The 115343-nt window shown below is 44.5% G+C and carries 107 protein-coding genes and 1 riboswitch (1 of these 108 cut by a window edge); of the genes, 73 read left to right on the top strand and 34 right to left on the bottom strand.

Going from position 1 to position 115343, the window contains the following annotated elements:
- The 4 genes in view from asnB to ACSQ8O_RS21655 are tightly spaced (at most 52 nt apart) and all read left to right on the top strand, a layout consistent with a single transcriptional unit that may run on beyond the window.
- A protein-coding gene (gene asnB / locus ACSQ8O_RS21670) for an asparagine synthase (glutamine-hydrolyzing) (RefSeq protein WP_436243321.1) crosses the window boundary here: on the top strand, positions 1-1346 show its 3' portion. The gene continues 529 nt to the left of window position 1, outside the view; 1346 of the gene's 1875 nt are visible here — the last part of the coding sequence; its start codon lies beyond the left edge, outside the window; it ends in the stop codon at positions 1344-1346.
- A 47-nt stretch (positions 1347-1393) separates the two neighbouring features.
- Positions 1394-2131, top strand: coding sequence for a Cof-type HAD-IIB family hydrolase (locus tag ACSQ8O_RS21665; RefSeq protein ID WP_436243320.1), 738 nt, complete (start codon positions 1394-1396; stop codon positions 2129-2131).
- 52 nt (positions 2132-2183) lie between these two features.
- The gene (locus ACSQ8O_RS21660) at positions 2184-2663 is read left to right on the top strand and encodes a DUF456 domain-containing protein (protein WP_436243319.1); all 480 of its coding nucleotides are present in this window, start codon (positions 2184-2186) and stop codon (positions 2661-2663) included.
- A gap of 46 nt (positions 2664-2709) precedes the next feature.
- Positions 2710-4404 (top strand): putative polysaccharide biosynthesis protein, encoded by a 1695-nt coding sequence (locus ACSQ8O_RS21655; protein WP_436243318.1) that lies wholly within the window; start codon positions 2710-2712, stop codon positions 4402-4404.
- A 14-nt stretch (positions 4405-4418) separates the two neighbouring features.
- Here ACSQ8O_RS21655 and ACSQ8O_RS21650 read toward each other — a convergent pair whose 3' ends face one another.
- Positions 4419-5723: a DUF2515 family protein gene (locus tag ACSQ8O_RS21650; protein ID WP_436243317.1), complete on the bottom strand. Its 1305-nt coding sequence runs from the start codon at positions 5721-5723 to the stop codon at positions 4419-4421.
- Positions 5724-5942: 219 nt separating this feature from the next.
- Between ACSQ8O_RS21650 and ACSQ8O_RS21645 the strand changes: the two genes are divergently transcribed.
- The 5 genes from ACSQ8O_RS21645 to ACSQ8O_RS21625 all read left to right on the top strand — a co-directional run bounded on the left by ACSQ8O_RS21645 (position 5943) and on the right by ACSQ8O_RS21625 (position 9506).
- Positions 5943-6329: a GntR family transcriptional regulator gene (locus tag ACSQ8O_RS21645; RefSeq protein WP_436243316.1), complete on the top strand. Its 387-nt coding sequence runs from the start codon at positions 5943-5945 to the stop codon at positions 6327-6329.
- The gene (locus ACSQ8O_RS21640) at positions 6326-7015 is read left to right on the top strand and encodes an ATP-binding cassette domain-containing protein (RefSeq protein ID WP_436243315.1); all 690 of its coding nucleotides are present in this window, start codon (positions 6326-6328) and stop codon (positions 7013-7015) included. The genes ACSQ8O_RS21645 and ACSQ8O_RS21640 overlap by 4 nt, the downstream gene beginning before the upstream one ends.
- Positions 7012-7845: a hypothetical protein gene (locus ACSQ8O_RS21635; protein WP_436243314.1), complete on the top strand. Its 834-nt coding sequence runs from the start codon at positions 7012-7014 to the stop codon at positions 7843-7845. Before ACSQ8O_RS21640 ends, ACSQ8O_RS21635 begins: the two co-directional genes overlap by 4 nt.
- Before the next feature lie 62 nt (positions 7846-7907).
- Positions 7908-9143 (top strand): hypothetical protein, encoded by a 1236-nt coding sequence (locus tag ACSQ8O_RS21630; protein ID WP_056613466.1) that lies wholly within the window; start codon positions 7908-7910, stop codon positions 9141-9143.
- Between the two features lie 51 nt (positions 9144-9194).
- Positions 9195-9506 carry a DUF4183 domain-containing protein gene (locus ACSQ8O_RS21625; protein WP_436243313.1) on the top strand — a complete coding sequence of 104 codons (312 nt, stop codon included), beginning with the start codon at positions 9195-9197 and terminating at the stop codon, positions 9504-9506.
- A 51-nt stretch (positions 9507-9557) separates the two neighbouring features.
- Here ACSQ8O_RS21625 and ACSQ8O_RS21620 read toward each other — a convergent pair whose 3' ends face one another.
- Both ACSQ8O_RS21620 and ACSQ8O_RS21615 read right to left on the bottom strand, forming a co-directional pair.
- Positions 9558-9749: a toxin-antitoxin system HicB family antitoxin gene (locus ACSQ8O_RS21620; RefSeq protein WP_436243312.1), complete on the bottom strand. Its 192-nt coding sequence runs from the start codon at positions 9747-9749 to the stop codon at positions 9558-9560.
- Positions 9750-9761: 12 nt separating this feature from the next.
- On the bottom strand, positions 9762-10601 hold the full coding sequence (locus tag ACSQ8O_RS21615; protein WP_056613469.1) for an SPFH domain-containing protein: 840 nt from the start codon (positions 10599-10601) through the stop codon (positions 9762-9764).
- A gap of 556 nt (positions 10602-11157) precedes the next feature.
- Here ACSQ8O_RS21615 and ACSQ8O_RS21610 point away from each other — a divergent pair.
- The 10 genes from ACSQ8O_RS21610 (at position 11158) to ACSQ8O_RS21565 (ending at position 21882) form a co-directional block, all read left to right on the top strand.
- Entirely contained in the window at positions 11158-12267 is a 1110-nt protein-coding gene (locus tag ACSQ8O_RS21610; protein WP_436243311.1) for a GerAB/ArcD/ProY family transporter, read from the top strand.
- A 17-nt stretch (positions 12268-12284) separates the two neighbouring features.
- Positions 12285-13853, top strand: a complete 1569-nt coding sequence (locus tag ACSQ8O_RS21605) for a spore germination protein (protein ID WP_436243310.1) — start codon at positions 12285-12287, stop codon at positions 13851-13853.
- Between the two features lie 48 nt (positions 13854-13901).
- Positions 13902-15071 carry a Ger(x)C family spore germination protein gene (locus ACSQ8O_RS21600; RefSeq protein ID WP_436243309.1) on the top strand — a complete coding sequence of 390 codons (1170 nt, stop codon included), beginning with the start codon at positions 13902-13904 and terminating at the stop codon, positions 15069-15071.
- Positions 15072-15076: 5 nt separating this feature from the next.
- Entirely contained in the window at positions 15077-15310 is a 234-nt protein-coding gene (locus ACSQ8O_RS21595; RefSeq protein ID WP_436243308.1) for a hypothetical protein, read from the top strand.
- A 226-nt stretch (positions 15311-15536) separates the two neighbouring features.
- Positions 15537-15881: a thioredoxin family protein gene (locus ACSQ8O_RS21590; RefSeq protein WP_056613511.1), complete on the top strand. Its 345-nt coding sequence runs from the start codon at positions 15537-15539 to the stop codon at positions 15879-15881.
- Positions 15882-16591: 710 nt separating this feature from the next.
- Positions 16592-17491: a COX15/CtaA family protein gene (locus ACSQ8O_RS21585; protein WP_056613514.1), complete on the top strand. Its 900-nt coding sequence runs from the start codon at positions 16592-16594 to the stop codon at positions 17489-17491.
- A gap of 105 nt (positions 17492-17596) precedes the next feature.
- Positions 17597-19360 (top strand): UbiD family decarboxylase, encoded by a 1764-nt coding sequence (locus ACSQ8O_RS21580; protein WP_436243307.1) that lies wholly within the window; start codon positions 17597-17599, stop codon positions 19358-19360.
- Positions 19360-20325, top strand: coding sequence for a DMT family transporter (locus tag ACSQ8O_RS21575; RefSeq protein ID WP_436243306.1), 966 nt, complete (start codon positions 19360-19362; stop codon positions 20323-20325). Before ACSQ8O_RS21580 ends, ACSQ8O_RS21575 begins: the two co-directional genes overlap by 1 nt.
- 48 nt (positions 20326-20373) lie before the next feature.
- On the top strand, positions 20374-21081 hold the full coding sequence (locus ACSQ8O_RS21570; protein ID WP_056613519.1) for a Cthe_2314 family HEPN domain-containing protein: 708 nt from the start codon (positions 20374-20376) through the stop codon (positions 21079-21081).
- A gap of 6 nt (positions 21082-21087) precedes the next feature.
- Positions 21088-21882 (top strand): SDR family oxidoreductase, encoded by a 795-nt coding sequence (locus ACSQ8O_RS21565; RefSeq protein WP_436243305.1) that lies wholly within the window; start codon positions 21088-21090, stop codon positions 21880-21882.
- A 63-nt stretch (positions 21883-21945) separates the two neighbouring features.
- On the opposite strand, the gene ACSQ8O_RS21560 is transcribed toward ACSQ8O_RS21565, so the two are convergent.
- Positions 21946-22191, bottom strand: a complete 246-nt coding sequence (locus ACSQ8O_RS21560) for a NifU family protein (RefSeq protein WP_028558591.1) — start codon at positions 22189-22191, stop codon at positions 21946-21948.
- A 96-nt stretch (positions 22192-22287) separates the two neighbouring features.
- Between ACSQ8O_RS21560 and ACSQ8O_RS21555 the strand changes: the two genes are divergently transcribed.
- Entirely contained in the window at positions 22288-22542 is a 255-nt protein-coding gene (locus ACSQ8O_RS21555; RefSeq protein ID WP_056613522.1) for a YuzB family protein, read from the top strand.
- A 15-nt stretch (positions 22543-22557) separates the two neighbouring features.
- On the opposite strand, the gene ACSQ8O_RS21550 is transcribed toward ACSQ8O_RS21555, so the two are convergent.
- Both ACSQ8O_RS21550 and mqnE read right to left on the bottom strand, forming a co-directional pair.
- Positions 22558-23622, bottom strand: a complete 1065-nt coding sequence (locus ACSQ8O_RS21550) for an NAD(P)/FAD-dependent oxidoreductase (protein WP_436243304.1) — start codon at positions 23620-23622, stop codon at positions 22558-22560.
- A 53-nt stretch (positions 23623-23675) separates the two neighbouring features.
- On the bottom strand, positions 23676-24776 hold the full coding sequence (gene mqnE, locus ACSQ8O_RS21545; RefSeq protein ID WP_436243303.1) for an aminofutalosine synthase MqnE: 1101 nt from the start codon (positions 24774-24776) through the stop codon (positions 23676-23678).
- A gap of 327 nt (positions 24777-25103) precedes the next feature.
- Between mqnE and ACSQ8O_RS21540 the strand changes: the two genes are divergently transcribed.
- Both ACSQ8O_RS21540 and ACSQ8O_RS21535 read left to right on the top strand, forming a co-directional pair.
- The gene (locus ACSQ8O_RS21540) at positions 25104-25298 is read left to right on the top strand and encodes an aspartyl-phosphate phosphatase Spo0E family protein (protein ID WP_338113417.1); all 195 of its coding nucleotides are present in this window, start codon (positions 25104-25106) and stop codon (positions 25296-25298) included.
- A 112-nt stretch (positions 25299-25410) separates the two neighbouring features.
- Positions 25411-25782: a HesB/IscA family protein gene (locus ACSQ8O_RS21535; RefSeq protein ID WP_056613525.1), complete on the top strand. Its 372-nt coding sequence runs from the start codon at positions 25411-25413 to the stop codon at positions 25780-25782.
- Positions 25783-25885: 103 nt separating this feature from the next.
- Here the strand turns inward: ACSQ8O_RS21535 and ACSQ8O_RS21530 are convergent, their stop codons facing one another.
- Together ACSQ8O_RS21530 and ACSQ8O_RS21525 are read right to left on the bottom strand one after the other, a co-directional pair.
- Complete coding sequence (locus ACSQ8O_RS21530; RefSeq protein ID WP_436243302.1) at positions 25886-26572, bottom strand: class I SAM-dependent methyltransferase; 687 nt, start codon at positions 26570-26572, stop codon at positions 25886-25888.
- Between the two features lie 80 nt (positions 26573-26652).
- Positions 26653-27702 (bottom strand): MerR family transcriptional regulator, encoded by a 1050-nt coding sequence (locus tag ACSQ8O_RS21525; protein WP_436243301.1) that lies wholly within the window; start codon positions 27700-27702, stop codon positions 26653-26655.
- A gap of 158 nt (positions 27703-27860) precedes the next feature.
- Here ACSQ8O_RS21525 and ACSQ8O_RS21520 point away from each other — a divergent pair, with 158 nt between their 5' ends.
- On the top strand, positions 27861-28541 hold the full coding sequence (locus tag ACSQ8O_RS21520; protein ID WP_436243300.1) for a glycoside hydrolase family 73 protein: 681 nt from the start codon (positions 27861-27863) through the stop codon (positions 28539-28541).
- Between the two features lie 41 nt (positions 28542-28582).
- On the opposite strand, the gene ACSQ8O_RS21515 is transcribed toward ACSQ8O_RS21520, so the two are convergent.
- Entirely contained in the window at positions 28583-28744 is a 162-nt protein-coding gene (locus tag ACSQ8O_RS21515; RefSeq protein WP_236288803.1) for a mechanosensitive ion channel protein MscL, read from the bottom strand.
- Positions 28745-28948: 204 nt separating this feature from the next.
- Between ACSQ8O_RS21515 and ACSQ8O_RS21510 the strand changes: the two genes are divergently transcribed.
- Positions 28949-29242: a sporulation histidine kinase inhibitor Sda gene (locus ACSQ8O_RS21510; RefSeq protein WP_420851901.1), complete on the top strand. Its 294-nt coding sequence runs from the start codon at positions 28949-28951 to the stop codon at positions 29240-29242.
- A gap of 303 nt (positions 29243-29545) precedes the next feature.
- Here the strand turns inward: ACSQ8O_RS21510 and ACSQ8O_RS21505 are convergent, their stop codons facing one another.
- A complete protein-coding gene (locus ACSQ8O_RS21505; protein ID WP_436243299.1) occupies positions 29546-30547 on the bottom strand; it encodes an NAD(P)/FAD-dependent oxidoreductase in 1002 nt (333 codons plus the stop codon).
- Positions 30548-30939: 392 nt separating this feature from the next.
- On the opposite strand from ACSQ8O_RS21505, the gene ACSQ8O_RS21500 reads away from it, so the two are divergent.
- Both ACSQ8O_RS21500 and ACSQ8O_RS21495 read left to right on the top strand, forming a co-directional pair.
- Positions 30940-32130, top strand: coding sequence for an NAD(P)/FAD-dependent oxidoreductase (locus ACSQ8O_RS21500; RefSeq protein WP_056613596.1), 1191 nt, complete (start codon positions 30940-30942; stop codon positions 32128-32130).
- 27 nt (positions 32131-32157) lie between these two features.
- Entirely contained in the window at positions 32158-32439 is a 282-nt protein-coding gene (locus tag ACSQ8O_RS21495; RefSeq protein ID WP_236288799.1) for a hypothetical protein, read from the top strand.
- A gap of 99 nt (positions 32440-32538) precedes the next feature.
- On the opposite strand, the gene hemQ is transcribed toward ACSQ8O_RS21495, so the two are convergent.
- Entirely contained in the window at positions 32539-33285 is a 747-nt protein-coding gene (gene hemQ / locus ACSQ8O_RS21490) for a hydrogen peroxide-dependent heme synthase (RefSeq protein ID WP_436243298.1), read from the bottom strand.
- Between the two features lie 210 nt (positions 33286-33495).
- Here hemQ and ACSQ8O_RS21485 point away from each other — a divergent pair, with 210 nt between their 5' ends.
- The 4 genes from ACSQ8O_RS21485 to dnaI all read left to right on the top strand — a co-directional run bounded on the left by ACSQ8O_RS21485 (position 33496) and on the right by dnaI (position 37455).
- Complete coding sequence (locus ACSQ8O_RS21485) at positions 33496-33780, top strand: YuiB family protein (RefSeq protein ID WP_436243297.1); 285 nt, start codon at positions 33496-33498, stop codon at positions 33778-33780.
- Positions 33781-33849: 69 nt separating this feature from the next.
- Positions 33850-34755 (top strand): alpha/beta fold hydrolase, encoded by a 906-nt coding sequence (locus ACSQ8O_RS21480; protein ID WP_436243296.1) that lies wholly within the window; start codon positions 33850-33852, stop codon positions 34753-34755.
- 198 nt (positions 34756-34953) lie between these two features.
- Complete coding sequence (locus tag ACSQ8O_RS21475; RefSeq protein ID WP_236288790.1) at positions 34954-36447, top strand: helicase DnaB; 1494 nt, start codon at positions 34954-34956, stop codon at positions 36445-36447.
- Between the two features lie 54 nt (positions 36448-36501).
- Positions 36502-37455: a primosomal protein DnaI gene (dnaI, locus tag ACSQ8O_RS21470; RefSeq protein ID WP_436243927.1), complete on the top strand. Its 954-nt coding sequence runs from the start codon at positions 36502-36504 to the stop codon at positions 37453-37455.
- 616 nt (positions 37456-38071) lie between these two features.
- On the opposite strand, the gene ACSQ8O_RS21465 is transcribed toward dnaI, so the two are convergent.
- On the bottom strand, positions 38072-38212 hold the full coding sequence (locus ACSQ8O_RS21465; RefSeq protein WP_236288788.1) for a YqzM family protein: 141 nt from the start codon (positions 38210-38212) through the stop codon (positions 38072-38074).
- A gap of 211 nt (positions 38213-38423) precedes the next feature.
- Here ACSQ8O_RS21465 and ACSQ8O_RS21460 point away from each other — a divergent pair, with 211 nt between their 5' ends.
- The 3 genes from ACSQ8O_RS21460 (at position 38424) to uvrC (ending at position 41297) form a co-directional block, all read left to right on the top strand.
- A complete protein-coding gene (locus ACSQ8O_RS21460) occupies positions 38424-38807 on the top strand; it encodes a MerR family transcriptional regulator (RefSeq protein ID WP_056613610.1) in 384 nt (127 codons plus the stop codon).
- Positions 38808-38966: 159 nt separating this feature from the next.
- Positions 38967-39281, top strand: coding sequence for a thioredoxin (gene trxA, locus ACSQ8O_RS21455; protein ID WP_056613612.1), 315 nt, complete (start codon positions 38967-38969; stop codon positions 39279-39281).
- Positions 39282-39398: 117 nt separating this feature from the next.
- Entirely contained in the window at positions 39399-41297 is a 1899-nt protein-coding gene (uvrC, locus tag ACSQ8O_RS21450; protein ID WP_436243295.1) for an excinuclease ABC subunit UvrC, read from the top strand.
- Here uvrC and ACSQ8O_RS21445 read toward each other — a convergent pair.
- Positions 41257-42897 carry a CPBP family intramembrane glutamic endopeptidase gene (locus ACSQ8O_RS21445; RefSeq protein ID WP_436243294.1) on the bottom strand — a complete coding sequence of 547 codons (1641 nt, stop codon included), beginning with the start codon at positions 42895-42897 and terminating at the stop codon, positions 41257-41259. The two genes, uvrC and ACSQ8O_RS21445, sit on opposite strands and share 41 nt — an antisense overlap.
- Positions 42898-43107: 210 nt before the next feature.
- On the opposite strand from ACSQ8O_RS21445, the gene ACSQ8O_RS21440 reads away from it, so the two are divergent.
- From ACSQ8O_RS21440 to ACSQ8O_RS21430, 3 genes are read left to right on the top strand one after another with little or no spacing between them, the layout of a single operon-like run.
- Positions 43108-44460: a TrkH family potassium uptake protein gene (locus ACSQ8O_RS21440; RefSeq protein ID WP_436243293.1), complete on the top strand. Its 1353-nt coding sequence runs from the start codon at positions 43108-43110 to the stop codon at positions 44458-44460.
- A 12-nt stretch (positions 44461-44472) separates the two neighbouring features.
- Positions 44473-45135 carry a potassium channel family protein gene (locus ACSQ8O_RS21435; protein ID WP_436243292.1) on the top strand — a complete coding sequence of 221 codons (663 nt, stop codon included), beginning with the start codon at positions 44473-44475 and terminating at the stop codon, positions 45133-45135.
- Between the two features lie 57 nt (positions 45136-45192).
- Positions 45193-45948: a response regulator transcription factor gene (locus ACSQ8O_RS21430; RefSeq protein WP_436243291.1), complete on the top strand. Its 756-nt coding sequence runs from the start codon at positions 45193-45195 to the stop codon at positions 45946-45948.
- Between the two features lie 16 nt (positions 45949-45964).
- Here the strand turns inward: ACSQ8O_RS21430 and ACSQ8O_RS21425 are convergent, their stop codons facing one another.
- Entirely contained in the window at positions 45965-46861 is an 897-nt protein-coding gene (locus tag ACSQ8O_RS21425) for a LysR family transcriptional regulator (RefSeq protein WP_056613623.1), read from the bottom strand.
- A 276-nt stretch (positions 46862-47137) separates the two neighbouring features.
- Here ACSQ8O_RS21425 and ACSQ8O_RS21420 point away from each other — a divergent pair, with 276 nt between their 5' ends.
- The 6 genes from ACSQ8O_RS21420 (at position 47138) to ACSQ8O_RS21395 (ending at position 53968) form a co-directional block, all read left to right on the top strand.
- Positions 47138-47794 (top strand): succinate dehydrogenase cytochrome b558 subunit, encoded by a 657-nt coding sequence (locus tag ACSQ8O_RS21420; protein ID WP_436243926.1) that lies wholly within the window; start codon positions 47138-47140, stop codon positions 47792-47794.
- Positions 47795-47810: 16 nt separating this feature from the next.
- Positions 47811-49574 (top strand): succinate dehydrogenase flavoprotein subunit, encoded by a 1764-nt coding sequence (sdhA, locus tag ACSQ8O_RS21415; RefSeq protein WP_173118375.1) that lies wholly within the window; start codon positions 47811-47813, stop codon positions 49572-49574.
- Between the two features lie 2 nt (positions 49575-49576).
- Complete coding sequence (sdhB, locus tag ACSQ8O_RS21410) at positions 49577-50341, top strand: succinate dehydrogenase iron-sulfur subunit (protein ID WP_056613628.1); 765 nt, start codon at positions 49577-49579, stop codon at positions 50339-50341.
- Between the two features lie 759 nt (positions 50342-51100).
- A riboswitch (guanidine-I (ykkC/yxkD leader) is annotated at positions 51101-51209 on the top strand.
- A gap of 66 nt (positions 51210-51275) precedes the next feature.
- Positions 51276-52295: an ABC transporter substrate-binding protein gene (locus ACSQ8O_RS21405; protein WP_436243290.1), complete on the top strand. Its 1020-nt coding sequence runs from the start codon at positions 51276-51278 to the stop codon at positions 52293-52295.
- Between the two features lie 22 nt (positions 52296-52317).
- Positions 52318-53136, top strand: a complete 819-nt coding sequence (locus tag ACSQ8O_RS21400; protein WP_436243289.1) for an ABC transporter permease — start codon at positions 52318-52320, stop codon at positions 53134-53136.
- A gap of 1 nt (position 53137) precedes the next feature.
- Positions 53138-53968, top strand: a complete 831-nt coding sequence (locus ACSQ8O_RS21395) for an ABC transporter ATP-binding protein (RefSeq protein ID WP_436243288.1) — start codon at positions 53138-53140, stop codon at positions 53966-53968.
- Positions 53969-54297: 329 nt separating this feature from the next.
- On the opposite strand, the gene ACSQ8O_RS21390 is transcribed toward ACSQ8O_RS21395, so the two are convergent.
- Positions 54298-55086: a phytanoyl-CoA dioxygenase family protein gene (locus tag ACSQ8O_RS21390; protein WP_436243287.1), complete on the bottom strand. Its 789-nt coding sequence runs from the start codon at positions 55084-55086 to the stop codon at positions 54298-54300.
- 227 nt (positions 55087-55313) lie between these two features.
- Between ACSQ8O_RS21390 and ACSQ8O_RS21385 the strand changes: the two genes are divergently transcribed.
- The gene (locus ACSQ8O_RS21385; protein WP_436243286.1) at positions 55314-56375 is read left to right on the top strand and encodes a LacI family DNA-binding transcriptional regulator; all 1062 of its coding nucleotides are present in this window, start codon (positions 55314-55316) and stop codon (positions 56373-56375) included.
- Positions 56376-56459: 84 nt separating this feature from the next.
- On the opposite strand, the gene ACSQ8O_RS21380 is transcribed toward ACSQ8O_RS21385, so the two are convergent.
- A complete protein-coding gene (locus ACSQ8O_RS21380; RefSeq protein WP_436243285.1) occupies positions 56460-57425 on the bottom strand; it encodes a cation diffusion facilitator family transporter in 966 nt (321 codons plus the stop codon).
- 406 nt (positions 57426-57831) lie between these two features.
- Here ACSQ8O_RS21380 and ACSQ8O_RS21375 point away from each other — a divergent pair, with 406 nt between their 5' ends.
- From ACSQ8O_RS21375 to ACSQ8O_RS21335, 9 genes are all read left to right on the top strand, one after another.
- The gene (locus ACSQ8O_RS21375) at positions 57832-58194 is read left to right on the top strand and encodes a hypothetical protein (RefSeq protein ID WP_436243284.1); all 363 of its coding nucleotides are present in this window, start codon (positions 57832-57834) and stop codon (positions 58192-58194) included.
- A 69-nt stretch (positions 58195-58263) separates the two neighbouring features.
- On the top strand, positions 58264-58869 hold the full coding sequence (locus ACSQ8O_RS21370) for a hypothetical protein (RefSeq protein WP_436243283.1): 606 nt from the start codon (positions 58264-58266) through the stop codon (positions 58867-58869).
- 195 nt (positions 58870-59064) lie between these two features.
- Positions 59065-59208, top strand: a complete 144-nt coding sequence (locus ACSQ8O_RS21365) for a hypothetical protein (RefSeq protein WP_436243282.1) — start codon at positions 59065-59067, stop codon at positions 59206-59208.
- 340 nt (positions 59209-59548) lie between these two features.
- Positions 59549-64945 (top strand): glycerophosphodiester phosphodiesterase family protein, encoded by a 5397-nt coding sequence (locus ACSQ8O_RS21360; protein ID WP_436243281.1) that lies wholly within the window; start codon positions 59549-59551, stop codon positions 64943-64945.
- A 98-nt stretch (positions 64946-65043) separates the two neighbouring features.
- On the top strand, positions 65044-65592 hold the full coding sequence (locus ACSQ8O_RS21355) for a glycerol-3-phosphate responsive antiterminator (protein WP_436243280.1): 549 nt from the start codon (positions 65044-65046) through the stop codon (positions 65590-65592).
- A 220-nt stretch (positions 65593-65812) separates the two neighbouring features.
- The gene (locus ACSQ8O_RS21350) at positions 65813-66691 is read left to right on the top strand and encodes an HAD-IIA family hydrolase (RefSeq protein WP_436243279.1); all 879 of its coding nucleotides are present in this window, start codon (positions 65813-65815) and stop codon (positions 66689-66691) included.
- An 11-nt stretch (positions 66692-66702) separates the two neighbouring features.
- A complete protein-coding gene (locus tag ACSQ8O_RS21345; protein ID WP_436243278.1) occupies positions 66703-68034 on the top strand; it encodes an ABC transporter substrate-binding protein in 1332 nt (443 codons plus the stop codon).
- 120 nt (positions 68035-68154) lie between these two features.
- The gene (locus tag ACSQ8O_RS21340) at positions 68155-69048 is read left to right on the top strand and encodes a carbohydrate ABC transporter permease (protein ID WP_436243925.1); all 894 of its coding nucleotides are present in this window, start codon (positions 68155-68157) and stop codon (positions 69046-69048) included.
- A 15-nt stretch (positions 69049-69063) separates the two neighbouring features.
- Entirely contained in the window at positions 69064-69879 is an 816-nt protein-coding gene (locus tag ACSQ8O_RS21335) for a carbohydrate ABC transporter permease (RefSeq protein ID WP_436243277.1), read from the top strand.
- Positions 69880-70213: 334 nt separating this feature from the next.
- On the opposite strand, the gene ACSQ8O_RS21330 is transcribed toward ACSQ8O_RS21335, so the two are convergent.
- Positions 70214-70819, bottom strand: a complete 606-nt coding sequence (locus tag ACSQ8O_RS21330; protein ID WP_436243276.1) for a hypothetical protein — start codon at positions 70817-70819, stop codon at positions 70214-70216.
- Positions 70820-71011: 192 nt separating this feature from the next.
- Between ACSQ8O_RS21330 and ACSQ8O_RS21325 the strand changes: the two genes are divergently transcribed.
- Together ACSQ8O_RS21325 and ACSQ8O_RS21320 are read left to right on the top strand one after the other, a co-directional pair.
- Positions 71012-72061 carry a glycoside hydrolase family 88/105 protein gene (locus ACSQ8O_RS21325; protein ID WP_436243275.1) on the top strand — a complete coding sequence of 350 codons (1050 nt, stop codon included), beginning with the start codon at positions 71012-71014 and terminating at the stop codon, positions 72059-72061.
- 3 nt (positions 72062-72064) lie between these two features.
- A complete protein-coding gene (locus tag ACSQ8O_RS21320) occupies positions 72065-73753 on the top strand; it encodes a hypothetical protein (protein WP_436243274.1) in 1689 nt (562 codons plus the stop codon).
- Positions 73754-74028: 275 nt separating this feature from the next.
- Here ACSQ8O_RS21320 and ACSQ8O_RS21315 read toward each other — a convergent pair whose 3' ends face one another.
- Both ACSQ8O_RS21315 and corA read right to left on the bottom strand, forming a co-directional pair.
- Positions 74029-74934 carry a helix-turn-helix domain-containing protein gene (locus tag ACSQ8O_RS21315; RefSeq protein WP_436243273.1) on the bottom strand — a complete coding sequence of 302 codons (906 nt, stop codon included), beginning with the start codon at positions 74932-74934 and terminating at the stop codon, positions 74029-74031.
- A 2-nt stretch (positions 74935-74936) separates the two neighbouring features.
- Positions 74937-75887 carry a magnesium/cobalt transporter CorA gene (corA, locus tag ACSQ8O_RS21310; RefSeq protein WP_436243272.1) on the bottom strand — a complete coding sequence of 317 codons (951 nt, stop codon included), beginning with the start codon at positions 75885-75887 and terminating at the stop codon, positions 74937-74939.
- Positions 75888-75958: 71 nt separating this feature from the next.
- On the opposite strand from corA, the gene ACSQ8O_RS21305 reads away from it, so the two are divergent.
- From ACSQ8O_RS21305 to ACSQ8O_RS21285, 5 genes are all read left to right on the top strand, one after another.
- Positions 75959-76723, top strand: coding sequence for a hydroxypyruvate isomerase family protein (locus ACSQ8O_RS21305; RefSeq protein ID WP_436243271.1), 765 nt, complete (start codon positions 75959-75961; stop codon positions 76721-76723).
- A 270-nt stretch (positions 76724-76993) separates the two neighbouring features.
- A complete protein-coding gene (locus tag ACSQ8O_RS21300) occupies positions 76994-78592 on the top strand; it encodes a spore germination protein (RefSeq protein ID WP_436243270.1) in 1599 nt (532 codons plus the stop codon).
- A 22-nt stretch (positions 78593-78614) separates the two neighbouring features.
- Positions 78615-79712, top strand: coding sequence for a GerAB/ArcD/ProY family transporter (locus ACSQ8O_RS21295; RefSeq protein WP_436243269.1), 1098 nt, complete (start codon positions 78615-78617; stop codon positions 79710-79712).
- 5 nt (positions 79713-79717) lie between these two features.
- A complete protein-coding gene (locus ACSQ8O_RS21290; protein ID WP_436243268.1) occupies positions 79718-80914 on the top strand; it encodes a Ger(x)C family spore germination protein in 1197 nt (398 codons plus the stop codon).
- Between the two features lie 522 nt (positions 80915-81436).
- Entirely contained in the window at positions 81437-81802 is a 366-nt protein-coding gene (locus tag ACSQ8O_RS21285) for a group I truncated hemoglobin (protein ID WP_236288740.1), read from the top strand.
- A 56-nt stretch (positions 81803-81858) separates the two neighbouring features.
- Here the strand turns inward: ACSQ8O_RS21285 and ACSQ8O_RS21280 are convergent, their stop codons facing one another.
- Positions 81859-83565, bottom strand: coding sequence for a glycoside hydrolase family 2 protein (locus ACSQ8O_RS21280; protein WP_436243267.1), 1707 nt, complete (start codon positions 83563-83565; stop codon positions 81859-81861).
- 119 nt (positions 83566-83684) lie between these two features.
- On the opposite strand from ACSQ8O_RS21280, the gene ACSQ8O_RS21275 reads away from it, so the two are divergent.
- From ACSQ8O_RS21275 to ACSQ8O_RS21260, 4 genes are all read left to right on the top strand, one after another.
- Positions 83685-84497, top strand: a complete 813-nt coding sequence (locus ACSQ8O_RS21275; protein ID WP_436243266.1) for an AraC family transcriptional regulator — start codon at positions 83685-83687, stop codon at positions 84495-84497.
- Between the two features lie 18 nt (positions 84498-84515).
- Positions 84516-85007 (top strand): CYTH domain-containing protein, encoded by a 492-nt coding sequence (locus ACSQ8O_RS21270; protein ID WP_436243265.1) that lies wholly within the window; start codon positions 84516-84518, stop codon positions 85005-85007.
- Positions 85008-85142: 135 nt separating this feature from the next.
- Positions 85143-85556, top strand: a complete 414-nt coding sequence (locus ACSQ8O_RS21265) for a hypothetical protein (RefSeq protein ID WP_436243264.1) — start codon at positions 85143-85145, stop codon at positions 85554-85556.
- Between the two features lie 68 nt (positions 85557-85624).
- Positions 85625-88900, top strand: coding sequence for a response regulator (locus ACSQ8O_RS21260; RefSeq protein WP_436243263.1), 3276 nt, complete (start codon positions 85625-85627; stop codon positions 88898-88900).
- Between the two features lie 784 nt (positions 88901-89684).
- Here ACSQ8O_RS21260 and ACSQ8O_RS21255 read toward each other — a convergent pair.
- The 5 genes from ACSQ8O_RS21255 to ACSQ8O_RS21235 form a co-directional block, all read right to left on the bottom strand.
- On the bottom strand, positions 89685-90359 hold the full coding sequence (locus ACSQ8O_RS21255) for a transcriptional regulator (protein WP_436243262.1): 675 nt from the start codon (positions 90357-90359) through the stop codon (positions 89685-89687).
- Between the two features lie 159 nt (positions 90360-90518).
- The gene (locus ACSQ8O_RS21250) at positions 90519-91373 is read right to left on the bottom strand and encodes an SDR family oxidoreductase (RefSeq protein WP_436243261.1); all 855 of its coding nucleotides are present in this window, start codon (positions 91371-91373) and stop codon (positions 90519-90521) included.
- Positions 91357-92463: a mannonate dehydratase gene (gene uxuA, locus ACSQ8O_RS21245; protein ID WP_436243260.1), complete on the bottom strand. Its 1107-nt coding sequence runs from the start codon at positions 92461-92463 to the stop codon at positions 91357-91359. Before uxuA ends, ACSQ8O_RS21250 begins: the two co-directional genes overlap by 17 nt.
- A 30-nt stretch (positions 92464-92493) precedes the next feature.
- Positions 92494-93171 (bottom strand): GntR family transcriptional regulator, encoded by a 678-nt coding sequence (locus ACSQ8O_RS21240; protein WP_436243259.1) that lies wholly within the window; start codon positions 93169-93171, stop codon positions 92494-92496.
- 194 nt (positions 93172-93365) lie between these two features.
- Positions 93366-94454: a ParB/RepB/Spo0J family partition protein gene (locus ACSQ8O_RS21235; RefSeq protein WP_436243258.1), complete on the bottom strand. Its 1089-nt coding sequence runs from the start codon at positions 94452-94454 to the stop codon at positions 93366-93368.
- Between the two features lie 224 nt (positions 94455-94678).
- On the opposite strand from ACSQ8O_RS21235, the gene ACSQ8O_RS21230 reads away from it, so the two are divergent.
- Positions 94679-96994: a bifunctional diguanylate cyclase/phosphodiesterase gene (locus tag ACSQ8O_RS21230; RefSeq protein ID WP_436243257.1), complete on the top strand. Its 2316-nt coding sequence runs from the start codon at positions 94679-94681 to the stop codon at positions 96992-96994.
- Between the two features lie 68 nt (positions 96995-97062).
- Here ACSQ8O_RS21230 and ACSQ8O_RS21225 read toward each other — a convergent pair whose 3' ends face one another.
- Positions 97063-97869, bottom strand: coding sequence for a histidinol-phosphatase (locus ACSQ8O_RS21225; protein WP_436243256.1), 807 nt, complete (start codon positions 97867-97869; stop codon positions 97063-97065).
- Positions 97870-97892: 23 nt separating this feature from the next.
- Positions 97893-98795, bottom strand: a complete 903-nt coding sequence (locus ACSQ8O_RS21220) for a LysR family transcriptional regulator (protein ID WP_056613689.1) — start codon at positions 98793-98795, stop codon at positions 97893-97895.
- 267 nt (positions 98796-99062) lie between these two features.
- Between ACSQ8O_RS21220 and ACSQ8O_RS21215 the strand changes: the two genes are divergently transcribed.
- Both ACSQ8O_RS21215 and ACSQ8O_RS21210 read left to right on the top strand, forming a co-directional pair.
- Positions 99063-100589 (top strand): MDR family MFS transporter, encoded by a 1527-nt coding sequence (locus ACSQ8O_RS21215; protein WP_436243255.1) that lies wholly within the window; start codon positions 99063-99065, stop codon positions 100587-100589.
- Between the two features lie 14 nt (positions 100590-100603).
- Complete coding sequence (locus tag ACSQ8O_RS21210) at positions 100604-101182, top strand: PadR family transcriptional regulator (protein WP_436243254.1); 579 nt, start codon at positions 100604-100606, stop codon at positions 101180-101182.
- Positions 101183-101311: 129 nt separating this feature from the next.
- Here the strand turns inward: ACSQ8O_RS21210 and ACSQ8O_RS21205 are convergent, their stop codons facing one another.
- Complete coding sequence (locus tag ACSQ8O_RS21205) at positions 101312-102112, bottom strand: TIGR01457 family HAD-type hydrolase (protein ID WP_436243253.1); 801 nt, start codon at positions 102110-102112, stop codon at positions 101312-101314.
- Complete coding sequence (locus ACSQ8O_RS21200) at positions 102109-103788, bottom strand: PAS domain-containing sensor histidine kinase (protein WP_436243252.1); 1680 nt, start codon at positions 103786-103788, stop codon at positions 102109-102111. The genes ACSQ8O_RS21205 and ACSQ8O_RS21200 overlap by 4 nt, the downstream gene beginning before the upstream one ends.
- A 280-nt stretch (positions 103789-104068) precedes the next feature.
- Between ACSQ8O_RS21200 and ACSQ8O_RS21195 the strand changes: the two genes are divergently transcribed.
- Positions 104069-104527 carry a chemotaxis protein CheX gene (locus tag ACSQ8O_RS21195; protein ID WP_436243251.1) on the top strand — a complete coding sequence of 153 codons (459 nt, stop codon included), beginning with the start codon at positions 104069-104071 and terminating at the stop codon, positions 104525-104527.
- A gap of 74 nt (positions 104528-104601) precedes the next feature.
- Positions 104602-105378: an SDR family NAD(P)-dependent oxidoreductase gene (locus ACSQ8O_RS21190; RefSeq protein ID WP_436243250.1), complete on the top strand. Its 777-nt coding sequence runs from the start codon at positions 104602-104604 to the stop codon at positions 105376-105378.
- A 42-nt stretch (positions 105379-105420) separates the two neighbouring features.
- On the opposite strand, the gene ACSQ8O_RS21185 is transcribed toward ACSQ8O_RS21190, so the two are convergent.
- The gene (locus tag ACSQ8O_RS21185; RefSeq protein WP_436243249.1) at positions 105421-105684 is read right to left on the bottom strand and encodes a DUF2573 family protein; all 264 of its coding nucleotides are present in this window, start codon (positions 105682-105684) and stop codon (positions 105421-105423) included.
- Positions 105685-105925: 241 nt separating this feature from the next.
- On the opposite strand from ACSQ8O_RS21185, the gene ACSQ8O_RS21180 reads away from it, so the two are divergent.
- From ACSQ8O_RS21180 to ACSQ8O_RS21170, 3 genes are all read left to right on the top strand, one after another.
- Positions 105926-106501, top strand: a complete 576-nt coding sequence (locus ACSQ8O_RS21180) for an RNA polymerase sigma factor (RefSeq protein ID WP_236288702.1) — start codon at positions 105926-105928, stop codon at positions 106499-106501.
- An 85-nt stretch (positions 106502-106586) separates the two neighbouring features.
- Positions 106587-108020, top strand: a complete 1434-nt coding sequence (locus tag ACSQ8O_RS21175) for a DEAD/DEAH box helicase (protein WP_436243248.1) — start codon at positions 106587-106589, stop codon at positions 108018-108020.
- A gap of 46 nt (positions 108021-108066) precedes the next feature.
- Positions 108067-108612 carry a hypothetical protein gene (locus ACSQ8O_RS21170; protein ID WP_436243247.1) on the top strand — a complete coding sequence of 182 codons (546 nt, stop codon included), beginning with the start codon at positions 108067-108069 and terminating at the stop codon, positions 108610-108612.
- Between the two features lie 108 nt (positions 108613-108720).
- Here ACSQ8O_RS21170 and ACSQ8O_RS21165 read toward each other — a convergent pair whose 3' ends face one another.
- From ACSQ8O_RS21165 to ACSQ8O_RS21150, 4 genes are all read right to left on the bottom strand, one after another.
- Positions 108721-109902, bottom strand: coding sequence for an MFS transporter (locus ACSQ8O_RS21165; protein ID WP_436243246.1), 1182 nt, complete (start codon positions 109900-109902; stop codon positions 108721-108723).
- Positions 109899-110723: an HAD family hydrolase gene (locus tag ACSQ8O_RS21160; protein ID WP_436243245.1), complete on the bottom strand. Its 825-nt coding sequence runs from the start codon at positions 110721-110723 to the stop codon at positions 109899-109901. The genes ACSQ8O_RS21165 and ACSQ8O_RS21160 overlap by 4 nt, the downstream gene beginning before the upstream one ends.
- On the bottom strand, positions 110716-111492 hold the full coding sequence (locus ACSQ8O_RS21155) for a DeoR/GlpR family DNA-binding transcription regulator (protein WP_236288692.1): 777 nt from the start codon (positions 111490-111492) through the stop codon (positions 110716-110718). The genes ACSQ8O_RS21160 and ACSQ8O_RS21155 overlap by 8 nt, the downstream gene beginning before the upstream one ends.
- A 154-nt stretch (positions 111493-111646) precedes the next feature.
- Positions 111647-113302, bottom strand: coding sequence for an FAD-dependent oxidoreductase (locus ACSQ8O_RS21150; protein WP_436243244.1), 1656 nt, complete (start codon positions 113300-113302; stop codon positions 111647-111649).
- A gap of 216 nt (positions 113303-113518) precedes the next feature.
- Here ACSQ8O_RS21150 and ACSQ8O_RS21145 point away from each other — a divergent pair, with 216 nt between their 5' ends.
- Both ACSQ8O_RS21145 and ACSQ8O_RS21140 read left to right on the top strand, forming a co-directional pair.
- Positions 113519-114733 carry an S-layer homology domain-containing protein gene (locus ACSQ8O_RS21145; protein ID WP_436243243.1) on the top strand — a complete coding sequence of 405 codons (1215 nt, stop codon included), beginning with the start codon at positions 113519-113521 and terminating at the stop codon, positions 114731-114733.
- Between the two features lie 162 nt (positions 114734-114895).
- The gene (locus tag ACSQ8O_RS21140) at positions 114896-115177 is read left to right on the top strand and encodes a hypothetical protein (RefSeq protein ID WP_436243242.1); all 282 of its coding nucleotides are present in this window, start codon (positions 114896-114898) and stop codon (positions 115175-115177) included.
- The last annotated feature ends 166 nt before the right edge of the window (positions 115178-115343 follow it).

Below are 115343 nucleotides of genomic sequence, written 5' to 3'. Positions count from 1 at the left end.
ACAGCTTGCTGAATTACTTGACCTTTCAATATGTGCCAGAGCCGCATACGATGTTCCAAGGTATCTATAAGCTGCCGCCTGCTCACTCGGTTACAATTACTTTTGACGGCAAAATGACCCTACATAAATATTGGGATCCTATGTTTGAGCCAGAAGAGAAGCCATTTGACTACTATGTGGAACAAATTCGTGAAGGCTTGAAAGAATCCGTCAAGCTTCACATGGTCAGCGACGTGGAACGCGGATGCTTCCTGTCGAGTGGGATCGACTCGACGGCGATTGCTACGCACATGCGGAATATCGAACCGATCCGCACGTTCTCCGTTGGCTTCGATGGTGCCAACAACGAAACGCCGATCGCTGCTCAGACCGCAGCTACGCTCGGGACCGAGCACTTCGATAAAATCATCACGCAGGAAGATTTCTTTGCGACGATGCCGAAAGCGATCTGGCACCAGGACGAGCCTGTCGCCGATCCTTCAGCCATTGCCCTCTACCACGTCGCTCAGCTTGCGCGTGAGCAGGTAACGGTCGTGCTGTCCGGCGAAGGCGCGGACGAGCTGTTCGGCGGCTATCGCATCTATCGCGAGCCGCAGTCGCTCAAGCCGCTGGATCAGCTGCCGTCATCGGTGAAGCGCATGCTGAACCGCTTCGCACGCATACTGCCGAGTGGAGTGAAAGGCCGCAACTATGTGTTGCGGGGAACGACTCCGCTAGAAGAACGCTTCCTCGGGAATGCCAAAATTTTCTCCGAGGATATGAAAGCGGAAGTGCTCCGTCTCGATAGTGAGATGCTGCGCGCCTACAAGAATCCCGTGCAAATCGCCGGCGATTACTATAACAAAACGAAACATTTGGATCCAGTAAGCCGGATGCAGTACATCGACATGAATTTGTGGATGCCTGGCGATATTCTCATGAAAGCCGACAAAATGACGATGGCGCATTCCTTGGAGCTGCGCGTTCCCTTTCTGGACAAGGAACTGTTCGAAGTGGCTCGCCGCATTCCAGCGAAGTATCGCATTGCGAATGGGACAACGAAGTACATTTTCCGAAAAGCGATGGAAGGCATCATTCCGGATCCGATTCTGAATCGTCCGAAATTAGGCTTCCCAGTACCCCTGCGGGATTGGATGAAAGGCGCTATGGGAGATATGGTGATGGACCAAATCAAAACCAGCGGGATAGAGGATTACATCGACATTGAGGCAGTTGAGAAAATGCTGCATAAGCATCGCATCGGTCATGGGGACTACGCACGACGCTTGTGGACTCTCTATATTTTTGCACTTTGGCACAAAACGTTCATGGAAGAGCTGCCTAAGAAAGTGCTCACTGCTTACTAGAATGACAATGACAAATGTAAGGCAGCATGAGACAGGAGTTGGCGCGAATGGGAACCTATAAATTAATCGCACTTGACATGGATGGCACCTTATTGAACGAGGACAAGAAAATATCTGCGGAGAATCAAGCGGCGATTCGCGAAGCTTCTGCACAAGGTAAAGTGGTGATCATGTCCACGGGACGCGGTGCCATCAGCGCTATGCCTTTCATTAAGGAGCTGGGGCTTTCAACGCCACTTGTTGTGGTAAATGGCAGTGAAGTGTGGGCGTCGCCAGATACGTTGCTGAAACGAACGTTAGTACCGATTGAAACAATACGTAATTTGCATCAGCTAGCGGTGGAGCATGACTGCTGGTGGTGGGCGTATTCCGTAGCAGGTGTGTTCAATCGCGAGAGCGAAGGGCTGGATATGGATCAGCATGAATGGCTTAAATTTGGATATTTCACAGATAATGCAGAGAAATTGCAACGCATTCGCGATGTGGTGTCGAGTTGGGGGACCCTTGAAATCACCAATTCACACCCGTCCAACTTGGAAATGAACCCGCTCGGCATCAGCAAAGCAACGGGTGTAGAAACGGTGTGCCAACTTCTGGGCATTGCGATGTCCGAGGTGATTGCTATGGGTGACAGCGAAAATGATATTGCGATGATTCGTGAGGCAGGACTAGGTGTGGCTATGGGAAATGCCCAGGAAGAAGTGAAGCGGATCGCTGATATTACGACAGTTACGAACAATGAGCATGCTGTCGCACAAGTCATTCGCACTTACTTGCTTGCCTAGCCCAGGACCAAGAGCCACCACATTCACGCTATAATGGAGGAATGAACTGCGCATGATTACCTTGGGTTGGATTGTCGTTATTCTTTTATTTGTTATCGGAATGGTGGGTGCCGTCTATCCGATTCTGCCTGGTGTACTGGCTATTTATGCGGCCTTTTTCATCTATGGCTGGCTAATCACTTGGAAGCACTTCGGCTTCTGGTTCTGGTTGATCCAGACCTTGGTTGTCATCATTATTATCGTGGCGGATTATGCGGTTAGCGCCTTAGGGGTCAAAAAGTTCGGCGGCTCGAAACCGGCAATCGTCGGAAGCACCATTGGTTTGATCATTGGTCCTTTCGTGATTCCAGCATTCGGGATCATCCTAGGACCTTTCATTGGTGCTGTTGTCGGTGAATTGATTGCAGGAACCTCTTGGCAGAACGCTATACGCGCAGGAATTGGGTCTGTGCTTGGCTTTTTCGCCAGCTCTGTGGTGAAAATAGTTTTGCAGCTGGCAATGATTATTATTTTCTTCCTGTGGATTTTTTGAGGCTTAGAAGGACGTAAGAAAACTGTAAGAGAGAGAAGGAACGGACTTGACGAAGGTAACCAAAGATTCCCTTGTAAAAGGGACGCTCATTCTCACCGTAGCCGCGCTTGTAGCGCGGTTTCTCGGCGTTTTCCAGCGAATACCGCTGGTGCATCTGCTTGAGGAAAAAGGGATGGGCAGCTATTCTATTGCTTTTAATTTATATTCCATCTTGCTCGTTATCGCAACAGCGGGTATTCCAAGTGCATTAAGTAAAATGGTTGCCGAGAAGAGAGCCATCGGTCGACCGCATGAAGCGCAAAGGATCTATCGGGCAGCGATCTGGTTTGCTGTAGTCGCTGGGGTTGGGATGACGGTACTGTTATACGTATTCGCACCTATTTATGCCGAGAATATTTCGCACGGTGGACCGGATGCTACGCTGGCGACTAGAGCCATTGCACCAGCGATGTTGTTCTTCCCGCTTATTGCCATTATGCGCGGCTACTTCCAAGGCAGACAACATATGATGCCCAATGGTATTTCGCAAGTGGTGGAACAAATATTCCGATTGATTACGTCAATTTTACTTGCCTATTTCTTGCTCAATATTTCACTGGGTTGGGGTGTGGCAGGGGCTTCCTTCGGAGGAGTTGTCGGAGGTATTGCCGCACTAGCTGTCATGTTGTATTACGGTATGAAACTGAAGCGAAATGATGCTCAAACACGTCAGCCAGTCGTGGCTGCATCACAATCCGCGGCAGAGCAGATTGGAGCAACACGTGCAGGTGATCAACCAGCTGAAATGTTCAGGTATCGGGATATTTATCGAAGCTTGCTAAAGCTTTCAATCCCGATCGTCGTTTTCTCCGTCACTGTAACACTGGTGTATGCGATCGATACCTCGATGATTATTCCGTTGCTTGAAGATAAGATCGGTGCCGAGGAGGCCTTAGGCTTAGTCGGTATCATTGGTGGACGTGCGCAATCACTCGCGGGGATTCCCATTATTTTGGCCATTGCCTTGAGTCAATCGGTTGTACCTATTATTTCAGCCGCGTACTCACGCAAAGATTTGAAACAGGTTGGACAGCAGACGACACGTGTGCTGCAGCTCGCAATTCTTTCAGGTCTTCCTGCCGTACTTATGATCAGTATAGCGGCTAGACCGATCGACTTCTTCGTGTTTGGGTATGAGGATTCCGCCTATGGCATTGCCCATGGACCTGCGATGATTTCCTTGCTGACGGCAGGCGCGATGTTCCAGATCGTTATGCAGACCTCAGGAGCCGTTCTGATGGGGATGGGACGGATGAAGCCATTAATGGCTCATGTTGGTGTCGGCATCGCAATTAAGCTGCTTGGCAGCTTCGTGCTCGGGCATTGGTTTGGCATATACGGCATCATCATTTCAACAGGACTTTGCTTTATCGCGATGTCATGGCTGAATTTACGCACGCTCCGCAAGGAAGTATCGTTCACGATTCTGGGGCGTCGATTCGGTGGACTTATCATAACAATCATTGTTATCGGCGTTCTTGGCTTTGCAGCGGAATGGCTGACGCACAATTATGTGGTGCCATTTCCTTGGTACCGCTTGAATCAAGGTATCCAAGCGGTGCTGATCTGTGGATTCACAGTAGCTTTGTATCCCCTTATGCTCATGATGACGCGAGTGGTGACGAAGGATGATGTGAAGAGTTTTCCATTACCCGTACAGAAGCTCATTGCAAAAGCGAGTCGTTTGTTAAAACGTTCGTAACCGCATCACACTTGTTAGCGAATGATTTTCTTAATCGCTTGTGCACTTAGAACAGCGAGTTCAATTTTGCTCAATCCTAGGCACAGATCTTGCGTCAAATCGAAAGCACGTGGAACCTTCATCGAGCTGATATGCTGTAAAGGTTCATGTTCAAGCTTAAACCAATCACCTCGCTCAACTGGAGCCATCGGCCTGTCAGGCCATGCTGAGTGAAGCGGGGGACTATAGAACGGCGCAGCTCCTTTCTTAAGGCTGTGGCCATCGAGCCTCTCCTGATATTTGCGATCAGGAGGGGTTTTTCGTATGGGGGCGAATAGATGAGGCCAGTAGTCGGAACGAGAACCGGTGTGTGGAGTAGCAGAGGCGAAAGCTAAAGCGCCTTGAAGCACACCTGGAGCTCCAAACAGAATCGCGTATAGGCTTTTGCCGAATTCGATGCGTTCGGAGAGATTTGAGAAATTTTCAAGAATAAGGCCAGCAAGATGGGGTTGAGGTGGATCCATGGATGTGGAACGAAATGGGAATCCGACATGATTAAGCTGCAGCCAGCCTTGTGTTTTGAACAGAGCTGTATCTAAGACCGTTTGTTTGTAGAGTGGATTCTGAACAACACGTTCCTCGACATAATGCTGCTCATTGACAATTAAACCAATAGTGAGCAGTGCCGAATCTTGATAAATCCAGAATTCCTGCCAGATGGGGAGCATCCAAGCGGATATATGTAAATGAGGAAGAAGATGAAATAGGTTAAGCCGCCTTCTTTTGCTTTCAGCATAGAGCAGTAATTGCGGGTATGCATCTTGGAAAATAAGAGCATTCGCGCGCTCAAGAAAGGAAAATATATACTCCGTAGCATCGTTGTTCAGCAGGTGAGGCATAAGTTCACCACGTAAATCCGTCATGCACCAGCCTCCGTTGCGGGAAACCATGTGGGCTAACAAGGCCCAATGCAGCTCGGGATAATCACGATAACAAGCCCAGTAGGCTTGTGTACGTGTCACGTTATTGCGATTATTGATCTGAGTTTGGGCGATGATTTGTTCCACGATCTGTTGTTCTTGAACAGTAGTGGGGGGAGATATGACGCCTCCGTGTTGTAGAGCAATTTGTTGATGCAACGCTTTTTCTAATCTGTCTTGTGTGGCAAGAGGGATTTCGATGTTGGGAGTCGATGATCCATGTTCAGCAAGCTCTGAGGAAGACATGAACTTAGCGGCCTGCTGTTTAACAAGCTGTACAACTGCACCTGGCAGTCCTCGCATTTTCTCGTAAAACCCCTGATTATCCTTGTTTTTTGGTGGAAGATTGACTCTCATCATGGCCTCCTTTCTAGAAATAAATCCTTCTTTCTATTATTTGCATGTAACTAGTTAGGTATGTCAAAGGGATAAAAAACAGAGTAAATACTTCCTTGAAATATCCAAATGTTGACAGAATAAGTGTATGGGTAGTATAGTACACCTAAAGTGTATGAACTAGTTAGTACACACACTAAATAATTCCAGTTTTACCTAGAAAGGAACATAGGAGATGGGTAGATGAACATTACGTTTAATAATCGCGATCCCGTTTATCTGCAGGTTGTCAGGTATTTCAAAGAGGAAATGGCCACTGGCAGGCTGAAAGGCGGACAAGAAATCCCGTCGCGGCGCGAGCTAGCAGGGCTGCTTCAAATCAATCCGAATACCGCACAGAAGGCTTATAAAGAAATGGAGGAGCAGAAGTTGATCACAACTGCAGGTAATTCCCCGAGTCGGATAACGACGGATAAGCATATTTTGAAGACCATTCGTGAAGAACTCATTCAAGAAGCCGTTGGCGTGTTCGTTCAATCCATTAGCAAGATTGGGCTGCCAACGGATGAATTACTGCGTGTTGTTAAAGAAAAGTATGAGGCTGAACGTGGAAGGGAGGTTTCGGAATGATTGAAGTGGATGGAGTTGTTAAGCAATATGGGCGAAAAAATGTGTTGGATCGCATTTCCTTTACCGCGGAGAAAGGCCAAATCACCTGTTTGATTGGGATAAACGGCGTGGGCAAATCTACGATTATGAAGGCAATCATGGGGCTGACCCCCCTGCAAGGAGGAGCCATACGTGTGGATGGTAAAGTTCCAACTACAACAACCTACGAGAAGGTAGTTTTCATTCCTGACACCTTAACGATGCCCTCTCATATGAAAATAAAGGAAGCTTGTCTGTTTATGAAGGATTTCTATGCGAACTGGAATGAGGCGCGGGCGGAAGAGTTGATCGTTTTTTTCAAATTGAATCCTGAGGATCGACTTTCTAGCTTGTCCAAAGGAAACTCAGCTAAGGCGAATCTGCTGCTGGGACTTTCATTGGATGCCGACTATTTACTTATGGACGAGCCATTCTCGGGGATTGACATGTTTAGTCGCGAGCAAATTACAGCCGTTTTTACCAGCCATTTGATGGAAGACCGCGGTGTTCTGATCACGACACATGAAATTCAAGATATCGAGCATTTAATTGATAAAGTGGTTTTGCTGGATCAAGGTCAGGTTAGGAAACAGTTTTATCCAGAGGAAATGCGGTCGAACGAAGGTAAGTCCGTGGTGGATGTCATGAGAGAGGTGTATATGACTTGAAATACTTTATCAAGCTGTTGAACTGGGAAATTTTACGGTTTAGTAAACTGTATGGTGCCTTGGCACTCCTGTTAGTGGTATCTCAGTTTGTGGGGATTTGGCTTACAGCCCAATCCTATCTCAGTGATGCACATACTTGGGTTGACAGAAATGGTGGAACAGAAGCGCAATACGCGGAAAAATTTCAAAAATTGAATCTTATCTTTATTTTTCATTCTGTCTGGTACGAAGGAGCCATCAGTTTATGTGCAATCGTTCTGGTCTTATATATTTTCATGATTTGGTACAAGGAATGGTTCGGCCGGAATACGTTTGCGTATCGACTGCTTATGTTGCCAACATCACGAATGAATGTTTATTTCGCTAAATTAAGTGCGATTGTGCTGTTTGTATTTGGTTTTGTTTCCCTACAATTTGTGGTAATTCCGCTTCAATTGGCCTCCTTCTGTGCCATCATTCCAGCTGAACTAAGAGTAACGGTTTCTATAGGGGAACTGATCCGAAGAGATCCTTTGCTGAATTTGTTTATGCCTAGCTATGTTATGCAATTTATTTTGTATTATGGAGCTGGCATTCTAGGTGTTTTTGTACTCTTTACGGCCATACTGCTGGAACGAAGTTATCGTTGGAGGGGCATCGTTGCAGGTATTCTGTACGGTGCAGCGGTTCTGATCGTGATCGTTTTGCCACAAGAAATAAGTCAATTAGGAATTACAATTCCTTTATTTTCAAGCGAAATCGTGCTGTTGCAGGTGTTCATCGGACTGTGTATGATCGCCGTTTCAATAGGATTTAGTTCCTATTTGCTGCGAAAAAAGGTGACGGTGTAAATTCTCGAATTCTCGAAATTCTTATGAAAAGCTTTCAAAGACAATGCTAAGGAGGTGCACGCATGAAACGATACTGGCTGCTTGCTACACTGATACCCTTTTGTGTATTAGCTTTGGGAACGTATTATGTGTCAGGTACTGGTGATCAGAAGCCGGAGTATGTGTTAAAAACGATGAAAGGCTTAGAAAGCGATGCTGCCGGGCTGCAAATTAAGGTAAATATGGATGGCATTACGACTACCGTTTCTACGAAGGGGAGCGAGTCGGAAGTCGAGCAACTCTCCTATTTGGATAGGCTTGATGCTGAATCCTACTATGATGACGATTTGAAAAGGCTTGTCAAAGAGCATCGTTCTTTCATGCGAGGGAAGAATGATGTGAATGCATTTTATGAGGATGATCAGGTACTTGCGTATGTGGCTACTGAAGCTCACAATGATGTATCGAAGGTGCAATCTAACAGGTTAACCATCTCAATAATGGGAAAATTGGACCAAGAAACATCATCATTTCATGTTCTTACAGACAAGAAAAACGACGAATATATAAGTATCCATGATGTTCAGGTCAAAGATCAGATTATGAAGGTACTTGTTAATCGTATGCGAACCGACAAATATCCGCAGTTCTATCATGTTGGATACGATATGTATACGATTGATCTTACAAGCAAAAGCTTGCTGAAAAGCGAGCAGATCCTTGCTGCTGAAACACAATCGAATGAAATAAGTACGACCACATGGTATATAGCGGGCAATGCTCAGATTGGCCCAAGTGGATATGCGATATTTGATCGCAGTGAAAATAAAATCATAGATAAGGTCGAAAGTCAGACCGTAAAGAGAAATGAAGGGTTAGTAAACCGGGAGATTCGTGTATACGATATTTGGAACGGACAATGGCGGACACTGCAGAGTGAGCCACTGCATAGCTTTTTGATGGAGGATAACTCGATGGGGATGTCTATCCAGTATGCCAATCAGGAGCTATCATTGGCTGCTATATCGGAAAATAAAGACACTCACGTCATGGTAATTAATGTAGCGGAGAATAAAGTGATTCGTGATGTTCAATTACCTCTTCAAGCTATTCAGAAAGAGTGGGGTAGAGTCAACTATAGCGTAGTAGAGAAGGATCGATTGTACCTACTCCTACTCATGTCCGGTCATCATCCCAAAACATCCGCTGCAATCGTTGAACTGCAAACGGGGAACATCCTCTATCAGGGAGAAGTTGAGCGTAAGGATCAGCATAGTATTGACTATATCAATGCGAACGGAATCAAAGTACAGAAATAAAAGGTAGAAAACCCCCTAATCACAATGATCAGGGGGTTTTGTATGTCATAAATGGGGATACGTACTGAAGTGAATATCCAATTAATGGAAAAGTTTCTCGCATTCTTAGATGATAATGGAAATCAAGTTGTCGTAGACTCGCTACCAGGCGTACCTGCTGATGGATATTTCAACGTATACGTCAATGGTGTGTTGCAAGAAGTGGGCCTTTCGACTGTAACAATAGCTTCATTAGTGCTATCCACGATCTTAGCAGCAGCTGGCACACCTGTCGTTCTCGAAGTTGCTGATTTCTCAAACACAATTTCCGATATTAGTACACCACAGAATATTTCTGCACCTACGATTACGGTTGCAACTTAGGAAAATCAAAAAAACATCTTACAGGCGGTGCCATGTAAGATGTTTTTTTTGTTACGTGACCGTATCTTCATTCGTTTGCTGCGCGGCACTAGATTTGGAGAGCCGTCCCGAACGGAGGAGCGCTTCGCGTAGTAAATATTCAATGTGTCCGTTAACACTTCGAAATTCGTCTTCTGCCCACTGCTCAAGAGCTTGGTGCAGCTTCGGATCTAGTCGAAGTGGGAAATTCTTCTTGGGAGCCATGACATGGCTCCGTTAGTACAACGTTCCGGTATTAATGACCGGAGTCGCAGAACGATCAGACACAATCGCAACTAGGAGATTGTTGATCATGGCAGCTTTACGCTCCTCGTCAAGCTGTAAGCCCTTCGCTTCCAATTGTTCGACAGCCAGTTGAACCATGCCCACGGCGCCTTCGACAATAATAGAGCGTGCTGATAAAATCGCAGAAGCTTGTTGACGCTGCAGCATGGCGCTGGCAATTTCGGTGGAGTAGGCTAGGTGAGTGAGACGAGACTCAATCACCTCAACACCTGCAACGGAAAGACGATGTTGAAGCTCTGTGCTGAGCTCAGCCGCAACCTCATCGGCATTCCCTCTTAACGAATAGCCTTCTGTTTCGTAACGATCATAAGGATACTTGCTTGCTACATGACGTAGTGCAGTCTCGCTTTGAATTTCAACGAATTTCTCATAACTATCTACATCGAACAAAGCTTTGTACGTATCTACGACTTTAAACACGATCACAGCAGCAATTTCAATCGGATTCCCATCGATATCATTCACTTTTAATTTGACACTGTTAAAATTGCGAACCCGTAGCGATATTTTCTTATGTGAAGAGAAGGGAATTACGAGCCACATGCCACTTTTGCGAATCGTCCCTAGATAGCTCCCGAAAAAAGTAATGACCGAAGCTTGATTCGGCTGAACGACATTAACTGTCGTCAGGGAGATGATGCTTACTACGATCAAAATAGCCCCAATCAAAAATCTCTCTTGTGTGAAACTGTAAATACCTAGCCCGAGCGCGGCGAAAAATAAGAGTAAGCCGATAAAGCCATTGAGTGCCCATGCTTTCGTTTCTTTCATACCTAGAAGTCCCCCCATAATGTATATTATTGTGATATTTAAATGATATCACTTTTTACTTAAAATGTAAAATATAATTATACCTCCATGTGAGGGATAGGTGCTGGCTGATCAAGGAAAATAAAGTTCGTTAGTCATTTTTACAAAAGTAAACATACCTTAATTTCGCTAGGATCAATACATAATCGCGGTTTCTGGATCTCTATGATATCCTCGGCACTCAAGCTGCAGAGTCAGTTGCCACAGAAGTGGCTACTGCTAAGCATGAAAAAGTTAAGCGACCAGCGAAGATTATGGAAAATTAATTACTGCTGTCATTTGGTTAAAAGTAACATGTTGTAAGTTTTATTTTACGAACAATTTTTCAGTTAATCCAAATTATGGATATTATTTTTTCATTGAATAAACAAGCAGTGAAGTGCACCCTTTTGAAGCCTCGAGGTGGTAGTTTTTTTTGCGAAAGAAATATTGCAATAATTGGGCAATTCATACTTTATTGATGATTTATGGAAATATGGGAATAGTATCATTAAATTGAATCACAAGTGAGGGAAGTATGGAAGACGTTAAAATATCCGTGAGCCAATTTGCAGTAATCGTTATGATATATACGATTGGGACTACAATCCTGGTTATTCCATCGGGGCTTGCTGCGGATGCCAAACAGGATGCCTGGCTCGCAGCTATAATCGGAGTTGTTCTAAATTTGTTAGTCGTATGCTTATACAACAGGGTGGGAGATCATTTTCCAAACATGAGCCTTACTACATATAATGAAATATTGTTTGGGAAATGGCTGGGGAAGCTGTTCTCCCTAGTATTTATTTTCTTTGCATTTGTAGGTGCAACTACGGTCTTGTTTTATATGGGGAATTTTGTGACCACACAAGTTATGCCTGATACACCCATTCAAGCTGTCAATCTTATTTTTGGTATCGTCGTTGTCATGGGTGTGCGTCTTGGACTTGAAGCTATTGCCCGCGCGGCAGAGATTTTTTTCCCATGGATCATTCTATTATTTATTATGCTGGTCGTATGTCTCGTACCGGAAATTCAATTTGAAAAGTTGCAGCCCATGTTCACAGTTGGATATAAACCTCTGATAAAAGCGGTCATGTCCGTTGCTGGTACTTCTTCACTTCCTTTTATTGTGCTGTTCATGGTATTCCCGGTTCATGTCAATCAAAATCAAAAAGCAAAAAAAGCTTTCCTGATTGCTACCTTATTTGGCGGGCTATTATTCGTAATGATCACATTTTTATGTATTTCCGTATTAGGGACTAAAATAACTGAAAGACATATGTTTCCAAGCTATGTTTTAGCCAAACAGATAAATATTGGAAATTTATTGGAACGCGTTGAAATCCTAATTGCAGGGATTTGGTTTCTGACGGTTTATTTTAAGACAACCTTTTATTTTTATGGTTTTGTTATGGGGCTAGCTCAAATATTGAATATAAAAGATCATCGCCCGCTGGTTTTACCTTTAGGAATGATTCTGGTTGTTTATTCACTTGTCGTTTATCCCAATGTTGCTTATATGTCAGAATTTGATACCAAAGCTTATATCCCCTATGTGATAACTATTGGACTAGTGTATCCACTACTGATTCTAGGAGTTGGGGCAATTCGAAAGCCGATGTCAAAGAATAAGAATGCTGAGTAGGAGGGGTGTTATTTATCATGGATTTCATCGAGAAAATTTTTCGGAATAATAAGAAGCGCGCAGTTGAAACAAGACCCGATCAGAATAACTCGACGTTCTCAACAGAATCACTTGAGCTGTCGCTTGAACTTAACATGGACAGAGTCAAGCAAACCTTTGGAAATAGTAACGATATCATTACGCAAACCATCAATCTGAATGGAGCGGATTCGATACAAATTGGATTTATTTACATAAATGGTCTGGTAAATCCGAATTCTATTCAAGCTCTGCTCACCGAAAATTTAAAAGTTGATTTAAGTGAGTTCCCGCTAAATGCTTTAAGAAATTCAATGAGTACACTCGGTCAAGTTCGCGAAATCCCTGATTTTGAAACCTTGAATCAAGCTATTTTATCAGGGTTAACGGTTATTTTACTGAATGGGTGGGGGCAGGGATTAGCGGCGAATACACAAGGCGGGGAGCATCGTTCCGTTGAAGAACCGACCACGCAATCTGTCGTAAGAGGACCAAGGGAAGGGTTTACAGAGCAAATAAGCACGAACGCCGCACTCGTCAGACGCAAAATAAAAGATCCCGACCTATGGATGGAATCCATGACAATCGGGCGTAAGAGCAAAACAGAAGTAGCCATCATGTATATGAATGGCATTGTGAATGACAAGTTGGTGCAGGAAGCAAGAATTCGACTTGGACGAATCGATATCGATGCGATATTTGAAAGTGGTAATGTCGAAGAGCTGATCCAAGACGAAACATATTCACCGTTCCCTACCCTGTACAATACGGAACGCCCCGATGTTGTCGCCGCAGGATTAATGGAAGGACGTATTGCGATTCTTGTCGATGGCACTCCCTTTGTGCTTATGGCACCTGCCTTATTTACTCAATTTTATCAATCTGCGGAAGATTATTACCAACGAGCGGATTTCGCAACACTTCTTCGATTTCTTCGTTATGCATGTTTTTTCATATCTTTGTTGGCTCCATCCCTATATATTGCCATAACCACCTTTCACCAAGAATTGCTGCCCTCCTCCTTACTAATCAGTTTAGCTGCTCAAAGAGAGGGGATTCCTTTCCCAGCTTTTATCGAAGCTGCTGTCATGGAAGTAACTTTCGAAATCCTTCGAGAAGCTGGTGTGAGGTTGCCGAAGACTGTCGGACAAGCCGTTTCAATTGTAGGGGCATTAGTAATCGGTCAAGCCGCAGTAGAAGCAGGTTTGGTGTCTCCTGCGATGGTTATCATAGTGGCCATCACTGCCATTTCTAATTTTGTTATTCCTTCCTTCAATATGGGGATTACGATTCGGATTTTGAGATTTCTATTAATGCTTGTAGCGGCTTCTTTTGGGTTATTTGGTGTAACTGTGGGGCTTATTGCTATCGTTATTCATTTGAGTAGTCTAAGGTCCTTCGGAATTCCGTACATGTCTCCAGTGGCACCTTTTATCTTAGCGGATCAGAAAGATACCATTTTTCGTTTTCCGCTATGGGCATTATCTACAAGGCCTAGGCTCATTAGTCAAAAAAATAACATTCGAGAAAACAATGCCTCTTCGAATAAGCCTGAAAACACGCCATAGATAAAGGAGTCATCGGTAATGCGAAGATATGTAATGGTGTTCGTTGCCTTGTTTGTCACGATTGGATTAATCACGGGATGTTGGAGCCGACGCGAGCTTAATGACCTCGCCATTTCGGTTGGTATGGGTTTTGATAAAAAAGATGATCAAGTGCAGGTGATGATTCAAATTGTTAACCCCGGTGAAGTGGCTTCAAAAAGGGGCGGATCTGGAACAACTACACCCGTAAGCACCTTTAAAGCTACATCCAAAACCATTTTTGAATCTTTAAGAAAAATTGCCACACAAAGTCCAAGAAAGGTTTACTCTTCCCATCTTCGGATGCTTGTGATTAGTGAAGAATTGGCTAGAGAAGGGATTACGCCGATTCTGGATGGGATTTCAAGAAATCATGAAATGCGATCTGATTTCTATATCGTCGTAGCCAGAGGAACAACGGCTGAGAATGTATTAAATGTACTTACGCCTATAGAGAAAATCCCCTCAAATAAATTGTTTTCAACGTTAGAGATGTCCGAAAAGGTTTGGGCACCTACGGTAAAAGTAAAATTAGACACATTAATTTCCGATCTGCAAACAGAGGGAAAAGATCCTGTATTAACTGGTATTATAATCAAAGGGGATCCGACTAAAGGTGATGAGAAGAGTAATGTGAACCGAACAGATCCTCCTACATTTTTGGTATATGCGGGTTTAGCGATTTTTAAAAAAGACAAACTTGTCGGTTGGCTTAATGAGAATGAAAGCAAAGGCTACAATTATTTAATAAACAACGTTACTAGTACGATCGGACATATAGATTGCCCAACAGGAGGTATTTTAGCAGTAGATGTTGTGCGAACTAAAACGAAAATGAAAGGCAAAGTGGATAACGGCAAACCGCAAATCAATGTTGATGTTTTTCTCGAGCAGAATGTGGGTGAAGTCCAGTGTAAGATCAATCTGCTTGATCCGGAAATTATTCAGAAACTGGAAGAAACGGCGCAAGAAGAAGTGAAAAATATTCTGGAGGCCACCATTCAAAAAGCGAAAAAATATAACGTCGATATTTTTGGCTTTGGTGAAGCGATATATCGAGCGGACCCTAAATATTGGAATAAAAACAAAGAAAGTTGGAAGGAACAATTTTCGGACTTACCTGTACTTGTGAAAGCAGAAGTGAAAATTCGTCGTCTTGGCACCGTAAGTGATTCTCTGTTACAAAATACAAAGGAATGATCTAAATGTGGACTATTACAGGGATACTTTTGGCCTCTGCAGCTATCGCAATGCTTGAGCTTCCATCGCTTATGAAAAAAAGGCTTTATAAAGAATTCGTTATCGTTTGTTGCTTAGTATTGCTAGGTACAATACTAAGCATTGCTCAGAGCATGCGTATGAAGCTGCCCAATCCTTTAGATCTCATCACCTTTGTTTATCAACCTTGCAGCGATTTCATTTTAGGGTTTTTACAGTGAAATTGAGTAAATAAGAGAGGAGGCACCATTCTCGTCACACTATTCACAGTTGGAAGCTCCATATTAATAACTCCTGTGCGAAACATTGGTGACTTTGTGGTAACTCAGGTTCTTCTAGATACACCGCCTTTATTTTCCTGAATCTGCGGCGGCGGTGGTGCGTCGCTTGACACTGAATTTCTCGCATGCTATAAGAGAGTAAATGCCAGAAGTGAAGAGGTGTCCCATGCGTAAAGTATCGACTGAGCAACAATTTCAAGAACAAATTTCGCAATCCGGCGTGACCATAGCCATTTTCAAAACGACATGGTGCAAGGATTGCCATTATATTGACCCTTTTATGCCTGCAGTAGAGCAAGCTTACGAAGGCCGTCTCACTTTCATAGAACTGGATCGCGATGAGTTCCCCGATTTGTGTGAACAATTGAACATCTTAGGTATCCCGAGTTTCATTGCTTTCCGTAACGGCCAAGAAGTTGTTCGTTTCGTAAGCAAGCTGCGTAAAACCCGTGAGGAAATCGAACAATTCCTTGACCGTGCAATCGAAGTTTCGAACGCGCTAGCTCCTTAGAAGAAATAAGGCGTAAAGAACACCAGATGGAGTAAGCAGACATGACACCGTCGTCGGATCAATCCGATGGCGGTGTTTTTTGATTTCGCTCACGCACCTATTAAAGCACATGTCGCACTGAAAATAGTGTTTCATCTAGTTTATCTAGCGTCACAATACTCCCCGACCAGAACCTATTTAATCCGATATGACCGAATTAATCCTACTGTCCGCATCTTTAAAGCTTAATTAGACCGAAATAGCCAAACTAAACCGCCCCAAACAATCTGTTTTCTAGGAAAAAAGGGGGAATAGTTCGGTGGAATCGGACTAAAGGTCTATTAACTCGGGTGAAACAGGGCCGCAGGGAGTGGAGTTAGTCGAAATAATCGACTAACTCGGGTGAAACAGTGGGGCAGCGAGTAGAATTAGTCGATATAATCGACTTAAAATGTGCGACGCATCATCAAAAGGATAGTCAGGCTTGGAATCGAGCCTTTTTTCACTTCTAAATCCCACTTCCGAATAAATGCTTCCATACTACACACACTATACTGTTATTTCCAAGTGTTGGGCGCAACTCGGCGATATGCCAACAACCGATTCCCTGTGGTTTCGGAGCTTTGTAACAATTGCGAATGGAAATGCCTTCATATTACAGCTATAATTGAAAGCGGAACTACAGTATTCGACATGATCCTCAGAAGATATGACATAAAGTAGGTGCAATCATGCAAAAATGGATCCAAAGATTAGCTAATTTATCAGCCATCGGCATGTTTCTTATTCTTGCTATGGGGGCCTTAGTAACCAAGGCTGACGCAGGTCGGGGCTGTGGAGACGAATGGCCGTTGTGCCATGGTAAATTCATCCCAGCACATACCATTTCTTCTTTTATCGAGTATAGCCATCGCTTAGTTGTAGGTATTGTGACCATGATACTTGTTGCAACGTTTTACTTAGTATTTCGCTATGTGAAGCGTAGAGATGCTAAATTCTTCATCACGGCAACAGTGGTCATGACCCTGATTCAAGCAGCAATGGGGGCGTTGGCCGTTGTTTGGCCGCAATCTTCCCTTGTCCTGGCACTTCATTTCGGATTATCCTTGCTCGCCTTTGCGTTCTCCCTGCTGCTTGCACTCGTGTTTACCCCGTGGGGACAATTTGTACGCACAACGCAGATTCATACTAGCTTTAAAGTAATCGTCTGGTTTACCGCTATTTATAGCTACATTGTTGTTTATTTGGGAGCATTCGTGCGTCATACCGTTTCTTCTGGCGGCTGCTCGGGCTGGCCATTATGTAATGGCGAAGTCATTCCAGAACTGAGCGGTGCAACAGGAATCGTATTTACACATCGAATTGCCGCTTTGCTGCTCTTCGTTTGTATATTATTTCTGTATCTGCAAGCGCGGCGTTATTATCAGCCTACGGACAAGCTGTGGTTCGGGAGCAAATGGGCTCTTATTCTCGTTTCGCTTCAAGTAATTAGCGGCGCAGTCGTAACCTGGTCCTTAGGGAATGAAGTTGCTTATTTATTCACAGGTATGATTCATGCCATTATTGTGGCTTGTATGTTTGGATTCTTATGTTATTTGTGCGTACTAACGCTATATGATCGCAAAGCCTAGCAGCATCATGCGGCACAGGCACAACAGGCCTTCTAACGGAAGGCCATTTCCTTTTTTATCTCAAAAGAATGAGTAACTATTACATAGACAAAGGTGGAAGTTCCCATGGTACCAACTAATCTTCGAGCGTTTATAGAGATGTTACGACGCGAAAATGAATTGATCGAAATCTCGGCTCCCGTGGATCCGAATCTCGAGCTTGCTGAAATCCATCGTCGAGTTATCGACGAGCAAGGGCCAGCTTTACTGTTCACGAATGTAAAAGGCAGTGCATTCCCTGTCGTGACGAACCTCTTCGGCACAACAAGAAGAGTGGATCTGGCTTTCGGTCCGAAGCCGGAGCAATTCATGAAAGCGGTTATCAACGCGACGAACTCGTTGTTGCCCCCTACACCGAAAGCGCTGTGGGGTGAAAGAGGTCTTATTCTCGACCTCATGAAAGTCGGGACGAAGAAGATCCAACCGAACCAGGCGCCGATTCTCGGCGGCTTGAAGAAGGACAACCCGCTCGCAGGACTGCCTGTCCTGACGAGCTGGCAAGAAGACGGCGGCCCGTTCGTCACGCTGCCGCTCGTGTATACCGAGCATCCCGACGGCGGTCATCATAACCTGGGCATGTATCGTATGCAGGTGTATGATGACTTCACGACCGGGATGCACTGGCAGATCCACAAAGGCGGCGGCTTCCACTATCACGAAGCCGAGAAGCTGGGCCAAGCGCTGCCCGTCACCGTGTTCCTGGGCGGCCCGCCCGCGCTCATCGCCTCGGCGATTGCGCCGGTGCCCGAGCACCTGCCCGAGCTGATGCTCGCTTCGCTGATCCTCGGGCAGAAGCTGCCCATGGTGGAGAATCCCCATGGGGGGCATCGCCTCGTAGCCGAGGCGGAGTTCGCGATATGCGGCTCCGTTCCGCCGCATCTCAGACGCCCCGAAGGGCCGTTCGGTGACCACTTCGGGTATTACTCACTCACCCATGATTTCCCCGTGTTCAACGTGAATCATGTGTGGCACCGCAAAGACGCGATCTATCCGGCGACGATCGTCGGTAAGCCCCGCCAAGAGGATTACTTCCTTGGCGAATTCTTGCAAAGATTGCTGGAGCCCGCGTTCCCGATGGCGATGCCAGGGGTGAAAGACCTGTGGACGTATGCCGAGACCGGGTTCCACCCGCTCGCAGCCGCTGTCGTCCGCGAAAGCTACAGCCGTGAGGCGCTCGGCACGGCATTCCGGATCCTCGGTGAGGGTCAGCTATCCCTCACGAAGTTCTTGATCGTGACGGATCGTCCGACGACCTTAGCGAACTTCTCACAGCTGTTAGAAACCGTATTAGAACGTTTCGACCCGGCTCGGGATCTGTTTATATTTAATAAAACATCACATGATACATTGGATTATACCGGTGGACAGCTCAATCACGGTTCGAAAGCCGTACTGCTTGGCACAGGTGACCCTGTACGCGAGCTGCCAAGGGCATACACAGAGGGCGAACTGCCTGAGATTCATGATATCGCTGTTTATTGCGGCGGCTGTCTGCTCGTCTCTGGCGCCTCGTATGCAGCTGAACCAGAGCTGCCACAACGTCTGATTGCGAATGCAGCTGATCGATTGAAGCAATGGCCTATGGTCATCCTTGTCGATGATGCCAGTGATATCGCGAAGGACCAAACGAAATTCTTATGGACCGTGTTTACTCGGTTTAACCCTGCAAGTGATATGTACGCGCAATCCAGTGTGAACCGACACCATATTGCGTATGAGGTTCCTATTGTCATTGATGCGCGTATGAAGCCTGGCTATCCAGATGAGTTGTTCCCGCGAGAAGATATTGTAGAACTCGTTGATCGCAGATGGAAGGAATACTTCGCGTGATGAGCTCGGGACGATTACGAGCGATTTATCCGCATTTGGGATTTGTATTGGTCTATTTACTTTGGGGGATCAATTTGGCTTCTCTCAAAATCGGTGGAAGAGAATGGGACAGTCTCGTCTTTAATGGACTGCGCTTTGCGAGTATGATACCGATCTTGTGGGTCTATACTTACTTCTATTATCGTTCGCGGTCACTTCGTTTCCAAATTGCGGGTCGCGATCTTCTGCTCATCTGTGGGTTAGGGATACTGAATGCCGTAGGGATGGAAGCTCTGCTGCAATATGCTTTACAGTTTTCCAACGCTGCGAATGGTGCCGTGCTGGGGCGAGGTTTTATGCCAGTGATTACAGTGCTTATTGCTGTCATGGCTAGGCAAGTAAAAATTACATGGCGAATCCTAATCGGAATCCCCTTGGCGCTCGGCAGTGTAATCCTCATTGTCTCGGGGGGAGCCGAAGGCTTTCACTTGGGTAGTGAGACATTTCGCGGTGATATTCTGCTGCTTATGCGCAGTTTCATGGGAGCCATTTATCTCATTGGGATGAACCGATTAGTCGTGAAATATCCGCTTCCGATATTAATTTCACTTGAAATGACCGCTGGAGCCCTGTCTTTATTACCGTTCGTGCTATTGCGTGCAGATGGTGCTTACTTCGCTGCGATCTCACAGACGGGTTGGATCAGCTTAATCTATACCTCATTGCTGGCAACAGCAGTAGGTTTCTCATTACACAATTGGAGTCTAGCCAAACTGGGGCCTTTCAAAGCATCGGCCTATGGGTATTTACTTCCGGTTACAGCTGCACTTGGAGGTTTCATTTTTCTAGGAGAATCGATCTCGTTAAGTCAGTATCTTGGAGGCGTAGGTGTGTTAGCCGCGATGTTTTTCGTGCAGCGTGATCGAACATCCAGCGTCAAACGGGCACCAGTACCTGCACCAACAGCCACGACGTTAACGAAGTAACAGGGCTATGCTAGATCGCTTAGTATTTATAAAAAGGGAGGTGATCTTATGCTTCGTGTGTTATTTAATGAGCCGGAACGTATCGACAGCGGACTCCTGCTGGAAGCTTTTGATGCAGTGAGAGCCTATATGAAACAGATCGAAACTGAACAGAGTCACCTCTCCACGGCGCATTCGATCTTTCATCGGCAAGCGATATGGAGTAAAGGTTTTATTGATGCCTTGGATGAGCTCGAACAGAGCAAATACTGCTGTGAGCGATATGGCGAGCGGATTGTTAAAGGTTTTTTGGAAGAAATGACCCCGCAGGAAACAGATGATTATCAACGCTTTGTCTATTTCTACAAAAATGCGTTTATCCGTTTATTTTCTGTTTTTGATAAACTAGGAACCTTTATGAATGACCTCTTCGCCTTGAAGACCGAAACCGTGAAATCACGATTTTCGTATTTTACGGTACTCCGCCATATGCATGACAAGCATCTTCATGGCTCGTTAGAACTGCAACTTTATACTCTCAAAATGACCTATAAAGTGCCGTTAGAACGACTACGCAATCTGCGTAATATGGAAATGCATTATATTAATGCTGAGATGTTAGACGATCTTATGCAGAAAGAGCCGATGCTCGGTGAACGGGTTCATATTGAGGATGTGAAGCTGAATTTATCCGATTTGCAGCAGGGATTTGACATGGTATGCCGAACCTTAACAATAGCATTTACTTATATTACGGCATATGTGACAAAGGGGTAGGGGACCATGCCATTAAGAGGTCGAACAGTGCTTGTTACAGGCAGTGCCAAGGGTTTGGGAAAAATGACGGCGTTGACTTTAGCCAAGAAGGGCTGCCAGGTCGCTGTGAATTATGTAACAAGTGAGAAGGAAGCTGCGGAACTCGTTCATCAATTGACGGATATGGGCGTTCACAGCATCGCGGTGCAGGGAGATGTAGCCAAGCGCGAGGACATCTTCCGCATGGTTGAAGAAACGGTCTCGCAGTTGGGGCCGATAGATATACTTGTCAATAACGCAGGACCATTTGTTCGTGAGCGGCGTTTTTTCGCTGATTACAGCATGGACGAAATTGACTATTTAATGCGAGGGAATCTAATAGGCGTCATGGCGTTGGATCATCTTGTGCTGCCTATGATGAGAGAGCGCAGATGGGGGCGTATCATCCATTTCGGTTTTGGGAAAGCGGCTGAAGCGAGGGGGTGGACGCACAGAGCTGCTTATGCGGCTGCCAAAGTAGGGTTAGTTTCCTTTACCAAAACATTAGCCGAAGAAGAAGCCGCACATGGGATCACGGTGAATATGATTTGTCCGGGCGATATTCGCGGGAAGAACAAAGAACGCACCATGGAAGAGGCACGCTTAGAAGTGGATGGCGAAACGCCTGTTGGCAGACCAGGAACGGGTGAAGATGTAGCGCGTGTTATCGATTTCCTCTGCTCGCCTAACTCGGATTTTATTACAGGCAATATTATGGATATCTCTGGCGCGCTGGATCCTATTCAGCCGATCCCTGTACTCAAACAACGCAAATCAGAGTAGGACGCCATATGGCAAAAAGAGCTTACCATAGAGGTAAGCTCTTTCTTTATGATATAGTCGTAATTAGAATACCTGTACGACTTCTGTTATGCCTTCTACCTCTTCAACCAATGCGCGCTCAATACCAGCTTTCAAAGTGATTGTTGAGCTCGGGCAGCTACCGCAGGCACCCATAAGTTTAAGTTTTACGATTCCGTCTTCCACATCAACTAGATCGACGTCACCGCCATCACGTTGTAGGAAAGGACGAAGTTTATCTAAAACCTCAAGAACTTCATCGTAAATCGCTTCTTTGGTTTTTTCTGTCATTTGATTCATCTCCTTTCTTTATCTATTATAGTACAATACGCTTTAAATGAAAATGGTTTAGGGATTGAAACTATCAGTATGGGGTGGAATTTTTAAATGCGACCAATTATAGAATTTTGTGCCAGCAATATGCACACAGGAACAGATAAAGTAATGAAAGACCTTGAACAAAATCCGGAATTTGATGTCATGGAATACGGCTGTCTGGGCAACTGTGGCCAGTGCTACATGGAGCCTTACGCACTGGTCAACGGAGAAATCATTGCTGCCGAAAGCGCCGAGAGCCTCCATGTTCTTATTTTAGAAAAGATCAAAGAGATTGAGGCCATGTATGATTTGCTTAGTGAATAAGCCGATCTAGTTATCTTAACCGAAGTGGCGTTTGGATTTCCAAAGCACGCCGCTTTTCAACATACGAGCAATTTTTCCTGTCATTAACGTACGTTTTCCCATGATGCCGAAGCCGCTCTTTTTGCCAAGTGAACCGAGTGTTCCACGCAGCTTGATTTTACCAAGCTTAGGTGTATCGCCTTTCCAAATCGCTTGAATCGCTTCGGCAATTTGCTTGCCTTGCGCTTGTGCGGCTTGGGCACTTGGTGAGAACGGTAGGGACGCGCAGTCACCTACGACGTAAACTTCCTCAAAGTTCGGGATTTGGTGGTATTCGTTTAATAGAATACGTCCTTGACGATCTTTTGGTACATTCAAAGCTTCGACAATTGGTGTTGGTTGTATACCTGCTGTCCAAATTGTAGCATCAGTACGGATAATTTCATCTTGGTTGTACAAATCACCGCCATCTAATCGAACAAGCGATACTTGTGTTCGCAGCTCAATATGATGTTCGATCATCCATTCACGCACATATTGCTGCAGATTCGTAGGGAAAGCGGAGAGCAGACTAGGACCACGATCAATTAATCGGATGTTTAAGTCAGGGCGGCTTTCACGAAGTTCTGAAGCCATTTCTACACCGCTAAGTCCTCCACCAATGATGGATACTTGTCCGTATGGATTAATGTTGTTTATTTTCTGATACGTTGCACGCGTTTGAGCCAGTGTCTGGATACTGGATGAAAACTCCTGAGCGCCAGTAATACCATGATAACTGTCAACACAACCAAGTCCAATGACTAGCCAGTCGTAGGAGATGGGTTCTTTGTCGTGGAAGTTGATTTGTTTCGTTTCGAGATTAACATTAGATACTTCTCCGTAAACAAGCTGAAGCCGCGAATCATCGGGATAAGCTACACGAATATGCGTTTCAGCAATGGTACCCGAAGCTAGTGCATAATATTCCGTTTTGAGGCCTTGGAATGGACTGCGATCAATCATAATAAGTTCAGTGTCGTCTGGTAAATCCTTTTCGAGCAAGTTTAAAGCTACGGTCAGACCGCCATAGCCGCCTCCGAGAATGACAAACTTTTTCATAGCCAACCAATATCCCTTCTGAACGATGATCTATTCTCTATTACCTATTATCTCTAATACACTTTGATTTCATTATAAAAGGTGTCTCGCTCTACCGCGACGCGGCCCGCACCTTGAATGAGCCATACAATCTCATCGCGTGTTAAACCTTCTGGTGAAAGAGCGCCAGCAGCATGTGAGATTTTCTCTTTCACGATCGTGCCGTGAGCATCTGAAGCACCGAATGTGAAGGAAAGTTGTGTAAGTTTCGTTCCGATATTGATGAAGTAAGCTTTAATGTGTGGAAAATTGTCCAACATTAGACGGCTAATCGCCATTGTTTTGAGTTCGTCCCAAGCGGGAACGAAACGTTTAAGACTTGCATTTTTGCTCGCGGGCTGAACAGAATTAGGAATGAATACGAGGAAACCGCCTGTTTCGTCTTGCAGCTCACGCAGCAACATCATATGGCGAATCCGCTCTTCTTTCGTTTCAATTGAACCATAGAGCATGGTCGCGTGAGTTTTCATCCCTAGAAGGTGAGCTTGACGATGAACATCCAACCATTCTTCGGTGGAAGCTTTTTCGACCTTCATTTTCGTGCGGTAACGTTCCGTAAGAATTTCGGCTCCTCCGCCAGGCAGCGTGGAAAGTCCAGCATCCATTAACGCTTTAAGTACATCTCGATAGCTGAGGCCGCTGATACGCGAGAAGAATTCGATCTCTGCAGCCGTATGAGCTTTAATCGTGACATCCGGGTAAGCTTGCTTTAAGCGACGAATGCAATCAACGTAATACTCAAAAGGCAGATGAGGGTTATGCCCCTGACTAATATGGAATTCTTTAATTTCAGGGTTAAAATTCTCGGCAATATAATCTAACATCTGATCTGGTGTTAAGGTGTAAGCACCTTCTTGACCTTCGTCGCGGCGGAAATGACAAAATGAACAATGCTCCTCACAGACATTCGTGAAATATAAGCTCATATTTTGTACAAAATATACCTTATTCCCATTCAACCGTGTATTCACTTTATTTGCTAATTGACCAATGGTTAAAAGATCGTCAGATTCATATAAAAACAGTCCGTCTTCCATGCTCAACCGTTCGCCGTTCTCAACCTTGTCAGCAATCTCAGCCATCCGTTTGATCGGGTCTACTGTCGTAATACTCATGCTCCATGCCTCCTATGAAAATATAATAAACCGCATAATGAAACGACGCAGCCAGCAGTTAGAACTAGGTGCGTTAGGTGGTGTGAGTTGCTCGCGTACCTGTCAACCAGTTCGGTTAAGGAATTCACAACCAGATTTATATCGATACAAGCTATCCATCCATCTTATTATAAACCTCCTACTTGGGAGGGGCAACATCAGAACGTTGAAGATAAATCGACAATCTTATCCATGTCTTATATTTTTTCGATGAAATTGGCGAAATGTTATTCCCAATATTAACAAATTCCTGTATACTGTTGCAATGTGATTACGTAAGGGCTAAAGGTGATAATAATCGTGCTACCATTATTCGTGACCGAACCGCAGGAACGACTTCATATCAAAATAGAACAACTTCGAGGCCAAATGGTTAGTTTGGGAACCTCGCATGGTTTCCTTCATCCTGACGTGCAGAAATGCAGTCGAGATCTAGACCAGTTACTATTGCAGTATTATGCCACAAGACGTTCTAAACAGTGAACAGCTGCCCTTGAGCATCGGATGGATTAGGAGTATACTTATAGCAAGCACTTCATATACCAATGCCAGTTTTCCTTAATTTACAGGGAAAAACCAAGGAGGGATTTCCATTATGATTAATATAAGTGAATCAGCTAGTGAGAAAATTAAAGAGCTTTTGGCATCGGAAGAATCACCTAATCTTTTCTTACGCCTTGGCGTGAAGGCTGGTGGTTGCAGCGGCTTTTCTTATGGAATGGGCTTCGATGATGATCAAAAGTCTGACGATAAAGAATTTACTATTCATGGCGTGAAGGTTGTTGTGGATGAAGAGAGCGCTAAGTATTTATACGGCGTCCAAATCGACTTCGAGGACAAAGGCATGGGTGGCGGTTTCACCATTAACAACCCGAATGCAGTTGCATCGTGTGGTTGTGGCTCATCTTTCAAGCCAGCGGATTATGAAGGAACACCTGAACCGTGTGACGATAAGGTTGAGGCTTAAAATAATTAATAATGAACCTTCTGAATTAGTGTGTTGTTCTAACACTCGTTCAGAAGGTTTTTTTGTCATGCTTAGGAATACAACCAAGCGGAATATCGGTGGTCTACACCATTAACCACCAAACCCCCGCACACTCCGGCAAGTGCTTCAACTGCTCACTGACAACCTTATTAGCTATCTCGTCTCCAAAGAAAAATCTTGTAAGCATCTCGGCTTCGTCTACGCTCTCAAATGTATAATCGGTCCGTATCCACGTATGAGAAAACCCATATTCGGATTCAAGTAACCTATAATAGTTCGTCAAGAAATCAGGCGGCTGGGGTGTTTCGGAACCTGTTCCGAAGTTCTCGATAATGATGACCGTACCGCCTGGTCGCAAAACTCTTCTGATTTCGCTTAAAACTTGGTGAATATTGGCTTCCCATTGATCGACATCCGAATTTCCAAGGTAGCAAATACTCCATCCGGATACGATTAAATCTGCACTATGATTGGCGACAGGTAAATGTCTGTGGTCAGCAACTTGTGTTCTCCAATTGTTCAAATCAGCTTTCCTAAGATGATCTGCTGTAATACGCAGCATAGATTCGGATTCATCTAAAGCTACAATGGACTTTGCTTGTGGAGCGAGAATACGGGTTAATCTCCCAGCACCAGCACCCATGTCAATGATGTCTAGACCTTCAACGGGGATGATGGTTTGAATGGTTTCATATAAGCTTGCTTGTTTGGAAACGAGTTGTTCATACATGTCTGCTTGATTGGCATAAATGTTTGCATGATTAGGCATTTGGTAATCTCCTCCTTAGGGTTATGTTAAACATTGTTATCGTAATGTGTAACGTAAGGAGAAGGTCAAGACATTGTTGATTAGGGTTGAATGGGAACTGCATAAACGATATACAGCAAATCGTTGAGTTTCATATGTTTGGTAATATAACCATTTTCGTCAAACCAGGTTAGCAGGGAAGAGCAGATGGCATAATGCTGATCTTGCAGGGTTGTGAGGAGATCTGTTCGCCCGTTCGCTGTACATTCTTTCATGTATAGATCTTTTGCAGATTCATTTTCGAACATTAAATCCGCTATGCAAATTCTACCGTGAGACTTGAGTACGCGGCGCATTTCATCTAATGCTAGCACTTGCTGTTCGTTAGTAATATGGTGAAAAGCAAACGATGTAACGACAAAATCGAATTGGTTATCCATGTAAGGAATGGCCAGGAAATTCCCTAGCTTCATGTCCATTTGCGGATGTTTACTTTGGCATTGCTTCATCATTTCTTTGGATTGGTCTACGCCAGCCATGTGAATGCCCTTATGCAGAAATCGCCTTGCCAAATTACCTGTTCCTGTCCCAAGATCAAGCCCTTTCTCCCCAACCCTTGGTCTTACCCATTGAAGTGTTAGATCAAGAACTTCCTCGTATCCTTTATACTCGTTGTCATTATGTAAAACCCGTTCATCATGAGTCAAGGCTTGTTGATCAAAGTTCCATGTATCCTTCCAATTTTTGCGGATTTCCCGAAGTCGTTTAGAACCTTCCGCGAGTGTGAAGATATCATCAATCGGAAGTGAGTTGTTCTGTTTCAAAAGGTCGATCATGGTATCCGTCGTTTCAATGATTTGCTTGAACTCCAGCCATTGAGCAAAAACAACAGATCGTTGAATTTCTAAATAGTATTGAAGCTGCTCTTTATCATCGGCATCAACTTCTTGTAATGCTTTTTGAATATCGGCAACGGACATACCTGATTCACGAAGCGAAATAATTGTTTGCAGCCGCCATATTTCTTTTTCTGTAAATGTTCTATATAAATTATTTTCTTGTTTAGACGGTGAAATAAGTCCTTTATCTTCATAGAAGCGGATGGCTCTTGGAGAAATATTCAATTTATTGGCAACATCTTTAATTTGCATGCTTTCACCCTTTCTCTCCCCTTAAATAAACATTAACGTAAGGGAAAAGTAAAGTTGCAAATAGCAATGTCTAGCTAGTTAGGAGTCGTCTCTCATTACCAAATTGTGGAATATACTATAAAGATAGTACTAGTCGTTGTTTGAAAGGAGGGAGCCATATGGCAACTAGAAAGGATTTCATCGATCTTGTTGCACCGATTGCTTTGAAGCTTCGTTTAGAAGGCTCGCCAATTTTCCCATCGGTTCGAATTGCACAAGCTTTACTGGAAACTGGAGGTAAAATAAACGCTTGGAATAACTTGGTTGGATATAAAGTTGGAAATGGCGTACTAACACCTTATTGGCAAGGCGATCGTGTGTCAGTAAGCACATGGGAATTCATAAATGAGGATCACGTATTTAATGTACCGGGGGATTTTCGGGCATATAGCACCATTGAGGACGGATTTCGAGATCAAGATTTGTTGTTTCAAGCTGCGCGTTATTCGGCAGTTCGGTCAGCAAGCATTCCACAAACTCAAACAGCTTCACTACAGAAGAGTGGATACGCGACTGACCCTGCCTATACAAGTAAATTGAATATGATCATAGCGATGGAAGGGTTAACTTTCTTCGATGAGGAGGTCATTCGGATGTTAGAGAACTTACAGGCCCAGATTTCAGAATTAACAAGTAGAGTACACTCACTCGAAGAGCAGGCCGCTTTGACGGTCGTGCCAACATGGGCGAAGTCAGCCGTTGATGCGGCAGTAAAGGCCGGCTTGATCGACACACCTGAGAAAGGGAGCTATGATTTCTATCGCTTATTAACTGTGTTACATCGCAAGGGCATTTTATAATATGTGGAAGAATATAGGGGCCGAAAGGGGCAATAATGAGGTTAGTAAATCATTCGGCCTTTAATTCTTACATTTTCACCATATTTGGCTTGCATCAACTTCGTTTGCTCTTGCATAAAAGCATAAATTTCTTTCAAGCGGTTCTTTCTAGGTTTAATTGTTTCTTTAATTTCGCCATTCAACACGATATCGTAAACGATCATTCTAGTTCAGCTCCTTTGTTTTGTCTTTCTAATATCATTGTAGACGATGAATATTAAGGGACGATTAAAATTTCTTTTCAATTTTGTGAATAAAATGAAGGTTATGTTAAATAAACGTTAAAAATGCCTAAAATAGTGATCATTTTTTTTTATCAGTATTTTACAAGTTTTGGATGTGTATAAGTTTATGCACAATATCCCCCTATGCTTTGTCAGCCTTCATGGTACATATTAACAATTTACCCACAGGATATGCACACTTATCTGTGGATAACGGAACGCTTGTTCTATCAAAAACCCCATGATACTATTAGTTTAAATTATAGAATATGGGTGATTTCAGTGAGACAAATTAGCGATGAGACATTGATCGACTCTTATTACAAGGCACTAGATTTAAGATTAGAATCGGATTTTCTTGAACTATTGCTCGCGGAAATACAAAGACGCAAATTAAAGCTATCCGTGATCGTTAAGGACGAGGCACCACTTAATTAATAATTGAACTCAGCACGTATTTGCAGGGTATAGCTAGAATGACAGTCGGGGCAATTCAAGAGGTGAAGGCAGGGCTCTTGCTCGTCGCCTTCCTGGTTTGTCAAGGAAATGTTGTTCATCTCGTAAGGCGAATAAGGACCGAGCAAGTCACTCAGCTTACCATGGTCACACATACGCTGCGAGCACACAGGACAGTTGGTTTGCAATTCTTGCATGCCGTTACAAACTGGACATATAGATGACAAAGGGGTATTCCTCCTAATCCGTAGATTAGGTTAGAATACCCCTTTTCATTGCTATTCATTATAATTTCAAGTTCGAACTGTGTCCTGGTGAAAGCTTGGCACTTGGATCAATGTAAACTTTGGCATTGTTAATTGCCGTAGGTGCTTCACCGAAGCCAACAGCGATCAATTTCAATTTACCAGGGTATGTCGTAATATCACCGGCAGCGAAGATACCTGGGATCGTCGTTTCCATACGGGAATCAACAACGATGGAGCCGTTTTCGATTTCGAGACCCCACTCAGAAATCGGTCCGAGCGAGGATACGAAGCCGAAGTTGATAATAACGGCATCGACATCGTAGATGCTTTCTTCGCCTGATTTAATATTTTTAAGTGTAATTTGCTCGATACGATCTGTTCCGTGAAGTTTAGTGATTTCGGTTGGTGTAACGATGTTAACCTTCGAATTCATTAAGTTCTCTACACTGTGCTCATGAGCACGGAATTTATCTCGACGGTGGATCAAGGTTACTTGCTCAGCAATCGGTTCAAGCATCAAAGCCCAATCAACAGCGGAATCACCGCCGCCGCTAATAAGTACTTTTTGACCGGCAAATGCATTTAAGTCACTTACAAAGTAATGTAAGTTTTTCTTCTCGAATTGAGCTGCTTCCGGTAACTCAAGACGACGCGGCTCGAATGCGCCAACTCCACCTGAAATAATAACGGCATGGCTCAGATGTACACCTTTGTCTGTTGTAATTTCAAAAAGACGTTCTTCTTTCTTAACGACATTATGTACTTTTTCTTCCAAACAAGTATGAATAGGAAAGTGTTTCATTTGGGTAGATAAGTTATCTACAAGCTCTTGAGCTGTAATTTTTGGGAAGCCTGCAACATCATAAATATATTTTTCCGGATAAAGAGCTGCAAGTTGACCACCAAGTTGTGGCATGCTTTCAATGATTTTCACAGATGCTTGACGCATCCCTGCATAAAATGATGCAAACATGCCAGCAGGGCCGCCGCCAATTACAATAATATCAACGATGTCTTGACTGGTTTCTCTCTCGTTCATGATAGAACCTCCGATCAAACCCATAGTGTAACACAGTGATAATCATACTCATTATAAACGTCACTTCTATTGAAGGAAACAGAAAAGTTTAAATTTAACATATATATTGCTTATAGATAGGATAAGTAAATGCTTACATGGATTAGATGGGCTAAAACGCCTATAATACAAGATTTTTTATGCAAAATGACACTTGATATTTACTTATGAAAATTATATCATATCATGAGAATCGGTTTACCATGTTGTGATGAATTTCCACCTGTTTAATCATAATTCACTTCGAAAGCGTGCAAACTAGTAGCAGAATACTACTTTTGAAGCTGTTTGTGTAATTTTTCACAAGATAGAGAGACCATGGGACAAAATACGGATATGGAAGTGAGAGAGACATGAGTAGAATACCAAGAATCGTTATATTAGGAGCCGGTTACGGCGGAATCCTTGCTGCAATTCGGTTGCAAAAGGAATTGAACTACAACGAAGCTGATGTTACGCTTGTTAACAAGCATGACTATCACTACATTACAACACATCTTCACATGCCTGCTGCAGGGACAGATAATCCTGAAAATGCACGCGTGAACATTTTGAAATTGATTGATGAATTTAAAGTTGATTTCGTGAAATCGACAGTTACGCAAATTCGTCCACATGAGAAAAAGGTTATTTTGGAAGACGGAACACTTTCCTACGACTACCTAGTAATCGGACTTGGTGGCGAAGCGGAAACTTTCGGAATTCCTGGTCTGAAAGAAAATGCGCTGAATATTCGCAGTATTAACAGTGTTCGCTTTATTCGTGAGCACATTGAATATCAATTCGCGAAGTTTAAGCGTGAACCAGATCGCAAAGATTACCTAACTTTCGTTATCGGTGGCGCTGGATTTACGGGTATTGAATTCATCGGTGAACTTGCTGATCGTATCCCTCTTCTATGCAAAGAGTTCGATGTGGATCCTTCCCTTGTGAAGATTTATAATATTGAAGCTGCGCCAACTGCATTGCCAGGTTTCGATCCTGAGCTTGTTGAGTATGCGATGAAAGTTCTAACGGACAAAGGTATAACTTTCAAAATTGGTACAGCCATTAAAGAATGTACGCCAGAAGGTGTTCTGATTGCTGGCGATGAGTTCATCAAAGCAGCAACTGTTGTATGGACAGGCGGTATCCGCGGTAACCATATGTTAGATGAAGCTGGCTTCGAAACGATGCGCGGTAGAATTAAAGTTAATGAGCACCTTCATGCTCCAGGCTTTGATAATATTTATGTTGTGGGTGACTGTTCCATCGTGATGAACGATGAAGGCAGACCATATCCACCAACAGCACAAATTGCGATGCAACAAGGTGAAGCTGTAGCTCACAACTTGATCGCGTCAATTCGTGGATCGCAGATGAAAACTTTCAAATACTCGAACAAAGGGACAGTAGCTTCCCTTGGTAAAGGTCAAGCGATCGGTATCGTAGGTTCCCGTAAATTGAAAGGGAATGTCGCTGCTATGATGAAAAAAGTGGTTGATATGAGATACCTTTACATTATTGGCGGAATTCCACTAGTTATACGTAAAGGCCGTTTCTAGTCAAGGAATGCTAACGGGGGGATTGCCATGCGACACTGTAGTGTCCAAGTAAGAGGACTTCTTACCCGGGATGAACTGGATCGTTACAATGCCTTGATCGAAGTCGGTCACTTCTTAGAGACTGAGAAACGTTACGATCATGTCGCTGTTGTCCAAAAGGAAATTGATATCCTCATTCTTCCTGCGATTGAACGTCTGAAGGAAAAGAGTCGTCAGCGTGACCGTGATACGGAAGCGTATCTAGCACGTAAAGCTCAGATGGAAGCTGAATTAGCAGCTGCTCTGCGTGACGACGAGGATGAAGAATAGATACCAAAGAAGCATTGCTCTTCATGGAGCAGTGCTTCTTTTTTCTATGTAATATCAACAAAAAAGAGCAGAGGATCGAAGTCCTTTGCTCTTAAGTCATTATACTTGAATGAATGACGCGAATTTCTCAGGAAGCATAACGTTCCCAACGTAGAAATCTCCGAACTCGCCAAAACGTGCGCTGACTTCATCAAAACGCATTTCGTACACGAGCTTTTTGAAATGAAGAGGATCATCCGAGAATAGTGTAACGCCCCATTCCCAATCATCCAATCCAACAGAGCCTGTAATGATTTGTTTTACTTTACCAGCATATGTACGACCGATCATACCGTGGCTGCGCATCATCGTCTTACGATCTTCCGCAGAAACCATGTACCAGTTGTCATTGCCTTCACGACGCTTATTCATCGGGTAGAAGCAAATGTGTTTGGATTTCGGCAGAATCGGCTTCAAACGAGCTTGAAGCTCAGGATCTTGTGCAGGATCAACACCTGGCTTCGCCAGATAACTGCTCAATTCTACGATGGAGACGTAGGAATAAACGGGTATAGTAAAAGCAGCAAAGCTAGACTTGTTAAAAGCAGTTTCAAGCTCATTCAGCTCTTCCAATGTTTCACGCAGTTGCATGAAAACGAAATCAGCCTTCTGGCCAACGATGCTATAAACGGCAGTACTGCCTAGTTTATCGTTCTCAATTTGTTGCCACTGGGACAAGAAGGATTGCAGCTCGTCCGCTGCATGCTTACGTTCTTGTGGGGTTGCAGCATGCCATGCATTCCAATCCATTAGACGGAAATCATGGAGCGCATACCAGCCTTCCAGCGTTTGTACGGCTTCACTCATTGTTTTTCCTCCATTCAAGGGCTAATATCCCCTACATTGTATCCAATTCATGGAGAAAGGGCAAATGCATGGAGGGGTGAAGTATAGGAAATGTCCAATTAATTGTTCAATTTGTGTACACTTTACCTGTACCATTTCGTAGATTACAATAATAAGAGCTATAGAGGCCAAAGTTAGGAAGTGCTTCTACATATATAAGGGGGAACTATCGTGCTGCAAATGGTTATCGCCACTGTCTTAATGATGGTGTTATTCTTTGGGATCGGCTTTATTCTGAATATGCTAATGAAAACAACGTGGTTTCCACTTTACGCATTCATTGCCTTAGTGATTGGGATTATCATCTATGGATACATGGGGAATTCTTCCTTTATGTCAAATGACGAGAGTTTCACCATTGTTGACGTGATCCCAGCAATCGGCGGCTTAGTCGGTGCAATTTTGAGTGGTTCGGCGATCAAAGCACTGCGTATTCGCGGTTTCAAAATGTTCTAATATTACTGGGGCAATTGGGTCAGGCTAAGAGAAGTTACTTAAACTTCACTTAGGGAGGAGACACGATCGGTGCCTTGGGCGAATGTGAATGGAACATCACTGCATTATGAGATAACGGGACCAGAATGGGGTACGCCAATCGTTTTTATTCATCCCCCATTGTTAACGTTAGAAGCGTTCAGGTATCAGAAAGAACAACTAGGCGTCCATTTCCGAGTCATTACATTTGACATTAGAGGTCATGGCGGAAGTGCGAGTTCGAAGCAGTCAGTAAGTTATCAACTTATTTCGCAAGACATAATAGGGCTTCTTGATTTCTTAGGGATCGAGGAAGCCTTTCTTTGCGGTTATTCAACTGGAGGAACGGTGGCCTTGGAGGCACTGCTTACACATCCCCAACGTTTGGTGGGGGGGATTGTCGTAAGCGGAATGTCAGAATTGACGGATACGTACAATCGAATCAGAATTTGGCTTGCGATACGAATGGCGAATCCTAGTCGAATTATGAATTTTTTGATTAGAGCGATTACGTATGGCAATGCCGATAAAAAGACAACCTATCAGGAGTTAAAAGACCATGCCTTGCAGGATAAAGCGGACAATGTGAGATCCTATTTCGAACAATCCCTGCGCTATAACTGCACAAATAGTCTCTCGAAGATTCAGCAGCCTGTCTTATTGATCTATGGTGAAAAAGACGTTGACTTCCATCCCTATGCTCAAATTCTCCATAGGGGGTTACCGCATAGTTCTCTTTTTTTCATCAAAGATGCGAAGCATCCGGTACCGATTCAAAGCGCAGCACGCATGAATGACATCATTCATCTATGGGTGGACAGCCTCAAGGAGAAGGAACAAAAGGAACGTTGGAAGCTCGATCTAGCTATCGCGCAGAAACTTAATCCTCAATTGTATGGGAATGTACACGAGTATTCGAGTGATGCTGAGTCACCCATTTATACGCAAGAACAATGACGCCAAAATTAAGATTCCATTGCTAGTGAAAATGCGATGGAATCTTTTTCTTGCCCGAAAGGTAAAATTATCTTTTCTCTTGTAGATACCAAGATTGTCGATTTTTGTGGTAGACTAATAGAGAGAGACTGAGACATGGGATAGCTAGATTATTAGCGATCTTTCAGTCGAGCTGAGGCAGGATGGTGCTGTAACGGGATGAGAATGACGAATATGCTGCATTTCACCGAGAATCACAGGTTTTGCGTGAACCGTGAGTTTTCTTTGAGCAGTTTAGACTATAAAATGCTAGCGATGATGTATCAACCGATGATAGGCGGATTGGCCATAAGTTTCTATCAGGCGCTCTATCAGCAGATGAGTGCAGAGAAAGTGGGCTTTTCGCCGATGGAGCAGCAACGTAAGTTGTTTCTTCTACTAGAGCTTGAACAGAATGAGCGTGGTCGAAAGTACATTATTGAACAATCCTCCAAGCTAGAGGCGATTGGTCTCCTTCAGACGACTCGCAAGTTTGTACCCGAGGAAGAAGATTATGTGTTCGTCTATACATTGTTCGCGCCTTTAGGGCCGAATGAGTTTTTCCGAAATCAGCATTTAACGCTGCTGCTGCGCGACAAGGTTGGGAAGTTCATGCTGCTTTCGCTGCGTGAAGATCTGCTCTCGCCTGAACCAGAGGAGTGTCGTGAGGCGGTCGAGGAGAACTTGTCGGTTCCTTTTTATGAGTTATTCCGTCTGAACACACAGGTTGTGGATTATGAACTGGAACAAGCACTCTATGAGGCCTCTGCAAGCAAGCAAGGGGACGCACGGATGGACGTGACGACCAAAGGCTTCAAGTATGCGGATATCATCATGAGGTTCCCGCGTGGAGCGAGTAACCGCGTGTTCGTTGAAGCGCTGAAGCACAAACCGGAGCATATGGTAGCCATTAATATTGTGGCCAAGAAGTACAATCTGTCCCTGCAAGAAACGTGCCGCTTGCTTGATGAGGATGGCGTGTTCACTGAAGAAGGTGAGCTTGTCATGGATCTCATGCAATATAATGCGAATTTGTTCTACAGACAGAGCAAGAAGCGGGATGAAGAGCGGGAGCGTACAACTACGAAATCTGAGGATGAAGTGGAAACTTCGGAAGAGCAGTCTGTGGAGATGGCTTATTATTTAGAAGTACCTCAGCAACTGCGCGGCGAATGCACGGATCATCAGTACAACTACATCATGCGAAATGAGCCATACACGGCTGTGTTGAAAATGTTTTTCACACAGGGTTCGATACCTGATGGCGTACTTAATATTTTCGAGAAAATCGATTTGAACTATAAATTAAAAGAAGAAGTTATTAATGTGTTGATTCACTTCTTGCATATTGATCGTCGCTCTTGGGCCAAATCCTCAATCGAGGCTGTAGCTTCCGATATGCTGGGCAAGCAAATTAATACGTATGAGCATGCCGTTGAATATGTACGAGAGAAAATCAATTACAAGCAGAAAGCTGCTTCTAAGGTGGAATCTGCGAAAGCGGGCGGAGGCTCTGCAACGCGTGGACGTCAGGGCAAGACACAGAAGCCTCATATCCCTATTGTATTGCCTGATACGGGGACTACAGCGTCTACTAGGCTGTCTGCAGAGGAGCTTGAGGCAGCCAGACGAATGGCACAGAAGCTGGATGAGCGATTTAACCGAAAAAATTAGTAAGCGGCTTATCTATGGAATGAACGATGGAACTGTTAGGAGGTGCCGAACATGATGGAGTCCTTATCGCATTTACTCAAATCATTGCCGGATACAGAATGGAAAAGAAAAGCTGAATTGAAAATTCAAGGCGTTCTTGCGGACCCGTTGATTGCTAAATTTCGTCAGAAGTATCCTTTTGTGGATGACTATGCGATTAAAATAAATATGAACAAGTTGTATCAGCATGTTTCGGAATTTAAAACTTGCTCCAATTGCCCTGGCCTAGAGAACTGTCCGAATGATATGACAGGACATTATACAATTCTTACAGCCGAATCAGTGGAGGGGCAAACGCCTTTTATTCATGAGGAGAAGGTACCTTGCAAGAAGTTTATTGCCAAAGGCCAGCAGGACGCCATCTCCAGTCGAATTCGTACTTTTCACGTGGACCCACGGATGATTTCGCGAAGTTTCTCCTTTGGAGATATCTTGGAGACGGATCTCGATCGTGCGAAAGCAGTCATGCAAATTAACGACTATGTAAGTCTAACCATTGAAGAAGGTCTTCAGACGCGAGGGTTATATTTATCTGGATCGTTCGGTACAGGGAAAACGTTCTTGATGGGTTATATGCTGCATCAGTTGGCGAAGGTCGGTATGACGGGAGCCATCGTCTATATGCCAGACTTTGCTGAGGACTTGAAGGGGATGTTCCAAGAGCCTTATAAGCTCAAGGAGACGATTGACCTACTCAAGGAAACGGATCTGCTCGTATTTGACGATATTGGGGCAGAGAATTTGAACCCTTGGCTGAGAGATCACGTCATTGGCGCTATTGTGAATCATCGGATGAATCGGAAACCAACGTTCTTCACTTCCAACTATGCGCTGTCTGGTTTGGAGAAGCATTTCAGCTTCACGAACAAAGACGGCGACGAAGAGTATAAGGGGCAACGAATCATGGATCGGATACGACCATTCGTTGATGTGGTTGAGGTTACGGGTACGAACAAGCGTGGAAGATAAAGCGTAAAGAAAACCTAGCCGGAGGTGGCTAGGTTTTTGTGTTATATTTGCGGCACCCTGCTAGAAGTAAGTATGCACCAGGGAATAGAATTAACTGGATTTCCTACATTTATTTTTCAGCATTTTAGTTAATTCTTCAAAAATCCATCAAATTAACGACATATTTTCCAGTTATTTATGTAAAACCACCTGAATCACGAAAATTAACTATATAGGAGAATGTGGATAACGAGTAGTAATGACTAAGGGGGAAAGGCGACAAATGTAGTGCCGATGGAGTAAGGTTGATGATTTTCTGGAGAAACTCTCAAGTCTTCAAACCCCTCTAACGCTGTCAGAAATGCAAAAGAGCACTTTTCGAATGATTTTCCCTTCCGTTATTAGAAATTGATGCAAATAGGCATCAATTTGAAGTGATTTTAGGAGATTCTCCCGAAATAAGTTAAAAAGGTTGCCTATTTGCACGTATTTATCAATTTCAACTATAAATCAGCGGAAAAGGATGCCTTTTTGCATGTTTGAGAGAGGGGAGCTGGAAGTGGAGGAAGAGAGGGGTAACTAGAAAAAAGCCGCTTCGCAATTGCCTGCAAAGCGGCTTTAACTTTTGATGTTTCGCTTAGCTCATCACTTGGATGACGGTAGCAATGACTGCAATGACGAACAATGCGCCAAAGAATACGCCAAAACCTATGCCTACATCCATGAAATCATTACGCGGTTCTTCGTACACGTGATGCTCAGGGTGTTGATTGCTCATGTGGTTACCCCCTAACGTCCGACATTCGTATTTGTAAGCCTAGTATACCCAAATTCGTCGAAAGTTGTAAAGCTAATCAAAGTGACAATTGTGCAAACAATCGCAATAAATAGCAGAATGGGTAAAATACTTCTTGACTCTGACATTAGTGTTATGGTTTACAATAAAGACATCCCTCCAAGATATGTGGGAATAGAAAGAAGTGACGTCCATGCGGATTAGTGAGTTATCCAAGCTTACCGGAGCAAGTATTCGGTCCTTGCGCTACTACGAAGCCAAAGGGCTGATCGCAACACAACGTGAAGAGAATGGCTATCGGGTCTACAATCAAATGGTTGTTGAGCGTGTGAAGACCATTCAGTTTTACTTGAGCCTGGGCTTTACGACTGAGCAGATTGAAAGCTTTCTGAACTGTGTGATGAAGAATCAAGAATCACAGTGTGACGATTTGCTGCCCCTGTACACCGAGAAGTTACAAGAAATCGAGAAACAAATGGAGATGCTGCAACTGCTCCAAGCGAATCTCAAAGATCGTATTTCCTATATTGAGGAACAGCGACGCCAAGGGCTGCCTGTTGGATTACCCTCGATATAGACCAAAGGATACCCTGTTTGCTAACTTATGGCTTGGTTGAAAAGGCATATGAGTGTGGTATACTTTACATGTTGACGTGATGCGAAGCAAGTTAAGTGACGAACTTAATCTTACTTTTCACCTTATAAATCAAATTCATTCTTAGAAGGAGGAACTATCATGGCAATCGTGAATGTTTCTGACAACAGTTTTAAAGCAGAAGTTGAAGGAGAAGGTACAGTACTTGTAGACTTCTGGGCACCTTGGTGCGGACCTTGCAAAATGATCGCTCCTGTATTGGAAGAGCTAGATAAAGAAGTTGAATCTTTGAAAATCGCGAAAGTAAACGTGGATGACAACCCGGAATCCGCTGCTCGCTTTGGCGTTATGAGTATCCCAACTCTAATCGTATTCAAAGATGGTCAACCCGTTGATAAAGTGGTTGGTTTCCAATCCAAAGACGCGTTGAAAAACGTTGTTTCCCGTCATCAATAATTGACAAGTGCAACAAACTAGAAACAATTGTTCGTGAGAAAAAGCTCTTTTTCTGCTATGCTGAGAAAGAGCTTTTTTTTCATTCGCGATGATTTTTTCTGGAAGGAGTTTTAGAGGATGACTGATTTTGAGCAAGAGGACGCAGACGTCCGCGAACAGAGCCTGGAAACGATCAGGCACAAGCTATCTTTACTCCCGGACAAGCCGGGCTGTTATATTATGAAGAACCATCAAGGCACGATTATTTATGTAGGCAAAGCCAAAGTATTGAAAAATCGTGTGCGCTCCTATTTCACGGGGAGTCACAGCGCCAAAACGCAAAAGTTAGTCAGCGAAATTCGCGACTTTGAATATATCATTACCTCCTCTAACATGGAGGCACTTATCCTCGAGTGTAATCTGATTAAGCAGCATCATCCTCGGTATAACGTACTTCTTAAGGATGATAAGACGTTTCCTTATATCAAAATTACACATGAGGAGCAGCCGCGTCTAGAAGTCACGCGGCGGGTGTACAAGGATAAGGGGAAATATTTCGGCCCTTATCCGAATGCTTTCGCGGCCCAGCAGACGAAGAAGCTGCTGGATCGGTTGTATCCGCTGCGCAAGTGCAAGACCATGCCCGATAAAGTATGCCTATACTATCATATGGGGCAGTGTCTTGCGCCTTGCGCACTAGAGGTATCCGCCGAAACGAACGAGCGGATGGTGCAAGAAATCAGCCGTTTCCTGAACGGGGGACACGACGTCATTAAAGAAGAGCTGACGACCAAGATGTTGGCGGCAGCGGAAGAACTGAACTTCGAGCGCGCGAAGGAGCTGCGCGATCACATTATGAGCATCGATGCGCTCATGGAGAAGCAGAAGATCACGACAGCCGACGCGCTGGACCGCGATGTCTTCGGCTACGCCGTAGATAAGGGCTGGATGGCGGTGCATATCCAGTACATGCGTCAAGGCAAGCTCATCGAACGGCACGTTTCACTCTTCCCTTACTACGGCGATGAGTACAACGATTTCATGACGTATGTCACACAGGTGTACAGCGATAATCCAGCATTGCCGAAGGAGATTTTCCTGCCTACGATGCCGGAGCCAGAAGCTCAGCAAGAGGCGCTGGGAGATGGGGTAAGGCGCACAGAGGGTGATGAGAAAGAGATTCGCGAAGCCTTGGAAGGTTGGCTCAAGGTAAAGGTGCATATGCCGCAGCGCGGACTGAAGAAGCAAATGGTGGATATGGCCAGAGACAACGCGGTGAATGCTTTGGATGAGAAGTTCCGACTTGTTGAACGCGACGAGCGTCGTACAACGAAAGCTGTCGAGAACCTCGGCGAGTGGCTTGGCATTGGTACGATTCGCCGAATAGAAGCATTCGATAACTCGAACATCCAAGGGACGAATCCCGTATCGGCAATGGTTGTATTCGTAGATGGGAAGCCGGATCGCAAGGAATACCGTAAATTTAAAGTGAAGACGGTCGTAGGACCGGATGATTATGAAACGATGCGGGAAGTCATCAGACGACGCTATGAGCGTGTTCTGAAGGACAATCTCACGATGCCTGATTTGATTGTTGTCGATGGGGGGAAAGGACAAATCTCTGCTGCTATCGACATTCTGGAGAATGAATTAGGCTTATATATTCCGATTTGTGGGCTAGTGAAGGATGCCAAGCATAAAACAGCCCAGCTGATGATCGGTGATCCAGCCGAAATTGTTCCTCTGCCGCGCGACAGTCAGGAGTTTTATTTGCTGCAGCGGATTCAAGACGAAGTCCATCGCTTTGCCATCACGTTTCATCGGGAAACGCGGGCTAAGTCGATGGTCGTCTCCCAGCTCGATGCCATTCCGGGCATCGGTGAGAAGCGCCGTAAAGCGCTGCTGAAGCATTTTGGCTCCGTGCGCAAAATAAAAGAGGCCGAAGTCACGGACTTCAAGCCTCTGGGTATTGGTGAAAAATTAGCGAGTGAAATTATCAAAGCACTTCAAGGCGAGGCGGCGGCTCCCCAGGAATAGGGGGCTTTCGCCTTTTTCCATGCAACCAAGCTAAGCCAAGTCCAACCAGTCCAGGGAGTGCAAGATAGAGGATGCCAGCGAGTACATCGCTGATGTGGCCTAAGGAGAAGAGGGACAACCCCATCAGAATGCTATCCATACACGCATGAACGAATATCGCTGTGATGAACCCATATTTCAGGAATACATATCCGAGTATGATGCCAATAATGGTAACCTCGATCAGTCGCGTGTAGACGGGATAGATCGGGTATTGCGTATGACTTGCTGCCCAGATCACACTTGGAAGTAGGATGGCGATAAAATTGTTGCGGAACAGTTTTTTGAAAAGGATAATGCCTAGGAATCGGAAGGTAGCTTCTTCCGAAATCGCCGCAACCCACGCCATAAGCGGGAATAATTGAGGCTTGAGCATATTGAGTACCGAATCGGCAGGATCATTGACCGACCACACATCGAATTTCACTTCACCTGTGTAAAATAATACTTGCTGAATACCTAAGATGAAGAGTGCTATTAAATAGCCTCGACCCATTCCGTCATACACGTCTTGGCCAAACTTGTCATCTTTCCAGGCAGTCCATTTATTAAGACCAATGGAGTTCCACAATCCAATACCGGCGATTAAAGAAAGATAGAGCGATATCCCAAGTAGAACAGTGATGACACTCATAAATACAATTGTAAACCAAACGGCCTCATTACTGTTCGTATCCCCACTCATAACTCGAAAAGCTGGATACATATTCACATTGTTCATGATATAAATCACGAAGAAGATGGTAGTTAATAATAAGCCCCTGCTGAATTTAATTAGTTTCCTATATATAATGGCAAATACAATTGCAGCAAGCGTCATTAACAGCGTAAAGCCCATGGAAATCCAGGTCATGCGTGAAGCGGAATCATCTTGTTGGGTGAGCCAATCTAAGTGAGAATCAGGTAGTCCAAAACTTACATTAAAACCTGTTAGATTCGTTTGATCGAAATTCACTCGTACGTTTAGCTTCGCTTCACCGATAGGTTGAGTGCGTTTTTCGTATTGGAGTGTCATTTGCTCTTCGGGAGAATCATTACGTGCATTATCGACTTGGCTGAAGTCCTCTGGCTCAAAGCCCATATGACGAAGCTCCAGTTTCGCTAGTGTATCTGCTTTGGTCGTGCTCATCGGTGATGATGACTTCGTATTCGTCATGGCAAGGTTTTCATGCCAGCCGATGATGCTTGAATTCGTGTAGTTGACATCGACTTCAAACTGACGTTTGGTAGTGGCATCCTTGACACTGACTTGATAATAATCAATGGGGAACTTTTCGCCATATTGCTTCGTATAAGCTTCTAATAAATGTTCCTTTTGAAAGTAGCCGCTTCGTTCTTTTTTAGATTGATAGACGACATAGGTTTGTGGATTGTGCAGCTCATAACGCTGACGAATGAAGGCTGCCGCACTTTCGGCTGCTTGCTGCTTCGTGATCGAGGGCATATCCGCTACAGCAGGTTCCTCATCACGCAGTCCATACAACATCGAAACCCCGAGGTAAAGGAACATTCCAATACAAGCCAAGAGGAGTAGGAAACGATTAAATTTCAGCCTTTGCATAGTCAATTCCCTTCTGAATTCACGATTCTCAATCATTTCTTTACGTTATCATAGTTTAAAAAGAAAGCCAATTTACTGGTAAACATTCGGAAACAATTATATAATACCTTTTGAATTGCTTACTGGCGGAATTTCTACAAATGAACGGGGAACTCTATCGGTATAGCCAAGTGGTAATTAGATTATTTTCTTACATATGCAGGAGGCGCGATGAATAAAAAACTAAATATTTGGCAGCTAACACCTCCGCAGATCCTGGTTTTAGGTTTCGCTGTTATCATTTTCATAGGAGCGGGGCTATTGATGCTGCCCATTGCTTCGGCGACAGGACTCTCGATACCTTTTATTGATGCCTTTTTCACGGCTGTCTCTGCGACTTGTGTGACAGGGCTTGTTGTTGTGGATACGGGAAGTGCTTATACGATGTTTGGGCAGATTGTAATTGTATCTTTGATTCAAGTTGGCGGGCTTGGATTTATGACGATGGCGACATTAGTTGCTTTTGCTTTTCGTAAAAAAATTACTTTAAAAGAACGGCTAGTCTTACAAGAAGCTTTCAACCAAGGCAGTATGGAAGGCATTGTCCGTTTGATCCGCAAAGTTATCATCTATTCCTTGACTATTGAAGCCATTGCTGCTGTTATCTTTACAATTCGGTTTTCATTTGATTTTGGTTTTTCTAGAGGTCTCTATTACGGTATCTGGCATGCTGTGTCCATGTTTAATAATGCGGGCTTTGATTTGTTCGGAACTGTGGATGCACCTTTTGTATCTCTAACTGGATATGTTGGCGATTTTGTTGTTAATTTTGTTGCGATGATGCTGATTATTCTTGGAGGGATTGGGTTTATTGTCATCTCCGATCTAATGGAATTTCGTAATAAGAGAAAGCTTTCTTTGCATTCAAAGGTCGTTCTAAGTATGAGTGGTTTACTCCTGCTAGTAGGTGCAGTTGGTATTTTTATATTCGAGTTTACAAATATCAGAACCTTAGGTTCATTGGATTTTGGTGCAAAAATATTAGGATCCTTTTTTCAATCTGTAACAGCTCGAACGGCAGGTGCTAACACTGTAGACATTGGTGCGCTTCGTCAAGCCACCCAATTTCTAATCATTATACTTATGTTTATCGGGGCTTCGCCAGGTTCGACTGGTGGCGGAATTAAGACAACTACGTTTACCATTCTGATCAGTGCAATCATCACGATGATTCGTGGAAAAGAAGACATCGTCATTTTTCGCTATCGTTTGGCCAAGGATCGTATTCTCAAAGCAATTACGTTATCCATGATGGCTTTATTCTTAGTCATTATCGTCACAATGATTTTATCCACGACTCAAGATTCATCATTTATTAAAATTTTGTTTGAAGTTACATCTGCATTTGGAACTGTGGGCCTTTCGATGGGATTGACGCCAGAATTAACAACGTTTGGGAAAGTGCTTATTTGTATAACGATGTTTGCCGGACGTTTAGGAACGATCACGCTGGCCTATGCTTTGCAACCTAAGCAAGAGAAAGAATTATTTAGATACCCTGAGGGTAAAATTACGATTGGATAGGTGTAAAACAAGATGAAGAAGAAGCAATACGTTGTGGTAGGGTTAGGTAGATTCGGGTCAAGTCTTTCTAGAGAACTTATGAAACTTGGTCATGAAGTTTTGGGGATTGATCTGGACGAGGAAGTCGTGAACGACATGAGTGATGAACTAACACATTCTGTTGTCGCGGACGCAACGGATGAAGATGTACTGAAATCGTTAGGTATTCGAAATTTTGATTGTGCGGTCATCGCCATTGGGGATGATATTCAATCCAGCATTTTGACAGCGATCGTCATGAAAGATTTGGGTGTAAGTCAAGTCGTTGCCAAAGCATTATCCGAGCTTCATGGAAAAGTGCTGACGAAATTAGGAGTCGATCGTGTCGTTTATCCGGAACGGGACATGGGCATTCGCGTGGCACATCAATTGGTCACCCCTAATTTATTGGATTATATTGAAATTTCCAAAGACTACACGATTGTAGAGCTTTCAGTGCCAAAGCGGATATGTGGATATACGATACAACAGTTAGACCCGCGAGCTAAATATGGCTGCAGTGTTGTGGCGATCAATAAGCAGACGGGGGTTATCATTGCGCCGCAAGCAGGTGATGTTGTGAATGAAAATGATATCATGGTTATCATCGGAACCAACAACCAAATTAATGAATTTGAAAGTCAAGTTATCGGCTGATCCGCACACATACCAAGTCCTGCAGCAAGGGAATTTTCTTATGAAGGTGGACAACGCATGTATAAGGTACTCATGATCGAAGATGATGCGATGATCGGTGATATGGTCACGATGTATTTGAAGGAAGAGGGTTTCCATGTCATCCGAGAGGAGAATGGGACAAGTGGGATTGCGGCAATACCACAATTTCAACCTGATCTGATTCTGTTGGATTGGGTGCTCCCAGACATGGATGGGCTAGCGATTTGTCGCCAAGTTCGTGAGACCTCAAGTGTGCCGATCATGATAGTTTCTATGAAAAATAAAATCGTTGAACGCGTCAATGCCCTAGGAGCGGGTGCGGATGACTTCATGTGTAAGCCATTTAGTATGCATGAATTGATTGCAAGATCCCATGCACTTATTCGCCGTGCGCAGAGATATCCATCCATGAATCAGCTTCCTGATGCGCAGTCGAGACACCAAGAGCAGGAAGAAGTAAAACCAGCTAAATCAACTGTACTTGCGGCTGTCATGGATAAGCAGGATAAGATAACATTGAATACGAATACACGTTCCATGAGTGTGTATGGTGAGATTGTTGAGACAACGTATTCGGAATTCGAAATTATGAGATGCTTTATTAACAACCCAGGTCGCGTGTACAGTCGTGAAGATCTATTACAAACCGTGCGCGGATTTGATTCTTTCGTGACTGACAGGGCTATTGATGTACATATTGCAAATCTTCGGAAGAAGATCGAAGACAACCCCAAAGAGCCGAAATGGATTCGGACCGTTTGGGGTGTTGGATATAAATTTGTGCACATGTAAGGGGATATGGTTCAGGCTAGCGACGCTTTGCAAAATAGTTGATCGCTTGGGCGACAAACTTCATAGATTCCGCATTATCTGCTGAGTGATCGGAGTAGATCAGTGAGGTTGTTCGTTTCGTTTGTTCTAATTCTTGTAGTTCTTTTAAAATTAGTTCATTATTCTGAATTAAATCTTCACGTAAATAGGATTTGGGCAATAAGGTTGCTGTCTTGCAGGTAGAGACGAGCCGTATGATCGCTTCAAAGGAATCGATCTCCATTTGAACGTTGGGGAATATCGTGAAACGATTGAACAGCTCGTCCATCAGAATGCGATACCATGTACCTTTGGAAAAGAGGATCATCGGCAATTCATTCAGATCCTTCATCGTAATCTCCGTACGATCGATTAAGGGATGTCCGGATGGAAGCACCAGGCTGAGATGGTCGTCGAATAAAGGTTCACAGTGGAGGCTAGTCGCATTAATTTGAGAGGCAACGATGCCGATATCCACTTTATTGTCTTTGACCAAGGATACAATCTCATGTGTTTTGCCGGTAAGAAGCTTGATATCTGTGAGTGGATAGTCCTGCAAATAATCCGTGATGAGATCAGGCAGCGTAGATTGGAGTGTTGTCAGAGAGGCTCCGATAGTAAGTGATGACGGGCTACCCGCGGCTTTATAACTATGAAGAGCTTGCTTGAACTTCCGCTCAAGATGACGCTTCTCTAAGGCGTGATCATAGCAAATTTGCCCTGCTTTCGTTAACTCGAGTCTTTTCCCCTTCCGGATAAAAAGCTCCACCCCAAGCTCATCTTCCAGCTTCATAATTTTTCGCGATAGGGCAGGCTGTGAAATGTTTAACAATTGTGATGCTTTGTTAAGGCTGACTTGTTCGACTACGATGGCGAAGACATCTAAAAGCTCCAAACGTTTCCCTCATCTCTATATGTGAATTAGTTATAAGTAGATATAAAAAAACGGCACTTCCATTATAAGCGCGAAAGAGGTACGATGTACATGTCACAAATTAGCTATATTTCGTGGACCTTTGTGTATAATCATTGACTGAATTGGCAAAATAGGCGTGGATGATTATGGGTTGACGCTCGTTTGCGGCGAGAGTACAATGATATGTGGCTTGTTTTGTCAAAACTTGTCGGATGTTTGTTGTGATTGAATTTTGTTGAGGGGGGAATTGGTTACATTATGAGTAATTCGTATTACTTTCGAAAGATCCACTCGTTACTAGGTGTCATTCCGGTGGGCTTCTTTCTTCTTGAGCATTTGCTCACTAATTATGAAGCAACCAAAGGACCTGAAGCCTTCCTGGATCAAATTAACTGGTTGAACGATTTGCCGTTACGATTGTTATTGGAAATCGTGGGAATCTGGCTTCCGCTTCTTTACCATGCCGTTTATGGACTTTATGTAGCGTATCAATCACGTAATAACGTATCAAGCTACGGGTATTTCCGTAATACGATGTTTATGTTGCAACGTGTGACAGGGGTACTTACATTCTTGTTCATCGTCTGGCATCTATTCGAGACTCGCGTTCAAGTTGCCTTAGGCAATGTGGCGCATGAAGCGCTCGGCAATACGATGCATGATATTGCGACGAATCCAGTTATCTTCACGTTATATCTGATTGGGATTGTTTCTGCAACATTCCATTTCACGAACGGCCTATGGTCATTCCTTGTGAGCTGGGGAATTACAATTGGACCGCGTGCGCAACGCTTTTCGACGATCATTACAATGGGCTTGTTCGTTCTAATGACGGTGATGTTTATTATGTCATTAACTGCGTTTACAGGTACAGAATTTTCAGTTCCAGTAGAAGCGCATACGGGGAAATAAGGGAGGGTGAACAGAAGTGGCTAATTCAAAAATCATCGTCGTCGGCGGAGGCCTTGCGGGACTCATGGCGACAATTAAAGCGGCAGAGGCCGGAGTTCATGTGCAATTGTTCTCCTTAGTTCCTGTGAAACGTTCCCACTCCGTATGTGCGCAAGGCGGCATTAACGGTGCGGTGAATACGAAGGGTGAAGGTGACTCCACGTGGGAGCACTTTGACGATACAGTATACGGGGGAGATTTCTTAGCGAATCAACCTCCTGTTAAAGCATTATGCGACGCAGCTCCAGGCATTATTCACTTGATGGACCGGATGGGCGTTATGTTTAACCGTACACCAGAAGGTTTGCTTGATTTCCGTCGTTTCGGTGGTACCAAATATCACCGTACAGCATTCGCTGGCGCAACAACGGGTCAACAATTGCTGTATGCGCTTGACGAGCAAGTTCGTCGTTGGGAAACAGCAGGTCTTGTAACGAAATTCGAGCACTGGGAATTCCTGGGTTCGGTTATTGATGACGATGGCGTATGCCGCGGTATTGCTGCACAAGATTTGCGCAGCATGGAAATTCAAACGTTCCCTGCTGATGCCGTTATCTTGGCAACAGGCGGTCCTGGTATCATTTTCGGAAAAACAACGAATTCCGTTATTAACACGGGTACGGCAGCAAGTGCAGTTTACCAACAAGGTGTGAAATACGCGAATGGTGAAATGATTCAAATTCACCCAACGGCGATTCCAGGAGACGACAAGCTGCGCTTGATGTCTGAATCAGCACGTGGTGAAGGCGGACGCATTTGGACTTACAAAGACGGTAAGCCATGGTATTTCCTTGAAGAGAAATATCCAGCATACGGTAACCTTGTGCCTCGTGATATTGCAACACGTGAGATCTTCTCCGTGTGTATTGATCAGAAGCTCGGTATCAATGGCGAGAACATGGTTTACTTGGATCTTTCTCATAAAGACCCGAAAGAGCTTGATATTAAGCTCGGCGGTATTATGGAAATTTACGAGAAGTTCATGGGCGATGACCCGCGTAAAATTCCAATGAAAATTTTCCCGGCGGTTCATTATTCGATGGGCGGCATGTGGGTTGACTATAACATGATGACGAACATCCCAGGTCTATTCGCAGCAGGTGAGTGTGAGTATCAGCATCACGGTGCAAACCGTTTGGGCGCGAACTCCCTCGTTTCCGCGATTTATGACGGCATGGTCTCTGGTCCTAAAGCGGTTGAGTATATTCGCGGCTTATCCAAGCATGCGGATGATACGTCCTCCATCATTTATGATCGTGAGAAGAAACGCCATCAAGATCGTTATGAGAGCTTGCTCAAAATGAACAACGGTACGGAAAATGCGTACGTGCTTCATAAAGAGCTTGGCGACATGATGAATGCTAACATGACGGTTGTTCGTTACAACGATCGTTTGACTGAAACGATTGGCAAGATCAAAGACTTGAAAGAGCGTTACAACAACATTAACATCACGGATACGGCACGTTGGAACAACCAAGGGGTTGCGTTCACACGCCAACTTTGGAACATGTTCGAGCTTGCAGAAGCGATGACAGTTGGTGCGTTGATGCGTGATGAGAGTCGTGGTGCGCATTACAAGCCTGATTTCCCAGAGCGTGATGATGATAACTTCATGAAAACGACAATCGCCGATTGGACGCCAGATGGTCCTAAGATTTCGTATGATGAAATTGATGTATCGTTGATTAAACCTCGTAAACGTGACTACTCCACGGAGAAGAAAAAGGAGGGATCCTGATCATGGCGGAGACACTAAGCGCAACGAAAACCGTGAAGTTTATCGTGACTCGTCAAGAGAGTCCGGATTCCAAACCGTACACAGAGGAGTTTGAAGTTCCTTATCGCGCGAACATGAACGTGATCAGCGGTTTGATGGAAGTTCAGCGTAATCCTAAGAATGCGAATGGCGACAAAACAACACCAGTATGTTGGGAATCCAACTGTCTGGAAGAAGTATGTGGCGCTTGTTCGATGGTCATCAATGGGAAGCCGCGTCAAGCTTGTTCCGCGCTTGTAGATAAGCTGGAGCAGCCGATTCGTGTAGCACCAATGAGCACATTCCCGGTTATGCGTGACCTAGTTATCGACCGTGGACGCATGTTCAACGCGTTGAAAAAGGTTAAAGCATGGGTTCCAATTGACGGAACCTACGATCTTGGTCCTGGACCGCGTATGGCTGAGTCGAAGCGTCAATGGGCTTATGAGTTGTCCAAATGTATGACATGCGGCGTGTGTTTGGAAGCTTGTCCGAACGTAAACGACAAAAACTCGTTTATCGGACCTTCCGCACTTTCCCAAGTTCGTCTATTCAATGCTCACCCAACGGGTGAGATGAACAAAGACGAGCGTTTGGATACGCTGATGACAGACGGCGGTATCGAAGGCTGCGGTAACTCGCAGAACTGCGTACGCTCCTGTCCGAAGGGAATTCCGCTTACGACGTCGATCGCAGCTTTGAACGCGGACACGACGAAGCACTTGTTCAAGAAATGGTTAGGCGTGTAAGTAGCGCTGACTGATAGAGAGATAAGCCTGGCACCCTTTTGGGGTGCTGGGCTTTTTTTTGAGGCGGGAAAAGCGGGCTGTGCGCGTCGGTTAAGAAAGCACAGTGAAGCCGCGAATAAGAACTCGTGGAGTTCTTATTCAGTGAGAATCGCCGCTTTGAGAGGAAATAAGAACGTTTCGCGTTCTTATTTGTAATGCAAGCGCACGGAAAGCACAGTGAAGCGGTAAATAAGAACTCGCGGAGTTCTTATTCAGTGAGAATCGCCGCTTTGAGAGGAAATAAGAACGTTTCGCGTTCTTATTTGTGGTGCAAGCACACGAATAATCCCCGTTCAGACTCACGTCGCGGAACAACAAAAAGACCTGAGTCAGACTCTCAGGTCATCTGGATCATGTGAAGAGGTTAGTGAGCTGCGGGGTAGTCGAGTGATTCTGGTGCATCATACTTATTTATAGGGGACATCATGTGAGGGTGCTGGGAAGAAGGAGTGGATGTTAGGAGATCCACATTAAGTGGTGAAGATACTTTTGGGGTCATCGCCGCGGCTGGCCGTTTGTGCTTATTATCTAACATGTGAATGTGGAAATGAATCGAATGCATTGCGACACCTCCATTTAGATGTATTATATGTTATATAATATTACGTAAATACTCGTTTTGACAACCTATTATTTATTTGTGTTATATATATTGACATCAACAACCAATCTAAGTATGATATAAACAAAAGTAAGACAACGAAGAAACAACCGCATAGCAAACTTGTTTTCTAGGGTTCCGCGATAGAATGAAGGCTATCGGTCAGGTCCAAGAGAAGACACACGATGAGCTTCATCGTGCACACGGAGGGATAAAAGCCCGGGAGGATATCAGGATATGATATCATTCCGGGCTTTTCCTTTTACCATTTTATACAGAGAGGGAGTTCGGGGAATGAGACAAAAAACAATATTTCTGATGTTGGCGGTATTATTAACTTTTACAGTAATCAGCGGGTGTGGAAGTAAAGAGGCGAGTACGACAGCTGGAGGCAGCAAGGAGCCAATCAAGTTGGCGCTTAGTCCATGGCCGGGCTGGTTCGTGTGGTACCTCGTGAAGGAGAAGGGCTTTTTCGAGAAAAATGGCGTAAACGTGGATCTGGTCTGGTTCCCCGTATACAGTGACTCCCTATCCGCACTAGCTTCAGGTAAAGTTGATGCAAACAGTCAAACGCTAAGTGATACGCTGGCTCCGGCGAGTAAAGGCATTAAGCTCAAAGCCGTGCTGGTCAATGATAACTCCAATGGCGGCGACGGTGTTGTCGTGAAGCCAAGTATCAATTCTTTGAAAGATTTGAAAGGTAAGAAAGTCGCAACTGAGCTTGGAACCGTCGATCACCTTCTGATGCTGACAGCGCTTGAGAAAGCAGGATTAGCAGAGAAGGATGTCACGTATACGAATATGACAGTCAACGATGCAGGGCCAGCGTTCATTGCGGGTAATCTGGATGCTGCGGTACTCTGGGAGCCATTCCTAAGCAAAGCCATTCAAGAGGGGAAAGGGAAGCTGCTATTCTCATCCAAGGACACACCAGGATTGATCCCTGACTTGCTCGTATTTAAAGAGGAAATTACAAAGAATCGTCCAGACGATGTGAAAAAAATTATTAACGCTTGGTTCGACGCTTTGGATTACTGGAAGGCGAACCCAGAAGAGTCTTTAAAAATTATGGCAAAAGCGGCAGAGACACCGATCGATGAATACAAAGCTGGTGTGGATAGCGTGAAGATTTTCCAACTGGAGGATAACCTCAAGGCTTTCGCCAAAGGGGATTCCTACGAATCGCTAGCATTTACTTCTGTTAAGACGGCCGAATTCTTAAAAGGCTTAGATATGCTGAGCACAATTCCCAAAGCGGAAACCTTCTTGGATGGCCATTTTGTAGAGGAAGTCATGAAGGAACGCAAGAAATAAAGGCTGAACAGGAGGGCTGCAGATGGAAATGCTGGTAAAAAAAAGACGCAAGTCCACATTGTTTGCCATACGAGGCGAAATTAGCCGTAAATCATATTTGTCAGGTGTCGTGCTTATCATTGCGGTTCTGTTGTTGTTCTGGAGCGTGATGAGCTACGGCAACTTGGTAAATCGTACATTCCTTCCAACACCGGATCAGGTACTCCGGCAGTTTGGGATTCAATTACAGAACCCCGTGTTCTGGCAAAATGTGTGGATAAGTATTTTCCGAGTTGGCGGTGGATTCTTGCTCGCTTGTCTAATCGGGATACCACTTGGGATTTTGGCGGGTACGTATCGGTTTGCTGAAGCTATTCTAGTACCACCTACTGAATTTATTCGGTATATGCCTGCGACGGCGTTCATTCCCTTGATCATGGTGTGGGCGGGGATCGGCGAGTGGGCGAAGGTTCTCGTAATCTTCCTAGGGTGTTTCTTCCAATTGATGCTGATGGTTGCAGATAATACACGGTCGGTGTCCAATGATCTACTGCAGACCTCGTATACACTCGGTGCGAAACGCTGGCAAGTGATCGAGAAGGTGCTCATTCCTGCACTCCTGCCAGATTTGATGAATACACTGCGCTTAATTATTGGATGGGCATGGACGTATCTGGTTGTAGCAGAGTTGGTTGCCGCTAGCAGTGGTCTTGGATTTTCGATCATGAAGGCGCAGAGGTTCCTAAACACGGATCAAATATTTGTGGGCATTATTGCGATTGGTTTGCTAGGCTTATTAACGGATCGCACATTTGCTTATTGTCATAAGCGGTTTTTCCCATGGTTGGAAGGAGGGCGTTAAGATGGAAGCATTGAACTTGGATTACAATAACGTGCCTTCTGAGGGGACAATTGCAGGTGCAGGTACTGGTGTACGAAAAATTGAGGCAGTCGATGTTACGAAAGTATACAGTACGAAGAAGTCACAATTCGTAGCATTGGATCGTGTGTCCTTTCACGTGGATGCGCATGAGTTTGTTAGCTTTGTCGGGCCTTCAGGTTGCGGGAAGTCTTCCTTATTGCGGATTATTGCTGGATTAGAGCCATTAACAATGGGGGATCTGAGTATCAACGGACATGAGATTGAAGGACCTGGTGCTGACAGAGGCATGGTCTTCCAGAGCTATACGTTGTTCCCTTGGCTATCCGTGAGAGAGAATATTGAATTCGGTTTGACGTTGAAGGGGGTTCCATTGTTCGAAAAGAGAGCGATAGCCGACCACTTTATGGAATTAGTGGGGTTGCATAAGTTCGCGAAATCATTGCCGAAGGAGCTTTCGGGCGGCATGAAGCAGCGGGTCGCGATCGCGCGAGCTTTGGCAAATAATCCGGATGTGCTGCTCATGGATGAACCATTCGGCGCATTGGATCCGCAAACGAAAAATGCCATGCAAGAGCTGCTATTGCGCATTTGGGAAAAGGAGAAAACGACGGTTGTGTTCATCACGCACGATATCGAGGAAGCCATCTTCTTATCGCAGCGGGTGTATGTGATGCAGGCGCATCCAGGCACGATCCGCAGTGAGATTGCCATACCGCGCGGGATGAGGCAGGTGGAGGATGTGAAGGACTCCGAAGCTTTCGTGAAGCTGAAGAAGCAGATCATTTCGTTGATTGGGCATCAGGACGAGTAAAGGCATAGGGGCACCCTAGCAGAGTGATCTGCTGTGGTGCCTTTTGTGTTAAATTGTGAAGCCGGAAAGTGGGGGGAGGAGGTTGTTGTAGCGAAATAACTGGAAAATATCCAGCTATATCGGGGGAAAGTCCCGTTTTTGTTGATATAACTGGAAAACATCCAGCTATTTTAAGACATTTTGCTCAAAAACCGCAGTAGTGGATAAATTAGCTACATGAAATCCATCTAATTCCGATTTTGAACCAAATAAAGAGAATTTAGATGGAGGTTTTCTAGTTATTCATTTTAAACGCCAAAAGAGTAACAGAACACCCTGTCCCCTACCACTTACTCAGATTGTGGAGCCGATGCCAAGACGGGGAAAAGTCGCCCCTTAAGAGGTTCACCTTCTTGAAAGCCAGAGCCTCGGGTTAGTTCATGATTGCTTTTGCTATTAAAAGTAGCATTCTCGGGCATATAGACGATGGTCAAGACTCGGCGCGGTTTGTCAGACTTGTTGGCATGCGCATAATGAAAAGTGAGTCCGTGATGAAGTGTGAAGCTGCCACGTTTGAGAGGTACGTTGACAGGTCGGCGGAGGTTTGTACCACTTTCCTTGGTGAGCTCGAGCAAATCGATGGGATGCAGGAAGTCGACATTGGTTAATTTCCCTTCCTTGTGAGAGCCGGGGATGAAGGACAAGCAGCCATTAACCTCATCTACGTCATGCATTGGCAGCCACAAGGTTAAGACATTAGATTCATGCATGGGAAAATAGGTGGCATCCTGATGCCAAGGCGTAGGTTTGGAATCTCCTGGCATTTTCCAGAAGGCTTGATCATGAAACAAGCGCACACCGGTAGAACCAGAAAATTGCCTTGCGATATCCGCAAGTTTGGGATTTAGCACGTAGAGGGCCATACCCGCAGAATCCCGCCATGTATTCATTTTGCTGTTCAGAATTTTGAAGTAGTCGGAGTCCTTCTCTACACTTTGTGTATGTTCGCCTTCAATCGCCATGACCTCGTCGAGGTAAGCGCTCAGCTCGTTGATTTCCTTTTCCGATAAGACATCCTCTAACTGGACAAAACCATTTTCTTCATAAAATGCGATTTTCTCTGCTGGCACTTGAAACATGGGGTCACCTCTCTGTTCAAAATGAGTATGGCAAGTGAATAGGGCAATTCAATTGAGTTCATCATACTCTGATGCATATTTTTCTGTAAGTAGTGATGTCTAAGATTTGGTAGAAATGCTAAAGAGGAGAAGCGTTTTTGGATTATTAGCAAAAAAAGACAGAGATTTGACGAGTAATCCCCTTCTAGCTACAATGAGTTTAAGCGTTTCAAGAATGAGGGAATGGGATGAAAAAAAATAAACAAGCTACCATCGTCGATGTTGCCTCTGAGGCTGGTGTGTCCATTGCGACGGTGTCGAATGTTATTAACCGAAGGAAGGTTCCGATGTCACCGGAAACCATCCGTAAAGTGGAAGAAGCGGTTGTACGACTAGGTTATCGCCGGAACGTCATGGCAACGAATTTAAGTCGGCGACGCTCGAATGAGTTAGGTTTAATTCTCCCGCATTTTGGCGGGTATTATGGCAGATTTGCTGAGAAGCTGGAGCGGCGGTTTCACAGTTATGGCTATCATTTATCTGTATTCTCAGCGGCAGGCATGGATCCTGAAGTGGAGACGAGGCATATTGAGCATTTGCTGCAACGACGAGTGGATGGATTAGTTTCACATGGCTTGGCGATCAGCATGCATTCCACACAGCAATTAGTGGGAGAAGGAACGCCGCTTGTCATCTTTAACGGGTGGGGGTGGCCGAATGAGATTACGAAATTGGCTGTGAATTTGGATTTTGCCAAGGCATCAAGCCAGGCTGTTCAGTATTTTCTGTCGCAGGGCTGCCAAGCTGTTTTCTATGCGGGAAGACGGAAGGGAATGGGCGCGAATGAGCAGCGCATCGAGGGTTTTCTGGCGGGGTTAGGTGACCGAGCGGAGACGATCGTGCATGCGCTTTTGGATGCAGGAGAGCTAGGTGTCGCTGGAACTTTGGAAGAGGCGCTGCGTGTGAGAGGTGAGCTGCGACCTATCGGCATATACACGTTTAATGATGCGTTAGCGTTGGAGCTGATCGCTGAATGCCATGCGCGAGGCATCCGTGTTCCTGAGGAAGTGCAGCTTATAGGAATGGATAATGAGCATTTTGCGAAGGCGAGCATCCCTTCCATTACGAGCTTCGAGATGCCAGTCGAGCTGCAAACGCGTTTAGTAGCGGCTTTCCTGATGCGGCAGATGGGGGAAGACTTGGACGAGGAAAGCGCGATGCTGCTGGATTCGTATCTGGCTCAGATGAAGGGCCATGAGCTGCTCATCGATATGGAGATGGTTGTGCGTAAATCTACGCATAATGAATAAAACCGTTAGTCACCTGAGAGAGGTGATTAACGGTTTGTTTGTTTTTTTAGGAAGATGGCTTGCATTAAGTTGGTTAGCGGGAGGTTAGGAGGTGTGGTTTTGTTGTTTCAGCTGCTTTTGCTGCCGCAGGAAATCTTTTCCGTATTCCCCGTGTGGATTAATGTCCGCGTGTTCGATTTGAATCGTGGCATGCTCGATGCCGTACTTGCTTTTTAACGTCTCATTAATAGCGAGGATGACGCAAAAGGGCTGAATGTTGGGACTAATAAACACGTGCGCAGTCAGGGAATAGTGGTCGGTCGAAACCGCCCAGAGATGCATTTCGTGGACATCTTCTACGCCTTCAACCTTCGCGATCACGGAGCGGATTTCGTCTAGATTAAACTTTTCAGGGACGGATTCCATCAGGATCATGAAGGATTCTCGAATGATTTTGCTACCACCTGTAAAAATAATGCCCCCAATCACAATCGAAATCAACGGATCGAACCAGAGAAGACCGGAGTAATAAATAACAATAGCTGAAATAATGACACCTACCGAGCTAAGCAAATCTCCGAAAAAGTGCCAGAGTGCGCTTTGCACATTCAGATTGTCTTCCTCTTTGACGCTGTTATGTAGAACCAACGTCAGGACGAGGTTAACGACGAAACCGATCGAGGCAATGCCTAGCATGAGTCCCAATTGTATCGGTTGGGGGTGGAGGACACGTTGGACGGCTTCAATACAAATCCCCAAGGCGATGATGCAAAGCGCTAATCCGTTGAGAAAAGAAGCGACAATTTCAAAGCGCAGAAATCCGAATGTGAAGCGAGCATTGGGCTGGCGCGTAGCAAGTTGGATGGCGACCATGCTCAAACCAAGCGCAATAACATCTGAAATCATATGAGCCGAATCGGATAAAAGAGCAAGGGAATTCGAAAGCACCCCACCGATAATTTCTACCAAGGTAAAAAATGCCGTTAATATGAGGGTGACCCACAGGGTTTTTCTTGACTTACTTTGTTCTTTCACATGGTGGAGATGATGATAGTCATACTCGACGCTCATAGGGTTCCTCCTTATTTAGAATAATTATAATTAGTGTACACTTAGTATATGCCACTTGGGTGAAACGTGCAACTGGAATTGGGAAAGGATTTTGAAAGTGAGGTGGGGAGAGGAGAGATGATGGCAAATTAGAATATAAAGCGTTTTCTAATTTGTAACAGAAATGAAATATTCCTGTTATGGTTCCATAATGTTCACTTGGTAATATAATAAACAAGACCCCCTTTTTAATATAAACTTTTAGAACCCGGCCCCGTTGGCTGGGTTCCTTTTTTTATGTCTGGGGAGTAGACGGTGGCCTTTATAGCTGAAAACCGAAACTCTGATGCTCATTTTAAGTTCCAAAATATGGTATGCTATCAGTTGTGAGGGATTGTAAATTTCTTTTTAAGTTGAGGATAAAACAATGACCAAGGCAGTTTATAATCATTTGATATTTGTGCTTATTCTTGCTCCAATAACGAGTATTGTCATGGTGCTTGGTTCCGCATTATTTCTGCCGACAACAATTGATACACCAAAAGAGCTCAGTAATGCTAAATTTGGTCTGCCAATATCCTTCATTAAGCAGGACTTACTTAAATCTGGGGCTAATGGTTATGAAGGTGGATTTCCACATCCGTTTTCACTACAGATCGATTTTCTTGACCATGACCTTGAATTGGAATTTATAAAATCAGATTTTTTGCTATCTATAGCGATTGTTTGGTTATTATTTGTCATCGCTTACTTTGTAGTACGTAAATTAACTAGGAAGTGTTCTTATTGAATGCCCATACTGCAATAGATGCTCTAAGGGCTATTAAATGCACGATTTTATCGAAAAGGTGAGATAGTATTGGACGAAAAAAGAAATTCTTCGAACATCATTGTTTTACTTTTATCACTTTTAAGTAGTTTTCTTTTGATTTTAACTTCTTTATTTCAATGGAGTTTAATGGATATAGTCACGCCCTTCTTAATGCCATTTGTCTGGTTATTCGTATTCTTTATTTTTCTTACTACTTTAATCGCTTCGCTCGGTTTTCTTATAAAAAGAAAGTCATGGAAACCGTTCATAATACAAGTTTTTTCCATAATTTTTTATTTCTTTTTCCCATTTACGCAATTAATGATAAATCTTGACTACGCATTTAATAGAGAAGAAAGACAAGAAGTACTTAAATTAATTGAATCAGAGAAAATATCCCCAAATGTCTCCTATAACAATTCAATCATTCACTTGCCGAAAGAGTATCAACACCTTTCAAAAGGCGGTGGAGATATTTTGATTGAGGAAAATGGGCAAGAGGTGTTTTTCTTTACTTTTCGTGGGATTCTTGATAACTTTTCGGGATTTATTTATTCGTCCTATGACCAAGAACCACAGAGAGAGGATTTCGGTGGGGATTATAAAGAAGTAAAGCGAATTGATAAGAACTGGTACTGGGTGAGTTCTTATTAATTGATAGAAGAAATTCAATTACAGGATAGGCGTGTAATATCCCCTTAAGTTAGGTAGAACTTCTTGTTACCTAATCATTCAACTAGGAGGTAATAATGAAAAAATCGATTATAGGCATAATTAGCCTACTTATTCTTATTGGGGGATTTTATATGTTTGAGTCAAAGAAGGAAATAACGGCAGATGAAGTAAAAGATGTATTATGCGGATGGAACAATTGAAAGCAATGAATTAGATGCCAAAGTAAATGGAAATTTATCATATTCTGAAATATTAAATAAAGTGAGAGTGCATTTGAAAGATGAAACAGCTTTTACCCATAAACGGAAACAAGGGTGATTACTTGTATTTTACACTAAAAGGAGATCAAATTAGCGAAAACCCTAGTTAATCATATAGGATATTTTACAATTTCTTATTCCACACATAACACTTCAATAACACTCATTCGCTAGAATGATTATAGGACAACTAAATAGGGCAAGGGTAGAGACGCGGAGAAAACCCTTCATGCAGCAAATGAACGGCTAGTGGAAGCTAGCAGAGGTCATTTGTATGCGTGAAGGGTTTTTTGTGTTTTCCAAAAAAGATAGGAGGATTTCAAGAAGATAGTGAGTAGCGTTCTTCTGTTTTTAACACGTACATGTATTCATCCATTTTACAAGAAAGGGTTGATTCTATGAAACGATATAAAAAGGTTTTGAATAGTCTACTAGTTGCTACATTAGTCACTAGTTTAGCACCATTTGGTCTGATGAATGTCCAAGAGGCACACGCCGCGGAAGATGCAAGAAAATCCCTCGATGTGAGGAAGACGGTTAATGCTCCGGTGATTGACGGGGATTTGGACGAGTCATTTTGGACAATTAACCAAAGGTTAACGAAACAAATAGGCGATGGAACGTTTAAAGATAGTAAATTCGGTATGCTCTGGGACAATAAGTACCTGTACATTGGAGTTAAGTCAGATGATGAGAGTCTGACGGCAGCAGGATCGGGGAATTGGTTTGAACAGGATAACATTAATTTCTTTCTAGATCCAACGATGCATCAATCTGCCCCTTATGCAACAGATGATATGCAACTCGGGTTTGTGTATCAATCGGATTCTACATCTCCTGAATTTCACTTTGGGGCTGCGACAAACGGACAAAGCAGCAAGGATCAGAACAAGATTTTGCGGGCTATAAAGAAAACCGCTACGGGTTGGTCTTTAGAAACTGCTGTACCATGGGATATGTTGAAGATGGATCCTGTGCTGACGAAGAGGCTGGGCTTGGAAATTGGGGTAACAGATCGTTATGGGGCGGATGCTGCACAGCAAAGAAACAGTTACTGGAGTGCGTACCAATCGAGCTCATTTTGGAATGATACCTCTGGTTTCGGTGTGATCAACCTCGTGGACAGCAATCCAGTGACAGATCCGGTGAATCCTGTGCTGCTGCAGGAAAATTTCGATGCGTATCCGACGGGCACGATTCCTTACGGATGGATTTCTGATGTGAACGCGGGAAGCCCGCCGTTTACAGTCGTGCAGGATACATATGGCAATGGACGAATGACGTTCAATGGAAACACCTCGGGTAAACAAGCGCGAGTGGTTGCTCCGGTACAGTGGGACAATTACACGGTTGAAGCGGATGTAAGATTCGAATCTGTGCTGGATGCAGGAAGATGGGCATCACTAATGTTCAGAGTGCCTTCCACAGGGAAATTTCCATACAATCAAATGGCTATCCGTCAAAATGGTACCTATGAATTCGCCTATCGTAAAGCGGACGGCAACTGGTATTCACCAACTCCGATTTCGGGTTCTTGGAGAGCATTGGCTTTGAACTCCGACTACACGATGAAGGTTCGGGTTTTTGGTAATAACGTCAAGGAGTATATGAAAGCAAAGTCAGATCCGAGCTACACGATGGTGACGGACACAACGTTGCCAGCGACAGTCGTGATGGAGAAAGGGAAAGTAGGGTTGCAAGCGGATCAAAGTAAGGTTTCGTTCGACAACCTGAAGGTAACGCGAATAACGGCAGATCGGCTTGACCTCGTTGTACCTAACATGATGGAAGCGTTGAGCGGACCGATAAGCGTTACCGGCAGTGTGTATTACTCGGATGGTATTAGTGAAGCTATTTCAAACAAACCAGTCAAGTACTACTCCTCGGATGAGTCGATCATCAAGGTTTCGAATAATGCGCTATATCCAATTAAGGCAGGCAGAGCAACGGTCAGAGTGATTTATGATACGGCTGAGTACTTGCAAGAAGTAACGGTAACACCGAATACGGTGCCAGCGAAAGTAAATTCCCTCAAGCACGATGATGGTTACTTTGTAGCTACAGTTAATCAGTCGGTACCCTTGAATTCAATCGTGTTTAAAGCAGATTTTAGTGATTTTACGTCAGGTACAGTGACAGGCAGCGAATTGACTTGGGCAACTAGCAGCCCTTCCGTTGTAGTGAGTACTACCAGTCTGAACGTTCTCCAAAAAGGTGTATACTCCCTAACTGCTCAAAAAGACGGTGTTTCTATTTCAATGTTTGTTGTAGCGAAAGAAGCAACGGATAGTGAGTATGTGCTCTATGAAGAAAATTTTGACCAGCTAACGGAAGGAACGCTTCCCGCAGGCTGGACACGCAAAGAAGGAACGACAGCGAGCAAAGCTGTTGTTAAAGCGGGAGGATTTGAATTGGATGCGGCAGCATCGCCAGATAATCCGTCGCGAGTACTTTTGCCAGACTTCCTTGGGACATTTGGTAATTATAAAATCGAAGCTGATGTGACGCATTTGCAAGCGAACGATAATGCTAGATGGCATTCCATCATGTATCGCATTCAAAACAATGATTATCCGTATTATCAAATGGCGGTCAGAAAAGATGCTAAAGCTGCCAATGGTGTGGAATTTGCTGAAAGAACGACAGCTAATGCCTGGAATGTCATGGATACGGGTGCTTTTACGGAAGCGATAGACGCTAGCAAACTGTACCATTATACGGTCAAGGCATTTGACAATCGTGTGATGGAGATCATAAACGACAAGGTTGTCGTGGATACGGACAATGCAGGTTTGTATGCAAAAGGAAGAATTGGTTTACAATCAAACGGCAGCAAAATGAGGGTAGACAATATCCGGATTACTTTACAACGGGATCCGCTGCCTTTATCCGCGACTCAGAAATATGTAAGTGTGACGGAACCTACTACAAAAATTGCGATGGCTTCCACCGTTGTGACGGAGATTGCAACTGCAACCGATTTATCCAAACTGACAGGTACTACCACACCTGCTACCGCCATTTTGCATGTCAATAAGGATCTTAAAGTGACTGATTCTAGCAGTCAAACCGTTATTGGGGATTTGGATTCGATCCTAACTACGCTCGGTACTACAATGATGGCTGCTTTCTATGTGAAGGATGAGCTGACGGTAGATGCTTTGGTGCCGTATTTGAAAGCGAATAGCATTGAGGATGTTTTTGTAATGTCAAGCAATGGCGATTTGGTCAAAAAGGCCAGACAAGCGTATCCGATCATACGCGGAATCGTTGATTTTTCAAGTAAAACGATTGAGAACAACGATCAGCTGCTGGAAATTCGTCAGATAACCAATACAAGCCTCGCGCATATTGCGGTGCTTCCACAGCAGGCTGCTACAAGAGAGAATACGAACTATCTACAAATGAGAACGATCATGGTATGGGCGAAAAACGCTTCGACTGCTAATGGGGATAATCTTGTTTTGCATACGCTGATTACAGCGGGTGTTAACGGGATTGTGACGAGCACCCCAAGTGCGGCTTTCAATGCATTAAGTGTGTACAACAATAACACGACTTTGATACGCAAACCGTACATTATTGGACATCGCGGATTGCCGACGGCTGCGCCAGAGAATACGATTGAAAGTAATATTTTGGCGCTGGATAATGGGGCAGATTTCATTGAAAATGACGTTTATATTTCCAAGGATGGCTACCTCGTCATTCACCATGACGGCGAATTATCTGGAACAACGAATGGCACGGGTAACATTGAGAATTATACATTGGCCGAAATCAAGGCGCTCAATGCCAATAAGCCACATCCGACTGACTATCCAAATGTGAAAATTCCGACATTGGAAGAACAAATTGACCTCGTCCAGCAACGGGGCAAAATGATCATGAACGAGATTAAGACGTCCACACCATCCGCGATTGATGCTTTTGTTCAGTTGGTCCAATCTAAAAATGCCGAAGCTGATATCGATAACATGTCGTTCGTTGCTAATCAGATCTCGCGCATGAACAGCTTGATGCCGACGATGCCTTCAGGCTTGTTATCAAGCTTGTCCGGCGGGAACAACGTGAAAGGCATGCTGCGCACGGTGCTTAGCTCCATTCAGCCTTTGAATGCTACGTTCAATAATGGCTACGGCGGTATCTCGCAGAACTTTATGGAGGCTGCTAAGCATCGTGGCATCTTGATTTCACCTTGGACACTCAATGATCGTACAGCGTTTAATCGATTCTTCATAAATGGCGCTTGGGGCTTAACGACCGACTATGCCAACTGGGCTGCAGATATGGCGGCAGCGATTAAACCAGAGAAATCGGAGTTTACGCTTAAGAAGAATGAAACGATTCCGATTCAGGCCAGCGTGACAACGTACAAAGGGGATACAACAAGCATTGCACCTGAGATTGTTATGTTGGATGGGCAAAATTCCTTTGAAGTCAACGGCAATGAGATTACAGCGAATGGTAAGGGTTCAGGTATAGCGCATGCGTTGTTACGATACACCTACACGATGAATGATGGCAATAAGTATGACTTGTACACACAGCCAATCACGCTGAATGGACCAAGTGAGCCAAGTGTACCAGATGACAGTGAGCAAAATGGTGGCAGCGTAGGTGGAGGTACGGAAATTAAGGATTCTGCTTTCACTGTGACAGATGCATTAATCCAAACGGCCATTCAACAATCGGGAACAGACAAAAAGCTGATTGTTACCGTGCCATTGAATGTGAAGAAGGATCAAGCTGTTGCCATCCTGGCACCAGAAGCCATTCAAGCCGTGTTGTCGGCTGCAAGCAATCATACGGTAATCATTCAATCAGAACTTGGTTCTTACGAGCTGAACCTGCCAGAATTAGATTTGCAAGCCTGGGCAGAGAAGCTGGGAACTTCGCAAGTTAAGCTGAACTTAACCATTCAAATCAAATTGAATGAAAAAGCTGCTGCAGAAGCAATTGCAAACGGAAAAGATGTTAAGAAAGCTGTTGAATTTACACTTACAGTAGGAACTGAAGAAGGCAAGAACGAAGAAATTTCGAACTTCCATCAGTATATTGCTAGATCCATTAAGCTGGATGCAGCAACAGATACCAAAGCTCTGGCTGCCGTACGTGTAGAACAAGATGCGAAAGGCAATACCGTGTATCATCCAGTTCCATTCTCGATTCAAGGCAATGATGCTCTCATTTACAGCCGCACGAACAGCACGTACCTACTTATTGCTAACCCAGTGACTTTCAGTGATTTAGAACATCATTGGTCCAAACAGATCGTGGAATCCATGGCGAATAAAATGATCGTTCAGGGTGAAGGGGCTTCGAGTTTTGTACCTGATCGCCAAGTAACACGGGCAGAGTTTGCCGCTTTACTGGTGAGATCGTTTGGCTTATCTTCATTACAAGCAACTGTTACAAGCTTTAAAGATGTTAAAGCTACGGATTGGTTTGTAACGGCAGTCAGCCTTGCGGCAGATGCTGGACTCGTAAGTGGTTATGAAGACCACACATTCCGACCAGATGCAGCAATCTCCCGCCAGGAAATGGCGGTTATGATTGACCGAGCATTACAATTCGCAGGCTTTAACGCAGAATTGAAACCAAGCAACTCGGTCACGTTCAGTGATGAAGTGAATATCGCCGAGTGGGCTAAGGATGCAATCCGAACAGCGTCTGCGTTGAAGATTATTAACGGCAGGGATGGAAATGTCTTTTCTCCGCTGAGTACCGGCACTCGTGCAGAAAGTGCAGTGATGCTTAGCCGCATGCTGCAAGCTCTAAACTTTTCTAACTAATGGCATGGTTAGCATCCCCTCTAAGAAAGGAATAGCGGAGGGGATGTTAATCCTTAGCAAACAAATATTTGTTATGGTTAAAGTGGGGGTGGGGGAGCATGTTGAAGAAGTACCCAATTATCGCATCGGTGACCAAAGACGATCAGCTCGCGAAAGTACTTGAAAGTGATGTGACCCGAGTTAATCTAATGACAGGTCATATTGGCAATTTGGAATCCATTATGGGACAGCTTCACCAAGCAGGCAAACAAGTGTATGTCCATCTTGAAATGGTAGGCGGTCTTGGCCGGGATGCACATGCGGTAGGGTATTTGGCCGAAAAGTTTAAAGTGGACGGTATTGTTACGACCAAGTCCAATGCAGTTGCAGCAGCTAGACAAGCTGGCATCAAAAGCATACAGCGTATTTTTATTATAGATACGGCTGCACTACAAACAGCAGTACGAATGATCAACAGTACACAGCCGGACGAAGTTGAGCTCATGCCAGGCTTAATGCCGAGAGTGATCAAAGAATTGAAAAGCACCATCAAACAACCGTTGATTGTCGGAGGTCTTATTCGATACGAAAAAGAAATTGTTGAAGCGCTAGATAGTGGTGCAGATTATATTTCCATTGGAGATCCAAGCATGTGGAGCGGTCACTAAGTTTACAAAATAACTAAATGACGATAATTTCCCGCTAACAATTATCCTCTATAGTAAAACTATGAATATCACACGAACTGAAACATCGGGTCGAGACCAGGAGAAAACCCTTGTCCAGGAAAATGTGAAAATAAGCAGGAGCATGCTTGTCATACTCTGAATTGGCTTGTTTTCGTGTTTTTTGGATAAGGGTTATTTTTATTGAAAGTGAGGCAGTACTGTGGCAGATACATCTAGATTTCCTGAACGTGGAATCGATGACAAGATTACTACCCAGCATTTTCAGCGAACACATTCAAGGAAAAGCAGTAAGGAGTTGCATGCATTCAAAGGCTATTTATTCGATTTGGACGGTACCATTTATTCTGGCAGTAAGCTTTTGCCGGGTGTATTGAGCACTGTGAACTGGCTGCGTGAGCAAGACAAATCGGTGATGTTCGTTACGAATACGACGATTCGGACCAAGGAAAGCGTGCATCAAAGGCTTAGTGAATTAGGCGTTCCCTGCGAGGTGGATGAAGTACTCACGGCCTTATGTGTGGCAGGGAAGTTTTTTCAAGAACGTGAGCCGAATGCCACTGTCCTGATGATCGGTGAAGCGGCCATGGAGCTAGAATTGGCGCGTAATCAAGTGAAGACGACAGAGAATCCGCTGCTCGCAACACATGTGCTTGTCGGATTAGACAGGCAGTTTACATTTGAAAAGCTAACGGCGGGCGTGAATGCCCTGCGAAATGGGGCTAAGCTGATCGCTGCTAATCCAGATCCCTTTTGTCCGATCGACGATGGTGTGATCCCGGATACATGGTCGCTCGTCAAAGCACTGGAAACAGCCAGCCTTCAGAAAACCGTCCATGTGATCGGCAAGCCGTCCGCTTACTATGCGCAAAAAGCCTTTGATCAACTGAATATCTCGCCATCACAATGCTTAATGGTTGGTGATCGGTTATCCACCGATATTCAATTCGGGAATTCGAACGATATGTACACCGCACTAGTACTGACTGGTGCTGACGCGAAGAACGACATCGTAAGGACAGGCATTGAACCTGATTATATTCTGCAAGAGCTAAGTGAAATTGCATTTAATAAACTTTAGGAGGAAAAACAATGAAAAAAGCACTCGTATCATTACTAATGGTAACCCTGGTAGCAACAGCTTGCGCGAAAGGTGAGAGCAATACGGATACCAAGACAGCTGCAGCACCGACAACACCTATGGCAAGCGCTGAAGCTACAGCGAACGCGAAGCCAGTTGAACTGCAATTTTACTTCCCTGTAGCGGTTGGTGGTCCTATAACAAAGCTGATTGACCAGCTGGCTGACGATTTTCACAAAGAAAACCCAACGATTACGGTAAAACCCGTATATGGGGGCAGCTATCAAGATACGATGACCAAGGTTGCAACAGCTGTACAGGGTGGTAATTCACCTGACGTAGCTGTGCTGCTATCAACTGATTTGTACAGCTTAATTTCCATGAAGGCCATTGAAGATTTGACACCTCGCTTCTCCAAAGAGTATTTTAACGGCTTCTATGAAGCGTTCATGGGGAACACCAAGTCCGGGGATACGGTATGGAGCGTACCATTTCAACGCAGTACAATCGTGCTGTACTACAACAAGGATTTATTTAAAAAAGCAGGTCTAGATCCGGAGAAGGCACCTAAGAATTGGACGGAACTTAAGGAATATGCTACTAAGCTCACGACCAGTGACAAATCGCAATGGGGCCTTGAAATCCCTAGCACTGGTTATCAGTATTGGATGACGCAAGCACTATCCCTTCAAACGGGAACCAATATTGTTTCAGCTGACGGGAAGCAAGTGTTCTTTAACAAACCGGAAGTGCAGGAAGCTCTGCAATTTTACACGGATTTAGGTCGCAAGGATAAAGTTATGCCAGAAGGTACACTCGAGTGGGCAACCGTGCCATCCGATTTCATTAGCGGGAAAACGGCTATGATGTATCATACAACAGGAAATCTGACCAAAGTCAAAACCGATGCAAAATTTAACTTTGGTGTAGCGTTCCTACCTGCCAACAAAAAGTATGGTTCACCGACAGGCGGCGGCAATCTGTATGTGTTCAAAAACATTCCAGATGACCGCAAAGCTGCATCCGTTAAATTCATTCAGTTCCTGACACAACCAGATCGTGTAGCCCAATGGTCAATCGATACAGGCTATGTAGGCACGACGAAAGCTGCTTATGAGACAGACAAGTTGAAGAACTACATTAAGGATTTCCCGCAAGCGGCTGTTGCCAGAGATCAACTCCAGTATGCGGACAGCGAGCTCTCAACATACCAAAACGGTCAAGTGACGAAGCTGTTTAACGATAACATCCAAGCAGCCTTACTAGGAACGATGACGCCGAAAGAAGCATTGGATAAGTCCCAACAGCAAGCAGATGACATTTTGAAAAGCTTTCAAAAATAGCAGCAAGATGACGTAAAACGGCAGGGAAGCGTTCGGCTAACGGAGGTTAACTCCAAGTTAGTGGCCTGCGCTTCCCTTCCTCAGGCTTTCACGACCTATGAGAAAGAGGGAATTTCCTTGATGCAACCGTCACTTCGAACAAAAAGGAAGATCAACTGGAGAGAAAATGGTTTCGCCTATGCATTGCTCATACCCTCACTCTTATTTTTAGGCTTATTTACGTTTTACCCCATCTTAAAATCAATCTACTGGAGCTTTTACAGCTCCGATTTTACCGACAAAACGTTTGTCGGTTTGGATCAATACGTGCATGTCTTTCAAGATGATATTTTCTTGAAGGTTTTGAGAAATAATGTGCTGCTTGCCATCGGCACGGTTCCGGTAAGTATCTTGCTAGCCATGTACGTAGCCGTATGGGTTAATAATAAGCTCAGAGGCACAGGCTTGCTACGTGCACTATTTTTCTATCCGACGGTCATTCCGATGATTGCTATCGCCAATATATGGCTGTTTATCTATACACCAAGCTATGGGCTGCTCGATAAGTTTTTAAATGTGTTTGGCATACCGACCCAGCATTGGCTAGGAGATCCGCATTGGGTTCTCTTTTCGATGATGTTGATGGTGATCTGGAAGGAGGCCGGCTTTTTTATGATTTTTTATTTGGCTGGCTTGCAAAATTTACCGAAAGAAGTGTACGAAGCTGCGGAAATGGAGGGGGCACGCCCTTTTCAAACTTTCCGTAAGCTGACGTTTCCCCTCTTAATGCCGACAACGCTATTCGTGATGGTAATCGCCACGACGAATTCGTTTAAATTGGTAGATCACCTGTACATTATGACGAAAGGCGGTCCCAATAACGCAAGTAATTTGCTGTTATATCATATTTATGAGACGGCTTTCAGCTTTTGGGATATGGGAAAAGCGTCGGTCCTTACCGTCGTGCTGCTCGTGATCTTACTCAGTATTTCCATCTTTAATTATGCATTTCTGGATAAACGCATCCATTACTAGAAAGGAGTCAGCATCATGGTCGTAAGGGTCACTAATCGTTTGGTCATTGCGCTGCTGGCGATCGTTTTTGCTGTTCCGCTTGTATGGGCTGTCTTTACTTCGTTTACGCCGTCTAGTGAAGTCATTACCCGTGTCAACCCCTTTGCGGTTCAGCATCCCACCTTCCAAAACTACAAGACAGCTTGGGAAACTATCTCCTTTCTTCGCTATTATTCCAATACGATCATCATTGTACTTGGTGTGCTGGCTGCACAATTGATTACAGCTACGCTTGCGGCGTACGCTTTTGCCAGATTAAATTTCGTAGGTCGAGGCGTTATGTTCATGCTCTTTCTTGTCCAAATCATGATACCGCCTGACATTCTCATTTTTCCGAATTATACGATTATGAAAGAATTGGGCCTGGTTGACACGAAGCTAGCGATCATGCTGCCGTACTGGGCATCCTCGTTCAGTGTTTTCTTACTTAGGCAAACGTTTAAGCAAATCCCAATCGATTTAGACGAAGCTGCGAGGATGGATGGCTGTCGTTGGTGGCAGACTCTTTGGCACGTATATCTGCCTTCAGCTAAATCGACCTATATCGCGTTTGGCTTAATTTCCGTCAGCGCGCACTGGAACGATTTCATGTGGCCACTCATCATCACGAACTCTATCGAAACGAGGCCGCTCACGGTCGGAATTGCGATTTTTGCCCAATCGTTTGAAACAGGTGCGCAATGGGGGACGGTAACGGCGGCTACCGTGTTGGTCATCCTGCCGCTATTAACGGCCTTTTTCGTCTTTCAGCGTCAGTTTGTAGAAAGCTTCATGCATTCGGGTATTAAATAGTGATGATGAGCTTACATTTGCTTGTTGGAAAACAACCAAGAAGCTGATTCGTATCCCGCCTGATTGGTTAAATCTTCCTATAAAGATTTTACAATCAGGAGGGATGAAGCTTGAGTAAAAAACGCGCAAAGCGCAGACGCACACCTCTAGCTCTTTATCTTGCAGCACTTACGATTACAGTGGCGATTACTAACATAGAAGAAATGTCCTAGCTTGTAGCCATTTTCCTTATGTACTTAGATGAAATAGAAAAAAGCCCAATGCATGGGCTTTTTTTGCTATCAGCGTTATGGACACGGGTGAGTACTGGCCGCATGGATCTTTTTCCCTCATTTTATTCAAATTGAACTTCCTGATCCAAAATGATCTCTTTAGGCGGAGACTCCATCGGGCTGGCATACGGAATTAAGGTAAAATGTAAGCCCTCTAAGTTGTCAGGTAAACGCGGTGTGACAAGGTAGGTTATTTGGGTTTGCCCGCCGCCGCCCCTTGAGCCATTTCTCATGACACGATAGAGTTCAGGACCTATTACATCAAGCTGGAGTTGTGGTCGGAAGTTGCCAAAATGCCCGTCCAGTTGAATGAGCTTGATCTCAACATACACAATACTGCTGTGTTGGTGCTGCATGGTATGTGTCAATGTGTAAGAAAAGTCACCGACGACGGTTTTCTTCATGATGGGCACGACATGTTCCAAATCACCTGGTTCATTCGGCATGACAGGGTAATGCTCATTCAGACTGTTAAGCAGCCAGTTGATTTGTGGGATTTCAATGCCGAACCGTGTTGACCATTCTTGGAGTACTTCCTTTTGCGGGTAAAATCGTCTGCCTTTTGCAATGGATTTGCGCTCCGTTAGCAGTTGCAGAAGTGATTCATCAATTTTCTTCATTTCCTCATTGTATTCATTGGGCACCATATGCATTTCGGACCAACCCATTGTCATATACCTCCATTTTCCAATTGTATCCATATAGTATAACGGTTAATGAGAGGTTGGAAAAGTTTTGTGAAAATCCCAACTATTATTCTGGACGATTCCCCATGTTTTTGGGACGGAAGCCCAAGCAAGATACGTGCGAATGATGCTACTCTTTAGGTAATCTTTTTATATAAAGGAGCTGCCTAAATAATGAATTCGACGTATGCATATCACGCTAATAAGGTATGGAAAGAAATGATAAAGGATCATTCTGGCGAATGGGGAATGGATATTCATCACTGGGACTGGGTGCCTGGTGTAGGTGTGATTGCCATGCTGGAGTATTATGAAGCAACTGGTAAACCTGAAGTATTGGCTTATTTGCAGGAGTGGGTGAAGCACAATAGTGAAAAAGCGAAAGGCACGAAGGTGATCAATTCGATCGCACCTTATGCCATTTTCCCAGCTTTATACCGGATTACGAATGATGCTTGGTTCCGAGATGAAGCGAATCGGGTAGCGGAATGGCTGATTAAGGACACACCACGAACTCGCGAAGATGCCTTTGAGCATACGGTGACGGAAAATGTGGCATTCGCTGAGCAGGTGTGGGCGGATACGATTTTTATGGCCGTACTGTTTCTGGCGCGCACAGCGTCGTTGGTAGGCAATAAGATTTATGCGGAGGAAGCATTGAAGCAAGTGCTAATCCATCTTCGATTGCTACAGGATGAGGAGACGAATGTTCTTTTCCACGGTTGGGACTGCGGATCGGGTGATCATATGTCAGCGGCGCGATGGACGAGAGCGAATGCTTGGATTGCTGCTGGGATTCCGATGATCGTGAAGGAGATTGATCAGCTTGTTGCCATCCCGGATGAGCTTAAGGATCGATACGGACGCCTAATGTCGGGGCTGCTTGCGTATCAGCAGGACGACGGACTTTGGAGCACGGTTATGGATCAACCTCATTTTTATCGGGAAGTGTCGGGCAGCGCGGGAATTGCTTATGGCCTTATGAAAGGCATGGAGCTGGGGTTAATTCCTTCTCTAGATGAAACTGCTGCCGCTGTGGAGCAAGTGGTTACTTCGATTATGCCCTATATTACGGAGGAAGGCATCGTGAGGGGGGTATCTGGCGGGACGCCAGTGATGCCAACCATTCAGGCCTACCAAGATGATATTTCAACGTATCCAACGTTATATGGACAAGGTCTAGTGTTGATGCTATTTGCTGAGGTATTGCGAGAGGGGAAGTAAGTTATGAGTAGTGAGGAGCTTTTGGAGGTTATTCGAGCGAAGGAATTAAAGTTTGATCAAGTTGTTAAGTTAATTCGAACCCCGCTCATGTCGACGTATCATACGGCACTTAAGCCGGAGACGCATCCAATGGTGTACGAACTGTATCCATCAACGTGTTATGCCTATGATCTTTTGCGCTATGGCGGTCAGGCTAATAGTCAACGAGCGGCTGATATCCTTGAAGTTGTGCTGGAGCGGCAAGATAAGGATGCATCGCGAGCCACTTATGGCATTTGGCCCTACTTTTATGAAGAATCGCTGGATGAAATGGATCGCCCAGACTGGAACATGGCAGATTTCCAAGGAAAGAAATTGGTTCTTATTTTGAAAAATTATGCAGAATCTCTTCCTGAGGCATTAATCGAACAAATTCGTGAAGCGATCTATCACGCTTGCCAAGCAATCATCCGACGAGATGTGGGGCCGCATTATACGAACATTGCCATTATGGGGGCTTTTGTCACGCTGGTTGGCGGTGAGCTGTTGGGCGATAACGAGATTCGGAGCTATGGTGAGCAACGGCTGAAGCGATTTCATGTGTTTACGTCAGGGATCGGCACTTTTACCGAGTATAACAGTCCTTGTTATTCGCCAATTGCGATTGAGGAATTGAATAGCATCTATCAAGAATCGGCTACCCGTACGGCCGTAGTTCTTGCTGAGCAATTGTTAGACATTGCGTGGGAGATGATTGCGAAGCATGTCCACCCAGCAACTGGGGAATGGAGCGGTCCATATAGTCGGACCTATTACACATTGATGACAGAGCGAGAGAAGCATTTCCTGGGAAATGCGCTCAACAAAGAATCGATGGGCATACAATGTCCAGAGAAGTATCATGCTTATTTTAGCTCCAATGCGGAGAGGTATTTCATGGAGCCAACGATGATGGCAGCGGAAGCGGGCTTTCAGAACTATGCGACGACGTATCAAAATGAGAAGCTTTCACTTGGAAGCTATACGATCGGCAGCATGTGGAATCAGCGTCGCAACTTGTTGGGCTTCGTGGATGTTGGTGGGAAGAAAGTGTTCGTGCAGCTGCAATTTCTGAAAGATGGGAAGGACTTCTGCTCTGCTATTTATACGGGCGTGCAGTCACGCAAACAGGTGCTATTCGGCTTCAATTTGGCGACAGATAATGGCGCTTGGCATCAAGAGCTAGATATAATTAACGGCAAGTTCCAAGCGAATGACTTGCGCATTCGGTTGCTGCTCGGCGGGGAATTGGAAGAGCTTGAACTACCAACTGTTGTGGAAGGGAAAAGTCTGACGACGATGCTCGGAGGAGATACGCAGCTGCGGGTTGAAGCTGTTCTGGAGGAGTCGGACTACGGAGCACTCGAGGTTGCAGTCGAACGCAGTGAAGATGAGCTTCATTTGGATTATGTCATCTATGCGGGCGAGGAGAGGGCTTTTGATTTCCATGCGATTCAGAAAGCCGTATGGATATTTGCGTTATCGCTTGATGAGGTTGATGGTACGCTATCGGCGGTTGATGTTCAGCTCGGGGCCAATTCTGTTACAGCTACAAGAGGTGCTCAGGGGGAGCAGATGTCGATCATGGTGCCGATAGCACCAGGTAAGACGTGGGACTTTTATCGGAATAATCGCGTACAGTTGCCGCAGTATTTGCTTGAAAGTGTGCAGTAAAGCGGGAGTGTATAAGAGGTGCAGGATTGCTTTCCTGCGCTTCTTTTTCGATTACTCGCAAGTTTAAATGGAAAATGTACAGCTAATTTCGCCGGAATCGCCACCAAATTTAGTTTAGATGGATTATATGTAGGTAATCAAGCCGAATCGGGCGAAAATGAACCATTTGGTCGAATTTAGCTTCAAAAAATCCAGTTATTTCCTAATTCGAGTGGAATCGTACGAAATTAGCTACATGAAATCCAGTTATTTCACTACCTCGGAGTAGCTTTCAGCTAGTTAGATTTGATATTTCGTCTAAAAGCCTCAACCCGGTACTGCTTCGGCGTGAGGCTGGTTTCCTTTTTGAACACGTGGAAGAAATGCGACATGTCCCCAAACCCAACGGCAGCTGAAACTTCCGAGATAGCTATATCGGTCTCCATTAACAATCGCTTCGCTTTATTCAGCCGATATTCAATCAAGAATTGTTTAATCGTCGTTCCAGTTGTCTCTTTAAACAACGTAAAAAGCTGTGATCTTGAGACCGGGAAACGTGTCACGAGATCTTCAATGTGTAATGGATCCTGATAATGTGCAATCAAATAGGAAAGCACATCACCAACGAGATACTGGTCGCCGGTGGTTAGCGTTGTCGTGTTCTCATTTTGTAATCCAAGAGAAAAAAGGAAAAGGTCGGCGATGTGCTTCAACACAGCCAATTCATAGCTTCGATCACGCACTGTTAAACAATTCGTCAGCTCGGCGAAGATGGTCTGCACACGATCCAATTGCTGTGTACTCAAGAAATAGTGACTAGAATTCGGATGACGCTCGGCAAGAAGCCGAGGAATGGATAAATCTGACAGTTTGCAAATGGTGTGCAGTTGATCTAAATAGGACTCATCAATAGAAAGGACATAACGAGGAAATTCTTTGCAATGTCCGTGGAATGGTCGATGAATGACATTCGGATGAATGATCGTAAGACTGCCTGCATGAAGCGGATACAAGCGATCACCAACGATATAAGTGCCCGTACCTTGTAAAACCAGATAGATCTCGTATCCGTTATGCGAATGCAGTAACTGCTGCTCTTGCCCCAGCGGAATTGTCCGAAATTCACAGTGCTGCACGGGATAAGCAGCCAGAAAATGATTCGTATAATCATCGATAGCGAAGTTAATCGGTTCATTTCCCATCCTCATTTAAACCAGCCCTTCTTCTGGAACCAGGCGAACATGCCTATACCAATGCCAAGCATGATAGCGAGTATGGCGAAATATCCCCAATGCCATTCAAGTTCAGGCATGTAAGCAAAATTCATCCCATACAGCCCAGCGATAAACGTCAGTGGCATGAAAATCGTCGTAATGACCGTCAATGTCTTCATAATCGTGTTCATCCGATTCGAGTTGAGCGAGATATAACTATCCCGAATATCCGCTGTAATCTCACGGTTCGAGTCCACCATTTCAGAGAGTTTGAGCAGATGATCGTGAATATCCGTGAAAAATACGAGGTGCTCACGCATCTGTTCAATGCGATCCGAACTAATGATTCGATACAGCAGATCACGCATCGGGACGATGGTACGACGTAATTTCAATAGCTGAGAACGAATTTCAAAAACCTGGTTCATCAACGCATCAATGGCTTCGGCATTCATTTTATTTTCCATATCATCGAGCAGGTCCTCAATTTGATAGACACTTGGGAAGTATTGATCGACGAGATTATCTAGAACTAAATACGCGGCATGGATTTGCCCCTGATTTCGCAGACTTTCTTGCTGGGACACTCGGGCCCAAGCATCTTCTATTTCTCGGGATTCATGCAAATGGAAAGTGACAATATAGTTGCTGCCGAGATACATATCCACTTCTTCCGCATCCAGCGTCTTAGGATCAATGGCGTGCATGACGAAGAAATGAACGTCTTGATAGTGATCTACTTTCGGTCGTTGCATGAAATGAAAGCAGTCCTCGATAGTGAGGGGATGGAAGTGGAAATGATCCTTCAGATTTAAGGCTTCTTTTTCATCTGGATTATAGAAATCAACCCAGTACCACCGAATCGAGGGGGCTGATAATTCCTCAAGAGGGAGATCGTGGATCACAGCAAAATCGGTTGTGACGGCAAGCGTTCGTATCATATAGGACTCCTAGCATATCAATTTATCATAGGCATTTGCTTCATTTTACCATACAATGGAGAAAGATTAGAATGGAAAGAGGGATTGGGATGAAGCTCTCCGTTTGTATGGATGCGCTCTATAAAGGGCGTGATTTTAGAGAAAGTGTGAATGAACTGAAGGAGATCGGTTACGATACAATTGAGTTCTGGTCTTGGTGGCAAAAGGATATTGACGTTGTCGCGGATGCTGTGGCTGAAGCGGGAATTTCGATTTCAACATTCTGCACGAAGTTCTCGAGTTTGGTTGATCCAACACAGCGTAGTGTCTATCTAGAAGGACTCGTCGAATCGATCGCCGTCGCGAAGCGCTTGAATTGCACCAAGCTCATTTCGCAAGTAGGACAAGCACTCGAAGGCGTGTCGCGAGAAGCTCAGACCCAATCTCTGATTGAGGGGCTGCGGGCGTGTGTACCTATTTTGGAAAAAGAGGGCGTAACGCTGCTGATTGAACCGCTGAATACGCGTGTTAATCATCAAGGGTATTTCTTGGCTTCATCGGAAGAAGCTTTCCAAATCATCAAACAAGTAGGCAGCCCTTATGTGAAGGTCTTGTTCGATATCTACCATCAACAAATCACGGAAGGAAATGTGATTGCTAACATTCGAGAGAATATTGGATTGATTGGCCATTTCCATGCGGCTGGTAACCCTGGTAGACATGAACTCGACAATGGTGAGCTCAATTACCAACAGATTTTCAAAGCCATAGATGAGACAGGTTTTGAGGGGCATATGGGGCTGGAATATTTCCCATTGGAGGCACCGCAGGTTGGGCTTCGAAAGCTGCTGAAGTGAGAAGCATAAGGGAGCGCGGCTGTCTGGTGTGAAAACGCGAAACATTTGTAACACAATTGGAACATTCCTGTTACAGTCCTCTAACATAGAAAGGGTATTATAATAAACAAGACCCCCTTTTTTAATATAAACTTTGGACCTGGCCCCGTTGGCTAGGTCCCTTTTTTTGTTTTCTAATGAGTTCAAATCGGCAAGAAATTGTAATTACATAAAAAAGGAAGTTTTGGTCACTCTACAAGTAAACGAATATGTTGAAGGGGATTTATCCCAATGAGGGAACACAACTTGATCAACAAGCTTTTTAAAAAAATGTCAACAAAGCCGACGACACAGAATCTAGTTCAGCCACAGCCACAGCAGCCTGCCAATGAAATGCAACAACAAAAACTTTATCCGGATTTACAAAAAAATGAAGAACTGCTCCGCTCCATTTATGACAATTGTTCAGACGTTATTTATCGTACGATGTTAATTGCAGGAAGAAAAAAAGCAGTTTTAATATATATAGAAGGGTTATCTGATGAAGCTGGAATAGAAGACTACGTGATTGTGCCACTGTTACGGGAAGATTTAGAGCAAAACATGGATATAAGTCAGTTTATCGAGCAAAACATTTCTGTTTCTCAGGTGAATACAGTCAATACGTTTACGAAGTGTGTCGAGTATCTTTCAAATGGAAATCCGATTCTGCTCTGTGACAATGAAGCTAGCGCTCTTGCATTGGGTTTGTGCAAATGGGAGAAGCGCAGCATTGAAGAACCTGTCGCCGAAGTGGGGATTAGAGGACCACGGGAAGGTTTTACTGAAACGTTGAGAGTCACAACATCGCAAATACGTAGAATCATCAAGAGTCCTCAACTCAAAATGGAAGCGATGAAAATCGGCGACTACACCCAAACGAACGTTGTAATTGCATATATTACAGGACTCGTGGATGCAACGTTAGTGGAAGAAGTCAGGAATCGACTGAAGCGCATTCAGATAGACGGGATACTGGAGAGTGGATATATTGAGGAACTGATTGAGGATGCTCCTTATTCCCCTTTTCCTCAGTTGCTAAGTACGGAACGCCCAGATGTGACCTGCGGCAGTCTGCTGGAAGGAAGGGTAGCGATTCTTATTGAGGGAACTCCGTTTGTATTAATCGCCCCCACTACCCTATTTTCCCTATTTCAGTCGGCGGAAGATTATTATCAGCGTTTTGTCATCTCCACTTTAATTCGCTGGCTTCGTTATTGTTTTATGTTGGTTTCTCTCATGCTTCCATCGATCTATGTCGCTCTGCTTACTTTTCATCAAGAGATGGTTCCGAGCTCTTTACTGATCAGCATGGCGAGTGCACGTGAAGCAGTGCCTTTTCCAGCATTAATCGAAGCGATGTTGATGGAAGTTACCTTTGAAGCGCTCCGTGAAGCGGGAGTGAGATTGCCCAAACAAGTAGGCGCTGCCGTCAGCATTGTCGGAGCACTCGTCATTGGCCAAGCGGCAGTACAAGCCGGTCTTGTCTCTGCCCCGATGGTCATTGTAGTTGCTATTACTGGCATTGCGTCTTTTATGGTTCCGCGCTATGTCTCCGGAATTGCGATTCGAATGCTGCGTTTTCCATTAATAATACTTGCCGGGACTTTGGGACTTCTCGGTATTATGTTGGGGCTCATCGCTATCGTTCTTCATATGTGCAGCTTGCGTTCTTTCGGCGTTCCTTACCTGTCTTCTCTAGCTACTCCAAATCCGAGTGAATGGAAAGACATTTTGATCAGGGCTCCTTGGTGGAAGATGGATACGCGTCCGCGCCTTACAGGGGATTATAACAAGTTTAGGCAGGGGACTGGGCAAAAACCAGGTCCTGAACAGGGAAATGATACGTAATGGAAGGAGTGGTGAAACTTAGATGCTGGAGAAAGGGAAAATATCTGCTTTCCAGTTGGGTATTATGATGTATCCGACTGTGTTAGCGACAGGTTTTCTTGCTTTGCCGACGATTACTTCCGAGAAAGCACATAATGATCTGTGGATGACGCCAGTAATCGCATCCTTGAGCGGCTTCATCGCTATTTATGTTGCAATGAAGTTGCACGAGCTATACCCCAAGCAAACTGTGAGCCAGTACAGTAAACACATAATTGGGAACATACCTGGTTATGTCCTGAGTTTGGTATATGTACTTGTTAATGCTTATTCGACGGGGTTGATTGCAAGACAATATGCAGAATTTGTCAAGTCATGTTTCCTGTTCAAAACACCGATCCTGATAATCATCTTCTCTATCCTATTGCTTGCGGCTTTCGCTGTTCGCGGCGGTGTGGAAATACTAGCAAGAAGTGCTGTGATTTTTACACCTATCTTTATTTTACCACTTTCCATTCTTCTGCTGCTTATCCCCGAAATGGATATGAGAAATGTGCTCCCCGTAATGGAACATGGGATTATCCCAGTAATTAAGGGGGCGATAGTACCACAGGCATGGTTTAGCGAATTATTCCTGATATCCTTTTTTCTTCCTTTATTAACTGATTTAAAAAAATCTGGGAAATGGAGTGTCATATCACTTTGTGTCATAGTTGTAACTATGATATTTGTCGACTTGATTTCATTATTTTTACTTGGTTCGGACACAGAAAATAAAATTTATCCTATTCTGATCGCAATCCGTTATATCAGCGTCGCCAACTTCTTTGAAAATTTGGAATCTCTGCTATTGGCGATGTGGGTCGTTGGAAATTTCATTAAAATCAGCGTATTTTACTATATAGCGGTTCTTTCTATCGCACAAAGTTTGAAGTTGTCAGAATACCGTCCATTTGTCTTTCCCATGGGACTGTTTATTCTCGTATTTAGTTTTTGGGATATAGCGAGTTTTTCTTATTTGGGGTTCATTCTTAAGGTTATTTCTCCACTTTTTTTATCTCTTTTCTATATGCTCATCCCGCTTCTTCTGCTTATAGTAGCCGTTCTGCGCAAAAGGAAAACGACAAGTGAAGGAACGTAGACAAGATGAAAATATGTTGGAAGGTATCCCTATTAATCCTGTCTTTATGCTTGCTTAGTGGTTGCTGGGACCGTACGGAACTCAATGATTTGGCGCTAATTTCAGCCTTAGCCTTGGACAAATCAGAGGACAACCAAATTCAAGTGACCGCTCAAATCCTCGTTCCACAAAGCCAAAGTAGTGCCGGAATGATGGGAGTAGGTGGTGGTGGTGGCGGCGGAGCAACGAAACACACCATTATACGATCTGCAAAAGGACTCAATATCGCCGATGCTTTATCCAAGCTTCAGCGGGTAGTTCCCAGGAAACTATTTTGGGGACAATGTAAAATATTTATTTTCAGCGATACATTGGCGAGGGCAGGCATTCATGAACATTTTGACTTTATGGTTAGACATCCCAATCCCAGAGAGCATGCTTACCTGCTTGTCAGCGATGGAAAAGCAGCGGATGCGCTTGAATTGTTTCCGCCAATTGAACGCACTTCGGCGGAAGTTGTACGCAAGTTAGCCGAGTTGCAGATTGGTATCAAAGTAACCATGGAGCAACTGAGCATGATGTTAAAGGGGGATTCCCAATCAGCTTCTATTCCATTGGTTAAAATTCTTCCACTAAGCAAATCTTCAGCACCATTTCAAACCATTCCATACATAATGGGAACCGCTGTTTTCAAAAAAGACAAGATGGTTGGGGAAATCTCGGAAAAGGTAACACGTGGCGTGATGTGGATCATTAATGAAATCAAGGATTACACAATTACCTACAAGATTGACGAAGAGGATGGCTTAGTGTCCTTAAATCCGGTTATTGCGAGTGTGAAATTGATACCCAAAATTGAGGGCGATAAGTGGTCAATGACTGTTAAGGTACGTACGGAAGGTACGATCGTTCAGAACAGTTCTCGGGTGAATCCAATGGATCCAGATGTTGTAAACGCGCTGGACAAGGCGTTTGAAAATATCGTGAAAGAACGAATCCAGTTAGCACTTCATGAGGTTCAGGGCCGATTGCAGGTAGACATTTTCAACTTTGCAAAGGAATTTCACAGGAAGTACCCCAACGAATGGGGAAAAGCGAAAGACAATTGGGATGAGATATTCCCCAAGGTTGAAGTGAAGACTGATGTTAAAGCTCATATTCACAGACCAGGGCTCGTCAACGCACCGGGGGGCATGCCCAAAGATGGGGTGAAGGAAAATTAGTAGGAGTTTTTTCATTTGTGTCACGTTAGCTGTGTTGCTGATTACTTGGTTGGAATGGCCGAAACTAAAACAAAAGCCAAAAAAAGAAAAGGCGGCATTCTTTTCAGTGCTCCTCATCGTATGGTTGTTGTCCATGTTGGATCTGCCTAATACTCCAGGTCCTAATAAGTTTATGATGATCGTCTTCAAGCCATTTATTGGACTTCTAGAGTAGTAAGATTCTTTGAAGTTTGTCAGTTTGGACTTGGCGCTGTTTGCTAGGTCCCTTGTTTTTGTTTTGGAGCAAAAGGACTGCTGATATACATTTAATGACTCGAAGATAATCGGTGCCATCCGAGAAGGACGTAAGTATGCGCCCTGGCTTAGGATGTTGGAAAATGAGGGCAAGAAAAAGAGAAGTCGGAGGCCATTTTAGCCGTTGACTGTGTGCTGGATATGGGCGGAGTTCAGGAACAAGCAATAAATTCCCTATATGCAGGATAATCTAACTACGTATCTAGGTAAAGTCCTGAAGGAGGAAACATGGTGAGTGAAACAACGTTATACGATAAGCTTGGCGGGGAAGGGGCGATCACGGCAGTGGTGGACTACTTCTATGAGCTGGTTTTGGCGGATGAGACCGTCAAACACTTTTTTAACAACACGGATATGGAGAAGCAACGGAAGCATCAGGCAAAATTTTTTAGTTTTGCGTTAGGGGGACCGAATCAGTATACGGGGGCATCTATGGCCAAGGCGCATGCAGGGATGAATCTGCAGGAAGAGCATTTCAAAGCGATAGCGACTCATCTTCATGATGCGCTTGCTCATTTCGGGGTGGGGGCAGACGAGATCAATCAAGTGTTGGCGAAGGTGTCGACGTTGAAGGACGATATTTTACATAAGTGAGTATGAGTTTAAAAGGGACCCAGCCACACAGGCTGAGTCCCTTTCCCTTTACTGCCTTACCGTTCCGAGCGATAAATCTCCTTCACTAAGCGATAGGCCAATTTCGGCTTGCGATACTCGCTCAGCAATCCTTTATTATTGAAGCTCCGCGCACGATCGCGGAAGTAAGGTCGGTCACTACGCACATCGACGCGAATGTCGGCGAAGTGCCAAATGAGCGTCCCGACGATGCGAGGGTCGTCGCGGAAGATTTTCAAGGCGCGTGTAACGACATCCGCTTGGTAGTCTTCACTGAATAGGCGCGGCTCCCAGCCCGCATCGCCAAAAATCCCCGCCGCGCCGAACTCGCTCATGATCACAGGCTTGCCAGCAGCGCCTTGTTTCTCCGCATTAACGAAGTAGTCCTGCAGCATAGTACTAAATCCATCCACGCTGCCTTCATACCAGCCGTAATATTTGTTAATCCCGATGACATCAAAGTAGGATAGTACGATATCTTCCACAGGTTGCATAGTTGCATAAGTGACGAGCCTGCTTGCGTCCATGCTGCGGATTTTGCTCACGAAAGCTTTCGTAAGCTCTAGCGCTTCCTGAGTACGTGTATCGATTTCGTTATGTGCTCCCCAGAAAATGATGGACGGATGATGGTAGTCGCGGCTGATCATTTCGCCGAGCATGTGAACGCCACGCTCTCTGAAGATCGGGCTTGCCAACGTTTCCACACTCATGAAACAACCCCACATTGGAATCTCACTCCAGAGCAGCATCCCGTGCTCATCAAGCAGATCAATCCAGAACTGGCTTTGCGGATAATGGGAACCACGAACGATGTTGCAGCCCAGGTCGGTCAAAATGTCCAAATCTTTCAGCATCAGCTTCGGCGGGAAAGCAAATCCCCATTCGGGATGCTCCTCATGACGATTCACGCCTTGTAGGTATAATTTTTTACCATTGAGCAGAATGTCACTGCCCTGAACCTCAACCGTACGGAAGCCAGTCCGATCGATAAGATCATCTTCACCAGCTTGGACAGTAAAGGTATAGAGCGCAGGTTGGCCGACATCCCAACGTTTAATATTTGCCAGTCTTCCATTCAGGGTGAGGCTAGTCGTTTGACCCGCAGTAACCACGACATGACCAGCCGAGAGGGAGAGTCCTTCGGTACTAGCACTTACCTCAATCTGACAGTCTTCTTGGCTTAGCGAACTGACTTGAATTTGCAGCTGAACATCAGCTGTATCGCCCTTCAGTTGATAATCAATTTTCATGGAGTCAATGTAGACATGCGGCAGCTCTTGAAGCTCGACAGAACGAATGATGCCTCCGTAGGAGTGCCAGTCGGCGATATCCGTCGGCAAAGTTTGCCAATCAACGGTATTATCAACGCGAATTACGAGTTCATGCTTGCCTGCTGTTAGGTGAGGGAGAATCATCGAGAACTGTGTAAACCCGCCAAAATGGTAGCCAATATGCTGGCCATCCACGTACACATCGGCATGGTGAAGAATGCCTTCAAAAACCAGTCGAATATTCGCATCTTGCATCGTATCAAAATAGGTGCGATACCAAGCGGCACCAATGTAATCGTAAGTACCTAATTCGTTATTCCAACAAGAAGGGACGACGGACTTTTTTGATCCGGCAGGGAAGGTTGACGCCCACCCTTCAGAAACACCTTTATTGTCAGGATCCGTGATGAAATCCCATAATCCATCCAAAATTCGAGTAGGTCGTAAGTTATGCTGCTGAAAAGTACGTATCACGAGCATTAAGCCCCTTTCATGTATGTTTCGTAAAGCGTATCATAGAAGAAGAGTCAATTTGAATGGATAAACCTCATCTCTATTTGTCAAAATCGCTATAGGGCTGGTGAACAAAACCAATGAATAACCACCGTATTTATCATCATCGGCTTTCGTATGAGAAGCCACCCGATCCTGGCTGGAAAGATATTCGAAATACGACAGACGTGCACTCACTGTATTGGATTCGGAGTGGCGAAGGGGAATTTCACCATGAGATGAATGAAGTTCCGCTGCATGTACAAGCTGGGAGTTTGTTTTATTTGAAGCCCGGGTTTAAACTGAACATGACTTCGTCTACGGACAATCCGTTATGTATTAGGATGCTCCTTTTCGATGCTTTTGATATCCCATATGAGCATCTCAATTGGCTGAAGCCAGTTCCTGTGGAGGAACTGCGGATCCCCTTTTATAAACCGCACACATTAGAGCAGTCAGATTGGCTAGAAGCACAGATTACTCGCTTATGGTCAATGAGAGGAACGGACCCGCATGAACGCCAAGCGGAATTCCAATATGTTTTATCACGATTAATCCAATTTATGAAGGATACGGATACGTCTAGTGATCCCTACATGAAAGCTTTTCAGCAAGCGAAGCTGTGGCTGGAGACCTGCTATCATCAGCCGATTCGGCTGGAAGAGCTGGCGAAAACCTACCATATATCCGTGTCGCAATTACGCAAAATGTTTATGAAGCATGTGGGCATCTCGCCCAAAGCGTATTTAAATCAGATTCGGAATGAGCAGGCGAAGACGATGCTTTTACTAACCGATGAGCCTATGAAGGCGATCGCCGATGCTTGTGGATTTGCAGATGAGTTTCATTTTGGTAAAATGTTTCGAGTATGGAACGAGATTTCACCGGTTCGTTTTCGAACAATGAACAAATAGAGAGGGGCTAACCGAATTATGGGTGCCGAAATTGAAAGAAAGTATTTGTTGACCGCATTTCCTGCGGCTGAACTAGCGAATAATGAGTTGACGCAAGTGTCTAAACAATATATTTATCAGACGTATTTAGCTTTCTCGGACGATCAAGAAATTCGCGTACGCCAGCTAGTGGACAGTTCAGGAGAATCCCACTTTACGCACACGTTCAAGTCAGGACATGGGATGGTTCGAGAAGAAGTCGAATACAACATCACGGAGCCTATCTATAAGCAGCTTCTAGAGCGCACAGGATTAATTCCATTAGAGAAGATTCGTACGACCCTCGAAGCGGATGGGGTTACATACGAGATCGATGAGTATAAACAAATTGACCTGCTTGTCGTTGAGGTGGAGTTTCCTGATTTGCAAGCTGCTCAGCAGTTTGTACCACCGACTTGGTTCGGCAGAGAGCTGGGATCGGAAGAAGAGTTTCGTAATAAGTCGATGTGGGTTGCTTTGCAGAAGCGTTAATTCCCCTCCCAGATTCATTAGCGAAGTATGAGTAAAAAACATGCTTGCCTAAAAGTCTAGATAGAAGTTTTACAACAATTACTAGGTATCATCTAAGTATTGTAAGAACTTCTAAAGGAATTGCGAGGGGCATTCATGAATTTAATCCACTATTATCGGCAACAGTTTGTCGAGTTAACAGCTCAGTTTGAGAAAGAGTGGGAGGAAGATTCGAATTATAAATTTGGTTTTCTATGGCGTTCACATGTAAGTAATTCGTATAAAGAAATGTTCCAGATGACACAAACGAGACAGGAACCGCTTTATTTGATGTATGCCATGGAGCTTCCAGAGTCTTATAAAAGAACGAACATTAGCGAGGTTATCAAAAGTGTAACTTCTGCTTACGAGTTATCGATGTATGTGTTCTCAAGTAAAATCATGCTGACCTCCTGTATCTCCATCGAAAATTTACAGCAAACGTCATTAGGCTTCATCCATAATGCTCGTGCAGAGTTGATTGATTTAGTCTTCTCTGCCATTAAACACGTAGATTATGAAACCGTATAGACCTTACATAATTCGACATCTATAATAGATGTAGATGGACGAGTTTGTAATCCGATGGGGTGAGTACGATGTTGAGAGACTTATTGAACAATTTCTCGCTTGTTGCCGTATTTGTTTTTATTTCGATTCAAATTTTTTACTCCCCCAAATTACAAAAAGCAGCCCAATGGAAATTTCAGATATGGGCAGGCATAACACACGGACTTTTCGGAGTTATGCTTGCTTATACTGGGGTCCACGTGAGCGAACGGCATATCCTAGATTTGAAAGCGATTGCAATTCTGATGTCTACCTTCATTGGTGGAGGCCTTTCTGGTTTTATTACGACGGCAGTCATTATTATTGGCCGGACGATGATCGATCCAGAGGTTTTGTTTCGCGTATCGCTGCTAGGCTTCATTATTTATGTGGGTTGTGTGCTTATTCATTATTACATCCGAGACTATTGGAAGAAATGGATGCTGCTCGCATTATGTCCTGTCAGCGTGTTATTCGTTGATATGGTGCTTATTTATAAGCTTCCTGCTATTGAGCTTGTCATTCCGAATTTACTTTTGCATTTAGGAGCGGGCATGTTCGTTGCAGGACTTATTGGCTATTTCTTACGCTCTGAAGAACTTAAAAGGCAAGTACGGCAGATTCAGCAGGAGCTTTCTGATATTCTGCGTTTCCAACCAGGTCTTACTTTTAAGCTCAAAAAAGTACAGAATTCCTTGGTATATACGATCATTGAGGGTCAATTATTACATCAGCTTGGTCTTAAACCAGATGACTATATTAATAGGAGTGTCCAGACGGTTCCGTATTCTTCCATGGAAGTTGCGCAATTCTTGCAATCCAAATATGAAGAAGCCTACCGAGGAAATCAAGTCGCCTATGAAATGGATGTGCGTGGAAAAATCATTTTCACGACATTACAGCCTGTTTTCGATGGCACAGAGGTGGTTGAAGTCATAGGCTCGGCGACGGATGTTACGGAGAAGAGTCTGGCAGAACGTCGGATTCAGGAAAGTGAAGAGCGGAATCGGATTCTCGTAGAGAACTCGCAGGAGGGCATTCTGGGTTTCACAACGGAAGGCGAAATTACGTCAGTGAATCAAGCGGCCTGTCATCTAACACAAACCAGAGCTGAGGACATGCTGGGTCTTCCAATGACTGCTTTTTTACCCGTATCCGAGCAGGAGCTTTGGGAGCAGCACTTTCAAGAAGTGCTAACGAGTGGTGATAATGTGAGATTCGAAATCGCGATTCCTTCGTCGGATGGGCCAAGAAGAGACTATCGGGTAACACTTTCAGCCTATCATCATGCCTCTGGTGAAGTGAAAGGAATTGTGGGTACGATTCACGATTTTACTGAAGCCTCTATGCGCCATGCGGCTGATCAAGCCAATCAAGCGAAGAGTCATTTTATTGCCAAAATGAGTCATGAAATTCGAACGCCTTTGAATGGGATTATCGGTCTATCTCAACTGTTAGGGAAGACACCGCTCTCCGAGCATCAGAAGGATTACTTGACCAATATTACCTCTTCTTCGCATACGTTGTTAGGTATTATTAATGATGTGTTGGATTTTTCCAAAGTTGAAGCAGGTAAATTAGAGGTGGAACGAACGAGCTTTAATCTGGACGAGCTGTTGAAGGAGCTTTCCAGTATTTGCAGCGTACTATCGAAGAGCCAACCCATAGAGCTTATTTTCAGCACGCCTGCTGAGCTGCCCAGACGACTTCTCGGAGATCCACTTCGGTTGAAGCAAGTTTTACTGAACCTTTGCAGCAATGCCATTAAATTTACACGTGCAGGTTATGTGATGCTTCACATTGAGCTGGTGCCACAGACATCCAGTGAGGAAATGCTGCTGCGATTTAGCGTCGAAGACTCGGGGATTGGTATTTCAGCTGATCGGCTTTCTTACATTTTTGAGCCTTTCTCTCAGGCTGATGGATCAACGAGCCGTGAGTACGGAGGAACTGGTTTGGGACTGCCGATCAGCCAACACTTGATCACCCTAATGGGCGGTGTGCTCCAAGCAGAAAGTATCCTTGGAAACGGAAGCCGTTTCACATTTGGGTTACCTTTTCAAATCATAGAGCAGGACGATCCTGATGAGTGGGATATTGGCGAGGGGAATGAGCCTTATCGCGTGCTGGTTGTTGAGGATCATCCTCTTATGCGAAACAGCTTACAGGAAACTTTAGAATCATTTGCACTCATCGTAACAACGGTTCCTTCTTGGGATTCATTGTTCAAAAGGCTAAGCGGGAAAGAAGAAGGGGCAGATGAATTCCATTGTCTCATCTTGGATATGGAAAGCGATGATATGTATGGCCTAGAAACATGGGATACACTCCTTGCTTTAATTCATAGAGATCGAACGCGCTTAATTTGTCTAACATCCTCTATGGGGAAGGAAGAGCTGCTTACACTCCCTGAGGAGATAAGGCCTGATGCCGTATTGGTTAAACCGATTAGTCGACTAGAGCTATATCAGACGTTGGAATATTTGTTCCATCCTAAACATGAATCGCGGGTGACTGAGCAAGGATCTATGCCCAATCCTTCTGCTACAGTGGAGGAATGGGGACACATTTTACTCGTTGAGGACAATGAAATTAATCAACAAGTGGCCATGGAGCTGCTCGAGGAGCGGGGCTACAGAGTCACGTTAGCGACAAATGGTCGAGAAGCGCTCGACAAGCTGGAAAAAGGCGAATTTGCCTTGATCCTCATGGATATTCATATGCCAGTTATGGATGGTGTAGAGGCGACCAAACTTCTGCGTTTGAACCCAAAATTCCGCGAAATACCGGTCATCGGGCTTACAGCTAACGTGGTTAAACAAGACCAAGAAGCGTACGTCCGAGTGGGCATGAACGATGTGATAAGCAAACCGCTGGATGTGAAGTTGCTGTTTCGAGTCATTCACAAATGGATGGACCCCGAGAAGAAGAAGGAACGAGAGCGAAACTTCAAGGAACCTCAACCTGTTAGCGGAGAAGAGATCCCGTATTACCAAGGTATCGCCGCGATAGACTGGGAGGGAGCTTTGGCCCGAGTGGAGGGTAAAGAGAGTATTCTTCTCGTCATGCTGCAGCTGTTCAAGAAAAATTACAGTGACTTCGCAGATCTGCTCCGGATCAATCACCGTGAAGGGGATTGGGTCGCTGCCAAACGAGCTGCGCATACGCTAATCGGTGTAGCAGGCAGCCTATCGGCAGAAGCGCTGCATGCGGGAGCAGTGAAGCTCCAAACAACAATTCTCCAGAATGAGAATTATGAGGATCAGATTGGCGAGATCGCAGCAGAAATAGAACGCATTATCGTTTGTATTCCGGATGAAGGATAAGCGGAGATGAATGATCCCTGAAATTGTACCTTAAGTAGTACCTTAAGTAGACACTCATCATAAACCTCTTGTAAGCAAGGGGGAGGGATGAGGATAGACTTAAGGTTTTTTTGTATTGGGCAATATGGGGAGAGTGAGGAATGGTTGCTGTGGTGAGGCAGAGCGAGCTACGGTTAGGAGGAGCGTAGCATCAACTGAACAGAGGAGCGAGCACATCTGATCAGCGCGAACGCACAGGAGTAGCAGCCAGTCACGCTAACGGCCACCACAGCCGTTAATTACTAAACACAGCCCCCCTTCCTACGCTAACGGCCACTACGGCCGCTATTTCGCCCAAAACCTCTGATTCTAGCCCGATTCCCACTCCATAGCGTACGCTGTGTCCGTTAGCGAATCAGAAGCATCGAATTTTAGCAAATAGCGTCTGCTGTGTCCGTTAGCCGCCAGCCCGCATCCCGCCGTCCCCACCCCCAACAATCTCAACTTCAACTGAACAGAGGAGCGAGCACATCTGATCAACGCGAGCGCACAGGAGTAGCAGCTAGTCACGCTAACGGCCACCACAGCCGTTAATTAACCAAACACAGCCCCTTTCCTACGCTAACGGCCACTACGGCCGCAATTTTACCCAAAACCCCTGATTCTAGCCCGATTCCCACTCCATAGCGTACGCTGTGTCCGTTAGCGAATCAAGAGCATCGAATTCTAGCAAATAGCGCCTCCTGTGTCCGTTAGCCGTCCGCTCGCATGCCGCCGCCCCGCTCGCCGTCCCGCCTCCCAACAATCAAAGCCTCAACTGATAAGTACGATATCGCTGCCGTCCTCCTACGACAATTAAGATTTGCTTCTCAACGAGTTGATGCAAAATCCGCCTTGTATGGCGATCGGAGAGTCGAAGGTGTTCAGCAATTTCCATCGGTGTAAACGGCCGAAGCAAACGACGAGCAAAACGCACTACTTCTGACTCTGCCCAATCCAAGCCAGCTGACACATCAGCTGAAAGGAATTTTCCGACGAATGACAGGATAAGCTGTTGGCATTGCTTCGGATCTTCTTGGATGGACAAATAAGCAATTGGCATAAAAGTCCATCCATCAAGGGTTAGTAAGCTATGCCGCATACATAAATCTTTAAATCTTCTAACATCAAGATCTCTTGCATGCGATCCAAATCCCTGGATCTCGATACCGCCTTTTGCACCTCCAGGCATATAGGCAAGATCCAGATACCGGTAGCCATTATTGAAATCACGTACCTCCCACTCAGGGTATAAATGATTGAAATTACCGATGACAGGAAACCAAATGTAACGTAAAAACGCAATGGTTCCGTGGCCTAATCCTTTCTCTAACAATTCAAGCCTTCGATGATTTACAGTATGATTTACAGTCCCAGTATTATTTCCAGCGTGCACGATCATCGCCTGTATCCATTCGTTATATTTTTGCTCAAATGACATTCTCTCAGCCTCCAGTTAATCGTCCATAAACAAACAAAAACCGTTCCACCGCATAGCTCATATTGAGCGTTATGCAATGAAACGGCGTGTGCTTCACTCCGTCTACCTTATTAAAATGAGTATAAAAGAAAAAGGCTCGGATTACTACAATAACTAAATCTAAACGCCTGAATAAGCCATGAACCCGCCATCCACAGGGATCGTTGTGCCCGTAACGAAGCGGGACATATCGGAATCAGCCAGCCACAGCAACGTGCCTAGTAAATCCTCCGGCTTGCCGAAGCGGCGCATCGGGGTATGAGCAATGATTTTATGAGAGCGGTCCGTCAGACTGCCATCCTCTTTCATTAACAATTTGGCATTCTGCTCTGTCAAAAAGAACCCAGGTGCAATGGCATTCACACGAATGCCGCTTTCTGCCAAATGAACAGCTAGCCATTTCGTAAAGTTATCGATAGCCGCTTTGGCTGCGCTGTATGCAGGAACTTTCGTCATGGGCGAAGGTGCGCTCATGGATGAGATATTGATCACGGTTGCACCTGCTTTGCCATGCATATGCTTAGTGAACACTTGCGTTGGAATTAAGGTGCCCACGAAATTAAGATCCAGCACGTTGCGGAATCCAGTGATGCTTAGATCATAAAAGGATTGCACATCCGGATTCGCCACATCTTCCATTTTGAAAATTTCATTCGTCGTATTCGCGCTGGCATGATTACCACCCGCACCATTGATGAGAATATCACAGGTACCCAGTAATTCAGTCACGGATGCCGCAGCTTGCTCTACACTTTCAGTTACGGTAACATCGCAAGCAACAGCAATCGCCACGCCACCAGCAGCCTGAATTTCATGAACAACGGCTACCCCTTTCTCATGCGTACGATTCAGAATGGCAATGCGTGCACCTTGTCTAGCTAATTCTAATGCCATCACGCGGCATAATACGCCAGCGCCTCCAGTAATCACAACGACCTTCCCTTGCAGGGAAGGGAAATTAGTTAATCCGCTCATATGCAGTGACAGCTCCTTCTTGTAAAGTAGCGCTTTGGCGACACAGCATGTCCCAAAGTCCCCATAAATACATGATCCCTAATGCACGATCGTAAAGCCCGTATCCAGGTCTGCAACGTTCATCCCAAATATGTCGACCATGATCCGGACGGCAAAATCCTTCGTAATTATTCGCATGCAGCGCCTGCACAATGCCTGACATATCAACCGTGCCATCTTGCGTGCGATGAGAGGTTTCGATGAAATCACCATTCTCATACAAGCGAACATTCCGCAGATGGGCAAAAGGAATCCGATCCGCGAACTCATGCACGATCGAGACAATATCATTGCTCGGGTTCGCACCGAGTGAACCACTGCACATCGTAAGCCCGTTATACGGGCTGTCATGCAAGGCTAAGAAACGGCGAATGTTCGCTTGGCTCGTCATCAATCTTGGCAATCCAAAGACGGACCAAGGCGGATCATCCGGGTGAATCGCCATTCGAATGCCGTGCTCTGCGGCCACGGGAATAACTTCATCCAAGAAGTACTTGAGGTTTGCCCAGAGGTGCTCCTCGGTGACATCCTTATAGGCGTCGAATAGCTCCGTTAAATGAGCAAGTCGTTCGGGCTCCCAGCCTGGCATACTGAAATCAGGGTTGGCATTAATCCGTCCCACATGCTCAGCAAGGTCGAGGTTGGCAATTTTACTTTTTTCATAAAATAGTGCCGTCGAGCCGTCTTCCAGCTCCTTATGTAAATCTGTCCGTACCCAATCGAACACAGGCATGAAATTGTAGCAAATGACTTTGACACCAACTTGCGCTAACGTGGCGATCGTTTTCTTATAATTAGCGATATACGTATCGCGACTTGGCAGTCCTAATTTAATATCCTCATGAATGTTGACGCTCTCCACGACCTGCATATGCAGCCCAGCACGATCAGCCTCGGCTTTGATTTTCTGAATCTTAGCCATCGGCCATTCTTCACCGGCAGGTACATCATGCAGGGCCCAGACGATACCTTCAACACCGGGAATTTGTTTAATTTGCTTAAGAGTGACCGTATCGTTGCCCTCTCCAAACCAACGGAATACCATTTTCATAGTTGCACACTCGCCTCCCATGTAATCAACCTATTTGAAATAAGTAGGGAACTTCTCTTTCAGTAATGCCTGATCGGAGATGCCAACTTGAAGATGCGCGCGTACTAATCGCTCTGCCTTATCGGGCTGTTGCTCTTTGATGGCCTCCACAATCTGCCCATGCTGCGCATAGAGCTCATCCCAGTGATGATCAGTCGCTAAGCGGAGCATACGTGTACGGTTCAAATGCACATTAATTTGCCCAATGACTGCCCAGGTGTTCATTTTCTTGCATCCTTCAAAAATCGTCCGATGAAACTCCTCATCAAGCTCAAACATTTTCTTGAAGTCTTGTTCATCCATACACACTTTCTGTGAGGCTAAATTCATTTGAAGCAAGCGCAGGGACTCTTCCGGAAAAGAGTGACAGGCCAAGCGAATGACGGCGCTTTCCAGATGTTCGCGAATGAAGCGAGCTTCATCCACCAGTTCCAGATCAATGCGAGAGACAACCGTACCGCGTTGCGGATAAATATCCAGCAAGCCCTCCTGTGCTAATTGCACGAAGCTTTCCCGAACAGGTGTCCGACTAACATTGAAGCTTACCGACATTTCTTTCTCCGAAATGGTAGCACCTGGAAGCAGGCTTAAGCTCAGTATTTGAGCCTTTAGTGTGTGGTAAACAGCATCTCGGGTCGAACTAATCAGAGGTTTTTTGAAGTAATCCATGCGGATCTCCTTTGCAAAATGAAGCTTAAACTTATACTACCATACTTGTATGGTAGTATGGAAGTGAAAAAATGAGTAGTCAACCTTCGTTAATTTGGCTCGCCTACCGATTTGAACGAGCAATAAAAACACCGCATGCACCCCGTGCTTTCCTTATTAGGAATAACACGAATCACATGCGGTGTAGGTTAATTTTAACGAGAGACTGCTAAGCTTTGAACCGTTCTCCAAGCTTCCAATTGCTTCTCCAACTGTTGCACTAACGTCGAGACGTCTTGGGAGAACTGTTCTCTTTGTTGCTCATTCATACCAACTTGCTCCTGCTGCAACTCGCTAGAAGTAGGTGGATCGGGAATCGTTTGAAGTAATTGCTGTAGTCTAGCTTGTAAAAGCGATCCGGCAGCAGCAGTTCCAGTTGTATCAGCAGCTTGCGGTACAGCAAGCTTAGCTTCAACGGATAGCTCCACATTGTTAACTTCTTTCCCCTGCGCAGATACTACAACTTCTTGAACCTCAACTTTAATCTTTTCAGCTTTAGCAGGTGCCTTGGCTGCGACTGGCTTCGCTCGTTCAGCTCGATTGTTCTGGAAGGTAGACCAGGTTTCGATTAATTCAGGTCCTGATTTATAGAGCAGCTGCCCCTTGATTCGGTCAGAGATGTCTTTATCCTTAAACATCTTGGCAATTTTCTTCACATCACTGACTGGCATTTCATCACGTGCCATGATTAAAGCTAGTGGATCACGATGCTCCATTGGCAGATCCTTCAGAGGCAATATTTGATCCTCAGTAAGCTTGTCTTTGCGAATCTCCGTGCCGCCTACGATGAGCTTCTTTACGGAATTCCCAAACTTAAGCAGCTCACACTTGTTTTTGATATACGTTTCAGGTTTGCCAAGCTTGCCAGAAAGATATTTAATAGATGAGCTAAATTTCGCATCATGCATAAGCTTATGGAAGGCTTCGGCTTCCTCAATGGGAGAGAAGCCTTCTCGTGTTAGATTTTCAGCAATCTGCTCTAGATAGATTTCCATCTCATCCGTTACCGTGGATACGATACATGAAATGGTTGGAAGCCCGAGCATTTTGGTAGCTTTATATCTGCGATTTCCATAAATGATCTTATATCGGTTGTTGGCGGTTGTACGCACTTTGATCGGAGAGAGTAAGCCAATTTCCCCAATGCTTTTCATTAATTCTTGCAGTGCTTCTTCATCGAACTGGTAGCGGGGCTGGTCCGTGTCCTCATCAATGAGATGCATAGAAATGTTATGTATGTCCATCTTCATGTCTCCATTCGTCAGGGTCATCTAGTCTAATTATATATCAAGGACGGAAGTGTGGGAACGCCAATTCGCTAGAAAGGATTTGGAAGGGATTGGTAGAGGGGGAATAGACAAGCCCGGAGGCAAATAAATGTATTGCCAGTAAGGGAGAGGAGATGAAATAATAGAGAAATATGTCGAATAATGTTCCTGCTTCAAGTCAAATTTGGGAGGAGAGACCTATGAACAGAATGCAGTATTTCTTCGTATCCCTCATTTTTGTCCTTCTGTTTACTTCAACTGAATCGGTTCTCACTACCTATAAAAAATCGCTTTTGAATGAACTGCAAAGTACGGAGGCTGCTCAATTATCTGCCAAAGCTGTTGCCTTACAGTCCGTCATTAATCGTAATTTCAATTTGATGGTAAGTCTAGAGGCCTTTGTCAGCGCCGACTATTTGCAAGACAAAAGTGAACAAGAGGTTCATGCTTATATTGAAGCGTTATATGCGGGTTCACAAGCGTCTGCCCTCAATGTTGTCATTGCACCACATGGGGTTATGAAGTTCGTGTATCCCCCGAAAGGGAATGAAGATATTATCAATTGGGATCTCCTGCATGATCCTCGAGAGAATGTACAGACTCAAGTCTATCAAGCGCTGCAATCGAAAAAAATGACGACCGACGGTCCTTTTATGTTGCTTCAAGGTGTGCAAGGTTTGGTAGCTCGTAAAGCTCTTTTTCAAGATGGCGTTTTCTGGGGCTTCGTTTCTGTTGCCATTAACATGGATAAGTTGCTTATTGAAGCGGGGATCAAAGACGGTGCTTCTGAAGAGCCGAGGATGGCCATTCGAAGTCCAGGCATCCCAGCATTTTACGGAGAAAATACAACGTTCTTTCAGTCTCCTTTGATCGCAGTGATCGATCTTCAGGATACGAAATGGGAACTAGCGGCTACCTCTCCCGCCAATGCGGTAAAAACGGTCAATAATCAAATGCTCATCATCCGCTGCGCTATACTGCTCGTTTTATTTCTAGGCTTATTCTTCATTATCTATATCATTCGACAACGTGATCGGCTTAGTCAAGCTGTGAACGAGCGGACACAAGAGCTGCAGATCGCCAATGAAGACTTGACAGCGGCCAATGAAGAGTTGATTGCAGGACAGCAGGAACTACAGGAGTCTACGAAGCGGATGCAGGATTCGGAGCAAATGTTGTCCTATATGGCCTACCACGATGTACTGACAGGCATACATAACCGTGCTCATTTTCAGATGATGTTGAAAGAGCAAATTACTTACAATCAGGTGAGGGGGACCTCACTCGTCGTCCTTTTCTTTGATCTTGATAATTTTAAAATGATCAACGATTCACATGGGCATCATATGGGAGACTATATGCTGCAAAAGGTTGTTCAACGCGTCCAGCAATCTCATTTGGTTTTCCACACGTTTGCTAGATTTGGTGGAGATGAATTTGCAATTTTACTGGAGAATTGCTCTAGCGAGCGGGAAATTCAAGCTTTCTGCGAACAACTTATTGCCGTCTTGAAACCGCCTTGTATATTGGCGAATCGTTCCTTTTTTATAAATGCGAGTATTGGCATTGTACAGTATCCATATGGCGGTGAAACGTGGGAAGCGCTGCTGAAAAATGCGGATATTGCGATGTATATGGCTAAAAAAGAAAGTGGCAGCTCCTATAGCTTCTTCACTCAACACATGGAGATGTTATCAATTTCTAAGTTGGAAATGGAAAATCATCTCCGTCAGTCCTTGGATCGAAAAGAGCTTGAGATTGTATATCAACCCCAAGTAGATTGCATGAAGGGGGCAATTACAGGTGTTGAAGCTCTGTTACGTTGGAATCATACGACGAAAGGCTACATTTCACCGTCCGATTTTATTCCAGTAGCGGAGGAAATAGGACTTATTGATGCGATTGGTGAGTGGGTGCTCCGCGGCGCTTGTAGACAGATGAACGCTTGGCATCGTCAGACGGATGAACAGCTGATGATCTCCGTTAATATCTCAGTCAAACAGCTGCATGATGAACGCTTTGTGGATAAGGTTATTGCGATTCTGGAAGAGACCGGGCTTGAAGCGCGATACTTGGAGATGGAAATCACGGAAAATGTAGCGATGCAGGACAAGCAGATGGGTGTTCTGAATAGACTTCGCCAATTAGGAATCTCTATTTCCGTGGATGATTTCGGTACGCATTATTCATCCTTAAGCTATTTGAAAAGGTTCCCGGTCACGAAGATTAAACTGGACCAGTCCTTTGTTCGCGGTATTCAGACTGATGACAAGGATCGTGCTATGATCAAAGCTATCATTTCTGTGGCGAATGCTTTTCAGCTGCAAATGATTGCAGAGGGAGTAGAGACGGAAGAACAGGCGGACTTCTTAGTGGCGAATGGATGCCATCACATCCAAGGTTATTATTTTTATAAGCCGATGAAACCCGCACAGTTGCAAGCGATTTTGAAAGAAGAGCTGCATGAAAAATTGGCATTCTTAGGAGCAAAGTCTGTTCATAATTATGATATATAATAAATAAATACCAAAGAGGTGCCCTTCACTAGGGCACCTCTTTGGTATTTGGAAAAAGAAAAAGTTCGCTACAGAGCGACAATTTGCTTCTGTTTATTTTCGAAATAGACCCAATGATGGAAACCAATTTCCTTCAAAGTTTTCTGAACTTCTTCCCAATCATCAGCAACGCGGCTAGGGACATGGGCGTCAGAACCGAAAGTAACCTCAACGCCATAATGTAGCGCACGCTCTAGAATCTCATGGGAGGGGTACCAGCCGCCAACATCTTTCGTTTTGCCTGACGTATTAATCTCAATCGCAACGCCGGATTCTCCGATGATTTTCAAAGTCTCATCCACCTTTGGTGTCGCGATATCGGAAAAGGCAGGGTAGAAGCCTTTCATCGCATCGATATGTCCAAGAATTTGGAACATTCCCGATCGAGCGGAATCAGCAATCAGGCGATAATACTCTTCCTTGTGCTCAACGTGCTCAGCTTCGTTCAACTTCTTCCATCTGTTACGATTGAAGATGCTCACACCTCCGGATAGATGAACGGAGCCAATGATGTAATCGAATGGATACTTTGCATATTCTTGCTTATAAATCTCCACGTGCTCTGGGAAATAATCAGACTCCACACCTAAGAGTACATTAATTTTGCCTGCATACGCTTGTTTGAGGTGTAGTACTTCCTCTATATAGCGGGGAAATTCGCTTTTTGCCATGGCGATGGCAGGTTGTGCACGATCTTCCGAGCTTCCAAAGTATGGGGAGTGATCGGAGATGCCAATTACTTGAAGGCCAGCTGCAATGGCTGCCTCAATATAGTCACGTATGGTATCTTGCGCATGTCCGCATCGCTCATGATGCGTATGTAGATCGAATTTCACAGCAAGCCCTCCTAAAAAGTAAGCTATTCTGAACCAATAAATTGTGTTTCAGGCATTCCTTTGAGATCGCGTAGAAATTGTTGCATAGCAGAATTCAAGTATCTTCCTGACTTATATACTACGCCTACCGGATGGGTAATATCCAGTTCGTTCACTTTTACCATCTTCAATGAGCCATGGCGCAGTTCATCAGCAACAGACATTTTGGATATGATCGCAACACCTAGATTTAACTCGACCATGCGCTTCACTTCCTCACTGCTAGACAACTCCATGACAATATGAGGCGAGACATCATAGGATTTGAAGATTTGATCGACGAAACGTCGACCTGCAGTTTCTGGAGAAAGCATGATAAACGGAATATTTCTAAGCTTCTCGATAGATAAATGTGTGAAACGACTAAGCGGATGGTGCGTGGAGACGATGAGTTCAAAATTATCATAGTAAAGCACGGAAGTCTCCAAAGCTGGATTCTTCTCAAATAAATACGTGATCCCAATATCGATATGACCGTTTTCCACGGATGTCATGATCTGAGAAGAGGTCATGGAATGAATGGTCGTTTTAATCAGCGGAAATTGATCCTGGAAATAGGAAAGAACCCTCGGCAAGATCTGCATGGCAATGGAAGTCGTTGTGCCAATATGGATATGACCTTGAGGGGTTTGACTCAGATCGGAAAGACGCTGTTTCAGGTCACTGGTGATCCGTAATATTTTTTCCGCATGCTCCAAGAAAAGCTTTCCACTATCTGTTAAAGTAACAGGCTGATTACGATCAATGAGAATCGTACCGAATTCATCCTCAAGACTTTTTATTTGCGCGGAAACGGCAGGTTGGGTCAAGTTTAGAATTTCACCAGCTTTACGAAAGCTCATCGTCTTAGAAATCGTGAGCAGGGTTTCTAACTGGTTCATATTCATCAGATTACCTCCTGCAAGTTAGATGTAAGATCAAAGGTACAAATAAAATTTATCGAAATTGTAAAGGACATAAAAACCTTTTCTGACTTTATTATATGATAGGAAGTGCTAACTAGGCAACAAGGCGGGATAACAGCGGGTCTTAGAGCGCAAGCTACCGAGGTATGAAAGCAAAGCGGATAACTGAAATTTATCTTTTCAAATTACTCAAATTTGAATATAATAATTTATGTAATATAAAACATAACGATTAAGGAGACTCCACGTATGTCTTTATCACGTAAATCAAATCCGACCGTGACGGTTGTAGCCCTGATGCTTGGACTCTTGTTGGCTTCTCTAGATCAAACGATCGTATCAACTGCGATGCCAACGATTGTATCTAAGCTAGGCGGATTTAGCCAATTTGTTTGGGTATTCTCGGCCTATCTGATTGCCAATGTGGCAGCAATGCCTATCTTCGGTAAACTTTCGGATATGTATGGTCGCAAACTATTTTTCATTATCGGTATCGTTGTCTTTATGATTGGATCTGCGTTATGTGGAACAGCAACATCGATGACACAGCTGATCATCTACCGTGCGATACAAGGTATTGGCGGCGGAGCGTTGATGCCGATTACTTTTGCTATTATTTTTGACATTTTTCCTCCTGAGAAAAGGGGTAAAATGCAGGGCTTATTCGGCGCAGTTTTCGGATTATCCAGTGTGCTTGGTCCTATTATTGGGGCTTACTTCACAGATCATGTGACGTGGGAATGGATTTTCTTTATCAATTTACCTCTAGGTATTATTTCTCTGATTATGATTATTTTCTCTTATCACGAGTCCGTGGAACATAGTAAGGCTAAGATTGATTGGGGCGGTACAGTTGTACTAACGGCAGCTATCGTTACACTCATGTTCGCATTGGAGTTTGGCGGGAAAGAATACGCTTGGGGTTCGATGCAAATTATTGGTTTATTTGCAGGGTTCGTCGTACTGTTAGCAGGGTTTATTCTTATTGAGAAAAACGCTGCAGAGCCTATTGTACCTCTAGATTTATTCAAAAATCGGTTATTTACGTCCAGTATGGGAGTTAGCTTTGCTTATGGAGCGGTTCTCATTTCCGCAGGGACGTACATTCCATTATTTATCCAAGGCGTATTCGAAGGTTCAGCGACATCGGCTGGATCGACATTGACTCCTATGATGCTTGGTGTCGTCGTGAGTAGTGCACTAGGTGGTCGCTTCATCGGTAAATTCTCCTATCGGAATGTGCTTCTTGTATCCGTCGCTCTTCTTCTGTTGGCGACATCGCTACTTGGCGGTATCTCCATTGATTCGGAGAGATGGGTTATCACAACCTACATGATTATTCTCGGACTAGGTATCGGCGCTTGTTTCCCGATCACGTCGATGTCTGCACTTCATAAAGTTGATTTCCGTCGCCGGGGTACGGTAACATCCTTGGTTGCTTTCTTCCGTTCCGTTGGTTCTGCCATTGGGGTAGCGATATTCGGGAGTATTCAAGTAAATGCTTTGAAAGACAACATCACCAAATCGTTGAATGACCCAGCTATGGCGGAGAAGTTCCATGATGCGCGGATGCTGCTCCAACCCGAAGTGAGAGCGAATATACCCCAAGAGGTATTGCATAAGCTCTTAACCGCGTTGGCGGATTCGATTGCCGTTGTTTTCCAAACTACGATTGTTTTAGCTATACTAGGTCTCGCGTTCATTTTATTGATGGGAAATGCTAAACTAGAAGTTGGTAAAGCGCCTGTCAAAGGAGATGTACCAGTAGGACACTAGGAGGTTGGGCACAAATGTCGATGAAGCTGGTCATTCTCGGACTATTAATGGAAGCCAATCGGCATACCTATGAGATTCGTCAAACGATGAAAGATCGCGGTATGACGAATTATATGAAACTGCAAGACGGCTCGCTCTACTATGCCATGGATCAACTGCATAAGGATGGTCATGTAGAAGCCTTAGAAGTCGTGCGTGATACGAATCGTCCCGAGAAAACAATTTATCAAATCACCGAAGCTGGTAGGCAAAAATTTCAAGAACTGTTGTCTCATCAATTGCATGAAGAGATCAAACATTATCATCCGCTTTATGTGGCACTGCCATTTACCGTTCACGGAGATCAAGCCAAGATTGCAGATATTCTTGAACATAAAATTTTGGAACAGAAAATGATCATGAATAAGATGAAAAGTTTGTACAACGAGCATTTGAACATTGTTCCTCGCGTTGTCTTACAAATGATGGTCGGCAGCTATAAACGTGCTTTCACCGAGTTGAAATGGCTAGAAGAGCTGCAGCAAGATGCTCGAGACGGCAGGCTGCAGGAAAGAAACTCGGAGCTCGATGTGGATTGGGATCGGATCGAGTGAAGCAAATTGAAAAAAGCACTACCTTGGCCAACAAGGTAGTGCTTTTTTTTGACCACAATAGAAAAGCAAACGGAAATCCACGTTTTAATTGGGAAAATCGGAGTAATGCGACTGTACAGCAGTCATCCCTTACTTGGTCGGTGACGATAACAAATTCAGCTGCGTTATGAACTGCGGCAAATCCGTGCAGACCAAGTCCGGCGTCAAGCCAGCCGACTCCAGCTGCTCGTGCACATTGTCGGGCGTCGCGACGCCCGTCAAGACAAGAGCAGTGCGGCAACCCGCCATCGCGCCTCCGCGGATGTCGGTGTGCACGTTATCGCCGATGACCCAGACATCGGCGGCAGGCAGACCAAGCCGCTCAATGGCATACGCCATAATGATCGGCGAAGGCTTACCGATCACCACCGGCTCCACGCCAGAGGCGGCGGTGATCGCAGCGGCCAGGGAGCCAGCCCCTGGCATAAGCCCTCCATCCGACGGAAGCATCCGGTCGGGATTGGTTAAGACATAGGTCGCGCCATGCTTCAGATGGCGGACCGCTTCGGTCAGCTTCCCATAGGTGAAGCTGCGATCAATGCCTTGGACGACGTAATCCGGCGTCGTCGTCCCATCCATGGCGAAGCCGGCTGCGTCCAAAGCTATCCGCAGGCCGTCTTCGCCGATCATATGCACGCGCTGGCCAGCGCGCTGCTCGGTCAAGTACTGCGCAGCCGCCTGCGAAGACGTATAGACGGCTGCCGCGGGTACCTCCATGCCGAGTGCTTGTAGATGCTCGGCAACCTGATCGGGGGTGCGGGAAGAATTGTTCGTCACCAAGAGGTAAGGCAACTGCTCCTGCTGGAGCCATTGCAAGAAAGCGGCGGCACCAGGGATAGGCTCGTGCCCTCTGTAAAGTGTGCCATCTAGATCGATAAGAAATCCGTTCATCCTGTTGCTTCTCCTTTAGATAGGTAAGTTGTTGTCGGCAGTGTGATCTCGACGATCGTACCCTCCGTAAGTTTACTACTAATGTTCATGAATCCACCGTGCGCTTCAATGATCCGATAACAAACCATTAGGCCCAGTCCTGTTCCTTTTTCCTTCGTACTATAGAAGGGTTCTCCAAGCTTGGGAAGACGTTCAGGTGAAATGCCGCAGCCCTGATCCACGAAACGAACAAGAATCTGATTGCCCGAACCTTTCAGCTCTGCATGAATGTGCAGACTGCCACCTTGCGACATCGACTCTATAGCATTTTTCATAATATTAATGAAGACCTGTTTGATTTGATTTTCATCACACATGACTGGCGGAAGCCCGGAGTCAACCTCTGCTTCAATTTCGATATTAGAGAGAAGTGCTTGTGGTTGAAGTAACTCTACAGTGCTCATGATGATCGTATATAACGTACTAGTAACGAAATGAGTAGCCTGAGGTTTGGATACAAATAAAAACTCATTCACAATGAATTCTATACGCTGCAGCTCTTTTTGCATAATTTCAATGTAATATTGCTCCTTGGCAGAGCTTGTTTTGAGCAGCTTGAGGAATCCTTTTAACGCGGTCAGCGGATTGCGGATCTCATGTGCAACACCAGCAGCCAATTGTCCAACGGCAGATAGCTTATCCGATTTAATAAGCAATTCCTGCGTCTTCTTCAATTCTGTGATATCACTGAATGTGATGACGGTACCTAACAGCTGACCACCACCATCTAGCATAGGACTGGACATGTACTCTACTGGAAAGCTGGTTCCATCTTTTTTCCAAAACAAATCTTCATTCATTATCGCGCCTTCACGTTGAAGCATCGTATTTACTGTCGCGTTATCCTCAGGTATGACCAAAGTGCAATCCTCATGAAGTGGCCGAATCAGGTTATGTATGCGTCTACCTAGCATTTCATCCACTTTCCAACCAGTGATGGCTTCCGCGGCTTTGTTCCAGAAAATAGTGCGTCCATTCGTATCAATGCCATAAATGCCTTCCGAAACCGAATTGAGAATGAGCTGATTTTGTTTATAGAGCTTATCAATTTCTTTCTTCTGTTCTCTGATCTCAGTCAAATCTTTCAGAATAGCATAAACCCCAACGATTTGGTTGCCCACTTTGGTAGGAACAAAAGTTACATTAGAAGGGGTAGGGAATCCATTTTGATGTAAGAAAGAAGCATCGAAATTTTGGGGCATTCCTTCTGATGCCACTTGGAAATGGTGCAGTGTTTTGAGTAGATCAGGAGGATGGATCATTGGAAGAAACGAGGCGGATTTGGACGATTCTTCACCCAACCCGAGCAAGCTTTCAAGTCCATGATTCGAAGAAAGGATTTCACCATCCAAACTAAAGGAAATGATAGAGTCAGGATGGTTATCGAATAGTGATTTATATCGCTCAGCAGTTTCCGAAATACTGGTTTCACGTCGCTTGAGCAGCCGTATTCCGAATAAAGCGAGTAACATGAATACGACGAACATACCACTATCGAGAGCGATGCTTGCCATACGGTTATGTTGAAAAAAAGGCAAATGGTGCAAATAAAATAAATGAAAACCGAAGATCGCTATGACGGGTATCAGATAAATCGTGAATTTTCGGATACTTACAGGAGGGGGGTTCATCGTCATTGACTCTCATCTCTCCTTTTTGAGATTCTCTTTCATAGTTTAACAGGAATAGCTATTATTTTGTATAATTTACCATTCTTTTTGTATATTAATTATTTGGAGGCGTTTCAATACTAGGTTTCGACAATTTAAGTATGAAGGTAGAAATGTGGCGTGTATCTGAGTAGTTGGAACTATTTTTGTTAAATTGACAGTATACTTGTCCTAAAATATTATGTATAATGTTGAAAAAGGTCGTTTTTCTGTGGAACTTATTCACAAATGAGATCGGAGCGGAGCTATGAAGGCTGAGTACATTAATCCCTTTTTGGAGTCGGCTAGAATCGTCATCGAGCAAGTTGCTAACATTCGCCCAACGACAGGGCAGCTCGGCATTAAAGACGTCAAATTTGTGGAAAAGTATATCTGGATCCAAATCGGTATGACTGGACAAATGGAAGGCGACGTCGTTTTCGGCTTGGCTGAAGATGTTGCTCTGAAAATGGTTTCTGCCATGATGGGTGGATTCGTCATCACTGAGATGGATGAAATGGGTAAGAGTGCCATTTCTGAACTGGGCAATATGATTAGTGGTAATGCGAGCACGATGCTCTTTAACCAAGGTGTTCGGGTAGACATTACACCACCGAAGTTAGTCCAATCTGCAACGGCAGCAGGATTTGTGCCGAAGAGAGCATTAACCATTCCTTTAATTATGGATGGTATTGGTGAACTAGACATTCAAGTGATAATTACGTAATATAAGTAAGAACGTTGGAGTGCCAGTAGGATGGTAACTCCATTTTTTTTGTGCGTAGAAGGGAGTGGAATAGGTTGGAAATCAAGAACAAGATCGTCTTGATTACAGGTGCTTCAAGTGGAATTGGAGCATTGATGGCGCAGCAATTTGCAGCTAAAGGTGCTGTACCTGTGTTGACAGCACGGCGTACGGATATGTTGAAACAAATTGCTTCAAGTTTGCCGGGGAAACACGCTGTCTACGCCATGGATGTGACGCATACAGATGAGGTAAATCAAGTTGTGAGCCGCATCATCGCCGAGTTTGGGCGAATTGACATACTAATTAATAACGCTGGATATGGCATATTTGAATCATTTACGGAAGCGCCACTTGCTCATTTTGAAGAGATGATGGATGTGAATTATCTGGGGCTCGTACGTTGCACGCAGGCAGTGCTCCCGCACATGTTAAAAGCAGGTAGTGGCCATATTGTCAATGTTGCCTCCATGGCAGGTAAAATTGGTTCTGCCAAATCAACAGCCTATTCGGCAACCAAGCATGCGGTGCTAGGATTTACGAATAGCTTGCGGATGGAACTAGCGAGATCAGGGGTATCTGTGACAGCGATTAATCCAGGTCCGATTGCGACACCATTTTTCGACAAGGCGGATCCGAGTGGTAATTATGTCAAGAACATCGCTTGGTTTATGTTAAAGCCCGAAAAAGTAGTCAAAGAGCTGATTCATGCTGTTGAGAAAAACATTCCAGAAAAGAACCTGCCTTTTGTAGCGGGTGTTGGGATTAAATTATTTCATCTGTTTCCTCGCCTTTTTAACAAACTGGCGTCAGGTATCATGAATAAAAAATAAAGCGGCTCCCAGTCACATTGGGGTCGCTTTTTCTCTGCTTTTTTACGTTTCGGATGGATCAGACTTCGCTGCTTGCTTCGCTTGATTCAATGCGCGGATTTCTTCGAAAATCTTTCGCATCTCTGCTTTGCCCTCAGGATGAGATTGATTCCAGTGGGAGGCCAGCGCGGGCAGTGCCTTATGAACATGATTGAAGAAAGCCCATATTTTGATTTTCTCGATCATTTCTGGGGAAGTATCACCTGTAATAAGTTCTGCGGTCTTTGCGACCAACGTGTTAAAATCGTTTTCGAAATCGGTAGGCATGCACGTCATCCCTTCGGATGGAAATAGAGTAGTTGGAGCACTTTTAGTTTAGTTTAATAGATGAAGAAGAGGCTGTCAAAATGTCGCGAAGCAACTCCCATCTTACATGTAATCGTTTCTTTTATATCGGGAAAATTTATCCTATTAATTTTTGCGGTAACGATTGTTTACTCCCCCTTTTTAACCTAAAATAAGGTAGATAACCGATGGGTCTTTTTACCTGTAGGCTAGGGGGGATAGAATGAAGTCACTGAGAGAGATATTTAACAGCGACTTTAATACATTAGATAAAGGGTTGCAGGAACAAATTTATAGAGAATTTTACTTGCTCGTTTATCCGATGATTAATTTTATTTTAAGAGATCACGCTGCCGTGGAGGATATTATCCAGGAAGCCTTTCTCCGTGCGGTTCACAAAGCCCCTTTATTAACGGAAATTGATAAATATGAGGGCTGGCTCAAGAGACTTACGCGGAACGTGACTCTCAATCATTTGCGCAAACATCGACGTAACCGTGACGAACTCGAGACAGAGGTATTGTTCTCCTTAAAGGAGTCAGCCCCAACTTCGGATTATTCGGCTACGCCAGACGTAGAGGTTGAAATGAAAGTCATGAGAGAAGCCGTTATTGCGTATATCAATCAACTTAATCCTTCCTATAGACAGATTATCGCCATGAAATGGATTCATAATTTATCTTATAAAGATATGGCTAGTGAACTTTGTGTGACCGAAGGCGTTGTGCGACAAAGGCTTTTTCGTGCGCGGGATGCCATTAAACAGAAGTTTTTGGATGAATGGGGATCAGATAGATAGAGGACGGCATCTACATATTTGTTTGCTGAAGCACTCTAGCATATAATATGGGCATGAGGTTGGAAGAGAAAAGGGGTATATCGCATTGAGTACGAGTTTCGAACAGCTGCAGATTGCACAGACTTATTTAGATAAATTACAAGAATTAGGGATTGGTGAACCGACCCCGATTCAAGCGGAAGGTATTCCAGTTCTCCTGCAAGGGAAAGACGCCATTATTCAATCCCAGACAGGAACGGGCAAAACCCTAGCTTATTTGCTGCCTGCCTTGGAGCGAATTGATCCAACACAGAAACAATTGCAAGTCATGGTTATTGTCCCTACACGAGAGTTGGGCATGCAGATCATGCAGGAAATTGAGAAATTGACGAGCGGAGGACCTATTCGGTCGCAATCCTTGATTGGTGGAGCGGCTGTTGCCAGACAGATCGAAAAGCTGCGCCTTCATCCGCATATCGTTGTTGGAACGCCAGGACGTTTGCTTGAGTTAATGAAAGTTCGCAAGCTTACGCTGCATCATGTGAAAATGGGCATTGTCGATGAAGTTGACCAAGTGTTTGAACTTGGCTCTATGCAGGATGTAGAAGCGGTACTTAAAGGTATGCTTCGCACGAGTCAAATGGTGTTTGTCTCGGCGACAATTCCTCAAAGTACGGAGCAAGCAGCAAGCAGATGGTTGAAGGAACCGGTTATTATCAAAATTAACCCCTCCCAGCGTACGGCTGAAACGTTGGAGCATCACTATGTTGTGTGTCAGGAACGTGAAAAGATTGACACCCTCCGAAGACTTGTTCGGATGATTAAGCCGACTTCAGCGATTGTCTTCATTAATGTAACTGATGATATTGCACAAGTCGTTGGTAAGCTTCAATATGTAGGGCTTTCTGTTGAAGCTCTATATGGAGAAGCGAGCAAGCAGGATCGAGCCAAAGTCATGGGCAATTTCCGTGAGGGAAAATTTCAATTATTGTTGGCGACTGACGTTGCTGCCAGAGGACTTGATATTGAAGGTGTGACGCACGTCTTCCATCTGGATGTGGCGACGAATGCGGAGTATTACCTTCACCGTGTAGGTCGGACAGGCCGGATGGGCCGTGAGGGGACTTCGATCTCTATCGTAACCTCGAGAGAGCTCTTCATCATCGAGAAATTCGAGAAGCAGCTCGGTATCACCATCGAGCCGAAGGCTATGTACGAGGGCCGATTGGTTGACCCGGCCCAAGATCGCAGTGCGGCTACGATGCGCAGCCGCCGTGAAGCCGCGCGCCCAAGCGCAGCACCTTCGCGCAGCGGCTCCACCAGCGCGCGTGAGGCTGCCGCGCCTGCGGGCGCGGTGCATGTAAGTGCCGCGGCGCCAGACGCGCGCGGCCAGCAGGGCGCTGCTCCGGCGAAGCCGGCAGCGCAAGGGAAGACGGCCGCCGCAGGCAAGGCCGTCAGCAAAGCACAACGCGAGCGCGATCGCAAGAGCAAGGGCGCTCCGCGCTGGCTGAAAGAGAAGCAGCAGAATAAAGAAGAGTAGCTCGCTTCCTCGCGAAGCCTACTCATGATCTGCGAGGTGTAAGAGCATGCTGAAGAAAGTTACGATCACACTCTTGATGCTGGTTGTCATCACCGCGGTGATGCTACTCATCATCATCCAGTATGTGAAACCAACGAAGTCGCTGGATCTACAATATAAAGAGATCGCTATAAGCAACAAAATTGCAGAAATGATCCTCTCCCGAAAGCTGGACGTACGGCTTTCGGAAGAGGAAGTAAATCAATTGCTGAAAAAGCAATTAGCCTCGCACAGCACACTGCCACATGACTTTCGGATGGAAGGTGCAGAGTTGAATCTGCAGGGTGCTATGGTAGACGCGGATGTAAACGTGAGGTGGCGCAATCGGATACCGATCGGTGCTCACGCGACATTCACATTGGCATGGGATCCGCCTAACTTGGTCATCCAGCATGTGAATACACAGATCCGGAATTGGCAGCTGCCGAGTACTTGGCTTCAACTAGCTCCGATTGAAATTCCACTGCAATCATACTTACCTAAATTAATTGGCATTAAAAATGTGGTGTTCGAAGACAATGCCATTCTCGTTCAACTAAAGCCATTTCAGTGAAACGAAAGACCCTTCCTACCACTTAAGTGGATGTGAAGGGTCTGTTTTTTTATTTCATCATACTGTTTTTTGCACGCCGTTCATTCTCACTTCACGGCTTTCTTATCATCAAACTTTTGCCACCACCACAGGAGCCTGCCATCTACGTGTATACATGATAATACCAAACACAGCACACATACTAACCAGTACAAACCAGATCGAGATACCTACATGGAAGTGATCCATGCCCCAACCGACACCAAGCGGCAGGATAGCTCCGCCTAAACCACCAGAGGCAATGAGTGCACTCGTCGTTTGCTCCGTACGTCCAGGCAAGAGTTGATTGGCATATATAAGGGCAACAGCGAACATACCTGACATGAATAACCCAAGCAAGAGAATGACGGCAAAGCTGCTCCATAAATTCGTGCTGAACACCCAAATGATTACGGTGATCACGCTTAAAGCGAACGAAAAAGCTAAGTATTTGAAATAGGTCATCTTCTCAGCTAAGGCACCTGCGAATAAGCGACCAACAACCATGGTTAACCAATAAGCGGTGACACCGAGTGTAGAGACAGAGCTTGAAGCCTGCAGCTGGTCCTTAAAGATGGACGGTAAGAAATTTACAATCGTATTTTCCATACCGCAATACAAGAAGAAGACAGTCATAAGTAAGCTTAAAAAAATGAACGATTTTTTAGAAAGATCAGGAATTCGATCCGCTTTCTGCGAACGATCCGCTTTATGGGCAAGTAATTCATCATGTTCGCCTAAGGATAGTTTTGACCAAATGATGCCTGTTGCAAGAGCACTTAATCCAAGCAGCATAAAGGCAAGTTTCCATAACCCATTTGCAATGAGTAGACTGGATACAAGCGGCATGAATAAAGCGCCTAGTCCGAAGAAGACTTCAAGCTTGCTGAAGGCAACCGCTTGTTGATCTTTGGCAGCCATGAGGACGAAGGTACTAATACTAGACTCCACGAGTCCGAAGGAGATACCTGCAAGGAAGGTCAACCCAATAACCACCGGCCAGGGTGGGAGTAAGCCGATAGCAAGCATCGCCACAAACAAGAAGCAAAATGCCATTGTTATTGTACTTCGACGACTGATACGACGAATGAGTGTAGGCATCGCAAGCACACCTAGCATGAAACCTCCAAACTGTAAAAAGACCAGCAACCCTCCGCCACTGTAGCTTCGACCATAATGGGCTAGTAGTTCAGGCAACACAGCGCCAAAAATAACGTGCGTGCAGCCTGTTAATAAGTAGGATAGGCAGCCCATAATTAATAATCGTTTCATAATGCGGCGCTTCCTTTACGTTCAGTCGTAAACTTTTCATTATAAGCCAGTACATGGGCAATCGCTTCGGAAACAGAGTTCACGGTATTCGCAGCAACCTTTTTCACATCAGAATGAGCTGTATGCATGGCGAAGCTATGCGGAGTAATACCGAACATCGAGACATCATTAAAGGAGTCTCCAAAACACGCGATCTCTTCAGGCTTTAATCCCAAATGTGCAAGAAGTGTAAGGAGGGAGCTGCCTTTGGAAACTTGGTGAGGCATGATATCGAGGCAATCCGTATCAGCCATATAGATGTCCAATTGATCACAGAGTTCTTTTTCTAACAGCAACTTGATCTTAAGTAAATCCTCTTCCTGCCCGAATAGTGAAAATTTACAAATTGGAAAGGCATCCTTCAGGGATTGTTCCATCTCGCTTTTGACTATAAAAGGTTCGAACATCCTCTTCTGAATCTCGTCGGAAGCAGGACTCAAGCGCTCAATATAATTGGCACTTCCGGAGCAGATAAACTTAACTACATCGAAAGATTGGATGAGTTGATACACGCGGTGAGCGATGGAAGGATCAAATAGCTTCGCTTGCAGAAGCGCACCATCCATCAAATGGATGAAAGCACCATTTTGGGAAACAGAATGAGCTTGATGTTTTATATCTTGAAGTACTCTCTGCATCTCCGAATTCATTCTACCAGAGGCCAGACAAAGCATTATTCCTGCGTCTCTCACTTGCTTTAGAGCTTTCAGTTCCCGTTCCGTGACTTTCTTATGATGGTCAAGCAGCGTGCCGTCCAGATCGCTAACGATTAGTTTAATCATGTTGTTCTTCTCCTCCTGCTAGTACGATTTCAACCTCACTGGCCAATAAGCGCTCTTTCATTTCCTCGCTCAGCGCTTGATCCGTTACCAGAATATCTATACTTTCAAATCCTACAACACGATGGAACAGACGCTTGCCGAATTTCGAATGATCCGCGAGAACGATCACTTGATCAGCATGCTCCATCATCGCTCTTACTAAATAACAATCCTCTTCATTGGGGGCGGATAGCCCATTCTCGGAAATACCACATGTGCCAATGAAAAGCTTATCGACGTGATACTCGTTTAACATTTCAATCGCCTTAGCCCCGTAGACACTATGTTGCTTATTATCTAGCACACCACCAAGCATATGAATCGTAATGCCATCCTTACGAGTAAGGATAGCGGCTGTTTGTATGGAACTTGTGATGACAATGTTGTTTTTAGAGGCCAGGGCAGTAGCTGCATGCAGAACAGTTGTTGAAGCATCCATCATCAGATAATCGCCATCTTGAACGAGTGTAGCTGCTCTTTTACCAATTGTCAGTTTAGAAGTGGATTCCTCCTGAAGGCGCTGATCATAATTGCCGACTTCTTTAGAAAGCGTGGGTAGAATTGCTCCACCTCGCGTACGAACGATGGATCCTTGTTCCTCTAATTTGACCATATCTCGTCTAGCTGTATCACGAGAAACTTCATAGAGCTCACAAATCAGATCTACGGAGATACGCTTATTTGATTTTAAGTAATCCAGGATGGAAACGAGCCTTTCTTCTTGAAACAAGGATGATAGCCTCCTTTGCTTAAGTATTTGTAAGTGAATATAAGTATAATACTTATTGTATATGCATGTTGCTTAGCTTTCAATCCTTTTTTGAAAAAGAAAAACCGTGCTCACTCGTTACATGAACGAGGACACGGTCGTTACGATCTAAATCTCATTTAACGGCTGGTTTTTTACGTGTTTGAACGTAGCTGGGATAAGTGATTTCACCAGTATCCAGTTTGCGAATTTCCTCTTCATTCCAACCAGTGATTTTGTTGGTCCCTGTTACGCCAGTTAACTTGATTTGATAACGAGTAGCTAAGTACGATTGGAGCTTCAGCATGTCTTCGGGTTTAATTTCGCGAAGTTTCTGCTTGCCATGCAGCTGGCCTAAGATGACACCAATGGACTCTGCGGCCAAACTCGTGTTTGGCTGAATACGTGTGCTGCCGTATGCGATCGCGGAGGAACCAACATTTTTTCCTGCTGCTATGACATTTTCATAATTTTTCAGTAAAAAGCTGCGAAGCGGCATGCCGTATTTGTCAGGGCGTCCCATCTCAATTCCCCATTTGTTGGCACTCGTACCTTGAAGATCAAGCGGATAACCGCCAATACTGACATTGTCCCAGAACATTGTACCTGCAAGGAGATCAGATGGTTTAAGGGTATAGTCCATTTCGTAGTGATTATATTCTCTAATATAAGGGTAAGTTGGCAGTTCGCCTAGCTCAGCTTTCTCCCAGCCTGGTAATGTTTTTCGGAAATGCTGCAAGATCTGGGCTGTTTCCTTATTTCCTAAATAGACTGCTTCTTGCACAGACGCCGGCTTGGCAGGATCCACGGTATAGACTAGCAACGCATTAATGAGGACTTCGCCATCACGTTGATTCACGGCATTCAAACCTCTTAGGAAAACACGATCATTAGAAGGATGATACGTCTTCGTCATGCCGCTAAGCCCAATAGCGAAACTATCGCTGACACTTCCACCGCCAAATTGTTTCGATCTTTCCTCAGGTTTTAGTGCGTTGAAGGTCGTATTGAACTTCTTCCAATCTACATGTTTAAACTTCATCATCATGCCTGCGCTCATGTACTCAATATCTTTTTGCCCATAGAATTTCTCAAGACCTGGTAAACGCTTAGCATCCAAGCGGCTCATTAATGCGGCAAAATCACTGTTATCTACCCAATAAGAGGCCGTAATTTTTTTAACTTCATTTTTATTCGTTTTATATAGGATGGATGGGATTTTGTGCATAAAATCAGGTGTTTGAATTTGTTCAACCTCTTGAATGGTGATGCCTGACTCAATGGGGATATCTTTACTTAACTTGTCCATATATGTCGTGAATTCAGAAAGCTTTCGAATCTTAGCGTTGCGGAAGCCATCGAATAGTTCTTTAGCGCGGCCCTGTACAAGTAAATGTCCTTGTTCATCTCGTGTTTCATCTAGAAATAACATTTGACTTTGAAGGATTTGACCGCCGAAGGCTTGATGGGGATCTAATATTTTTACTTTGAGGCCTTCATCCATGGCAGCGCGGGCCAAATAGAGACCTTCAAGCTCACTACCAATTACAACAACATCTACGTTTTCAGTTGGATATGTGGCAACGCTCGCTATTTTCGTATCTGGACTGGGTACGGCTGAAGGTACATCACTCACTTGAGGTGTATCTTGGTGGGTAACAGTTGGAACTACAGCGGTTACGTTCATGCTTCCTTGCTTGAACCAAATCTTGCTGAATGAGAAGGCTGATACAACGATTAGGAGTACAGCCAGAGCAATAACGAGCTGAACTCGCGGGTTTCGTAAGCGCATACATAAGCTCCTTTAGCATTAAACTATATGGTCTAAGTTTAGCAGTTTCAGGCGGGATTTAATAGACTTTGAGAATTGATTCTGAAAGATTTACAACCTGCACCCCCAAAAACTGACAAGCATTGGCGAATCCTTGTAGCATAACCAGGAACCCTTCGCGAAGGCTCCATCTTAATCTTATGTATAAACCATAAAATGACTAAGGGAGATTTTAAAATGAAAAAAAACCTAATGAAAAAATTCGTAGCTACAGGTCTTGTTCTAACTATGGTTGCTGGTGGCGGAACTGCCGCATTTGCAAATGGAAGTAAAAACGACGATCGTGGTAAAGGCAATAATAACAATGGATCTAAAAATAATACGAGCTATACACAAAATGTTATTAATGGAAACGTAACAATTAACATTAATTTCAACGATATGAAAAATTCACAATGGGCAATGCGTTATATTGCAAGCCTAGCTTCCAAACGTGTTTTCGAAGGATATGAAGATGGTAGCTTCAAACCAGAGAAAACAGTAACTCGTATTGAAGCGATTACAGCAGCTGTTCGTTTGATGGGATTGCGTGAGCAGGCTGAGTCCGATGCTGAAAAGCAAACAAAATTGAACTTCAAAGATGCTGACAAAATTCCTGCATGGGCAGTAGGTTATGTTGCAGTAGCACTTGAGAACGACCTGTTCACAGAGAGTGATGACAGTGTTAAACCTAATGAAGATGCAAACCGTCTATGGGCAACTACACTTCTAGTGAAAGCATTGAAATTAGAAGCAGAAGCAAAAGCAAACATGACGAGCACACTTACATTTAAGGATGCTAAACAAATTCCAGCTGGATCCGTTGGTTATGTGAAAGTAGCGGTTGATAAAGGTTTAATCGACGGTTTTGAAGACAATACCTTCAAACCTAATCAAAGCGTAACACGTGCTCAATTGGCAGCTCTTCTAGATCGTACGAACGACCAATTACCTGGCGAAGATCAAAACACAAATTCAGGAACTGTAAACACAGCTGTGTACAACAATGTTCTTTCCCTAACTAAAAACGGTACAACGACTGTGTATAACTTGCACCCAGATGTTTTCGTTTTGCGTAATGGTGTGAAGGTTGCCCCTACTGAAATTGCTGTTGGTGATACAGTTAAAGTACGTACATTCAACAATACTGTTGTATTCGTAGAAGTAACAGGTAATGCGCCTGTAAACACTTCTTTCGACATCTTGGGTACATTGACTGCAACAACAATTAACGCTCAAGGTAAAATTGCGACAATCACAATCACACAAAATATCAATGGAGTTGATCAATCAACTACATATAATGTATCTTCGACTTTCGCTTTGACAGGAAACCTAACTAACTTCTCAGCAGGTCACTTGGTTCAGCTTAAAGGCCAAAATCAATCCGTTACTACAATTGACGTTAAATAAAGCTAATAAGTTGCATTCTTACTAATAGTTATATATGAGATAAAAAGGTTAGATTCACACAACAAGCTCCTTGCATAATTCGCATGGGGCTTGTTGCTCGTTATATTGTATAAATTGGTAAAGTTAATGGGAAACTATGTTATATAAAGAGAGGAGATGGTTATGATGGAAGAAAGTTTAATGGATACGTTCAAAAGGTATTATGCTGATTATCGAGGCGCAGAGGGTGTTGATCAAAGCTTTACGGATGCGTACCAGGCCATGGCGTTCCATGTCATTAATCAGACGGAGCATTATGTGCAACAAGGTAACCTTCATGAGATTCAGAATCTAATTCGTGAGTTCAAGGAAATTGGACTTGCGACTTCTCCGAGCAATGATTCATTAAAGGAGCAATTCGAGCAAGAACTTGTGGTGCAAGAGTTGAATCGATATTCTTTTTAAAAGGTGTTGCATAATCCCAATGCCCGTGGTATATTACTGGTCCGGCCAAAACGGGCTGCAAATTTTATCGAAATATGTAAAAATAAAGCTTGCATTTGGTTGGGTGAATATGCTATATTATAATTCCTGTTCGCGAGAGCGAGTTGGGGATAGAAAGAAATTGATC

The sequence above is a fragment of the Paenibacillus sp. LjRoot56 genome (genome assembly GCF_964253335.1).
Taxonomy (GTDB): domain Bacteria; phylum Bacillota; class Bacilli; order Paenibacillales; family NBRC-103111; genus Paenibacillus_E; species Paenibacillus_E allorhizoplanae.
This window is presented reverse-complemented; position numbering and strand designations above follow the sequence as displayed.

Excerpts from the sequence above, each read along its gene's own strand:
- ACSQ8O_RS21665 (WP_436243320.1), top strand. The coding sequence starts at position 1,394 with ATGGGAACCTATAAATTAATCGCACTTGACATGGATGGCACCTTATTG.
- ACSQ8O_RS21660 (WP_436243319.1), top strand. The coding sequence starts at position 2,184 with ATGATTACCTTGGGTTGGATTGTCGTTATTCTTTTATTTGTTATCGGA.
- ACSQ8O_RS21650 (WP_436243317.1), bottom strand. The coding sequence starts at position 5,723 with ATGATGAGAGTCAATCTTCCACCAAAAAACAAGGATAATCAGGGGTTT.
- ACSQ8O_RS21645 (WP_436243316.1), top strand. The coding sequence starts at position 5,943 with ATGAACATTACGTTTAATAATCGCGATCCCGTTTATCTGCAGGTTGTC.
- ACSQ8O_RS21640 (WP_436243315.1), top strand. The coding sequence starts at position 6,326 with ATGATTGAAGTGGATGGAGTTGTTAAGCAATATGGGCGAAAAAATGTG.
- ACSQ8O_RS21630 (WP_056613466.1), top strand. The coding sequence starts at position 7,908 with ATGAAACGATACTGGCTGCTTGCTACACTGATACCCTTTTGTGTATTA.
- ACSQ8O_RS21625 (WP_436243313.1), top strand. The coding sequence starts at position 9,195 with ATGGGGATACGTACTGAAGTGAATATCCAATTAATGGAAAAGTTTCTC.
- ACSQ8O_RS21620 (WP_436243312.1), bottom strand. The coding sequence starts at position 9,749 with ATGGCTCCCAAGAAGAATTTCCCACTTCGACTAGATCCGAAGCTGCAC.
- ACSQ8O_RS21615 (WP_056613469.1), bottom strand. The coding sequence starts at position 10,601 with ATGAAAGAAACGAAAGCATGGGCACTCAATGGCTTTATCGGCTTACTC.
- ACSQ8O_RS21610 (WP_436243311.1), top strand. The coding sequence starts at position 11,158 with ATGGAAGACGTTAAAATATCCGTGAGCCAATTTGCAGTAATCGTTATG.
- ACSQ8O_RS21605 (WP_436243310.1), top strand. The coding sequence starts at position 12,285 with ATGGATTTCATCGAGAAAATTTTTCGGAATAATAAGAAGCGCGCAGTT.
- ACSQ8O_RS21595 (WP_436243308.1), top strand. The coding sequence starts at position 15,077 with ATGTGGACTATTACAGGGATACTTTTGGCCTCTGCAGCTATCGCAATG.
- ACSQ8O_RS21590 (WP_056613511.1), top strand. The coding sequence starts at position 15,537 with ATGCGTAAAGTATCGACTGAGCAACAATTTCAAGAACAAATTTCGCAA.
- ACSQ8O_RS21585 (WP_056613514.1), top strand. The coding sequence starts at position 16,592 with ATGCAAAAATGGATCCAAAGATTAGCTAATTTATCAGCCATCGGCATG.
- ACSQ8O_RS21580 (WP_436243307.1), top strand. The coding sequence starts at position 17,597 with ATGGTACCAACTAATCTTCGAGCGTTTATAGAGATGTTACGACGCGAA.
- ACSQ8O_RS21575 (WP_436243306.1), top strand. The coding sequence starts at position 19,360 with ATGAGCTCGGGACGATTACGAGCGATTTATCCGCATTTGGGATTTGTA.
- ACSQ8O_RS21570 (WP_056613519.1), top strand. The coding sequence starts at position 20,374 with ATGCTTCGTGTGTTATTTAATGAGCCGGAACGTATCGACAGCGGACTC.
- ACSQ8O_RS21565 (WP_436243305.1), top strand. The coding sequence starts at position 21,088 with ATGCCATTAAGAGGTCGAACAGTGCTTGTTACAGGCAGTGCCAAGGGT.
- ACSQ8O_RS21560 (WP_028558591.1), bottom strand. The coding sequence starts at position 22,191 with ATGACAGAAAAAACCAAAGAAGCGATTTACGATGAAGTTCTTGAGGTT.
- ACSQ8O_RS21555 (WP_056613522.1), top strand. The coding sequence starts at position 22,288 with ATGCGACCAATTATAGAATTTTGTGCCAGCAATATGCACACAGGAACA.
- ACSQ8O_RS21550 (WP_436243304.1), bottom strand. The coding sequence starts at position 23,622 with ATGAAAAAGTTTGTCATTCTCGGAGGCGGCTATGGCGGTCTGACCGTA.
- mqnE (WP_436243303.1), bottom strand. The coding sequence starts at position 24,776 with ATGAGTATTACGACAGTAGACCCGATCAAACGGATGGCTGAGATTGCT.
- ACSQ8O_RS21535 (WP_056613525.1), top strand. The coding sequence starts at position 25,411 with ATGATTAATATAAGTGAATCAGCTAGTGAGAAAATTAAAGAGCTTTTG.
- ACSQ8O_RS21530 (WP_436243302.1), bottom strand. The coding sequence starts at position 26,572 with ATGCCTAATCATGCAAACATTTATGCCAATCAAGCAGACATGTATGAA.
- ACSQ8O_RS21525 (WP_436243301.1), bottom strand. The coding sequence starts at position 27,702 with ATGCAAATTAAAGATGTTGCCAATAAATTGAATATTTCTCCAAGAGCC.
- ACSQ8O_RS21520 (WP_436243300.1), top strand. The coding sequence starts at position 27,861 with ATGGCAACTAGAAAGGATTTCATCGATCTTGTTGCACCGATTGCTTTG.
- ACSQ8O_RS21515 (WP_236288803.1), bottom strand. The coding sequence starts at position 28,744 with ATGATCGTTTACGATATCGTGTTGAATGGCGAAATTAAAGAAACAATT.
- ACSQ8O_RS21510 (WP_420851901.1), top strand. The coding sequence starts at position 28,949 with ATGCTTTGTCAGCCTTCATGGTACATATTAACAATTTACCCACAGGAT.
- ACSQ8O_RS21505 (WP_436243299.1), bottom strand. The coding sequence starts at position 30,547 with ATGAACGAGAGAGAAACCAGTCAAGACATCGTTGATATTATTGTAATT.
- ACSQ8O_RS21500 (WP_056613596.1), top strand. The coding sequence starts at position 30,940 with ATGAGTAGAATACCAAGAATCGTTATATTAGGAGCCGGTTACGGCGGA.
- ACSQ8O_RS21495 (WP_236288799.1), top strand. The coding sequence starts at position 32,158 with ATGCGACACTGTAGTGTCCAAGTAAGAGGACTTCTTACCCGGGATGAA.
- hemQ (WP_436243298.1), bottom strand. The coding sequence starts at position 33,285 with ATGAGTGAAGCCGTACAAACGCTGGAAGGCTGGTATGCGCTCCATGAT.
- ACSQ8O_RS21475 (WP_236288790.1), top strand. The coding sequence starts at position 34,954 with ATGAGAATGACGAATATGCTGCATTTCACCGAGAATCACAGGTTTTGC.
- dnaI (WP_436243927.1), top strand. The coding sequence starts at position 36,502 with ATGGAGTCCTTATCGCATTTACTCAAATCATTGCCGGATACAGAATGG.
- ACSQ8O_RS21465 (WP_236288788.1), bottom strand. The coding sequence starts at position 38,212 with ATGAGCAATCAACACCCTGAGCATCACGTGTACGAAGAACCGCGTAAT.
- ACSQ8O_RS21460 (WP_056613610.1), top strand. The coding sequence starts at position 38,424 with ATGCGGATTAGTGAGTTATCCAAGCTTACCGGAGCAAGTATTCGGTCC.
- trxA (WP_056613612.1), top strand. The coding sequence starts at position 38,967 with ATGGCAATCGTGAATGTTTCTGACAACAGTTTTAAAGCAGAAGTTGAA.
- uvrC (WP_436243295.1), top strand. The coding sequence starts at position 39,399 with ATGACTGATTTTGAGCAAGAGGACGCAGACGTCCGCGAACAGAGCCTG.
- ACSQ8O_RS21445 (WP_436243294.1), bottom strand. The coding sequence starts at position 42,897 with ATGCAAAGGCTGAAATTTAATCGTTTCCTACTCCTCTTGGCTTGTATT.
- ACSQ8O_RS21440 (WP_436243293.1), top strand. The coding sequence starts at position 43,108 with ATGAATAAAAAACTAAATATTTGGCAGCTAACACCTCCGCAGATCCTG.
- ACSQ8O_RS21435 (WP_436243292.1), top strand. The coding sequence starts at position 44,473 with ATGAAGAAGAAGCAATACGTTGTGGTAGGGTTAGGTAGATTCGGGTCA.
- ACSQ8O_RS21430 (WP_436243291.1), top strand. The coding sequence starts at position 45,193 with ATGTATAAGGTACTCATGATCGAAGATGATGCGATGATCGGTGATATG.
- sdhB (WP_056613628.1), top strand. The coding sequence starts at position 49,577 with ATGGCGGAGACACTAAGCGCAACGAAAACCGTGAAGTTTATCGTGACT.
- ACSQ8O_RS21405 (WP_436243290.1), top strand. The coding sequence starts at position 51,276 with ATGAGACAAAAAACAATATTTCTGATGTTGGCGGTATTATTAACTTTT.
- ACSQ8O_RS21400 (WP_436243289.1), top strand. The coding sequence starts at position 52,318 with ATGGAAATGCTGGTAAAAAAAAGACGCAAGTCCACATTGTTTGCCATA.
- ACSQ8O_RS21395 (WP_436243288.1), top strand. The coding sequence starts at position 53,138 with ATGGAAGCATTGAACTTGGATTACAATAACGTGCCTTCTGAGGGGACA.
- ACSQ8O_RS21390 (WP_436243287.1), bottom strand. The coding sequence starts at position 55,086 with ATGTTTCAAGTGCCAGCAGAGAAAATCGCATTTTATGAAGAAAATGGT.
- ACSQ8O_RS21385 (WP_436243286.1), top strand. The coding sequence starts at position 55,314 with ATGAAAAAAAATAAACAAGCTACCATCGTCGATGTTGCCTCTGAGGCT.
- ACSQ8O_RS21380 (WP_436243285.1), bottom strand. The coding sequence starts at position 57,425 with ATGAGCGTCGAGTATGACTATCATCATCTCCACCATGTGAAAGAACAA.
- ACSQ8O_RS21375 (WP_436243284.1), top strand. The coding sequence starts at position 57,832 with ATGACCAAGGCAGTTTATAATCATTTGATATTTGTGCTTATTCTTGCT.
- ACSQ8O_RS21365 (WP_436243282.1), top strand. The coding sequence starts at position 59,065 with ATGTATTATGCGGATGGAACAATTGAAAGCAATGAATTAGATGCCAAA.
- ACSQ8O_RS21360 (WP_436243281.1), top strand. The coding sequence starts at position 59,549 with ATGAAACGATATAAAAAGGTTTTGAATAGTCTACTAGTTGCTACATTA.
- ACSQ8O_RS21355 (WP_436243280.1), top strand. The coding sequence starts at position 65,044 with ATGTTGAAGAAGTACCCAATTATCGCATCGGTGACCAAAGACGATCAG.
- ACSQ8O_RS21345 (WP_436243278.1), top strand. The coding sequence starts at position 66,703 with ATGAAAAAAGCACTCGTATCATTACTAATGGTAACCCTGGTAGCAACA.
- ACSQ8O_RS21340 (WP_436243925.1), top strand. The coding sequence starts at position 68,155 with ATGCAACCGTCACTTCGAACAAAAAGGAAGATCAACTGGAGAGAAAAT.
- ACSQ8O_RS21335 (WP_436243277.1), top strand. The coding sequence starts at position 69,064 with ATGGTCGTAAGGGTCACTAATCGTTTGGTCATTGCGCTGCTGGCGATC.
- ACSQ8O_RS21330 (WP_436243276.1), bottom strand. The coding sequence starts at position 70,819 with ATGGGTTGGTCCGAAATGCATATGGTGCCCAATGAATACAATGAGGAA.
- ACSQ8O_RS21325 (WP_436243275.1), top strand. The coding sequence starts at position 71,012 with ATGAATTCGACGTATGCATATCACGCTAATAAGGTATGGAAAGAAATG.
- ACSQ8O_RS21320 (WP_436243274.1), top strand. The coding sequence starts at position 72,065 with ATGAGTAGTGAGGAGCTTTTGGAGGTTATTCGAGCGAAGGAATTAAAG.
- ACSQ8O_RS21315 (WP_436243273.1), bottom strand. The coding sequence starts at position 74,934 with ATGGGAAATGAACCGATTAACTTCGCTATCGATGATTATACGAATCAT.
- corA (WP_436243272.1), bottom strand. The coding sequence starts at position 75,887 with ATGATACGAACGCTTGCCGTCACAACCGATTTTGCTGTGATCCACGAT.
- ACSQ8O_RS21305 (WP_436243271.1), top strand. The coding sequence starts at position 75,959 with ATGGAAAGAGGGATTGGGATGAAGCTCTCCGTTTGTATGGATGCGCTC.
- ACSQ8O_RS21300 (WP_436243270.1), top strand. The coding sequence starts at position 76,994 with ATGAGGGAACACAACTTGATCAACAAGCTTTTTAAAAAAATGTCAACA.
- ACSQ8O_RS21295 (WP_436243269.1), top strand. The coding sequence starts at position 78,615 with ATGCTGGAGAAAGGGAAAATATCTGCTTTCCAGTTGGGTATTATGATG.
- ACSQ8O_RS21290 (WP_436243268.1), top strand. The coding sequence starts at position 79,718 with ATGAAAATATGTTGGAAGGTATCCCTATTAATCCTGTCTTTATGCTTG.
- ACSQ8O_RS21285 (WP_236288740.1), top strand. The coding sequence starts at position 81,437 with ATGGTGAGTGAAACAACGTTATACGATAAGCTTGGCGGGGAAGGGGCG.
- ACSQ8O_RS21275 (WP_436243266.1), top strand. The coding sequence starts at position 83,685 with ATGAATAACCACCGTATTTATCATCATCGGCTTTCGTATGAGAAGCCA.
- ACSQ8O_RS21270 (WP_436243265.1), top strand. The coding sequence starts at position 84,516 with ATGGGTGCCGAAATTGAAAGAAAGTATTTGTTGACCGCATTTCCTGCG.
- ACSQ8O_RS21265 (WP_436243264.1), top strand. The coding sequence starts at position 85,143 with ATGAATTTAATCCACTATTATCGGCAACAGTTTGTCGAGTTAACAGCT.
- ACSQ8O_RS21260 (WP_436243263.1), top strand. The coding sequence starts at position 85,625 with ATGTTGAGAGACTTATTGAACAATTTCTCGCTTGTTGCCGTATTTGTT.
- ACSQ8O_RS21255 (WP_436243262.1), bottom strand. The coding sequence starts at position 90,359 with ATGTCATTTGAGCAAAAATATAACGAATGGATACAGGCGATGATCGTG.
- ACSQ8O_RS21250 (WP_436243261.1), bottom strand. The coding sequence starts at position 91,373 with ATGAGCGGATTAACTAATTTCCCTTCCCTGCAAGGGAAGGTCGTTGTG.
- uxuA (WP_436243260.1), bottom strand. The coding sequence starts at position 92,463 with ATGAAAATGGTATTCCGTTGGTTTGGAGAGGGCAACGATACGGTCACT.
- ACSQ8O_RS21240 (WP_436243259.1), bottom strand. The coding sequence starts at position 93,171 with ATGGATTACTTCAAAAAACCTCTGATTAGTTCGACCCGAGATGCTGTT.
- ACSQ8O_RS21235 (WP_436243258.1), bottom strand. The coding sequence starts at position 94,454 with ATGGACATACATAACATTTCTATGCATCTCATTGATGAGGACACGGAC.
- ACSQ8O_RS21230 (WP_436243257.1), top strand. The coding sequence starts at position 94,679 with ATGAACAGAATGCAGTATTTCTTCGTATCCCTCATTTTTGTCCTTCTG.
- ACSQ8O_RS21220 (WP_056613689.1), bottom strand. The coding sequence starts at position 98,795 with ATGAATATGAACCAGTTAGAAACCCTGCTCACGATTTCTAAGACGATG.
- ACSQ8O_RS21215 (WP_436243255.1), top strand. The coding sequence starts at position 99,063 with ATGTCTTTATCACGTAAATCAAATCCGACCGTGACGGTTGTAGCCCTG.
- ACSQ8O_RS21210 (WP_436243254.1), top strand. The coding sequence starts at position 100,604 with ATGTCGATGAAGCTGGTCATTCTCGGACTATTAATGGAAGCCAATCGG.
- ACSQ8O_RS21205 (WP_436243253.1), bottom strand. The coding sequence starts at position 102,112 with ATGAACGGATTTCTTATCGATCTAGATGGCACACTTTACAGAGGGCAC.
- ACSQ8O_RS21200 (WP_436243252.1), bottom strand. The coding sequence starts at position 103,788 with ATGACGATGAACCCCCCTCCTGTAAGTATCCGAAAATTCACGATTTAT.
- ACSQ8O_RS21195 (WP_436243251.1), top strand. The coding sequence starts at position 104,069 with ATGAAGGCTGAGTACATTAATCCCTTTTTGGAGTCGGCTAGAATCGTC.
- ACSQ8O_RS21185 (WP_436243249.1), bottom strand. The coding sequence starts at position 105,684 with ATGCCTACCGATTTCGAAAACGATTTTAACACGTTGGTCGCAAAGACC.
- ACSQ8O_RS21180 (WP_236288702.1), top strand. The coding sequence starts at position 105,926 with ATGAAGTCACTGAGAGAGATATTTAACAGCGACTTTAATACATTAGAT.
- ACSQ8O_RS21170 (WP_436243247.1), top strand. The coding sequence starts at position 108,067 with ATGCTGAAGAAAGTTACGATCACACTCTTGATGCTGGTTGTCATCACC.
- ACSQ8O_RS21165 (WP_436243246.1), bottom strand. The coding sequence starts at position 109,902 with ATGAAACGATTATTAATTATGGGCTGCCTATCCTACTTATTAACAGGC.
- ACSQ8O_RS21160 (WP_436243245.1), bottom strand. The coding sequence starts at position 110,723 with ATGATTAAACTAATCGTTAGCGATCTGGACGGCACGCTGCTTGACCAT.
- ACSQ8O_RS21150 (WP_436243244.1), bottom strand. The coding sequence starts at position 113,302 with ATGCGCTTACGAAACCCGCGAGTTCAGCTCGTTATTGCTCTGGCTGTA.
- ACSQ8O_RS21145 (WP_436243243.1), top strand. The coding sequence starts at position 113,519 with ATGAAAAAAAACCTAATGAAAAAATTCGTAGCTACAGGTCTTGTTCTA.
- ACSQ8O_RS21140 (WP_436243242.1), top strand. The coding sequence starts at position 114,896 with ATGATGGAAGAAAGTTTAATGGATACGTTCAAAAGGTATTATGCTGAT.